At 63.1% G+C, this 111757-nt stretch carries 114 protein-coding genes, 1 tRNA gene, 1 other RNA gene, 1 pseudogene and 1 riboswitch (2 of these 118 only partly in view); of the genes and pseudogenes, 75 read left to right on the forward strand and 42 right to left on the reverse strand.

What is annotated here, in order from left to right:
* Positions 1-124 carry the 5' portion of a hypothetical protein gene (locus tag NKH28_RS06035; protein WP_023676715.1) on the reverse strand. 74 nt of this gene lie to the left of the window's left edge, so only the first 124 of its 198 coding nucleotides appear in the window; the start codon lies at positions 122-124; the stop codon falls past the left edge of the window.
* 147 nt (positions 125-271) lie between these two features.
* A complete protein-coding gene (locus tag NKH28_RS06040; RefSeq protein ID WP_352471602.1) occupies positions 272-757 on the reverse strand; it encodes a thioesterase family protein in 486 nt (161 codons plus the stop codon).
* A 119-nt stretch (positions 758-876) separates the two neighbouring features.
* On the opposite strand from NKH28_RS06040, the gene NKH28_RS06045 reads away from it, so the two are divergent.
* Both NKH28_RS06045 and NKH28_RS06050 read left to right on the forward strand, forming a co-directional pair.
* Positions 877-2292 carry an FAD-binding oxidoreductase gene (locus NKH28_RS06045; protein ID WP_352978198.1) on the forward strand — a complete coding sequence of 472 codons (1416 nt, stop codon included), beginning with the start codon at positions 877-879 and terminating at the stop codon, positions 2290-2292.
* 94 nt (positions 2293-2386) lie between these two features.
* Positions 2387-6508 carry an AsmA family protein gene (locus NKH28_RS06050; protein ID WP_352978200.1) on the forward strand — a complete coding sequence of 1374 codons (4122 nt, stop codon included), beginning with the start codon at positions 2387-2389 and terminating at the stop codon, positions 6506-6508.
* 11 nt (positions 6509-6519) lie between these two features.
* On the opposite strand, the pseudogene NKH28_RS06055 reads toward NKH28_RS06050, so the two are convergent.
* Positions 6520-6825 (reverse strand): annotated as a pseudogene (locus NKH28_RS06055) (MarR family winged helix-turn-helix transcriptional regulator); the annotation flags it as partial.
* A gap of 86 nt (positions 6826-6911) precedes the next feature.
* On the opposite strand from NKH28_RS06055, the gene NKH28_RS34440 reads away from it, so the two are divergent.
* Positions 6912-7235, forward strand: coding sequence for a hypothetical protein (locus NKH28_RS34440; protein WP_502895654.1), 324 nt, complete (start codon positions 6912-6914; stop codon positions 7233-7235).
* Here the strand turns inward: NKH28_RS34440 and NKH28_RS06065 are convergent.
* From NKH28_RS06065 to NKH28_RS06080, 4 genes are all read right to left on the reverse strand, one after another.
* Positions 7199-7420, reverse strand: coding sequence for a ribbon-helix-helix domain-containing protein (locus tag NKH28_RS06065; protein WP_352450079.1), 222 nt, complete (start codon positions 7418-7420; stop codon positions 7199-7201). The two genes, NKH28_RS34440 and NKH28_RS06065, sit on opposite strands and share 37 nt — an antisense overlap.
* Before the next feature lie 20 nt (positions 7421-7440).
* The gene (locus NKH28_RS06070) at positions 7441-7644 is read right to left on the reverse strand and encodes a DUF4169 family protein (RefSeq protein WP_023676708.1); all 204 of its coding nucleotides are present in this window, start codon (positions 7642-7644) and stop codon (positions 7441-7443) included.
* A gap of 18 nt (positions 7645-7662) precedes the next feature.
* Positions 7663-8199, reverse strand: coding sequence for an SspB family protein (locus tag NKH28_RS06075; protein ID WP_023676707.1), 537 nt, complete (start codon positions 8197-8199; stop codon positions 7663-7665).
* Between the two features lie 134 nt (positions 8200-8333).
* Positions 8334-9023: a TetR/AcrR family transcriptional regulator gene (locus NKH28_RS06080; protein ID WP_352614320.1), complete on the reverse strand. Its 690-nt coding sequence runs from the start codon at positions 9021-9023 to the stop codon at positions 8334-8336.
* Positions 9024-9191: 168 nt separating this feature from the next.
* Between NKH28_RS06080 and NKH28_RS06085 the strand changes: the two genes are divergently transcribed.
* A complete protein-coding gene (locus tag NKH28_RS06085) occupies positions 9192-10397 on the forward strand; it encodes a multidrug effflux MFS transporter (protein ID WP_023676705.1) in 1206 nt (401 codons plus the stop codon).
* 101 nt (positions 10398-10498) lie between these two features.
* On the forward strand, positions 10499-11434 hold the full coding sequence (locus NKH28_RS06090; RefSeq protein WP_352471607.1) for a LysR family transcriptional regulator: 936 nt from the start codon (positions 10499-10501) through the stop codon (positions 11432-11434).
* Here the strand turns inward: NKH28_RS06090 and NKH28_RS06095 are convergent.
* Complete coding sequence (locus NKH28_RS06095) at positions 11388-12128, reverse strand: SDR family oxidoreductase (RefSeq protein ID WP_352501027.1); 741 nt, start codon at positions 12126-12128, stop codon at positions 11388-11390. The two genes, NKH28_RS06090 and NKH28_RS06095, sit on opposite strands and share 47 nt — an antisense overlap.
* A gap of 405 nt (positions 12129-12533) precedes the next feature.
* Between NKH28_RS06095 and NKH28_RS06100 the strand changes: the two genes are divergently transcribed.
* Positions 12534-14330 carry an acetolactate synthase 3 large subunit gene (locus NKH28_RS06100; protein WP_352978202.1) on the forward strand — a complete coding sequence of 599 codons (1797 nt, stop codon included), beginning with the start codon at positions 12534-12536 and terminating at the stop codon, positions 14328-14330.
* Between the two features lie 98 nt (positions 14331-14428).
* Here NKH28_RS06100 and ssrA read toward each other — a convergent pair.
* Positions 14429-14784, reverse strand: a transfer-messenger RNA (tmRNA) gene (ssrA, locus tag NKH28_RS06105).
* Positions 14785-14945: 161 nt separating this feature from the next.
* Between ssrA and NKH28_RS06110 the strand changes: the two genes are divergently transcribed.
* The 6 genes from NKH28_RS06110 (at position 14946) to NKH28_RS06135 (ending at position 19495) form a co-directional block, all read left to right on the forward strand.
* Entirely contained in the window at positions 14946-15257 is a 312-nt protein-coding gene (locus NKH28_RS06110) for a DUF2853 family protein (protein WP_023676702.1), read from the forward strand.
* A gap of 113 nt (positions 15258-15370) precedes the next feature.
* Positions 15371-16165: a thymidylate synthase gene (locus tag NKH28_RS06115; protein ID WP_023676701.1), complete on the forward strand. Its 795-nt coding sequence runs from the start codon at positions 15371-15373 to the stop codon at positions 16163-16165.
* A gap of 286 nt (positions 16166-16451) precedes the next feature.
* Entirely contained in the window at positions 16452-17243 is a 792-nt protein-coding gene (gene modA, locus NKH28_RS06120) for a molybdate ABC transporter substrate-binding protein (protein WP_352471611.1), read from the forward strand.
* A gap of 15 nt (positions 17244-17258) precedes the next feature.
* Positions 17259-17963, forward strand: coding sequence for a molybdate ABC transporter permease subunit (gene modB, locus NKH28_RS06125; RefSeq protein ID WP_352539561.1), 705 nt, complete (start codon positions 17259-17261; stop codon positions 17961-17963).
* The gene (gene modC, locus NKH28_RS06130) at positions 17960-19072 is read left to right on the forward strand and encodes a molybdenum ABC transporter ATP-binding protein (protein WP_352978204.1); all 1113 of its coding nucleotides are present in this window, start codon (positions 17960-17962) and stop codon (positions 19070-19072) included. Before modB ends, modC begins: the two co-directional genes overlap by 4 nt.
* 81 nt (positions 19073-19153) lie before the next feature.
* Positions 19154-19495, forward strand: coding sequence for a winged helix-turn-helix domain-containing protein (locus NKH28_RS06135; protein ID WP_023676697.1), 342 nt, complete (start codon positions 19154-19156; stop codon positions 19493-19495).
* A 33-nt stretch (positions 19496-19528) separates the two neighbouring features.
* Here NKH28_RS06135 and cobF read toward each other — a convergent pair whose 3' ends face one another.
* Positions 19529-20302 (reverse strand): precorrin-6A synthase (deacetylating), encoded by a 774-nt coding sequence (cobF, locus tag NKH28_RS06140; RefSeq protein WP_352978206.1) that lies wholly within the window; start codon positions 20300-20302, stop codon positions 19529-19531.
* A 141-nt stretch (positions 20303-20443) separates the two neighbouring features.
* On the opposite strand from cobF, the gene NKH28_RS06145 reads away from it, so the two are divergent.
* The 5 genes from NKH28_RS06145 (at position 20444) to NKH28_RS06165 (ending at position 25853) form a co-directional block, all read left to right on the forward strand.
* Positions 20444-21454, forward strand: a complete 1011-nt coding sequence (locus tag NKH28_RS06145) for a DUF4424 domain-containing protein (protein ID WP_352471617.1) — start codon at positions 20444-20446, stop codon at positions 21452-21454.
* Complete coding sequence (locus tag NKH28_RS06150; protein WP_352471618.1) at positions 21454-21972, forward strand: dihydrofolate reductase; 519 nt, start codon at positions 21454-21456, stop codon at positions 21970-21972. Before NKH28_RS06145 ends, NKH28_RS06150 begins: the two co-directional genes overlap by 1 nt.
* 161 nt (positions 21973-22133) lie before the next feature.
* Complete coding sequence (gene hflK, locus NKH28_RS06155) at positions 22134-23228, forward strand: FtsH protease activity modulator HflK (protein ID WP_352471619.1); 1095 nt, start codon at positions 22134-22136, stop codon at positions 23226-23228.
* Positions 23228-24190, forward strand: coding sequence for a protease modulator HflC (gene hflC, locus NKH28_RS06160; RefSeq protein WP_352539565.1), 963 nt, complete (start codon positions 23228-23230; stop codon positions 24188-24190). Before hflK ends, hflC begins: the two co-directional genes overlap by 1 nt.
* A 145-nt stretch (positions 24191-24335) precedes the next feature.
* Complete coding sequence (locus NKH28_RS06165) at positions 24336-25853, forward strand: DegQ family serine endoprotease (RefSeq protein ID WP_352539566.1); 1518 nt, start codon at positions 24336-24338, stop codon at positions 25851-25853.
* A gap of 47 nt (positions 25854-25900) precedes the next feature.
* On the opposite strand, the gene NKH28_RS06170 is transcribed toward NKH28_RS06165, so the two are convergent.
* Both NKH28_RS06170 and serB read right to left on the reverse strand, forming a co-directional pair.
* The gene (locus NKH28_RS06170) at positions 25901-26473 is read right to left on the reverse strand and encodes a GNAT family N-acetyltransferase (RefSeq protein ID WP_352978208.1); all 573 of its coding nucleotides are present in this window, start codon (positions 26471-26473) and stop codon (positions 25901-25903) included.
* Positions 26470-27357, reverse strand: coding sequence for a phosphoserine phosphatase SerB (gene serB, locus NKH28_RS06175; protein WP_352501017.1), 888 nt, complete (start codon positions 27355-27357; stop codon positions 26470-26472). Before serB ends, NKH28_RS06170 begins: the two co-directional genes overlap by 4 nt.
* Between serB and miaA the strand changes: the two genes are divergently transcribed.
* The 3 genes from miaA to NKH28_RS06190 all read left to right on the forward strand — a co-directional run bounded on the left by miaA (position 27347) and on the right by NKH28_RS06190 (position 29732).
* Positions 27347-28315 (forward strand): tRNA (adenosine(37)-N6)-dimethylallyltransferase MiaA, encoded by a 969-nt coding sequence (gene miaA, locus NKH28_RS06180; RefSeq protein ID WP_352614339.1) that lies wholly within the window; start codon positions 27347-27349, stop codon positions 28313-28315. The genes serB and miaA overlap by 11 nt on opposite strands.
* A 104-nt stretch (positions 28316-28419) precedes the next feature.
* Positions 28420-29214 carry a GGDEF domain-containing protein gene (locus NKH28_RS06185; protein WP_352501016.1) on the forward strand — a complete coding sequence of 265 codons (795 nt, stop codon included), beginning with the start codon at positions 28420-28422 and terminating at the stop codon, positions 29212-29214.
* A 131-nt stretch (positions 29215-29345) separates the two neighbouring features.
* The gene (locus NKH28_RS06190) at positions 29346-29732 is read left to right on the forward strand and encodes an ester cyclase (protein ID WP_352539569.1); all 387 of its coding nucleotides are present in this window, start codon (positions 29346-29348) and stop codon (positions 29730-29732) included.
* Positions 29733-29768: 36 nt separating this feature from the next.
* On the opposite strand, the gene NKH28_RS06195 is transcribed toward NKH28_RS06190, so the two are convergent.
* Positions 29769-31595, reverse strand: coding sequence for an ATP-binding protein (locus NKH28_RS06195; RefSeq protein WP_352768937.1), 1827 nt, complete (start codon positions 31593-31595; stop codon positions 29769-29771).
* A gap of 152 nt (positions 31596-31747) precedes the next feature.
* Here NKH28_RS06195 and NKH28_RS06200 point away from each other — a divergent pair, with 152 nt between their 5' ends.
* The 7 genes from NKH28_RS06200 to NKH28_RS06230 all read left to right on the forward strand — a co-directional run bounded on the left by NKH28_RS06200 (position 31748) and on the right by NKH28_RS06230 (position 37989).
* Positions 31748-32314 (forward strand): helix-turn-helix domain-containing protein, encoded by a 567-nt coding sequence (locus NKH28_RS06200; RefSeq protein ID WP_352768935.1) that lies wholly within the window; start codon positions 31748-31750, stop codon positions 32312-32314.
* A gap of 1 nt (position 32315) precedes the next feature.
* On the forward strand, positions 32316-32627 hold the full coding sequence (locus NKH28_RS06205) for a hypothetical protein (RefSeq protein ID WP_352471626.1): 312 nt from the start codon (positions 32316-32318) through the stop codon (positions 32625-32627).
* Between the two features lie 22 nt (positions 32628-32649).
* Positions 32650-33177 (forward strand): GNAT family N-acetyltransferase, encoded by a 528-nt coding sequence (locus NKH28_RS06210; RefSeq protein WP_352471627.1) that lies wholly within the window; start codon positions 32650-32652, stop codon positions 33175-33177.
* A gap of 219 nt (positions 33178-33396) precedes the next feature.
* Positions 33397-34557 (forward strand): PcfJ domain-containing protein, encoded by a 1161-nt coding sequence (locus NKH28_RS06215; RefSeq protein ID WP_352768931.1) that lies wholly within the window; start codon positions 33397-33399, stop codon positions 34555-34557.
* A 352-nt stretch (positions 34558-34909) separates the two neighbouring features.
* On the forward strand, positions 34910-36661 hold the full coding sequence (locus NKH28_RS06220) for an acetolactate synthase 3 large subunit (protein ID WP_352471629.1): 1752 nt from the start codon (positions 34910-34912) through the stop codon (positions 36659-36661).
* A 66-nt stretch (positions 36662-36727) separates the two neighbouring features.
* Entirely contained in the window at positions 36728-37300 is a 573-nt protein-coding gene (gene ilvN, locus NKH28_RS06225) for an acetolactate synthase small subunit (RefSeq protein WP_023676680.1), read from the forward strand.
* A 2-nt stretch (positions 37301-37302) separates the two neighbouring features.
* Positions 37303-37989: an SEL1-like repeat protein gene (locus tag NKH28_RS06230; RefSeq protein WP_352978211.1), complete on the forward strand. Its 687-nt coding sequence runs from the start codon at positions 37303-37305 to the stop codon at positions 37987-37989.
* Here NKH28_RS06230 and NKH28_RS06235 read toward each other — a convergent pair.
* The gene (locus NKH28_RS06235) at positions 37986-38453 is read right to left on the reverse strand and encodes a metalloregulator ArsR/SmtB family transcription factor (RefSeq protein ID WP_502906607.1); all 468 of its coding nucleotides are present in this window, start codon (positions 38451-38453) and stop codon (positions 37986-37988) included. The genes NKH28_RS06230 and NKH28_RS06235 overlap by 4 nt on opposite strands.
* Positions 38454-38577: 124 nt before the next feature.
* On the opposite strand from NKH28_RS06235, the gene NKH28_RS06240 reads away from it, so the two are divergent.
* From NKH28_RS06240 to NKH28_RS06275, 8 genes are all read left to right on the forward strand, one after another.
* On the forward strand, positions 38578-39534 hold the full coding sequence (locus tag NKH28_RS06240; protein ID WP_352767816.1) for an acyl-CoA desaturase: 957 nt from the start codon (positions 38578-38580) through the stop codon (positions 39532-39534).
* A 131-nt stretch (positions 39535-39665) separates the two neighbouring features.
* The gene (locus NKH28_RS06245; RefSeq protein WP_352978213.1) at positions 39666-40262 is read left to right on the forward strand and encodes a LysE family translocator; all 597 of its coding nucleotides are present in this window, start codon (positions 39666-39668) and stop codon (positions 40260-40262) included.
* Positions 40263-40430: 168 nt separating this feature from the next.
* On the forward strand, positions 40431-41678 hold the full coding sequence (locus NKH28_RS06250; protein WP_352978215.1) for an efflux RND transporter periplasmic adaptor subunit: 1248 nt from the start codon (positions 40431-40433) through the stop codon (positions 41676-41678).
* Complete coding sequence (locus tag NKH28_RS06255) at positions 41675-44833, forward strand: efflux RND transporter permease subunit (protein WP_352820452.1); 3159 nt, start codon at positions 41675-41677, stop codon at positions 44831-44833. The genes NKH28_RS06250 and NKH28_RS06255 overlap by 4 nt, the downstream gene beginning before the upstream one ends.
* Positions 44834-44889: 56 nt before the next feature.
* Positions 44890-45495, forward strand: a complete 606-nt coding sequence (gene nthA / locus NKH28_RS06260; protein WP_352501008.1) for a nitrile hydratase subunit alpha — start codon at positions 44890-44892, stop codon at positions 45493-45495.
* Positions 45492-46151: a nitrile hydratase subunit beta gene (nthB, locus tag NKH28_RS06265; RefSeq protein ID WP_352767821.1), complete on the forward strand. Its 660-nt coding sequence runs from the start codon at positions 45492-45494 to the stop codon at positions 46149-46151. Before nthA ends, nthB begins: the two co-directional genes overlap by 4 nt.
* Positions 46152-46170: 19 nt before the next feature.
* Entirely contained in the window at positions 46171-46503 is a 333-nt protein-coding gene (locus tag NKH28_RS06270; protein ID WP_352769194.1) for a nitrile hydratase accessory protein, read from the forward strand.
* A 148-nt stretch (positions 46504-46651) separates the two neighbouring features.
* Positions 46652-47779, forward strand: a complete 1128-nt coding sequence (locus NKH28_RS06275) for an ATP-dependent DNA helicase (RefSeq protein WP_023720791.1) — start codon at positions 46652-46654, stop codon at positions 47777-47779.
* A gap of 10 nt (positions 47780-47789) precedes the next feature.
* Here NKH28_RS06275 and NKH28_RS06280 read toward each other — a convergent pair whose 3' ends face one another.
* On the reverse strand, positions 47790-48194 hold the full coding sequence (locus tag NKH28_RS06280) for a SpoIIAA family protein (protein ID WP_352456501.1): 405 nt from the start codon (positions 48192-48194) through the stop codon (positions 47790-47792).
* 115 nt (positions 48195-48309) lie between these two features.
* Here NKH28_RS06280 and NKH28_RS06285 point away from each other — a divergent pair, with 115 nt between their 5' ends.
* The 3 genes from NKH28_RS06285 to NKH28_RS06295 all read left to right on the forward strand — a co-directional run bounded on the left by NKH28_RS06285 (position 48310) and on the right by NKH28_RS06295 (position 53138).
* Complete coding sequence (locus tag NKH28_RS06285) at positions 48310-49050, forward strand: pyridoxine 5'-phosphate synthase (protein WP_352471639.1); 741 nt, start codon at positions 48310-48312, stop codon at positions 49048-49050.
* A gap of 96 nt (positions 49051-49146) precedes the next feature.
* A complete protein-coding gene (locus tag NKH28_RS06290) occupies positions 49147-51060 on the forward strand; it encodes a potassium transporter Kup (RefSeq protein WP_352539580.1) in 1914 nt (637 codons plus the stop codon).
* A 158-nt stretch (positions 51061-51218) separates the two neighbouring features.
* Positions 51219-53138: a potassium transporter Kup gene (locus NKH28_RS06295; protein ID WP_352978218.1), complete on the forward strand. Its 1920-nt coding sequence runs from the start codon at positions 51219-51221 to the stop codon at positions 53136-53138.
* Between the two features lie 43 nt (positions 53139-53181).
* Here the strand turns inward: NKH28_RS06295 and NKH28_RS06300 are convergent, their stop codons facing one another.
* Positions 53182-54072 carry an SDR family oxidoreductase gene (locus NKH28_RS06300; protein WP_352831151.1) on the reverse strand — a complete coding sequence of 297 codons (891 nt, stop codon included), beginning with the start codon at positions 54070-54072 and terminating at the stop codon, positions 53182-53184.
* A gap of 136 nt (positions 54073-54208) precedes the next feature.
* On the opposite strand from NKH28_RS06300, the gene NKH28_RS06305 reads away from it, so the two are divergent.
* A complete protein-coding gene (locus NKH28_RS06305) occupies positions 54209-54619 on the forward strand; it encodes a winged helix-turn-helix transcriptional regulator (protein ID WP_352466906.1) in 411 nt (136 codons plus the stop codon).
* A gap of 74 nt (positions 54620-54693) precedes the next feature.
* Positions 54694-55932 (forward strand): FAD-dependent oxidoreductase, encoded by a 1239-nt coding sequence (locus tag NKH28_RS06310; protein WP_352978220.1) that lies wholly within the window; start codon positions 54694-54696, stop codon positions 55930-55932.
* On the opposite strand, the gene NKH28_RS06315 is transcribed toward NKH28_RS06310, so the two are convergent.
* The gene (locus tag NKH28_RS06315) at positions 55880-56605 is read right to left on the reverse strand and encodes a glutathione S-transferase family protein (protein ID WP_352978222.1); all 726 of its coding nucleotides are present in this window, start codon (positions 56603-56605) and stop codon (positions 55880-55882) included. The two genes, NKH28_RS06310 and NKH28_RS06315, sit on opposite strands and share 53 nt — an antisense overlap.
* Position 56606: 1 nt before the next feature.
* Positions 56607-56912, reverse strand: coding sequence for a Rieske (2Fe-2S) protein (locus tag NKH28_RS06320; RefSeq protein ID WP_352978224.1), 306 nt, complete (start codon positions 56910-56912; stop codon positions 56607-56609).
* Between the two features lie 100 nt (positions 56913-57012).
* Between NKH28_RS06320 and NKH28_RS06325 the strand changes: the two genes are divergently transcribed.
* Positions 57013-57465 carry a MarR family winged helix-turn-helix transcriptional regulator gene (locus tag NKH28_RS06325; RefSeq protein WP_352539585.1) on the forward strand — a complete coding sequence of 151 codons (453 nt, stop codon included), beginning with the start codon at positions 57013-57015 and terminating at the stop codon, positions 57463-57465.
* Between the two features lie 38 nt (positions 57466-57503).
* Here the strand turns inward: NKH28_RS06325 and NKH28_RS06330 are convergent, their stop codons facing one another.
* Entirely contained in the window at positions 57504-57932 is a 429-nt protein-coding gene (locus NKH28_RS06330; protein WP_352768909.1) for an anthrone oxygenase family protein, read from the reverse strand.
* Positions 57933-58088: 156 nt separating this feature from the next.
* Between NKH28_RS06330 and NKH28_RS06335 the strand changes: the two genes are divergently transcribed.
* The 5 genes from NKH28_RS06335 (at position 58089) to NKH28_RS06355 (ending at position 62652) form a co-directional block, all read left to right on the forward strand.
* Positions 58089-58742 carry a TetR/AcrR family transcriptional regulator gene (locus NKH28_RS06335; protein WP_352539587.1) on the forward strand — a complete coding sequence of 218 codons (654 nt, stop codon included), beginning with the start codon at positions 58089-58091 and terminating at the stop codon, positions 58740-58742.
* Positions 58743-58765: 23 nt separating this feature from the next.
* Entirely contained in the window at positions 58766-59785 is a 1020-nt protein-coding gene (ilvC, locus tag NKH28_RS06340; protein ID WP_352831149.1) for a ketol-acid reductoisomerase, read from the forward strand.
* A 257-nt stretch (positions 59786-60042) separates the two neighbouring features.
* A complete protein-coding gene (locus tag NKH28_RS06345) occupies positions 60043-61020 on the forward strand; it encodes a DUF3592 domain-containing protein (RefSeq protein ID WP_352831147.1) in 978 nt (325 codons plus the stop codon).
* A 494-nt stretch (positions 61021-61514) separates the two neighbouring features.
* Complete coding sequence (locus tag NKH28_RS06350) at positions 61515-62036, forward strand: hypothetical protein (protein WP_352767834.1); 522 nt, start codon at positions 61515-61517, stop codon at positions 62034-62036.
* The gene (locus NKH28_RS06355; protein ID WP_352978226.1) at positions 62029-62652 is read left to right on the forward strand and encodes a hypothetical protein; all 624 of its coding nucleotides are present in this window, start codon (positions 62029-62031) and stop codon (positions 62650-62652) included. The genes NKH28_RS06350 and NKH28_RS06355 overlap by 8 nt, the downstream gene beginning before the upstream one ends.
* A 10-nt stretch (positions 62653-62662) precedes the next feature.
* Here NKH28_RS06355 and NKH28_RS06360 read toward each other — a convergent pair whose 3' ends face one another.
* The 3 genes from NKH28_RS06360 to NKH28_RS06370 all read right to left on the reverse strand — a co-directional run bounded on the left by NKH28_RS06360 (position 62663) and on the right by NKH28_RS06370 (position 63894).
* Positions 62663-62947, reverse strand: a complete 285-nt coding sequence (locus NKH28_RS06360; RefSeq protein ID WP_352470452.1) for a PilZ domain-containing protein — start codon at positions 62945-62947, stop codon at positions 62663-62665.
* A gap of 175 nt (positions 62948-63122) precedes the next feature.
* Positions 63123-63707: a BA14K family protein gene (locus NKH28_RS06365; protein ID WP_352539591.1), complete on the reverse strand. Its 585-nt coding sequence runs from the start codon at positions 63705-63707 to the stop codon at positions 63123-63125.
* 49 nt (positions 63708-63756) lie between these two features.
* Complete coding sequence (locus NKH28_RS06370) at positions 63757-63894, reverse strand: hypothetical protein (RefSeq protein WP_352470206.1); 138 nt, start codon at positions 63892-63894, stop codon at positions 63757-63759.
* Here NKH28_RS06370 and NKH28_RS06375 point away from each other — a divergent pair.
* Together NKH28_RS06375 and NKH28_RS06380 are read left to right on the forward strand one after the other, a co-directional pair.
* A complete protein-coding gene (locus NKH28_RS06375; protein ID WP_352978228.1) occupies positions 63893-65005 on the forward strand; it encodes an endonuclease/exonuclease/phosphatase family protein in 1113 nt (370 codons plus the stop codon). The two genes, NKH28_RS06370 and NKH28_RS06375, sit on opposite strands and share 2 nt — an antisense overlap.
* 7 nt (positions 65006-65012) lie before the next feature.
* Complete coding sequence (locus tag NKH28_RS06380) at positions 65013-65741, forward strand: hypothetical protein (RefSeq protein ID WP_352539593.1); 729 nt, start codon at positions 65013-65015, stop codon at positions 65739-65741.
* Here NKH28_RS06380 and NKH28_RS06385 read toward each other — a convergent pair.
* The 4 genes from NKH28_RS06385 to NKH28_RS06400 all read right to left on the reverse strand — a co-directional run bounded on the left by NKH28_RS06385 (position 65738) and on the right by NKH28_RS06400 (position 69320).
* The gene (locus NKH28_RS06385) at positions 65738-65980 is read right to left on the reverse strand and encodes a hypothetical protein (RefSeq protein ID WP_023720771.1); all 243 of its coding nucleotides are present in this window, start codon (positions 65978-65980) and stop codon (positions 65738-65740) included. The two genes, NKH28_RS06380 and NKH28_RS06385, sit on opposite strands and share 4 nt — an antisense overlap.
* A gap of 114 nt (positions 65981-66094) precedes the next feature.
* Entirely contained in the window at positions 66095-67312 is a 1218-nt protein-coding gene (locus tag NKH28_RS06390) for an ABC transporter permease (RefSeq protein ID WP_352978230.1), read from the reverse strand.
* A 2-nt stretch (positions 67313-67314) separates the two neighbouring features.
* The gene (locus tag NKH28_RS06395) at positions 67315-68025 is read right to left on the reverse strand and encodes an ABC transporter ATP-binding protein (protein ID WP_352681709.1); all 711 of its coding nucleotides are present in this window, start codon (positions 68023-68025) and stop codon (positions 67315-67317) included.
* Between the two features lie 2 nt (positions 68026-68027).
* On the reverse strand, positions 68028-69320 hold the full coding sequence (locus tag NKH28_RS06400; RefSeq protein ID WP_352978232.1) for an efflux RND transporter periplasmic adaptor subunit: 1293 nt from the start codon (positions 69318-69320) through the stop codon (positions 68028-68030).
* A 111-nt stretch (positions 69321-69431) separates the two neighbouring features.
* Here NKH28_RS06400 and NKH28_RS06405 point away from each other — a divergent pair, with 111 nt between their 5' ends.
* Positions 69432-70337, forward strand: coding sequence for a PhzF family phenazine biosynthesis protein (locus NKH28_RS06405; RefSeq protein WP_352470212.1), 906 nt, complete (start codon positions 69432-69434; stop codon positions 70335-70337).
* A gap of 105 nt (positions 70338-70442) precedes the next feature.
* Positions 70443-70518: transfer RNA gene (locus NKH28_RS06410), tRNA-Lys, on the forward strand.
* A gap of 266 nt (positions 70519-70784) precedes the next feature.
* Here NKH28_RS06410 and NKH28_RS06415 read toward each other — a convergent pair.
* The 8 genes from NKH28_RS06415 to cbiE are packed head-to-tail and all read right to left on the reverse strand — an operon-like array spanning position 70785 to position 77651.
* Positions 70785-71339 (reverse strand): hypothetical protein, encoded by a 555-nt coding sequence (locus NKH28_RS06415; protein WP_352978234.1) that lies wholly within the window; start codon positions 71337-71339, stop codon positions 70785-70787.
* Positions 71340-71365: 26 nt separating this feature from the next.
* Positions 71366-72376, reverse strand: coding sequence for a nicotinate-nucleotide--dimethylbenzimidazole phosphoribosyltransferase (gene cobT / locus NKH28_RS06420; protein WP_352978236.1), 1011 nt, complete (start codon positions 72374-72376; stop codon positions 71366-71368).
* Positions 72377-72400: 24 nt separating this feature from the next.
* Complete coding sequence (cobS, locus tag NKH28_RS06425; protein ID WP_352978238.1) at positions 72401-73162, reverse strand: adenosylcobinamide-GDP ribazoletransferase; 762 nt, start codon at positions 73160-73162, stop codon at positions 72401-72403.
* Positions 73159-74472 (reverse strand): cobyrinic acid a,c-diamide synthase CobB, encoded by a 1314-nt coding sequence (locus tag NKH28_RS06430; protein WP_352978240.1) that lies wholly within the window; start codon positions 74470-74472, stop codon positions 73159-73161. Before NKH28_RS06430 ends, cobS begins: the two co-directional genes overlap by 4 nt.
* On the reverse strand, positions 74469-75275 hold the full coding sequence (gene cobA, locus NKH28_RS06435) for a uroporphyrinogen-III C-methyltransferase (RefSeq protein ID WP_352978242.1): 807 nt from the start codon (positions 75273-75275) through the stop codon (positions 74469-74471). Before cobA ends, NKH28_RS06430 begins: the two co-directional genes overlap by 4 nt.
* Positions 75272-76036 (reverse strand): precorrin-4 C(11)-methyltransferase, encoded by a 765-nt coding sequence (gene cobM / locus NKH28_RS06440; protein WP_352470218.1) that lies wholly within the window; start codon positions 76034-76036, stop codon positions 75272-75274. The genes cobA and cobM overlap by 4 nt, the downstream gene beginning before the upstream one ends.
* The gene (locus NKH28_RS06445) at positions 76033-76413 is read right to left on the reverse strand and encodes a cobalamin biosynthesis protein (RefSeq protein WP_352978244.1); all 381 of its coding nucleotides are present in this window, start codon (positions 76411-76413) and stop codon (positions 76033-76035) included. The genes cobM and NKH28_RS06445 overlap by 4 nt, the downstream gene beginning before the upstream one ends.
* A complete protein-coding gene (gene cbiE / locus NKH28_RS06450) occupies positions 76410-77651 on the reverse strand; it encodes a precorrin-6y C5,15-methyltransferase (decarboxylating) subunit CbiE (RefSeq protein ID WP_352978245.1) in 1242 nt (413 codons plus the stop codon). Before cbiE ends, NKH28_RS06445 begins: the two co-directional genes overlap by 4 nt.
* Between cbiE and NKH28_RS06455 the strand changes: the two genes are divergently transcribed.
* Complete coding sequence (locus NKH28_RS06455; RefSeq protein WP_352978247.1) at positions 77650-78435, forward strand: cobalt-precorrin-6A reductase; 786 nt, start codon at positions 77650-77652, stop codon at positions 78433-78435. The genes cbiE and NKH28_RS06455 overlap by 2 nt on opposite strands.
* Here the strand turns inward: NKH28_RS06455 and NKH28_RS06460 are convergent.
* From NKH28_RS06460 to NKH28_RS06495, 8 genes are all read right to left on the reverse strand, one after another.
* The gene (locus tag NKH28_RS06460) at positions 78399-79163 is read right to left on the reverse strand and encodes a precorrin-3B C(17)-methyltransferase (protein WP_352815334.1); all 765 of its coding nucleotides are present in this window, start codon (positions 79161-79163) and stop codon (positions 78399-78401) included. The genes NKH28_RS06455 and NKH28_RS06460 overlap by 37 nt on opposite strands.
* Positions 79160-79918, reverse strand: a complete 759-nt coding sequence (locus tag NKH28_RS06465; protein WP_352815332.1) for a precorrin-2 C(20)-methyltransferase — start codon at positions 79916-79918, stop codon at positions 79160-79162. Before NKH28_RS06465 ends, NKH28_RS06460 begins: the two co-directional genes overlap by 4 nt.
* Entirely contained in the window at positions 79915-80562 is a 648-nt protein-coding gene (locus NKH28_RS06470; protein ID WP_502895661.1) for a precorrin-8X methylmutase, read from the reverse strand. Before NKH28_RS06470 ends, NKH28_RS06465 begins: the two co-directional genes overlap by 4 nt.
* Positions 80559-82028 (reverse strand): precorrin-3B synthase, encoded by a 1470-nt coding sequence (cobG, locus tag NKH28_RS06475; RefSeq protein WP_352978249.1) that lies wholly within the window; start codon positions 82026-82028, stop codon positions 80559-80561. The genes NKH28_RS06470 and cobG overlap by 4 nt, the downstream gene beginning before the upstream one ends.
* Complete coding sequence (locus tag NKH28_RS06480; protein WP_352978251.1) at positions 82025-85684, reverse strand: cobaltochelatase subunit CobN; 3660 nt, start codon at positions 85682-85684, stop codon at positions 82025-82027. The genes cobG and NKH28_RS06480 overlap by 4 nt, the downstream gene beginning before the upstream one ends.
* Positions 85685-85702: 18 nt before the next feature.
* On the reverse strand, positions 85703-86743 hold the full coding sequence (cobW, locus tag NKH28_RS06485; protein ID WP_352978253.1) for a cobalamin biosynthesis protein CobW: 1041 nt from the start codon (positions 86741-86743) through the stop codon (positions 85703-85705).
* Complete coding sequence (locus NKH28_RS06490) at positions 86740-87174, reverse strand: DUF1636 family protein (RefSeq protein ID WP_352815324.1); 435 nt, start codon at positions 87172-87174, stop codon at positions 86740-86742. Before NKH28_RS06490 ends, cobW begins: the two co-directional genes overlap by 4 nt.
* A gap of 38 nt (positions 87175-87212) precedes the next feature.
* Positions 87213-87416, reverse strand: a riboswitch (cobalamin riboswitch).
* 29 nt (positions 87417-87445) lie between these two features.
* Positions 87446-88645 (reverse strand): winged helix-turn-helix domain-containing protein, encoded by a 1200-nt coding sequence (locus NKH28_RS06495; protein ID WP_352470229.1) that lies wholly within the window; start codon positions 88643-88645, stop codon positions 87446-87448.
* 335 nt (positions 88646-88980) lie between these two features.
* Between NKH28_RS06495 and NKH28_RS06500 the strand changes: the two genes are divergently transcribed.
* From NKH28_RS06500 to NKH28_RS06615, 24 genes are all read left to right on the forward strand, one after another.
* Positions 88981-89346 (forward strand): NADH-quinone oxidoreductase subunit A, encoded by a 366-nt coding sequence (locus tag NKH28_RS06500; protein ID WP_023676631.1) that lies wholly within the window; start codon positions 88981-88983, stop codon positions 89344-89346.
* On the forward strand, positions 89337-89918 hold the full coding sequence (locus NKH28_RS06505; RefSeq protein ID WP_023670824.1) for a NuoB/complex I 20 kDa subunit family protein: 582 nt from the start codon (positions 89337-89339) through the stop codon (positions 89916-89918). Before NKH28_RS06500 ends, NKH28_RS06505 begins: the two co-directional genes overlap by 10 nt.
* Before the next feature lie 5 nt (positions 89919-89923).
* Entirely contained in the window at positions 89924-90526 is a 603-nt protein-coding gene (locus tag NKH28_RS06510; RefSeq protein WP_352470230.1) for an NADH-quinone oxidoreductase subunit C, read from the forward strand.
* A gap of 33 nt (positions 90527-90559) precedes the next feature.
* A complete protein-coding gene (locus NKH28_RS06515; RefSeq protein ID WP_352768834.1) occupies positions 90560-90937 on the forward strand; it encodes a four helix bundle protein in 378 nt (125 codons plus the stop codon).
* A gap of 66 nt (positions 90938-91003) precedes the next feature.
* A complete protein-coding gene (locus NKH28_RS06520; RefSeq protein WP_352470232.1) occupies positions 91004-92194 on the forward strand; it encodes an NADH-quinone oxidoreductase subunit D in 1191 nt (396 codons plus the stop codon).
* 2 nt (positions 92195-92196) lie between these two features.
* Positions 92197-92565, forward strand: a complete 369-nt coding sequence (locus tag NKH28_RS06525) for a hypothetical protein (protein WP_352589699.1) — start codon at positions 92197-92199, stop codon at positions 92563-92565.
* 22 nt (positions 92566-92587) lie between these two features.
* Positions 92588-93649, forward strand: coding sequence for an NADH-quinone oxidoreductase subunit NuoE (nuoE, locus tag NKH28_RS06530; RefSeq protein ID WP_352929080.1), 1062 nt, complete (start codon positions 92588-92590; stop codon positions 93647-93649).
* A 10-nt stretch (positions 93650-93659) separates the two neighbouring features.
* The gene (gene nuoF / locus NKH28_RS06535) at positions 93660-94964 is read left to right on the forward strand and encodes an NADH-quinone oxidoreductase subunit NuoF (protein WP_023676626.1); all 1305 of its coding nucleotides are present in this window, start codon (positions 93660-93662) and stop codon (positions 94962-94964) included.
* A gap of 80 nt (positions 94965-95044) precedes the next feature.
* Positions 95045-95740, forward strand: a complete 696-nt coding sequence (locus NKH28_RS06540) for a helix-hairpin-helix domain-containing protein (protein WP_352978256.1) — start codon at positions 95045-95047, stop codon at positions 95738-95740.
* A 74-nt stretch (positions 95741-95814) separates the two neighbouring features.
* Positions 95815-97896 carry an NADH-quinone oxidoreductase subunit NuoG gene (gene nuoG, locus NKH28_RS06545; RefSeq protein ID WP_352978258.1) on the forward strand — a complete coding sequence of 694 codons (2082 nt, stop codon included), beginning with the start codon at positions 95815-95817 and terminating at the stop codon, positions 97894-97896.
* 2 nt (positions 97897-97898) lie between these two features.
* Entirely contained in the window at positions 97899-98942 is a 1044-nt protein-coding gene (gene nuoH, locus NKH28_RS06550) for an NADH-quinone oxidoreductase subunit NuoH (protein ID WP_292663045.1), read from the forward strand.
* On the forward strand, positions 98942-99139 hold the full coding sequence (locus NKH28_RS06555) for a hypothetical protein (protein ID WP_352978260.1): 198 nt from the start codon (positions 98942-98944) through the stop codon (positions 99137-99139). The genes nuoH and NKH28_RS06555 overlap by 1 nt, the downstream gene beginning before the upstream one ends.
* Entirely contained in the window at positions 99139-99630 is a 492-nt protein-coding gene (nuoI, locus tag NKH28_RS06560; protein ID WP_023676622.1) for an NADH-quinone oxidoreductase subunit NuoI, read from the forward strand. Before NKH28_RS06555 ends, nuoI begins: the two co-directional genes overlap by 1 nt.
* A gap of 118 nt (positions 99631-99748) precedes the next feature.
* The gene (locus tag NKH28_RS06565; protein ID WP_023676621.1) at positions 99749-100369 is read left to right on the forward strand and encodes an NADH-quinone oxidoreductase subunit J; all 621 of its coding nucleotides are present in this window, start codon (positions 99749-99751) and stop codon (positions 100367-100369) included.
* Between the two features lies 1 nt (position 100370).
* Complete coding sequence (nuoK, locus tag NKH28_RS06570) at positions 100371-100679, forward strand: NADH-quinone oxidoreductase subunit NuoK (RefSeq protein WP_023676620.1); 309 nt, start codon at positions 100371-100373, stop codon at positions 100677-100679.
* A gap of 10 nt (positions 100680-100689) precedes the next feature.
* Positions 100690-102663: an NADH-quinone oxidoreductase subunit L gene (gene nuoL / locus NKH28_RS06575; protein WP_352742342.1), complete on the forward strand. Its 1974-nt coding sequence runs from the start codon at positions 100690-100692 to the stop codon at positions 102661-102663.
* Positions 102663-104168 carry an NADH-quinone oxidoreductase subunit M gene (locus tag NKH28_RS06580; RefSeq protein WP_352681670.1) on the forward strand — a complete coding sequence of 502 codons (1506 nt, stop codon included), beginning with the start codon at positions 102663-102665 and terminating at the stop codon, positions 104166-104168. The genes nuoL and NKH28_RS06580 overlap by 1 nt, the downstream gene beginning before the upstream one ends.
* Before the next feature lie 17 nt (positions 104169-104185).
* On the forward strand, positions 104186-105622 hold the full coding sequence (gene nuoN, locus NKH28_RS06585) for an NADH-quinone oxidoreductase subunit NuoN (RefSeq protein ID WP_352978262.1): 1437 nt from the start codon (positions 104186-104188) through the stop codon (positions 105620-105622).
* Between the two features lie 4 nt (positions 105623-105626).
* Positions 105627-106448, forward strand: a complete 822-nt coding sequence (locus NKH28_RS06590) for a biotin--[acetyl-CoA-carboxylase] ligase (RefSeq protein ID WP_352978264.1) — start codon at positions 105627-105629, stop codon at positions 106446-106448.
* Between the two features lie 119 nt (positions 106449-106567).
* On the forward strand, positions 106568-108238 hold the full coding sequence (locus tag NKH28_RS06595) for a ribonuclease J (RefSeq protein ID WP_352978266.1): 1671 nt from the start codon (positions 106568-106570) through the stop codon (positions 108236-108238).
* A 141-nt stretch (positions 108239-108379) separates the two neighbouring features.
* A complete protein-coding gene (gene mce / locus NKH28_RS06600) occupies positions 108380-108784 on the forward strand; it encodes a methylmalonyl-CoA epimerase (RefSeq protein ID WP_352978269.1) in 405 nt (134 codons plus the stop codon).
* Complete coding sequence (locus tag NKH28_RS06605) at positions 108781-109065, forward strand: DUF1467 family protein (RefSeq protein ID WP_352470241.1); 285 nt, start codon at positions 108781-108783, stop codon at positions 109063-109065. The genes mce and NKH28_RS06605 overlap by 4 nt, the downstream gene beginning before the upstream one ends.
* Before the next feature lie 560 nt (positions 109066-109625).
* Positions 109626-110954 (forward strand): proline--tRNA ligase, encoded by a 1329-nt coding sequence (gene proS, locus NKH28_RS06610; RefSeq protein WP_352929087.1) that lies wholly within the window; start codon positions 109626-109628, stop codon positions 110952-110954.
* Positions 110951-111757: the 5' portion of a lipoprotein-releasing ABC transporter permease subunit gene (locus NKH28_RS06615; RefSeq protein ID WP_352978271.1), read on the forward strand. It continues 480 nt past the right edge of the window; the window shows 807 of its 1287 coding nt (coding positions 1-807); it begins with the start codon at positions 110951-110953; the stop codon falls past the right edge of the window. Before proS ends, NKH28_RS06615 begins: the two co-directional genes overlap by 4 nt.

Below are 111757 nucleotides of genomic sequence, written 5' to 3' on the forward strand. Positions count from 1 at the left end.
CGTTGTTGTTGGCGATGTGGAAGATCTCGTTGTTGAGGTTCTTCAGCGAGCGCCAGAAATCATAGTCGGTGATGCGTGGATCAGCCGCCAGCCTGTCCGCCTCGACCTTGATGTCGGTTTTCATGCACGTTCCCCGAACCGCTGCTGCTCCGCCGCCCGTATCGCAATTCGATGCGGACGGTTTTCCAACGCCGCGCTGAGTCGTTCAACGTCTCAATTCGGCTTGTTCACGTTAAAACCTCGGTAAGGTTAACGGCGGTTGGGTTGCGGTTCAAGCCGGCTTACGACGAATACCGATCGAGCGGCCGGCGCGCTCCGGCATCGGCAGGGCGGCATGGGCGGCGCGCATCGCTTCCACCCTGGCCAGGACGTCGGCGGGGAAGGGCGCTACCTTCGGGCCAGCCATGTCGACGTGCAGCGACAATGTTTCTGAAGTGGCGGCGAGCCAACCGTCGACATGACGGATTTCCTGATAGGCCCTCAGCCGCTTCTCGTCATGGTCCAGCAGCTGGAACGAAACGGTGACCTTGTGGTCGAGATGCAACTCCTGGACGTAGCAGACATGGACTTCCGCCGTGTAGATGGTCAGCCGTCGTTCTTTCACGTAATCCGGCCCCATCCCCATCATCTCGAAGGCTTCGTCGGAGCAACGATCGAAAAGCACGTTGTAGTAGGCCATGTTGAGATGGCCGTTGTAGTCGATCCAGGCCTCCTCGATGTCCATGGCGCGGGAGACGAAAGGGGCGGGGATGGGCATCGGAAACTTCCTTCTCGTCATGCCGGGATGAGCGTGGACTGGACAGAGCGTGGTTGGTGAGACTACGCATCCGTAGATGCAGAACAAGGGTGGACGCTGGTCCATTCGCGGAGGAATCGATGGCTCTAAGCGACCTCAATCCGGTCGAGCGCAACGAAGAAGGCATTGCCGCCGTACTCGGCATCCTCAAGCAGCGGCTCGGCGAGCGATTCCAGACCGGCCAGGCGATCCGGGCCCAGCACGCGCACACCACGACCTATATTCCGACGCAGGCGCCGGACGGCGTCGCCTTTGCCGAGACGACGGAGGAGGTGCAGGAGATCGTGCGCGCATGCGCGGCGCATCGCGTGCCGGTGATCGCCTTTGGCGTCGGTTCCTCGCTGGAAGGCCACACCAATGCGCCGGGCGGCGGCATCTCGCTCGATACGTCACGCATGAACCGCATCATTGCGGTCAATCCGCAGGACCTCGACTGCACCGTCGAGCCCGGCGTGACGCGCGAGGATCTCAACCGGCACCTGCGCGACACCGGCCTGTTCTTTCCGATCGACCCGGGTGCCAATGCCTCGCTCGGCGGCATGGCGGCGACGCGTGCGTCGGGCACCAACGCGGTGCGCTACGGCACGATGCGCGAGAACGTCCTGTCGCTGACGGCGGTGATGGCCGACGGGGAAGCAGTGACGACCGGCAAGCGCGCCAAGAAAAGCTCGGCCGGCTATGATCTGACGCGGCTGCTGATCGGTTCGGAAGGCACGCTTGGCATCATCACCCAGCTGACCTTGAAGCTGCAGGGCATTCCACAGGCGATTTCAGGCGGCGTCTGCCCGTTTCCCAGCCTCGAGGCGGCGTGCAACGCGGTGATCGCGACCATCCAGATGGGCATTCCGGTGGCGCGCATAGAATTGGTCAACGCGCTGCAGATGCGGGCGATGAAGACCTATTCGAAGCTCGACTATCCGGAGAGCCCGTGCCTGTTCGTCGAGTTCCACGGCAGCGATGCCAGCGTCGCCGAACAGGCCGAGACCTTCGGCATGATCGCCGAGGAAAATAGCGGCGGTCCGTTCCTGTGGACCAGCGTCGCCGAAGAGCGGACAAAATTGTGGAAAGCCCGGCACGATGCCTACTGGTCGTCGCTGACGCTACGGCCGGGCGCCAAGGGCCTGTCGACCGATGTCTGTGTGCCGATCTCCCGCTTTGCCGAATGCGTCACCGAGACCGAGGCGGATATCGCCGAGATGGGCCTGATCGCGCCGATCGTCGGCCATGCCGGCGACGGCAATTTCCATGTGCTGGTGCTGATGGACGTGGACGACCCGAAAGAGATCGCGCTGGCCGAAAAATTCGTGGCGCGGCTCAATTTGCGCGCCATCGCCATGGACGGCACCTGCACTGGCGAGCATGGCATAGGGCAAGGCAAGATCGGCTTCCTGCGGCATGAGCTCGGCCATGGCGTCGACATCATGCGCACGATCAAGCAGGCGCTCGATCCGCTGAACATCATGAACCCGGGGAAGATACTGCCGGGAAAGGACTGACATCAGGCCGCTGCCGCGCCCCGATTTGCCTCTTTATCGACACGCTGATGCGGGTAGAGTGCCACTGACTTTACTATCAACTGTCTAGGAGTTCATGCTCGCACGCCTGTTCGTGATCTTCGGTGGGCTTCTTGTGCTGGTGCTGTGTGCGGCGCTGGTGGTGCCTTATTTTGTCGACTGGACAGGTTACCGTGCCGATTTCGAGCGCGAGGCCAGTGCCGTCCTGGGCCGCAAGGTGACCGTGCGAGGCGATGCGACGGCAAGGCTGTTGCCGTTCCCCTCGGTGACCTTTTCCAACGTCGCCGTTGCCGGTGGCCCTAACGGCCAGCCGGCGATGACCGTCGAAACCTTTTCGATGGATGCAGAACTCGCGCCATTCCTGCGCGGCGAGGTGCTGATCTTCGACATGCGCCTGGTGAGGCCGAAGGCGACGATTGACATCGCCGCCGACGGCACGGTCGACTGGACGATACGGCCGTCCTCGCCCTTCGATCCCGGCCAAATCTCCATTGAGAAGCTGACAGTGACGGAAGGACAGATCGCGCTCAGCCACGCCGCCGGCGGGCGCAGCCATCTTATTTCCGAGATCAACTCGACGATCTCGGCCAAGTCGCTGGCCGGCCCCTGGCGGCTGGACGGCTCGCTGTTGCTGGACGGGTTGCGGACCACGATCGCCGCTTCCACCGGCAAGGCCGAACCGGACGGGCAAATGCGGCTCAGGCTCAAGGCCGATCCGGACGCCTATCCGCTGGTCATCGAGACCGACGGCAATGTGGGCCTCGTCGAGGGCGCCGCCGTCTATTCGGGCCAGTTCAAGATATCGGGCGCAGACCAGATTGCGGCGCGGCAGCTGGGCACCGGCCGCGAGGCGCTGAAAGTCAGCGCCGGCAAACCGGACCCGGGCTTCAGGCTGAACGGCAAGTTTTCGCTCGACCACCAGAAGCTCGGCGTCGACGAATTCCGCTTCGAGACCGGGCCACGCGACAATCCCTACACCGCCGACGGCAAGGCTGCGGTCGACCTTGGGCTGAAGCCGCATTTCTCGATCGAGGCCAATGGCGCGCAGGTGCAGTTCGACGAGGCCGTGGGGGCGGCGGCCGGTGCCGGATTGACGCTGTCCGAGCGGGTGGCGGCGCTGGAGCAGGCGCTGCTCGATCTGCCGAAGCCGACCATACCGGGCACGGTCGAGGTGAAACTGCCGGCGGTGGTGGCAGGCGATACCACCGTTCGCGACGTGCACCTGTCCGCCGAGCCAGCCCAGGGCGGCTGGTCGGTAAAATCGCTGGCCGCCACGCTGCCCGGCCGCGCCAAGCTGGAAGCCAACGGCATGGTCAGCGTCGAGGACCATTTCGGTTTCACCGGATCGCTGCTTCTGGCGGTGGCGCAGCCCTCCGGCTTCGCCGCATGGCTGTCGAAGGACGTCGACGAGGCGATCCGCCGCTTGCCGGCCGCCGGCTTCAAGGCCAAGGTGGATTTGAGCGAGAAGCACCAGGCCTTCAGCGATCTCGAACTCATCCTCGGCAAGGCGAAGTTCTCCGGCCGCATCGATTCCAGCCAGCCCGACGACACAAGGCCATCGGTGCTGATGCAACTGGAAGGTGGCGAACTCGATGTCGACGGGCTCGCCGCCTTCGCCTCGATCTTCGTCAGCGACAAGGGCGCCAACCGCTTTTCCGACCGCGACCTCGATTTCCAGATCAAGGCCGGGCCGGTCAGCGCCGGCGGGTTGACCGCCGATAGCGTCGACACCGCGCTTAGATTGCGCGAGGGGCTGCTTGAGATCGACCGACTGTCGGTCGGCGGACTTGCCGGCGCCTCGATCAGCGCCACCGGCCGGATCAAGGATTTCCCGGCGAGCCCGACCGGCAAGCTCGACGCCTCGGTGGTCGCCGTCGACCTCAAGCCGCTGATCGACGTCGCCGTCCAGCATTATCCCGGCAATGCAGTGCTGAAGGGCCTGGCGGAGCGTGCTGCTGCCTATCCCGAGCTGTTCCAGGATGCGCGTATCGATGCGGTCACGAGTGCCGCAGACAATGGCGATGGTACGACCGGACTGGCAATGAGCGCACAGGGCAAGGCCGGTGGCTCGGCCTTTTCGGCGTCGTTATCCGGCAAAGGGGCGCTCGACCGGCCTCTCGAAGCGCCGGTGACGCTGACCTTCAACGCAAGGAATGCCGACGCCACGGCGCTGCTGGCGCTTTACGGTTTGCCGGCGCTGCCACTCGGCATGCTCGGCGAGGCGACCACCGAGGTCTCGGCCAAAGGCACGCTTGGCGGTGGCCTGGCGACACGATTCAGCCTGGCCGGCAACGACTTCAAAGCTGGTTTCGACGGGACAATTGCCGACACGGCTCAAGGCGCGGCCGCCAAGGGCAAGGTCAGCCTTGAAACGGCCGACATCGAGCCATGGCTGATGACGACCGGCGTTGGCCTGCCCGGCATGGGCACCGGCATGTCGACGTCGCTTGCAGCCGATGCCGATTACGGCAATGGTCTCCTGGTGCTGAGCGGCCTCAGCGGCGCCGTCAACGAAGCGGCGGTCTCCGGTGACGTAAATATCGACATCAAAGAGGGGCTGCCGCATCTTGCCGGCGCGCTGTCGCTGGACGAGCTGGACCTCGATCCGATGGCGGTGATGCTGTTCGGTGACCAGGCCTTCCTTGTCAATGACAGGACCTGGCCGACAGCACCGTTCAGCCAGAAATCCAGTCTGCCATTTACCGCCGATCTCGATCTGACGGCGGCGTCGCTTGCCGCCGGCCCGCTTGCCACCGCCTATGACGCTGCGCTGTCGCTGCAGCTCGACCAGGAGGGCATCCGCGTTTCCGACCTCAAGGCAAAGTTCCTCGGCGGCGCGTTGAGTGGCCTGTTCGAGCTCAAGAACAATGACGGCACCGGGCTTTTCTCCAGTCAGATGAAACTCGCCGGCGCCGATCTGGTAGCCGTGCTGCCGGAGGCCGGCATCAGCGGAAGCGGCGAGTTCTCGACGGCGCTTTCGACCAGCGGCAAATCGGTCGACGCGATGGTTGCGGCGCTGTCCGGTTCCGGCACGGCGACGCTGAAGGGCATGACTATTGCCGGCTTCAATCCCGATGCCTTTGGCGCATTCATTGCCAAGGCCGACGCGATAGGGCGCGATATCGACGCGTCGAAGACCGCCGGCTTTGTGCCGCAGATCGCCGCGGCGGGCAGTTTTCCGGCGCAGGACACCGATATTGCCTTCACCATCGCCGGCGGCACGCTGAGGGCGCCGCCGGTCAAATTCGAAAGCCCGGGCGCGACGCTGTCCGCCGACATCACCGCCGATCTGAACACCAGCACCGTCGATGCCAAGGGCGAGATCGCCTACCGGCCCGGCGATGAGGCGCTGGTCGGCTCCGAACCGATTTTGAATTTCAGCGTCGACGGGCCGTTTGGCGCCACCAAACGGCAGTTCGACAGCGAGCCGCTGGCACAGTTCCTGACCCAGCGTGCGCTGGAAAAGGAGCAGCAGCGGGTCGAAGCCATGCAAGCCGCACTGCTCGAGAAACAAAGGCTGCGGCGTGAGGTGCGCTACTACGCTGCGCTGCAAACCGAGCGTGAAAGAGCGGCGGAGGAACTGCGCAGGCAACAGGAAGCAGCGCGGCTGAAGGCCGAGGCCGACGCCAAGGCAAAGGCCGAAGCCGAGGCTCAGGCCCAGGCCGAAGCCGAGGCGAGGGCGCAGGCTGAAGCCAAGGCGAAGGCTGAAGCGGACGCCAAGGCACAGGCGGATGCGGAGGCGAGGGCGCAGGCTGAGGCCAAAGCGAAAGCTGAAGCGGACGCCAAGGCAAAGGCCGAAGCTGAGGCGCAGGCCCAAGCCGAAGCGGAGGCCAGGGCGCAGGCTGAAGCCAAGGCAAAGGCGGATGCAGCGGCGAAAGCCGAAGCCGAGGCCAGGGCGAAAGCCGAGGCGGCTGCAAAGGCCGCAGCGGATGCCGAAGCCAAAGCCAAGGCGGCGCAACAGGCTGCCGAGGAAGCAGCGCAGGCCGAAGAACAGCAACGCCAGAGGGCGGAAGAGGCGTTGCGGATCGCCTCGGAAGAGAAGGCAAGGCTCGACGCCGAACGCAAGGCCGCGGCGGAGCGCGCGGAACGGGAGCCACCGGCCGCAAACAACCTGCCACCGCCAGTGCAGCCCCCGCCAAAGCTCAAGCTCGATCCCTCGTCGATCGACGATCTGCTGAAATCGCTGAATGGCGGGTGACGGCGCATCCCTTATGTGTCGCCTCCAGCAAGCAAGCGCTTCAGCATCGGCTCGATCCGCCCGAGTTCGTCGAGATGAGCGGCTGACAGATCGGCGAGACTGTCGTCGGCGCGCTCGGTCAGCCGCAGCAGCACGCGGCGGTGGTCCTCCTCGTCGTGGTCCCTCGCGACGAGCTCGGCTTCGCAAAGACGGTTGACCAATTCCACTGCGCTGTGATGGCGGATGCGCAGGCGCTCCGCGAGGTCGCCAATGGTCACTGGCCCTCCGCCGGGGAACCCTTTGATTGCAAGCAGGGCCTGATGCTGGCGTGGTGTCACCAACATCGCTCGTGCCCGCCATCTTCGGTGGCACGGCCGGCGACCCATCCGCAAGTCGGCACGCCGCCAGAAAGCAAGGTCTGCAAATGAAGTCCGATCACGCCAACCCCAGCCATCTGCGCGATTTTACCACCGATGCCCGGGTGCTGCTCATTGCCGGCATAGCGGTGGTGGTTGCGACGGCGGGGTTGTTTGCCGGCATTGCCCTCTTGAAGCTGATCCGGCTTGCCACGAACATCGCCTATTTTGGCCAGTTCACGCTCGCCGACCTGAAACTGCAGGATACGCCGCTTGGCAGGCCGAAGAACGCGACCGTTCGGCTTTGCTGGGCTTCCGTATCCGGCGCAGGAAACAGGATAGCGTTGCCTGAAGGCTACAACTTGCCGCGCTTGGCCCAATCCAGCACATAGAGCCGGAGCGCCGAGGAGAGATTGGCATCCCGCGGGCGGCTCTCGTCGATTTCGGCGACAAGGGCGGCGAGCGTCAGTTTTCGCACGGCCGCGATGGCGACCAGGTCGTCGTAAAAAGGCTTTTCGAGCGAATAGCTGGTGCGGTGGCCGCGAATGGTGACCGAGCGCTTTTCCACCGGGCTCACGAGACGATCCTACTCACACTTCAAGCATCGGATTTGTCCGAATCGCCCGAATTTTCGCGGCGATGGCCGGCGACGAATTTATCGGCCTTGTCGGCGATCAGGCGGTCGCGATCCCGGCTGGGTTTGGAACGGCCATGCAGCGCCCGGTTCTGTTCGGCCAGGCGCTCCTTCTCGGCTCGCGCCTTCTGCTTGCGTGCCTGACGGAGATTGACGATCTCGGCCATGTCACGCCGCCCGTCGGGTCACTTCTTGCGGAAGGCGTCAAGCGACACCACGTCGGCGCCCTTGGCGCCGGCGTCGGCCGCGGCAGGCTTCTTTTCCGCCTCGGCGGTTTTCTTCTTCGTCTCGGGCTTTTTCTCGGCGACGATGGCCAGCGGTTCGGGAGCAGGCTTGGCCTTTGTCTCCTGTTCCGCCGGGGTATCGGTCTTGACGTCGAATTCGAGCTCGAAGTTGACGGACGGGTCGTAAAAGCCGCGTACTGCCGAGAACGGGATTTCCAGTTTCTCCGGCACGTCGGAAAACGACAGCCCGACCTCAAAGCCGGTGTCGCTCACCTTCAGGTCCCAATACTGGAACTGGATGACGATGGTCATCTGTTCGGGATAGCGCTCGCGCAGCCGCGACGACACGCGCACGCCCGGCGCGCCGGTGAGAAAGGTGATGAAGAAATGATGGTTGCCCGGGAGACCGGTGCGCGCGACTTCGGCCAGGACCTTGCGCATGACGCCGCGCAACGCCTCCTGGGCCAGAATGTCGTAGCGGATGTGGTCGTCGGCCATGTGGCTGTCGGGTTCCGTTGAATCGTCCTGATAGCTGTAATCAAGCTTGAGCGCGGCGTAAACCGGATATAGATCGCCGGCGTGCGGAAGCGAAGCCCATTGGCGACGATTTGATCGTCAAACAGCTTTGATCGTCAAGCGCTGGCGAGCGCGCCCTGATTGCTCGCCCGGGCCACAGGCTGCCGCTTGCCGAAGGCGCGCAGGAAGGTGCGCACGCCATTTGTCGCCGATTGCACCACCTCGTCCTCGGTCGGTGTGCCGCCGAGCATGAACGTCGTCTGCAACTCGGCATTGGCAAGCGCCATGAACTGGCGCGCTGCGACATCGGGATCGTCGATGTCAAGGAAGCCCGCATGAGCGAGGCGGGCGAAGCGGGCGGCGATCGCCGGCCATGTCCTGCCCGGTCCTTCTTCGCGCCATTCGGCGAACAACTCGGGATAGCGCCCGCCCTCGGTCTGAATCAGCTTGCGCAGGAATTTGCCGTCGCGGTTGCAGATGCAGTTGTGGTTCATCCGCACAGCAAAGGCGATGAGGTCGGCCTCGAGATCCTTCGGCTGATCGGGAAAAGTGGAAATCGTGGCAAAGATGCCGGCATTGCAACGTTCGGTGAGGTCGCGGACGATGGCAACGAAGAGTTTTTCCTTGTCGCCGTGATGATTGTAGATGGTCTGGCGGGAGACGCCGGCCTCGGCGGCAATCATGTCGATATTGGCACCGGCAAAGCTTTCGCGGCAGAAGACCGAGGCGGCGGCATCGACAATCGATATGCGCTTGGCCTCGTGGCCTCGCGGCGGGAAAATGTCAGGAGAGACGTTGGCCTTCATGCAAAACTATATAGAGGTGGTTGACGAATTAGACAAGCCTGTCTAAATTTGTGGACTTGCACGAAGGGGGTTTCGTTCCGCAGAAGAGTCGGAACTCCACGGGATGGAACGTCCTAGGGTTACACGTCGGTCCTCGGCGGCAACCAGAATTCGAAAGAGCCTGCTATCATGAACGCCAAATTCCTCCGCATTGCGGTCGTGCTCGGCCTATTGTCCGCGATCGGCCCGTTTGCCATCGACATGTATCTTCCGGCCCTGCCTTCAATCGGCGAAGATCTGCATGCCGGCACTGCCGCGGTGCAGATGAGCCTGCTGATCTTCTTTCTTTCCATGGGCTTCGGCCAGATCGTCGTCGGACCGATCTCCGACATGGTCGGCCGCAAGCTGCCACTCTACGGCGGCCTGGCGCTGTTCATGGTCGGCGGCGTCGGCTCGGCGCTGGCTCCCTCGATCGAATGGCTGATCGCCTTCCGCTTCCTGCAAGGGCTCGGCGCCAGCGCCGGCATGGCAGTGCCGCGCGCGATCGTGCGCGATCTGCATACCGGCACCGAGGCCGCCAAGCTGATGTCGCTGCTGATGCTTGTGTTTTCGGTCTCGCCGATCCTGGCACCGCTGACCGGTAGCCAGATCATCGAGAATTTCGGCTGGCGCGCCGTGTTCTGGACGGTGACGGGCGCGGCCGTGCTCGCCACCATCCTGCTGGCGACCTCGCTCAAGGAGACACGGCCGGTCGAGGAGCGCGCCGGGTCGTCCTTCGGGACGGCACTTTCCGGCTACCGCTTCCTGATGGGCGACCGCAACTTCCTTGGCCTGACGGCCATCGCCGGCTTCGGCATTGCGAGCTTCTTCGTCTATCTGTCGAGCTCGTCCTTCATCCTGATCGACCATTATGGCCTGTCGCCTTCGGTCTACAGCGTGTTCTTCTCGATCAATGCGGTTGCCTTTATCGGCATGTCGCAGCTGACCGGGTTGCTGTCGGAGCGGTTCGGGCTGCAGCGCGTGGTGCGCGTCGCGGTGACCGGCTATGCGACGACGATGGTGGTGCTGTTCGCGGTGATGGCATCGGGTGTCGACCGGCTCGACGTGATGGCGGCGCTGCTGTTCATCGGCTACGGCTTTCTCGGCCTGGTCATCCCGACGACGTCGGTGCTGGCCATGGAAGAGCATGGCGAGATCGCCGGTACCGCGTCGGCGCTGATGGGCACGCTGCACTTCGCCATCGGCGCGGTCGCCATGGGCGTCGCCGGCGTGTTTTTCGACGGCACGCCGCTGCCGATGGTGGCGGGCATCACGCTCTGCGCGGCGATCTCCTTCACACTGGCCAAAATAACGCTCGGCCGCAGCCGGGACGTCGCGGAAGCGCCGGCGGAGTAAACTTCGCTTATCGAGACAAAAAGGCCGGCCGATGTTCCCGGCCTTTTCACGTTTGCGGTCCCGGTTCAAAGCAGTCTATGCCTATATGACGGGTTCAGGACATGCAGCTTCGACATCTCAAAACCTTCGTAGCGGTCGCCACCACTTTGAACATCACACGCGCCTCCGAGCGGGTTCATCTTGCCCAATCGAGCGTGACCGAACAGATCCAGGCGCTGGAAAGCGATCTAGGCACGTCGCTGTTCGACAGATCACGGCGTGGCTTGAAGCTGACGGCGGCGGGACAACGCCTGCTGGACTATGCAAACGATCTCCTCGACCTCGCGGACGAAGCCCGTTCCGCAGTCGCCGACGCGAGCGGCACGGTTGCCGGTCGCCTGACTGTCGGCGGCCTGGAGACGCTTTGCTCGACACGCTTGCCAGCTGTGCTGGCGGAATTCCATCGGCGCCATCCCGATGTGGAACTGAACCTCAGGGCGGACGATAGCAGTGGGTTGCGTGCCGGCGTGACAAGCGGGGCGCTGGACGTATCTTTCCATTTCGGAGCCGTCCCGGCGGCGGCGCCGGAGCTGCGAAGCGAGCAAGTGGCATTAGAAGAGCTCGTCACCATAATGCCGGCAAATCACCGGTTGGCCGGATATTCTGCCATAACGCCCGACGATCTGGCCGACGAGGCCTTCCTCGTCACCCAGCCCGGTTGCGTCTATAGGCGGATGTTCGACGAAACGTTTGCCGCAACATTGCCTGACCGTCCAAAACTCGTCGGCGAGTTCGCCAGCATGGGCGCGATACGGAGCCTTGTTGAAGGCGGTCTTGGATGCGCGCTGGTCCCGCGTCTGGTGGCTTCCGCGGCTGACGCCAATATCGTCGTGCTGCCCTGGGTCGGAAGCAGCCCGGTGACGCCGGTCACCATGGTATGGCGCCACCGGCGCATTCAAGCGCCGGTGCTGCGGCTGTTCCTTGCAATGGTCCGCGAAATTTTGGCCATCGCTAGACCAGTCGCTGGCCACCATCGACATGAAGCACGGTTCCGGTGATGAAGCCGTTGTGCATGAGGGACGTGATGGCTTGGGCAATGTCGGCTGCCTGGCCGATCCGGCCGACGAGCAGACGCTTTGCCATGGCGTCCAGCGCGGCTGTCTTTCCGCTGCCGACGACGGCATCCCAAATCGGCGTGTCGACCCAGCCGGGCGAAACGACGTTGACGCGGATCGGCGCCAGTTCGACGGCAAGCGCGTAGGCGAGTGAGCCAAGTGCCCCATTAACGGCTGCCACCACCGAGCCTTTCGCCGCCGGACGATAGGCGGCGATGCCCGAGGTCAGCGTGATCGATCCCCCGGGCGTCAGACGAGGCGCGCCATGTTTGGCAAGAAGAAGCGGTCCGACGACTTTGGAATCCATCACTTTGCGCGCCACCGAGATATCCATCTCGGGAAGCAACACATAGACGCCGGTAACGTCGGCGGCGGTCGAGACGATGTGGTCGAGCGTGCCGACATCCTGGAACAGGCGCTGGACCTCGTCCTCGCTTGTGACGTCGGCTGCGATCGTCCTCAGCCTTTCCGGGTGAGGCAAGCGCTGCCGTGCGGCCGACAACCGGTCCTCGGAGCGGCCGACGATCGTAACCTCGGCGCCGGCGGCAAGCTGCTGTTCGGCCAGCGACAGCCCCATGCCGGAACTGCCGCCAACGATCAGGATGCGTTCGTGTTTTGGTGTGGTTTCCTGGTTCATCTTATCTCTCCATGAGGCAGCTCGCCGGGCATGACCACACGCGGCGAGAAACTGAGGCCTTGTCCCGCAAAGGCGTGGAAGAAGGGAAACGGGAAGAAACGAATACTGCCATCGGAGGTTCCGATGATGGGAGGCCCTTGGGCTTTCGCCTCAGCCTGAGACGCCTCAGCCTGAGACGTTGACGATGCGCGATTTTCTGTGTAGCAGCGATCATCATGAAGATCGCAATGGTTCTTGCAGTGGTAGGAAAGCGCACGGGCAGGATGGTGTAACCATCCGGCGACAGCCACCCGTGCGCGACAAACAGGCTCCCGACGGGGCCTTTTTTTATGCCCGAAATTCTTCTTACGCCCGATTTCGGCGACGCCCCGTCAACCCATCCTCATCACGCTACGGGACAGAACCATGACAAGCGATAATTCCATTCAGCATACGAGCAACCGCATGACAGGAGCGGAGATCGTTCTCCGCGCACTCAAAGACAATGGTGTGGAGCATATTTTCGGCTATCCCGGCGCGGCCATATTGCCGATCTACGACGAGATATTCCAGCAGGACGACATCAAGCATATCCTCGTGCGCCACGAACAGGGCGCCGGCCATGCCGCGGAGGGTTATGCCCGGTCCACGGACAAGGTCGGCGTGATGCTGGTCACATCAGGCCCAGGCACGACGAATGCCGTGACGCCCCTGCAGGACGCGTTGATGGATTCAGTACCGATCGTCTGTCTGTCCGGACAAGTGCCGACAACATTGATCGGCTCCGATGCCTTTCAGGAATGTGACACGATTGGCATCACGCGATCCTGCACCAAGCACAACTCTTTGGTCAAAGACGTCAATGACCTGGCGTCAGCAATCCATAGGGCGTTCCACATCGCCCGGTCGGGGCGACCGGGGCCTGTTCTCGTCGACATGCCAAAGGACGTTCTGTTTGCGTCCGGCGTGTACACGCCGCCATCAGACGTTGTCGCGCTGAAGAACTATCGACCGAAGCTGCAGGGCGATATCGGCAAGATCGGCCAGGCGATAGAATTGATGGCCAATGCCAGCCGTCCCGTTATTTATGCCGGCGGCGGCATCGTCAATTCCGGCCCGGAAGCATCGAGATTGCTGCGGGAGTTGGTTCAACTGACCGACTTTCCGATCACCTCGACGCTTATGGGCCTTGGGGCTTACCCCGCCTCCGGCAAGAACTGGCTCAAAATGGTCGGTCTGCATGGTTCCTATGAGGCGAACATGGCGATGCACGATTGCGACGTCATGATCTGTGTCGGCGCGCGCTTCGATGACCGCGTGACCTCGCGTGTGGACGCTTTTTCGCCGAACTCCAGCAAGATCCATATCGATATAGATCCGTCCTCGATCAACAAGAACGTCCACGTCGATATCGGCATACAAGGCGATGTCGGCAATGTTCTGGATGACATGGTTCGTCTATGGCGCGCATTGTCTCAGAAACCGGATGGAGGCCGCCTCCAGGACTGGTGGAGAAGGATCGCCGGCTGGCGAGCACGCAATTCATTCTCATATGAGATGAACAAGGATGTGATCATGCCGCAATACGCGGTGGAGCGTCTCTACGCGCTGACGAAGGATCGCGACACATACATCACCACTGAAGTGGGCCAGCATCAGATGTGGGCGGCCCAATTCTACGGCTTCGAAAGGCCGAACCGCTGGATGAGTTCCGGCGGCCTCGGGACGATGGGCTACGGCCTGCCGGCGGCGCTGGGCGTGCAGATCGCACATCCGGACAGCCTCGTCATCGATATCGCCGGCGACGCATCGGTTCAGATGACCATGAAAGAGATGTCGACGGCAGTCCAGTACGACGCGCCGATCAAGGTCTTCATCCTGAACAACGGATATATGGGCATGGTTCGCCAGTGGCAGCAAATTCTCCACGGCAACCGCCTCGGGCATTCCTATTCCGAGGCTTTGCCCGATTTTGTCAAATTGGCCGAGGCGTTCGGAGCGGTCGGCCTGCGCTGCGACAAACCAGCCGACCTTGATGATGCGATCCAGGAAATGATCGATGTGGACCGGCCGGTGCTCCTTGACTGTCGTGTTGCCAAGCTCGCCAATTGTTTTCCGATGATCAGGACGGGCAGGGCGCACAATGAGATGCTTCTGTCATATGGGGCTACCGACGAGACCTTTGGCAGCGCGATCGAAACGATCAGCCAGGGACTGGTATGAACGCCGCGGCGCCAGGGCGTATCAGGGCGTAAAAAGCCGAAGCCCGCAGCTGCACATATCGGGCGAGCCTGCGGCTGCGCATATCAAAAAGGGGGAGAAATGGAGGTTTCTGTTGCCAGGTACCTCCGAACCCCGCCTAGAAGTGCGAACCACTAGGGCTTGAATTGAAGCTATCGCACCGCTTACGCGGCGAGACGTGCTTCCGCATAGTTGTCGTTGGCAACTATAAGTTTAGCCCGATAACGGTGGTACAATGCCGGGCAAAAGTACGATCTTTACACCTTCGTCGATCCTATTTCGCCCCCAGCAAAAACCGCTCCTGAGCAGCGGTTTTTGGTGGAGGCGCCGGGTACCGCCCCCGGGTCCGAACGGCTTATTTCATCGCCTGTTTATCGCCATAGTCGGTCGAGCCGACGAAGCGAATATAGGGACTGGCGGTGGAAAATGAAAGGCCGGAATGCCACTTTCGTCCGTGCCAAAGTGGATCATGAAGGGTTGACTTGCAGCCGGTCTCAACCGAAGCTTTGTGGCGGTGAGGAGACCTAGCGCATACTTGCGGCAGCGCGCCACAATCCTCATCGACCGGATCCCGTGGCGCCGACGAGGGGAAATTCGATGGCCGATTATCTCGCAGACGTAAAGAAGTATGATGCGGCGGCGGATGCCGACGCGGTCGCCAAGATCGTCAAGCATCTGGGCATCGCGCTCAGGAACCGCGATTCCTCGCTGGTGTCCTGCACCGACCCGGAGGAACTGAAGCGCGTCAGGAACAGCTGGGTCGCCGGCAAGCTCGGCGTCACCGACGGTGCCAAGGCGGATGCGGCTATCGAAAAGACCTGCAAAGCTATGGCGGCCGACAACAGCAAGAGCCGGGTGACATTCTATTACCTCGTCGCCAAGGATCTGGGCATGCTCGGCTCGCTCTGAGCAACCTCGCCGCCGGTGCTGGTGAGACTTCTGCTGGAATCGTCTCGCTTTGCTGTGTTCGGCCGACGGTCATTCGGCTATGATGGCTGACAACCCGAATCGGACCGGAGCCGATGCGCCAGTATCTCGACCTTCTGAAGCATGTGCTGGAAAACGGCGCTGATCGCGGCGACCGCACGGGCACCGGAACGCGCTCGGTATTCGGCTACCAGATGCGCTTCGACCTGGCCCGCGGCTTTCCGGTCACCACCACCAAGAAGCTGCACCTGAAGTCGATCATCCACGAACTTTTGTGGTTCCTGGCCGGCGACACCAACATCAAATATCTCAACGATCACGGCGTCTCGATCTGGGATGAGTGGGCCGACGAGAACGGCGATCTCGGCCCGGTCTATGGCAAACAATGGCGGTCGTGGCCGGACGGCCATGGCGGCGCTATCGACCAGATTGCGAATCTTCTGAAGGAGATACGCAAAAATCCTAATTCGCGGCGGCTGATCGTTTCGGCGTGGAACCCGGCCGAGGTGGAGGCCATGGCCTTGCCGCCGTGCCACTGCCTGTTCCAGTTCTATGTTTCGGAAGGCAAGCTTTCCTGCCAGCTCTACCAGCGTTCGGGCGATATCTTTCTCGGTGTGCCGTTCAACATCGCTTCCTATGCGTTGCTGACGCTGATGGTGGCGCAGGTGACCGGATTGAAACCCGGCGATTTCATCCACACGCTCGGCGACGCGCATCTTTACTCGAACCATTTCGAGCAGGCGCGCGAACAATTGCGGCGCACGCCCAAGGCGTTGCCGACGCTGTGGATCAATCCCGAGGTGAAGGATCTCTTTGCCTTCCGCTTCGAGGATTTCCGGCTCGAGAACTATTTCGCCGACGCGACGATCAAGGCACCGATCGCGGTCTAGCACCATAGCTGACTGTGCATGTCGACATTGCCTACTGCGGCTACGCCCTCGGGCGTTGTCAGCATCCATCTTTATCGGCCGACGTCGACTTGACGCGCAATCCCTGGTCGCTGATTTTCATGTGAATATTTCCTTCGGCCTCGGTGCCGCTGTATCCAACGAAGATTATCGCAGGCCGGGAAAACCTCAGCTCAGAATGCCGTAGGCGGTAAAGAGCCTTTCCTTGTTATGTTCACATGGATATATCGATGGACGGCTTCGGGCGTTCCGAGACGAGGAGAGTTTCATGCTGGCGCGCAAAGGTTCGACGACGATTGCCATCGCGGGTCTCGCCGCCATCCTGATGGCCGCGGTGCCGGCGGCCCATGCCGATGACAAGGTGGTCGTGTTTGCCGCGGCGAGCCTGAAGGACGGGCTCGATGCCGTCAACAAGGCCTGCGAGGCCGATGTCGGCGAGGCGGCGACCATTTCCTACGCGGCGAGCTCGGCGCTGGCCAGGCAGATTGAAAGCGGCGCGCCAGCAGACCTGTTCATCTCGGCCGATCTCGACTGGATGAAATATCTTGCCGACAGGAAGCTGACCAAGCCCGAAACCCAAGTGAAACTGCTCGGTAACCAGATCGTGCTGGTTGCGCCACGGGATTCCAAGGTTGAAACCAGGATCGAAAAGGGTTTCGATCTTGCCAAGCTCGTCGGTGACGGCAAACTTGCCATGGGCGATGTCAAAGCTGTGCCGGCAGGCAAATACGGCAAGGCAGCCCTCGAATCGCTCGGTGCCTGGTCTTCGGTCGAAGGCAAGGTGGCGCAGGCCGAGAATGTCCGCGCCGCTCTAAAACTGGTATCGACCGGCGAGGCAGCACTCGGCATCGTCTACGCCACGGATGCGCATGCGGAGCCTGGCGTGAAGGTGGTCGGCACTTTCCCCGCGGGTACCCATCCGCCGATCATCTATCCAGTCGCGCAGCTTGCGGATTCGAAGAGCAGGGATACCCCGGCATTCCTGAAATGCCTGCAATCCGCCAAGGCTGGCGAACTCTTCAAGGCGCAAGGTTTTACAATCCTCGCGCCGAGCAACTGACGTACGGCACCGCACATGAACTGGCTGCTGGATCTCGCTCCCGACGAATGGAATGCGGTCCGGCTGTCGATCAAGGTGGCGACCGTGGCGATGATTGCCAGCCTGCCGCCGGGCATCCTGATCGCTCTTGTGCTTGCCCGCGGCCAGTTCTGGGGCAAGACGCTGCTCAATGGTCTGGTGCATCTGCCGCTGATCGTGCCGCCGGTGGTGACCGGCTATTTGCTGCTTTTGACTTTCGGCAAGCGTGGTCCGGCCGGCGCTTTCCTGGCCGAACATTTCGGGATCGTTTTTTCCTTCCGCTGGACTGGCGCCGCGCTCGCCTGCGGCGTGATGGGCTTTCCGCTGATGGTGCGGGCCATCCGGCTGTCGATCGAGGCCGTCGACCGCAAAATCGAGGCGGCCGCCGGCACGCTCGGCGCCAATCCGCTATGGGTATTCGGCACGATCACGCTGCCGCTGATCCTGCCCGGGCTGATCGCCGGTGCGATCCTCTCCTTCGCCAAGGCGATGGGCGAATTCGGCGCGACGATCACCTTTGTCTCCAACATCCCGAACGAGACGCAGACGCTACCGTCGGCGATCTACACTTTCACGCAGGTTCCCGGCGGCGACGCCGGCGCGCTCAGGCTGACGCTGATCTCGATCGTCATCTCGATGGCGGCACTTGTTGCCTCGGAAGTGCTGGCGCGGCGCGTCGGCCGGCGGATGGACATCGAATGACGGTTCAGGTCGACATCAGCCACCGGCTTGGCGATTTCACCGTCAATGCCCGCTTCGAAAGCGCCGGGCGGCTGACTGCGCTGTTCGGGCCTTCCGGCTCCGGAAAGACGACGCTGATCAATTTGATTGCCGGGCTGATCCGCCCCGACAAAGGTCGCATCGCGGCCGAGGGCCGCGTGCTGGTTGATAGCGATGCCGGTCTGTTCGTGCCGAAGCACAAACGGCGGATCGGCATGGTGTTCCAGGATGCGCGGCTGTTTGCGCATATGAGCGTGGCGAGCAATCTGCGCTATGGCCGCTGGTTCACGCCGGCTGCCGAGCGTTACGCCGATATCAATGGCGTGGTCGAACTGCTCGGGATCGGCCATTTGCTCGATCGGCGGCCGGCAAAACTCTCCGGTGGCGAGAAGCAGCGCGTGGCAATCGGCAGGGCGCTGCTTGCCAGTCCGAAATTGCTGCTGATGGACGAGCCGCTGGCGTCGCTCGACGAGGCGCGCAAGGCCGAGATCTTGCCTTACATCGAGCGGCTGCGCGACGAGACGAAAATTCCGATCGTCTATGTCAGCCACTCGATCGCCGAAGTGGCGCGGCTGGCGAGCGACGTCGTGGTGCTGATGCAAGGAAAGGTCGCCGCTTCCGGTCCGACCGGTGCGATCATGCAGCGTCTGGATCTATTGCCGGCCGAAGAGCGCGGCGAGGGCGGTGGCGTGCTGGATACCGCGGTTCTGCGCCACGACGAAGCCTTTGGCATGACGGTGCTAGGCTCATTGGCGGGCGAGATCCGGGTGCCGCTTCTGGCAACGCCAGTCGGTGCGCCGGTGCGCGTCCGCATCCGTGCCCGCGACGTGATGATCGCCACCGAGCAGCCGGTTGGCCTCAGCGCGCTGAACATATTGCCGGGCACGATCGTGGCGATAGAGCCGGGCGAAGGGCCCACGGTCGAGATCGGCATCGACTGCAATGGCGCAACCGTGCTTGCCCGCATCACCGAACAGTCGCGGCAGACACTGGAGCTTCGGCTTGGTCGACAGGTCTTCGCCGTGGTCAAGACGGTGAGCTTCGACCGGGCGAATACCGGCGCCGGCCTGCCCGCCGAGGCGGATGAGTGAACGGCCGATGATTCGCTATATCGTTTTGGAATAGCGGTATCGCCGCGGAACTTGTAGAATAGCGTGACCGCGGAGGAGCAAATGCCGTCGCTGAGTTTGCGGATAAATCTCGATCCAGATGGCCGCATCGGACCGGGCAAGATCGAGCTTCTGGAACAGATCGCCGCCTTCGGCTCGATTTCGGCCGCGGCACGCGGCATGGAGATGTCCTACAAGCACGCCTGGGATCTGGTCGAAGACATGAACCGCGTGTTCGGCAAGCCGCTGGTTGCGGCACAGACGGGCGGCAAAAAAGGCGGTGGCGCCCAGTTGACGTCGGTCGGGCTTGCTGTGGTCAGCCGCTTCCGCGCGATCGAGCGGGCTGCGTCTTCAGCAGCGGCGGCGCATATGGAGGCGCTGCAGGCCGAGATCGACGCAGCGTGACGCCGGCGGAATTCATGCCGCGTGTGATCCCTGTTACTTCTTAGGCTCGCCCGGCTTGCGCAGCAGATAGGTGTCCATGATCCAGCCTTTTTTCCGGCGGGCCTGCTCACGGGTGGTCACGATCTTGTCGCCGACGTCGCCAATCCGGCCCGAGATGACGATCTCGTCAGGCGTCCCGAGATAGGCGCCCCAGTGAACGGTGACGTCGTTGTCGTCCAGCGTGTTGAAGGCGCATTTGCCGTCCAGCATGACGATGGTGCTGCCGGCGTTTTCGGGCAGACCTTCCTCGGCGAGCCGGCGGCCGGTGGTGATCAAAATGGCGTCGCCGATCCGGTTCAATGCCATTTTGTGGCTGGCTGCGAGTGCCTGGATGGCGGTGATGCCAGGGATGACCTCCAGCTCGAACGCTACATTGCCTCTGAGGCGCACGCGCTCGAGGATGCGCAGCGCACTGTCATAGAGCGACGGATCGCCCCAGATCAGGAAGGCGCCGCAGCCATCTTCAGGGAGTTCGTCGCGGATCAGGCCTTCGTAGATCGCGGCGATCGCCTCGTGCCAGTCGTCGACGGTCGAGCGGTAGGAAGGCGCCGGCTCGGCGCGCACCGGTACATCGAATTCGACCCGGCGCGAGTTCGGATTGATGACGAAGCGGTCGCAGATCTGGCGGCGCAATTCGGCGAGATCGTTCTTCTTCGCGCCCTTGTCGGGAATGAACAGCACGTCGGCCCGGTTGAGGCCATTAATGGCCTGGACCGTCATGTGCTCCGGATTGCCGGCGCCGATGCCGATGACGAGAAGCTTGCGCATGGGCGAACTCCTGCCCGATCGGGACCGGCGTGTCCAGACCGACACGACATGCCGGCAGGCGCCGGCGCATTTGCCGAAAGGCTTTGAAACGCCACATTGAACAGCTAGAGTCATGCTGGCATTCTCGCCGGGGGAGTTTCCATGTTCCGTTACGTCCTGACCGCAGCCTTGGCGCTCTCGGCTACGCCTGCGCTCGCCAATGATTCGGTCGCCGAACTCGGCACCGGTGGGCTGATTCTTTCGCGCAGCGATGCGGTGGCGATGGAAAGCGAGGATCTCTACATCTCGCCGGAAAAAGTGATGGTCGATTACGTCTTCCGCAACAATACCGACAAGGATGTCGATGCGATCGTCGCCTTTCCGATGCCCGACATCGAAGGCGACCCCGAAGAAATACCAGCGATTCCGGAGGCGCAGAGCGACAATTTCCTCGGCTTCGAAGTGACGATCGACGGGGAGCCGGCAAAGCCGCAGCTCGAGCAGAAGGTGTTCGCGCTCGGCATCGACATCGGCGCTGACCTGAAGGCGCAGGGCGTGCCGTTCTATCCGTTCGGCGATGCGGCCAAGGCAGCGCTGGCAAAGCTGCCGCAAGCGGTCGCCGACGACTGGGTCAACCGCGGCATCATCATCGAGGACACTGCTGACGACGGTTCGGGCATGAAGACCGTCTATACGCCGTTCTGGCAATTGCGCTCGACCTATTGGTGGCGCTCGACGTTTCCGGCCAACAAGGCGGTCCATGTCTCGCATCGCTACAAGCCGAGCGTCGGCGGCACCTCCTCGGTCAGCTTCTTCTATGACGGCCAGTTCCAGGGTCAGTATGCCGCCTACAAGACACGCTACTGCATGGACGATGCCTTCGAGAATGCCGTGCGCAAGGCAGCCAAGGACGATCCCGACGGCTATCCCAAATATTTCGAGAACCGCATCGCCTATATCCTGACCACGGGCGGCAACTGGGCGTCGGGAAACATCGGCAGTTTCAAGCTGACCGTCGACAAGGGCGATGCGAAGAACCTGGTCTCGTTTTGCGGCGAAAACGTCAGGAAGATCGGACCGACGACGTTCGAGATGAAGGCGCAGAACTTCTACCCCGAGCATGACATCGACATATTGCTGCTGGAGCCGTCGGATGGCGGAAACGGCGGCTGATGGACCTCGCGCTTTATGTCGCCATCGCCGAGAACGGCGTGATCGGGCGCGAGGGTGGGTTGCCGTGGCGGCTGTCCACCGATCTCAAGCGGTTCAAAGCCGATACGATGGGCAAGCCCATCATCATGGGCCGCAAGACCTATGAAGGCATCGGCCGCCCATTGCCGGGCAGGCTCAACATCGTGGTGACACGAGACAAGGCGTGGCGCGCCGAGGGCGTCGAAGTCGCGCACTCGATCGAGGACGCAATCGCGCTGGCGACGGTGCGCGGGCGCTGCATGGCCGGCGCCGACGAGATCTGCGTCATCGGCGGCGGCGAAATCTACGCTCAGGCGCTGCCGTTGGCCGATCGGCTGCACGTGACCCATGTTCTGGCCGCGGTCGACGGCGATGCCCATTTCCCGCCGATCGATCCGGCGCTGTGGCGGATCGTCCGCTCGCAGGAGGTGGAGGCTGGCGAAAAGGACAGCCATGCGACACGCTATTCGGTTTACGAGCGGCGCCGCGACGTGCATTGAAGGCGACAAAGGGGTCGCGACAGGTCTAGATGGACGCAAAGGCGGACAGTGGCGGCAGCCGATCGCGTTGAAAGCGTGCCGTCGCATCCCTATAGAAGAATAATATTGGATTTTGCGCCGGTGAGCCGGCGCTTGAGGGAATTCCAAGCGAAAGGACATTCATGCCCTGGAACGACAAGAGCGGCGGCGGCGGCCCGTGGGGCGGCGGCAACAATCAGGGGCCTTGGGGTCAGGGACCAAAAGGACCCAGCGGCCCGCAGGGCTCGCCTCCCGATCTCGAGGATATTATCCGGCGCGGGCAGGACAGGTTGCGGCGCGCGCTGCCGGGAGGCGGTGGCGCGAGCCCTGCTGTGTTCGGGCTGATTGCCGCGGCGCTGGTGGTGCTATGGGCGTTCAAGGCGGTCTATACCGTGCAGCCCGACGAAGTTGCGGTGGAACTCAGGTTCGGCAAGCCGAAGGCGGAGCTGTCGCAGCCTGGCCTGCATTTCCATTGGTGGCCCATCGAAACGGTCGAGACCGCTAACATCGCCGAGCAGCTTGTCAGCATCGGCGGCGGCAGCACCAGCGGCGATGGCCTGATGCTTTCCGGCGACCAGAACATCGTCAACGTGCAATTCTCGGTGGCCTATCAGGTTTCCGACCCGAAGGCCTATCTGTTCGACGTGTCCGACCCGGGCGGCATGCTGCAGCAGGTCGCCGAAAGCGCGATGCGCGAAGCGGTCGGCCGGCGCCCGGCGCAGGACATTTTCCGCGACGACCGGCAAGGCATTGCGGCGTCGGTGCGTGAGATCATCCAGACGACGCTGGACGGCTACAAGGCCGGCCTCAACGTCAACGCAATTTCCATCGAGGACGCCGCGCCGCCGCGCGAGGTGGCAGACGCGTTCGACGAGGTGCAGCGGGCCGAACAGGACGAGGACAAGTTCGTCGAGCAGGCCAATCAGTATTCCAATCAGAAGCTCGGCCAGGCGCGCGGTGCGGCCGCACAGATCCGCGAAGACGCGGCCGCCTACAAGAACCGGGTCGTGCAGGAGGCCGAAGGCGAGGCGCAGCGCTTCATCTCGGTCTATGACGAATATGCAAAGGCGCCGGAAGTGACGCGCAAGCGGCTCTACCTGGAGACGATGGAGAGGGTGCTGAAGGATTCGAGCAAGGTCATCGTCGAGCAGGGCAACGGGCAAGGGGTGGTTCCCTACCTGCCGCTGCCGGCATTGCAGCAGAAGGCGCCGGCACCGGCCACCGGAGGAAACCAGTGATGGCCAACCGTCTTCCCGTCATTGCGGTCATCGCCGCGGTCATCCTGTTCCTGCTCTATTCGTCGGTCTTCGTCGTCAATGCGCGCCAGCAGGCGCTGGTGCTCAGGTTCGGCGAAATCGTCGACGTCAAGAACCAGCCGGGCATCTATTTCAAGGCGCCATTCTCCTTCTTCGATGCCGACACCGTCCAGCTGATCGAAAACAGGGTCCTGCGCTTCGACCTCGACAACATCCGTGTCCAGGTTTCGGGCGGCAAATTCTATGAGGTCGATGCCTTTATCGCCTATCGTATCTCGGACCCGCGTGTGTTCCGCGCCGCGGTTTCCGGCCAGATCGAACTGGCCGAGGCCCGGCTGAGGACGCGTCTCGACGCTGCCTTGCGCCGCGTCTACGGCCTGCGCGACTTCGAGGCGGCACTCTCGGAAGAGCGCGCCGTGATGATGCGCGAGGTGCGCGATCAGCTGAGGCCTGATGCCACCTCGCTTGGCCTGCAGATCGAGGATGTCCGCATCCGCCGCACCGATCTCACGGCCGAAGTCTCGCAGCAGACCTTCGACCGCATGAAGGCCGAACGTCTCGCCGAAGCCGAGCGGCTGAGGGCGCGCGGCAACGAGGCAGCGCAGCGGATCAGGGCTCGCGCCGACCGCGAAGTGGTCGAAATCGTCGCCGAAGCGCAGAAAGAGTCTGAAATCCTGCGCGGTGAAGGTGAAGCCCAGCGCAGCGCGACGTTTGCCGGGGCCTATCAGCGCGATCCGGCCTTCTTCGATTTCTACCGGTCGATGAATGCCTATGGCACGGCGCTGAACAGCGCAGGAACGACGATGGTGCTGTCGCCGAATTCCGAGTTCTTCCGCTTCTTCCGCGACCCGGACAGCAAGGAAACGCCTGCGGCACCGGCGGCAGCACCGCCAGCACCTGCCGCTCCCGCGCCACCGGCGGCTCAGCCAAGCACCGGCCAGTAGGGCCGGTGCAGGGATAGCCGGCGTAACAGAGGATTTATTCTCTGGCGGTAGCCATAGCCGCAAACGTGCCTTATTTCTTGCCAACATGACGCGACGCGGCGTTTTTTGCCGAAGCGCTTTTTTCAGAACACCCGGAGGCCTTTCGATGACATCCACCACCCTTCTGCGTGCAGCGAGGCGGACGTTCATCGCCGGGGCCGCTGCGCTTCTGGTCGGCGCCATTGCCGTTCCGTCGTTCGTGGCGCCGACGATGGCAGCCGACGGGCCGCCCTCGGTTGCCGATCTCGCCGCCGGCCTGCTTGGCGCCGTGGTCAACATCTCGACGTCGCAGACTGTTAAAGGCACTGAAGGGCCGGGCGCAGTGCCGATGCCGCAGCTGCCGGAGGGCTCGCCCTTCCAGGACTTCTTCGACGATTTCTTCAAGAACCGTGGCGGCGACAAGGGCGGCGGCGGGCAAAAGGTGCAGTCGCTGGGCTCCGGCTTCGTGGTCGACGCCGAGCAGGGCATCGTGGTGACCAACAACCACGTCATTGCCGATGCCGACGACATCGAGGTGAATTTCTCCGATGGGGTGACGCTCAAGGCGACGCTGGTCGGCACCGACACCAAGACCGATGTCGCGGTGCTGAAGGTCGATCCGAAAGGGCACAAGCTGACGGCGGTGAAGTTCGGCGATTCCAACACGATGCGTGTCGGCGACTGGGTGATGGCGATCGGCAATCCGTTCGGTCTCGGCGGCACGGTGACGGTCGGCATCGTCTCGGCACGCAATCGCGACATCAATTCCGGCCCGTATGACGACTTCATCCAGACCGATGCCGCGATCAACCGCGGCAATTCCGGCGGACCGCTGTTCAACAGCAGCGGCGAGGTCATCGGCATCAACACGGCAATCATCTCGCCATCGGGCGGCTCGATCGGCATCGGCTTCTCGATCCCGTCGCAGCTTGCCTCGGGCGTCGTCGACCAGCTTCGCCAGTTCGGCGAGACGCGGCGCGGCTGGCTCGGCGTGCGCATCCAGCCGGTGACCGACGACATTGCCGAAAGCCTGGGCATGGCGACCGCCAAGGGCGCGCTGGTCGCCGGCGTTATCAAGGGCGGGCCGGTCGACAACGGCACCATCCAGGCCGGCGACGTCATCATCAAATTCGACGGCAAGGACATCCATGAAATGCGCGACCTGCCGCGCGTCGTGGCGGAGAGCCCGGTCGGCAAGGCGGTCGACGTGATCATCGTGCGCAAAGGGGTCGAGCAGACCGTCAAGGTGACGCTCGGCCGGCTCGAGGACGGCGAAAAGCTTGCCAGCGGCGGTGAAAACGGCAACGCCGACCAGGACGATGCCGACAAGGCGCCTGCGGTTTCGACGGCTGCCGTGCTCGGCATGACGATCGGCGAGCTCAATGAGGAGACGCGCACGAAATTCGGCATCGCCGCCGACGTCTCCGGCGTCGTCGTGACCGACGTCTCCAAGGATTCGGCGGCTGCCGAACGCGGCATCCAGCCGGGCGAGGTGATCACCGAGATCGCGCAGGAATCGGTCGCAACGCCCAAGGACGTCATGGACCGGATCGGCGCGCTGAAGGAGCAGGGGCGCAAGAACGCGCTGTTGATGCTGGCGTCGAAGACCGGCGAGCTGAGGTTTGTGACAATCCGGATGGATTGAGTCCGGAAGAGCCTGCAATGCTCTGATCTTGAAACGAAAAAGGGCGGCTAGCGGGCCGCTCTTTTTCTTGCCTGCCAGTCTGTGCGTGACAGCCTGTAGAAGACATGTCGCCTGAGTGCGGTGTGGCTGTCCGGAACACCGGGATGGTCGAAATCGGAGGCGGGGTCGGCGATCATGCCCAGGCGCTCCATAACGGCAGTGGACCGGCTGTTATCCTTGACTGCGAAGGACACGATTTCGTCGAGGCCAAGTCTTTCAAAGCCATAGGTGAGCCAGGCTTCGGCTGCTTCGGTGACATAGAAGCGGCCCCAGAATTCGGGTGCCAGCCGCCAGCCGATCTCGATCGTGCCGGGCGGCAGGAATGGCAAATGATCAGTTCGGGTTATGCCGACGAAGCCGATGCATTCGCCTGTGGCTGCGATCTCAGCGGCCGCGAAGCCGAAGCCGTCGCGATCGATAGCCGCGCGCAACTCCTCCATCTTGGTGTCCGACTGGGCACGGTCGCGGCGAAACGGAAAGAATTCCATGACCAACTCGTCGGAATTGATGCGATGGAAGAGCTCGCGGTCACGATCTTCCCAGTTGCGCAGGATCAGGCGCTCGGTGCGGATCGGCATCATTCGACAAATTCCTCCCGGCGATAACCCTGCAGATAAAGCAAGGCGGTGAGGTCGCCGTGGTCGATGCGGATCTTTGCCTCGGCTGCGACGGCCGGCTTGGCATGCAAGGCGACGCCGATGCCGGCAAGACGGATCATGTCGAGATCGTTGGCGCCGTCGCCGACGGCAATGGCATCGGCAGGCGTCAGGCCGAGGCCGGCGGAAATCTCGATAAGGGCTTCGGCCTTGGCGGCGCGGCCGAGGATCGGTTCGGCGACCAGGCCGGTGAAGCGGCGATCCTGCTCGATCAGGCGGTTGGCGCGATTTTCGTGAAAGCCGAGCAATGCTGCGATGCGGGTGGTGAAGATGTCGAAACCACCGGAGATCAGCGCCGTCCAGGCGCCATTGGCCGCCATTGTCTGGACGAGCGTGCGGCCGCCGGAGGCTAGCGTCAGGCGATTGTCGATGATGCGGTCGATGATTGCGGCATCGAGACCCTTGAGCAGCGCCACGCGCTCGCGCAAGGCCGGCTCGAATGCGATCTCGCCGTTCATCGATCGCGCCGTGATGGCGGCGACGCGATCCTTGACGCCGATCTCGTCGGCAAGCTCGTCGATGCATTCCTGGTCGATCATCGTCGAATCCATGTCGGCGATCAGGATCTTCTTGCGCCTGTTCTCGGCCGGCTGGACGGCCACGTCGATCGGTTCGGAAGCCAGCGCGGCACGCAGGCGCGCCGTTATTTCGGAAGCGTCGGCGGTCTCCGGCAAGTCGAGCTCGCAGGCGATGCCTTCGGCCAGCCAGCGAACAGCGCTTGCGCCGACCGACCGCGAGGCCATATTCGCTAGCGTCGACGTCAATGCGCGGCCGGCGGGATGGGATAGAAGCGTGGCGATCAGCAGCATCGAAAATTCCAGCGGACAGGCGGGCGAAGGCCGCGTGAAGAACGCGATCCTGATAGCCGGGCCGACCGCCAGCGGCAAGTCGGCGCTCGCACTCGACCTCGCCGAGCGCAATGGCGGTGTCATCGTCAACACCGATTCCATGCAAGGCTATTCGGTGCTCGACGTGCTGACGGCGCGGCCTGGTCCTGCCGAACTCGCCCGCGTTCCCCACTTTCTTTATGGACACGTCGATCCGTCCACCGCCTATTCAACCGGCGCCTGGTTGCGTGATGTCATAAAGCTGATCGACGACGGCACGCTTTCGGAGCGGCCAGTGATTTTCGTCGGCGGAACCGGGCTTTATTTCCGGGCGCTCACGGAAGGTATCTCGGAGATGCCCGACATTCCGAAGTCGATCCGCGATCGCTGGCGCTACGAGCTCCAGGAACAGGGCGCAGTGAGATTGCACCGCATCCTGTTGCGCGAGGATTCTGCGGCCGGCATGATGCTGAAGCCGACGGATGGCCAGCGCATCGTGCGGGCGCTGGAGGTGCTCGACGCGTCGGGCCGTTCCATCCTGGACTGGCAGGCCGCGCGTGGCCGGCCGTTGATCGACGGGAGCAGCGCGCGCTTTTTCGTCATCGAGCCGGAGCGAGCGGCTCTGGTGGAGCGGATCGATGCCCGCTTCGACCGCATGCTGGATGAGGGGGCACTGGACGAGGTGAAACAGCTTTCAGCGCTCGGCCTCGATCCCGACCTGCCGGCGATGAAAGCAATCGGTGTTCGCGAGCTTCAGGCCGCGCTGGCCGGCGCCTTCAGTTTTCCCGAGGCCATCGAGCGCGCGAAAATCGCGACGCGGCAATATGCCAAACGGCAGGCGACCTGGTTCAGGCACCAATTGGGCCCGGAATGGCAGAGATTGCGTCCTGATGGGGGGATCGACTCGATGCTCTCACTCCCTCCTTCGAGCGCAACCTGAAAAGTCGACACCGAGGGGACATTTCGCGTTGAAGTTGTCCAGGTTAACTGTCCGTAAGTTCCCGCATGCCATAAGATCGCTACGAACTTTCCAACGGGGAGCAGATGCGTTTCCACAAGGCGGAATCAGCCTTTTTCGTCTTTATTTTTGTGATCCTGGCCGCCGGCCTGGTGACGCTTTACGCCTATGGGCTCCTGCAAACCCTGGCCGCCGACATTAGCAATACGCCTTCAAAACTCGATGAAATCGTCTATCTCAACAAGCTGCTGTTTGCGACGGGCGTGCTGTTGGCGACTGCGCTGTTCTTCGGCATTTTCTTCATCTACCCTCTGATCCGAAAGCAGGCGACGGAAGAAGGCAAGCTGCGCGCCATGACCGTTTCGCTCAGCGCGCGTTCGGAGACGCTGGAGCATGCGGCGCTCACCGACAGCCTCACCGGCATGCAGAACCGGCGTTATTTCGACGATGCGCTGAAGGAATATCTCGAAGAGTTCCGCCGCATCGAGAAACCAGTAGGGCTGATGATCCTCGACCTCGACCATTTCAAGCAGGTCAACGACAGCCACGGCCACGATGTCGGCGACGAGGTGTTGCGGGCGGTCGCCAACTGTCTCAAGGACATGACACGCTATCACGACGTGGTGGCGCGCCTGGGCGGCGAGGAGTTCGCGGTGGTCACGCCCAATATGGACGCCGAGCTGCTATCCAAATTCGCCGAGCGCATCCGCAAGGCGATCGCCAACATGTCGGTGCTGACGGGCAATGTCCGACTGAAAATCACCACCAGCGTCGGGCTTGCCGTCTGGGATCGCAAGGAAACCGCCGAGGAGTTCTATCGCCGCGCCGATCGCCAGCTCTATGAGGCGAAGAGGCAAGGGCGCAACCGCGTCTGTGCCTGAATTCCGTCATTGAATTCGTGATTCCGGCCGTCTGGTATCGTTTTCTTCGTTTCCGGTGCACGCAGACCGACATCACCCCGTCAAGCTGAGATGCTGCCTTTGCGGGGCTTGCCGGAAATAGAGGTGTTGCCGTGACTAAATCCGATCTCTCCGGTCTTTACCGAGGCTATATTGCATGCCTGAACAAGCAGGATTGGCCAAATCTGGGGAGGTTTGTTCATGATGAAGTGACCCACAACGGTCGCAAGCTCGGATTGTCCGGCTATCTCGAAATGTTGGTCAGAGACTTCGACGAAATTCCGGACCTTTATTTCAACATTCAGCTATTGGTTGCCGATCCGCCTTATGTAGCGAGCCGGCTAAGCTTCGACTGCGCGCCAAGGGGAACGTTCCTTGGGCTCGATGTAAGCGGGAAGAGAATTTCGTTTGCCGAGAACGTATTTTATGAGCTTCAGAGAGGGAAAATTCGCCAGGTGTGGTCAGTTATAGACAAGACAGCCATCGAAACTCAGCTTTGATATCTGCGAGCGCTGCCTAAAAGTCGCTCGGCTCAATCATTCTGGGGGACGCAGGCCGAAGGTCGCCGGCTTGAGGCCGTAGCGCAAGTCGAAATCGTCGTTTCGCTGGGTGCGTGCGGCCGACGGCTTGCGATAGTCCGAATCGCCGGCCTGCCGGCCCGGATCGACGACTTCCGCGAAAGGCATTGCCTGTTGTGATTTCGGCACGTTGCGCAGCCGTTCGACGATCGCCACGAGGTCGACCTCGTCGCCGGTTTCGGACGGCAAGGCATTCTCGCGCTTGGCGGTGCCAGGGATCAAATCCTCGGAGAGCTTTTCAAACTTCATCCGCATCGTCGTCGCCACGCCTTCCCCGAAGGCGATAGCCTCGCGCTGGCCCATGGAAGACAGGAACGCCAGCGTCGAAGCCGAGGAATCGGCGATCGCCGAGCGGATGATCGCCTGGTCCTGCTCGTTGGCGAGCCGCATGGCAAAGAACGTCGAGCACTGCGACAGGATGGTCGGGTCGAGTTCGCCCGGGCGCTGGGTGACGACGCCGAGATAACAGCCATATTTGCGGCCTTCCTTGGCGATGCGCGACAGCGCGTGCCGCGTCGGCGCGAAACCGAGGCGCGGATCGGCCGGCATATAGCGATGCGCTTCCTCGCACAGGAAGAGCAGCCGCAGGCGGCCTTCGCTCCACAACGCCAGGTCGAAGGCCAGCCGCGCCAGGACCGAGCAAACGGAATTGACCACCTCGGACGGCATGCCGGCCATTTCGAAGCAGGTCACCGGGCGGCCGTGATGCGGCACGCGGAAGATGTTGCCGATCGTCTCGTGGATGGTGTCCTCGATCAGGCGCGAGTTGAACATGAAACGGTAGCGCGGATCGGATGCCGCCGATTCGATACGTGTCTTCAGTGACCTGAGGGTCGGGCGATCGTTCTTGCTTTCCAGCAATCCCATGCGTTCGTCGACCAGCTTGATAAGGTCGGCAATGCGATAGGGCACCGGCGCGTCGGCGGTCAGCACATCGGTGCTGCGCCGCAGATAGTTGCCGGAGTTCGGATTGCGGTAGAGGTTCTTGGCCGCGGGAATGAGATCGCGCAAGGCGTCGACCTCTTCCGGAACCGTCTCGCGGCCGCGAAACAGCACCTCGGCAAATTCCTCTAGCTTGAACATCCAGAAGGGCAGGTCGAGCGTCGTCGAATCGACCCTGACGCAATATTCGGGCAACGACGCGGCGAACTCGTTGTGTGGATCGAGGATGAGCACGCGCAGGTCGGGCCGGGCGGCGATCGATTTGCGCAAGAGCAGCGACACGGCGGTCGATTTGCCGACCCCGGTGGTGCCGACAATGGCGAAATGGCGCGCCAGCGTATCGTCGATGGCGATATTGGCGTCGATGGCCTCGTCCTGCGACAGCGTGCCGATGGTGATCGAATGACGACCGGCGAGATCGTAGACGGCCTGCAGGTCGCGGCTGCGGATACGATGGGCAATGGCGCCGATATGCGGGTAGGTTGTGATGCCACGGTCGAAGATCGGCTTCGCGCCGGGTTCGGCACCGTCGCGCACCTCGCCGATCAATTCGATGCTGACCTCGATCGGATTCTGGCCCTCGCTGCTCCAGGCACGATCCGACTTGCCGATTTCATAGACCAGGCCGACGGTTCGTGATGTACCGAGATTGATCGAGATCATCTTGCCGACGCTCCACAGGCCGGTGACCGTGCCTTCGATATCGTCGGCATAGGCGCTGATGGTGGCGCGCGCGCCGTCGCATTGCACGACATTGCCCAGAATGCGCTTGTCGTTCTGCTCCGCCCTGCGGCGCTCCAGCAAAGTCGGTTCCCCAATGGAGGCTTCGCGTTCAACGAGCATGGATACGCCGGTCCCCTTTTCCCAAAGCGATGAGCCTAGGCGAACGGGGTTAAGGTGGGATGAGGCCGGATGGTTTAGCGGACATTAAGGAGTTTGCGAAAACTGGATGAAACGGCCGTTGCTCTGTAGAAGAATTTCGATATATTGGATTAATGGATGATATAGCGAACGACATCTCCTCGACCATCGGCAGAAGAATACATACCGAAAGAGTGGCTCGAGGCTGGTCCTTGGCAGAACTGGCGGAGCGGTCCGATGTTTCGAAAGCCATGCTGAGCACGGTAGAACGCGGCATGACCAGCCCGACGGCGGCACTCCTTGTGCGTATTGCGGCCGCCTTCGGCATGACGCTGTCCACATTGATCGCAAGGGCGGAATTGCAGGGCGGTGGCCTGCTTCGCGAACGTGACCAGCCGCTCTGGCGCGATCCGGCTACGGGTTATGTGCGGCGGCATCTTTCGCCGGTTTCGGACATGCCCCTCGAACTGATCCGGATCCAGTTGCCGGCCGGCGCCAAGGTAAGTTTCCCGGCGGCGTCTTATGCCTTCATCAGGCAACAGATATGGCTGATCTCCGGGCGGCTGGAATTCACAGAGGGGGACATCGTTCACCGGCTCGAACCGGGCGACTGCCTGGCGCTCGGCGCGCCATCCGATTGCGTCTTTCACGCTCCGGGGCCGGACGCCGCCGACTATCTGGTTGCGTTGGCCAGGAGCTGAGGTGAAGGCGCGCCGTCCAAAACGCTGCGACAATGGCGGTCCGCCGCTCGACGACTATGACGGTCCGCCCTGGGGCAAGGGCGACCCCTATGTGTTTCTTGCCTGGCAGACCGCCCATGCCCAGGCATGGAAAGTGCCGAGCCGCGAGATCATGCTGATGCGGCTGCACAAGGCCGAGCGGCTGGGCCTGACCTATGAGGAATACACGCTCGAACTGCTGGAACGCGGGCGACATCTGCAAGAGGAAGACGCCGATCGCATCGCGGAAATCCGGCGGGCCAGGAAGCGGAAGCGGACCAGTCGTTTCGACTGACGGACGGCGACAGGGGAACGACATGAGTTCGATCGAAATCAGGCCACTCAGCAATGCTGACGGAACGCAAAAAATGCTGACGGAACTGCTGATCGGGACAGTCGCTGCCGGCGGCTCGGTCAGCTTCATGCATCCGTTGGTGCCGGAGATGGCCGCGGCCTTCTGGAACAAGTCGCTTCAGGCGGCCGCCAGAGGCGAAAGGGCGGTGCTTGGGGCCTGGAACGGCGAGGCTCTGGTCGGCACCATCACCTTGCTGCTCGACTGCCCTCCCAACCAGCCGCACCGGGCCGAGATCGCCAAGCTGATGATCCGCCTCGATTACCGCGGCAAGGGCATCGCAACCCGCCTGATGGAGGCGGCGGAAGCCGTTGCTGTGGAGAAAGGCCGCACGCTGTTGGTCCTCGACACGGCAAAAGAGGAGGGGGCTTCCGGGCTCTATGAAAAGCTCGGCTTCACGCTGGCCGGCGAAATACCGGATTATGCGCTGAAGCCGCATGGCGGGCTCACAGGCACCCTCATCTACTGGAAACGCGTCGGCCGGACACGCTGATGGCGACAACGATGCACCTTTGCAACACCCGTCAGACCATCGCGGGCGTGGAAAGAATAGCTCTTGCGTCAAATTGGCGGCGAGCTTAGAGAAGCCGCCCATTCTGATCCGTCGTCCTGAAAGGAGACCTGTCAATGACCCGGCGATCCAGATCGACACATTCCGTGCCGACGCTGGAATTGCGTGCGGCTGACAGGGTTCCAATCAGGAAGAACGGCCATGGCAAAGTCCATGATCCAGCGCAGGCAGGATGCCGAGCGCGAACGCATTGAAGCATATGCCGTAACGCTGCGGCGGGTTTTTCCCGTCCCGCGTCCCGCTCCGGATTTCGAGCGGGCGCTCGACGAGGCACGTCGGGGCTTTGCCGGCATGGCGATTCGCGACGGCGCGCTGTGGCGTCCAAAGCTGAAGACGCGCGACCCCGAGCGGCTGCGGCTGGCCGCGGCGCGCCATCTCTATGCGCGCTACCCGGTTACAGCCGCGCTCGAGGGGATCTGGCTGGACAGCTCGGGGTTGAATGTCGGCGAGATTGCGCTTCGCAAGGCTTGGTATATCGCAGTGGCGCGTGGTGACTCGCTTTACAAGGCGGGCGCCTGTGCGTGGCTGTCTCGCAAGGAGGTGCACTGCTTCTTGAACTTGCCCGGCGATTTCACGTTCGACGAGGCATTTTGGGTGGTGATCGCCCGGTCCTACACGGATGATTCCGGGTTGGCGGCCCGACTTGCCAAGTCGAAAATCGCGCGCACGCCACGTAACGATCTGGCCTTCTGGCGCGAGGTGACACGGTTCTTCTGCGGGCAACCCGCGTCGAAGGAGGAGATCGACGATCTTTGCGACTATATCGGCGCCGTGCACCAGCGCGATGCGGCGTACAGCCTGAAGGGTCGCACGCTTGCCTCGCTGCGTCGGCAGATGCTGGAATGGCATCGAGACATTGCCGCGATCGAACGCATCGAGGCAATGCGCCGCCGCGCTGCCGGGCGGACCACGCGTACTGCCGGGACGCAGTCGCAGGATCGCGCCTGGGACGGCTCGTGCCTGGACGACTGGGACTGGCAGCCGTCGACCAAGGAGGCAAAGGCGCATGGCGAGCGTTTCTTCGTCCGTCAGTTGAAGACAGCTGAGGATCTGGTCGCCGAGAGCCGGGCGATGCATCATTGCGTCTCGATATACGCGGCCAAATGCATCGCCGGCAATGCCTCGATCTGGGTGCTGCGGCGCTCGGCGCTGGGCAAGATCGAGCGGTTGCTGACGATCGAACTCGACCCGCAAAACCGTGCGGTGCAGGTGCGCGGTTTCGGCAATCGTCTCGCCTCGCTCGAGGAGCGCAAGATCATCGAGCGCTGGGCCAAGGCGAGGGGTGTGGTGCTCTGCGCCTGAAACGGAAGACCCGCGCGGCGGAAAGGCGGCGCGGGTGCATAATGGGCGGATGTGCCGACGTCGGGCCAAGTGCACATTCGCCGTTGACAGCGGCGTCAAACCAATTCTATTGTCCGCCACCATGAAAAAGGCACTCATTCTCGTAGGAAAGCGCGTGGGCAAGGCGGTGTAACCGCCGGGCGGTGACCTCCCATGCGCAAGACACAGGCTCCCTCGGGGGCCTTTTTTATTGCCCGAAACACGACTAAACGACGAGCAATCGCCAGATGGCGAACAGTACGGGACCAGAACGATGAGCAGTGGACAGAATGAGCGGCGCGAAATGCCAAGAACTGAAATGCCAAGGAGCGAAATGACGGGTGCCGAAATGGTGGTGCAGGCGCTGAAGGACAATGGCGTCAAGCATGTTTTCGGCTATCCGGGCGGCGCGGTTCTGCCAATCTACGATGAAATCTTCCAGCAGGACGAGGTCGAGCACATCCTCGTCCGCCATGAGCAGGGCGCGGGCCACGCGGCGGAAGGCTATGCGCGCTCGACTGGCAAGGCCGGCGTCATGCTGGTGACCTCAGGGCCGGGCGCCACCAATGCGGTGACGCCATTGCAGGACGCGCTGATGGACTCGATCCCGCTGGTCTGCCTGACCGGCCAGGTGCCGACTTCGCTGATCGGCTCGGATGCGTTCCAGGAGTGCGACACGGTCGGCATCACGCGGCCCTGCACCAAGCACAACTGGCTGGTGAAGGACGTCAACGAGCTCGCGGCAACGATCCACGAGGCCTTCCATGTGGCAACGACAGGGCGCCCCGGTCCGGTCGTCGTCGACATCCCGAAGGACGTGCAGTTCGCCAGGGGTATCTATGTCCCGCCGCAGACGGCGCCGCGCACCAGCTACCAACCGAAGGTCCAGGGCGATCTGGAAAAGATCAAGGCGGCGGTCGAGCTGATGGGGGCTGCCCGAAAGCCGATCATCTATTCGGGCGGCGGCGTCATCAATTCCGGCCCGGAGGCGAGCCATTTGCTGCGCGAGCTGGTCGACCTCACCGGCTTTCCCATCACCTCGACGCTGATGGGCCTCGGCGCCTATCCGGCGTCGGGCAAGAACTGGATGGGCATGCTCGGCATGCACGGCACGTATGAAGCGAACATGGCGATGCACGATTGCGACGTCATGCTCTGCATCGGCGCGCGCTTCGACGACCGCATCACCGGGCGGCTGACGGCGTTTTCGCCGAATTCGAAGAAGATCCACATCGACATCGACCCGTCGTCGATCAACAAGAACGTCCACACCGACGTGCCGATCATCGGCGATGTCGGGCGTGTGCTGGAGGATCTGGTGCGGCTGTGGCGGGCAACCGCCAAGGCCGACAAGAAAGCGCTTCACCCGTGGTGGGAGCAGATTGCCAAATGGCGCGCGCGCGATTCGCTCGCCTACAAGATGAATCACGAGGTGATCATGCCGCAATACGCCGTCCAGCGGCTCTATGCGCTGACCAAGGACCTCGACACCTACATCACCACCGAGGTCGGCCAGCATCAGATGTGGGCGGCGCAGCACTATCATTTCGAGAAGCCGAACCGCTGGATGACCTCTGGCGGACTGGGCACGATGGGCTACGGCCTGCCGGCCGCGCTCGGCGTGCAGATCGCGCACCCGGATGCGCTGGTCATCGATATCGCCGGCGACGCCTCGGTGCAGATGACGATGCAGGAGATGAGCGCCGCGGTGCAGCACGAGGCGCCGATCAAGATATTCATCCTCAACAACCAGTATATGGGCATGGTGCGGCAGTGGCAGCAGCTGCTACACGGCAACCGGCTGTCGCACTCCTACACCGAGGCGATGCCGGATTTCGTCAAGCTCGCCGAAGCCTATGGCGGCCACGGCATTCGCTGCGACAAGCCGGACGAACTCGATGATGCCATCAAGGAGATGATCGCGGTCAAGAAGCCCGTCCTGTTCGACTGCCGCGTGGCGACGCTCGCCAACTGCTTCCCGATGATCCCGTCCGGCAAGGCGCATAACGAGATGCTGTTGCCGGACGAGGCGACGGACGAAGCTGTCGCCAACGCGATCGACGCCAAGGGCAGGGAACTGGTGTAGCCTGGTTCGAGGAAGCTGTGCGGAAACAGCAGATTAGCGCAAAAGTTTGAAATCGAGATTCATGTCATGAACGCACAGTTGCAACCGACCGGCTCCGCCTATTTCATCGCCAAGGAGACGGAAAAACCAGAGAACCACACGCTTTCGGTCCTCGTCGACAACGAGCCGGGCGTGCTTGCGCGGGTCATCGGCCTGTTTTCCGGACGTGGCTACAACATCGAGAGCCTGACGGTCTCGGAAACCGAGCACGAAAAGCACCTGTCGCGCATCACCATCGTGACGCGCGGCACGCCGCACGTGCTGGAGCAGATCAAGCACCAGCTCGAGCGCATCGTGCCGGTGCACCGCGTCGTCGATCTCACCGTGCGGTCGCAGGAATTCGGACAGGAGCGGCCATTGGAGCGGGAACTCGCGCTGGTCAAGGTCGCCGGCACCGGCGAAGCCCGCGTCGAGGCGCTCCGGCTCGCCGATGCATTCCGCGCCAGCGTCATCGATGCCAACACCGAGCATTTCATCTTCGAGATCACCGGCAAGGGCTCCAAGCTCGATCAGTTCATCGCCATCATGAAACCGCTCGGGCTGGTCGAGATCTGCCGTACCGGGGTGGCGGCGATGAACCGCGGCCCGCAAGGGATGTGATCATGATGCTCGCGGCGGCAATTCGAGCAGGCGCCGGCGCAATCGTTCTTGCGGTCACGACGGCGGCGGCCAGCCAGGAGCCGGTATTCGACAAGTCAGTGCTGCCGAAATTGTTTGAAGAAATCGACCGCAGGGGCACACCGAGCTATTATTTCCAACAATGCCCGGCCGATATTTGGCGCAGGGCGTCGGGCGTCGATGACGCGCTCTTTTCCACGCCGGGAATAGATTACCAAGGTTGTGAGAAAGACGTCTTGGCCTGTGCCAGGCGGTGTTTCGACGGACGCAGGGGCGAAGCCTGTTTCGAGACGGCCAGGGTCATCCAGGAGCACTCGCCAGAAGACAAGCAATGGACCGAGGAGATGTTCGCCCAGGCCTGCGCAACTGGCAGTATCGGCGGCTGCACAAATCGCGGCGCGGGAATTCTTTTGGGTCGGCTTGGGCTAAACAAACTGCTTGCCGCCGGTAGTGCAAACGAATCTTGCCCTTATCGCACATTCAAGCTGAGCTGCAATGAGGGCGATGCCTGGGGTTGCACCATGTATGGCGGCGCCCTTCAGCATGGTGAAGGCGTCTCTGCGGACGAAGCCGAGGCGATGGCCGCTTACAAAAAGTCTTGCGGGATCGCTGTGGAATTTGACGCCTGCCGATACGCCAAGGCGCTCATGAAAACGATGCAAAGCCGCTAGGGCTTTTCAGATTTGCGCAAGTGCGATCTTTGCGCTGCCTCGCCTCGACCAAGTTCTTTGCTTTCTCTCTTGATAGGGCGCGATACCGGGCAGACATCCTGAACAAATCCATTCAGCGTGTTCACAAGATTGTTCTGGACCAGAGAATAGTGGATGAACTGTCCGTGCCGCTCCTTGGCGATGAGCCCGGCCGTCTCCAGAATGCTCAAATGCTGCGAGATCGACGGCTTCGACATCTCGAAGCGCGCCGCGATCTCGCCCGCCGTTAGGGAAGAGTGCGCAAGATAGGCGAGGATCTTGCGCCGGGGCGCTGAAGATAGCGCTTCAAACACGCGCTGTATCGCGCCATTTGCGTGAGCAGCCGTTTCGGCATCCGCTGCGTGCTCTGCATCTTCGATCACTGTCTGCCACCTTGTGATGCCGAGGCGTTGGCTGCGCCTCGGTCCGCTTTTCTTTATTTTCATTTAGACTATTGCCTAAATACCTAATTCGCAGTAGTAGACGATTAGCTTACTGCCTAAGTAACGGACGACGCGCCAGAAGGCAAGGCTGTGGTCCGGAAATGTTCATGCAGGAGGAGGGGTGCCGATGAAAACCATATCCACGGGCAGAATGATTTCCCAACAGGACAGTGACGCCGAAGACGGCAAAGTCGTGTGGGTGCCGGCAAAGTCGATCTGGGTCGGGGCGATGACGATCGCCGCCATTGTGTTGGGACCGATGACATTTAGCTGGAGTGCCTTCGCCTTATTCGTTGCGACAACGGCGGCGACAATCTGCGCCGGACACTCGGTGGGGATGCACCGTCTGCTCATCCACCGGTCGTTCAAGGTTCATATCTGGGTCGAGCATGCGCTGGTCTACCTTGGCGTGCTCGTCGGCATGGCCGGTCCTTTTGGGATGATCTATGCTCACGATATTCGTGACTGGGCTCAGCGCCAGACCGCATGTCACGATCTCCATGCCCATCGTCGGCCATTTTTCACCGATGCCTTCTGGCAGATGCATTGCGCGGTCGCTTTGCGCAATCCACCCACCTTCATCATCGAACCCTCGATTAGGAATGACCCGTTCTACAAGTTCGTCGAACGCACCTGGATGCTGCAACAACTGCCCTGGGCGATCCTCTTTTTCGCGTTTGGCGGCTGGGATTGGGTGGTATGGGGAATCGCGGTGCGCGTTTCAGTGTCGCTTACCGGGCATTGGTTGGTTGGGCATTTTGCGCACCGAGATGGGGAGCAAGGATGGCGCGTCGACGACGTTGCCGTGCAAGGATACAATTTGCCGCGTTTCGGGCTGGTAACGTTCGGCGAGAGTTTCCACGGCAACCATCACGCGTTTCCCGAGTCTGCACGGCTTGGTTTGGAACACGGACAGATCGATCTCGGCTGGCTATTCATTCAGGTTCTGGCGATCCTGGGTCTGGCGCACAGCGTCAAGATTCCGGAGAATACGCCGAGACGCAAAGGGCTGCGACGCGTGCGCCGTCAGCGCGAAACTGCCCCGGATTCAGATCTATGGTCGGTGCAGCCCTACCGCAGATAGATGTTCTCAGCGGATATTGGCCTAAGATATGAAAGAACGCTGGGCGCGCGTGGACCAACGAATTGCATTTGCACTCAGCACCTCATCGATTTAAGTCAGTATTTCAATATTATTGATCTTTGCGATCCTCCATGACCTTCGATGCATTCCTTGCTCTGCTGGTTTATGCCTTCGTGACCTCGATCACGCCGGGTCCGAACAATTTCATGCTTTTGGCCTCGGGCGTGAATTTCGGCTTGGTCAAAACCGTGCCACACATGCTCGGCATCGGCTTCGGCTTCCTCGTGCTGTTGCTTGCCGTAGGCTTCGGGCTTGGCGCCGTGTTGACGACCTTTCCGGTCCTGCATACCGGGTTGAAGATCGCCGGCGGCCTCTACTTGCTTTATCTCGCCTGGAAGATCGCCATGTCGCGCTCGCTCGGCGGCGAAGACAAGACGAAGGGCCAGCCGATGCGCTTCATCGAGGCTGCGGCATTCCAGTGGGTCAATCCCAAGGCCTGGGTGATGGCGATTACAGCCATGGCCGTCTATACCAATCCGGAACGCCCGTTTGTATCGGTGGTGCTGATCGCAGCCGCTTTCGCCGTCGTCATGCTGCCGAGCATTTCGACCTGGGCCGGTTTCGGCATGGCGCTGCGCGGCTTTCTGGCGGATGCGGTGCGGCTCAAATGGTTCAACATCGTCATGGGTGTGATGCTTGCGGCGACGCTGTGGCCGATGCTGCGTTAGCTGCCGTTCTATTGTGCACTGCACATTAAATCTTCGTAATGACGGGTTTTGGCCCTTTTTCGCCTTCGGCATCCTCTATTATCTGGCAAAAGCGCGGCAAGAGGCTGCGAGTTGAGCTAGACTACGGCCACCGGATAGCGGCGTGTCGGATCGAGAGGTCTTTTGTCGATGCGCGGAAAGATCGTATTAGCGGTGATCGCTGCAGCCTGCGTTGCCGCGGCGTGGCTCTATCTTTCGCCCAGCGCAATGAGCGGTCTTCAGCAGATGCTGTCGGCGAAGCAGACGGCGACGGCGGACAAGCCCGCTGCAGCGGCAAATGCCGCGCGTACGACTTCGGTGGTTGCCGCCACCGCTGCGACGGCCGATTTCCCGGTCCGGCGCTATGCCATCGGCTTTGTGTCCTCTCCTGCCGTGGTCAGCATCAACGCGCGGATATCGAGTCAGATCGTCGCAATCGCGGTCAAGGACGGACAGATGGTGAAGGCCGGCGACCTTCTGTTCTCGCTGGACGATCGCTCGTTGAAGGCACAACTGGCACGCGATCAGGCGACGCTCGCAAAAGACCAGGCGCTGCTTGCCAGCGCCACGGCCGATCTTCAGCGCGCCAAAAATCTCGTCGCCAGGCAGGCCGGAACACAGCAGACCTACGATCAGGCCGTCGCGGCACAGAAATCCGCCGCGGCCACCGTCGACGCCGACAAGGCAACGATCGATGCAGACCAAATCCAGCTTGGCTTCGCCACGATCAGGGCGCCGATCTCCGGCAGGCTTGGCGCAGTCAGCGTCGCCGTCGGCGATCTCGTCACCACCAGCAACGGCAGCAGCACGTCGACTCCACTGGTGACGATCACGCAGGTCGACCCGCTGCAGGTGAACTTCAATCTCCCCGAAAGCGATCTTGCCTTGCTGCACAAGGCGCTGGCAGCGCCGCGGCAAGGTGCGGTGACGCTGACCAAGGACGGCGACCCGAAGCCGGTCGGCAAGGGAACGCTGGATTTCGTCGATTCCAGCGTAGACACGGCGTCCGGCACGATCGCAACGCGGGCCAGTGTGCCCAACGCCGATCTTTCGCTATGGCCGGGCCAATACGTCAACGTCGTGCTCGATGCCGGGATCATGCCACAAATGACGTCCGTTCCGACGGTCGCCGTCCAGCCCAGCCAGAAGGGCCCGTTCGTCTATGTAATCAAGCCGGACAACACCGTTGAAATGCGGCCCGTGCAGGTCGCGCTGACAGAAGGCACCAACACCGCAATCAGCCAAGGATTGAAAAGCGGCGAGCGTGTCGTCGTCGAGGGTCAGACCAAACTGAAGAACGGCGCGGCGGTGCGCGAAGGCAAGGCTTCGACCGGCACCGGCGATCAGGCGGCTCCGAAGGTTGCCGAGGCTGACCGGACGGGCGGAACACAGCCATGATTTCCGAATTCTGCATCCGCAGGCCCGTCGCCACGCTGCTCATGTCGTTCGCCTTGGTTCTGGGCGGACTATTTGCTTACAAATTCCTGCCGGTCGCGGCGCTGCCAAGCGCCGAATTTCCGGTTGTCAACGTCTCGGCCTCGCTGCCCGGGGCTTCGCCGGAAACCATGGCGACCTCGGTGGCAACGCCTCTGATCAAGCAGTTTGCCACTATCGCAGGCATCGATTCGATCTCGACGACCAACTCGCTCGGCTCGACCTCGATCGCCATTCAGTTCGTGCTCAACCGCGACATCGATGCAGCCGCCGCTGACGTCCAGGCAGCGATCGCACGCACGCAACGACAATTGCCGCCGGAGATGACCAGCCCGCCGAGCTACCGCAAGGTCAATCCAGCCGACGCGCCGATCCTGCTGATGTCGCTGGTCAGCGACACAATTCCGCTGACCGATCTCGACGCGTTTGCCGAGAATGTGATTTCGCCGTCGCTGTCGACGATCGACGGCGTTGCGCAGGTTTCGATCTACGGCCAGCAGAAATATGCCGTACGCGTCCAGATCGATCCCACGGCGCTCGCCGCACGCGGCATCTCGATCGACCAGCTGCAGACGGCCATTGCCTCGGCCAACAGCAACACGCCGCTCGGCGTGCTCAAGAACAACAAACAGCAGCTGACGATCACCGCGAACACGCAGCTGACCGATGCGGCGGGATTCTCGAACATCATCATCGCCACCAAGAACGGCCATCCGGTGCGGCTCGGCGAGGTGACCCGCGTCATCGATTCGGTCGAGACCACGACGACGGCAAGCTGGTATGACGGCACCCGCGCCATCATTATGGCGGTGCAGCGCCAGCCGGATGCCAATACCGTCGACGTCGTCGACCGCGTCAAGGCGATGCTGCCTTCCTTCGACGATCAGATGCCGGCAGCGGCGAGCATCCAGTTGCTAAACGACCGCTCGACATCGGTCCGCGAGGCGGTCGATGACGTGCAGTTCACGCTCCTGCTCACCATCGCGCTGGTGGTGATGGTGATCTTCCTGTTCCTGCGCCGGGTGACGGCGACGATCATCCCGGCGGTGGCGGTACCGATTTCGCTCATCGCCACGCTGGGCGTGATGTACCTGTTCGGCTTTTCCATCGACAACGTCTCATTGATGGGGCTGACATTGGCGGTCGGCCTTGTCGTCGACGATGCCATCGTCATGCTGGAAAATATTTTCCGCCATATGGAGGAGGACGGGCTCTCGGCCCTCGAGGCGTCACTCAAGGGCGCGCGCGAGATCGGCTTCACCATCATCTCGATCTCGATCTCGCTGGTCGCCGTGTTCATTCCGGTGCTTTTGATGGGCGGCGTGATCGGGCGCATCTTCAACGAATTCGCGGTGGTGGTGACGGTCGCCATCCTGGCGTCGATGTTCGTCTCGCTGACGCTGACGCCGATGCTGTGCTCGCGGCTGTTGTCATTATCGAAAGCCGAGCAGAAAGCAGCGCACGGTGAAGGCCATAGACAAAACGTCTTCATGCGGGGCTATGACAGGCTGCTGACATTCTGCCTGCGCCACAATTTCCTTGTCTTCCTTGTCTTCCTCGTGACCGCCGGGCTGTCGGTGTGGCTGATCCAGATTTCGCCGAAGGGCTTCTTCCCGCAGGAGGATATCGGCCAGGTCTCGGTGACGACCATCGCGCGCCAGGACATTTCGTTTGACGCGATGGTGAAGCTGCAGGGGCAAGTGGCGGATGTCTTCACCCATTCGCCCTACGTCGCGCATGTCGGCTGGTCGGCGGGCAGTGGAAACAATGCGCTCAACCAGGGCCAGCTGTTTGTGCAGCTGAAAGACAAGGACCACCGACCGAACATCGACAAGGTGCTTACGGACCTGCGGCGCCAGCTGGCCAATGTGCCCGGCATCGAAACCTACATGCAGCCGGTGCAGAACCTGCGGCTCGGCGCGCGTTCTTCGGCGAGTGCCTACCAGCTTGCCGTTCAGGGCCTCGATACCGGCCTGACGAACGTCTGGGCGCAGAGGCTGACGGACGCGATGGCTGCCGATCATGCCGCCTTCACCGACGTCACCAATGACCTGCAGAACAACGCGCTACAGGCGACGCTGGTGATCGACCGCGACAAGGCGGCGAACCTCGGCGTCGATACCGACACGCTGCGCTCCAGTCTCTACGGCGGTTTCGGCACCCAGCAGGTGTCGACCATCTTCGGTTCGGCCGACAGCTACGACGTGATCATGGAGCTCGATCCGAAGATCGAGTGGTCGCCCGAGCGGATGCTGGCCATCAAGGTGAGAACGGCGAGCGGCAGCCTAGTGCCGCTCGGTGCGTTCGCCCGCGTCGATCGGACCGCCGGTGCTTTGACCGTCAACCAGCTCGGCCAACTTCCGGCAGTGACCATCTCCTACAATCTGCCGCAAGGCGTGGCCCTCGGCGACAGCGTGAGCCACATCAACGCGCTGAAGGACAAGATCGGCATGCCGCCGACGATCTCGACCGCCTTCTCGGGCACGGCCAAGACGTTCCAGGATTCGCTTTCCAACCAGGGGCTGCTGATCGGCGGCGCGATTCTGACCATCTATATCGTTCTCGGCATGCTCTATGAGAGCTTCATCCACCCGCTCACCATCCTGACCGGGCTTCCATCGGCGGTGCTCGGCGCGCTGGTGGCACTGCGGCTGGCGGGGATGGATCTGTCGGTGATCGCGGTGATCGGCATCCTGATGCTGATCGGCATCGTCAAGAAGAACGGCATCATGATGATCGACGTGGCGCTGGAACTCAGGCGCGAGGGGATGTCGCCCGTCGAATCCATCCACAAGGCCTGCCTGATGCGCTTTCGGCCGATCATGATGACCACGCTTGCCGCGCTGATGGGTACCATCCCGATCGCGCTCGGCACCGGCGCCAGCGCGGAATTGCGCCAGCCTCTCGGCGTGGCGGTGGTCGGCGGTCTTGTCGCCTCGCAGGCACTGACGCTGTTCGTCACACCCGTCATTTACGTCTACATGGAGCATTTTTCCGGCTGGCTGGTCAGGCTGTGGGCGCGGCGCCGGGGCGAGCCGAGCCCGGTCGAAGCGGTCGACCAGCCGTCACTGTTCGACGAGGAGGAAGAACCGGTGCCGCAAAAGGCGGCAGCCGAATAGCGCTGGCCCAAGCCGTGGTGCTTGCGGCCGGAGGTCCGCGATCGTAATTTGACGCCATGCCGCACAATCACGACCACGACAACGAGCTTGATCCCTTTGCGGCGCGGGTGCGCGCGCTGGAGACGATTCTCACCCGCAAAGGCCTGATCGATCCGGCGGCGATCGATGTTATCGTCGACACCTATGAGACTAAGATCGGGCCGCGCAACGGCGCAAAGGTGGTGGCGAAGGCCTGGGTTGATCCCGGGTTTGCCGCATGGCTGAAGCGTGATGCGACGGCGGCAATCGAATCGCTCGGCTACACCGGCCGGCAAGGCGAGCACATGCAGGCGGTGTTCAACACGGCCGACACGCACAACCTCGTCGTCTGCACGCTATGCTCCTGCTATCCGTGGTCGGTGCTCGGCCTGCCGCCGGTCTGGTACAAGGCGCCGCCCTACCGTTCGCGCGCAGTGATCGATCCGCGCGGCGTGCTCGAGGAATTCGGTCTGACCTTGCCGGCGAGGACGACAATCCGGGTGTGGGATTCGACCGCCGAGCTGCGCTATCTGGTGGTGCCGATGCGCCCCCGGGGTACGGAGGGCTGGGATGAGGCAAGGCTCGCCGATCTGGTGACGCGCGATGCCATGATCGGCACGGCGTTGGTGCGGGAACCGGCATGAACGGGCCGCAGGATCTCGGCGGCCAGATGGGTTTCGGGCCGGTCGCGCCCGAACCTGACGAACCCTATTTCCATGCCGATTGGGAAAGGCGGGCGCTGGGCGTGACGTTGTGCGCCGGCGCCATGGGCGCCTGGACCATCGACGAGAGCCGGCACGCGCGGGAATCGCTGCATCCAGCGGATTATTATGCCTCCAGCTACTACCAGATATGGATCAAGGCGCTGGAGGTGCTGCTCAAACGCCATGGTTTCGTCAGCGACCGGGACCTGACTACGGGCGACGCAGTCGACCCGGCAGCGACACCCAAACGGGTGCTGAAGGCTAAGGACGTTCCGGCGGTGCTGGCCAAGGGCGGGCACTGCGACCGGCCTGTCGCCGCGCCTGCGCGGTTCAAGGCGGGCGACCCCGTGCGAACCAAGAACTTTCATCCGACCGGCCACACCAGACTGCCGCGCTATGCACGCGGCAAGCGAGGCGTCGTCGAGGCTGTGCGCGACGGCTTTGTCTTTCCCGACACCAATGCGCACGGCCAGGGCGAAAACCCGCAATGGGTCTATACGGTGGCCTTCACCGGCGGCGAAATCTGGGGCGAGGGCGCCGATCCGACACTTGTCGTGTCGATCGACGCCTGGGAGAGCTACCTTGAGCCGGCGTGAGACGGGCTCAGTTGCCGCCATGCTGCCCGCCGGTGTCGAGGCGCCTGTGTTTGCCGAGCCGTGGCAAGCAGAGGCCTTTGCCATGACGGTAGCACTGCACGACAACGGGCTGTTTTCGTGGAGCGAATGGGCGGATGCTTTGTCGGCAGAGGTGAAGCGGCCGGGCGCCGCGCGCGACGGTCACGATTACTACGAGCACTGGCTGGCAGCGCTGGAAAAGCTGCTTTTGGCCAAGGGCGTTGCCGGAAAGCGCGACGTCGATGCGCTCGCCGCTGCCTGGGAACGCGCCGCGCACGCAACTCCGCATGGCAAGCCGATCCAGCTGGAGAACGATCCACAGCAGGCCGGGTAAGCTGCGGCCGCCCGGCCTTGTTCTCTTTACGTTCCTGTTCGTCACTGATAGCCTGACCCTGTCGCAGCGGCGTGATTGCCGGCGATGAAAATTTGCCGGTGACGGCAGTCACCTTGTCTTTCCCTCGCGAATCCGGTCTGTCGCGCTGATGGAATTCTCTCCTCAACAAGACGAGGCGCTGAAGGCGGTGGCCGGCTGGCTGAAAGCCGGCAAGCCGCAGCTGTTCCGGCTGTTCGGCTATGCCGGCACCGGTAAGACGACGCTGGCGCGCTATTTCGCCGAGCATGTCGACGGCCAGGTGCAGTTCGCCGCGTTTACGGGTAAGGCGGCGCAGGTGCTGCGTTCCAAGGGCGCGGTCAATGCCCGCACCATCCATTCGCTGATCTACCGGCCGAAGGGCGAGGAATCGGTAGCGGACGAGGTGACCGGCAAGACATCGATGTCGCCGACATTTTCGCTCAACCGGCAGAGCCCGATCTCGCGGGCCAAGCTCGTCGTCATCGACGAATGCTCAATGGTCGACGAGCAACTCGGCCGTGACCTGATGAGCTTCGGCACGCCGATCCTGGTGCTCGGCGATCCCGGCCAGTTGCCGCCAATCTCCGGCGGCGGCTTCTTCACCGACCACGAGCCGGACATTCTGCTCACCGAAATCCACCGCCAGGCGCGCGACAACCCGATCATCAGGCTGGCGCTCGACGTGCGCGAGGGCCGCGAGTTCATGCGCGGCGACTATGGCGCGGCGCAGGTGATCGGCAAGGAAGACGTCACCCAGGAATTGGTGCTGAAAGCGGACCAGGTGCTGGTCGGCACCAACCGTACGCGCCGCCGTTATAACCAGCGGCTGCGCGAGCTGAAGGGGTTCAACGCCGATTATCCGCAGGCCGGCGACAAGCTGGTCTGCCTGCGCAACGATCCGGCCAAGGGACTGCTCAACGGCTCGTTGTGGAAGGTGATGACCTCGTCGCGCGAGACGGTCAAGCCTGGCATCAATCTGCTGGTTTCGCCGGAGGAAGACGACCCGGATCGCGGCGTCGCCAAGATCAAGCTGCTCAAGGCGGCATTCGAAGATCCGGACGCCGACATTCCCTGGCAGCAGAAGAAACGTTTCGACGATTTCGACTATGGCTATGCACTGACCGTGCACAAGGCGCAGGGCTCGCAGTGGAACGAGATCGTGCTTTTCGACGAAAGCTGGGCGTTCAAGGAAACCCGGCAGCGTTGGCTCTATACCGCTATCACGCGCGCGGCCGAACGGCTGACGATCGTCCGATAGGGCGGTCGTATCAGCGCTGGGCGATTGGGTTGGCGCCAAGCCATTCCCAGGCGGCGGCCTCGTCCTCGGCCTCGAAATGCCGGAGTTCGATAGGCAAAGAGGCAGGTAAAAAGGCTCTTGCCTCCGGTATCCAGTTCGGCTCACCGATCGCCGCGCAGCGGCCGATATGCTCCACGGCATGAGCTATGCCCTGTTCGATCGTCTCGTCCGATACGTCGGCCCAGTCGACACCCTCATGGTCGATCAGGCGCACCAGCACGTCGATCTTCGGATGCAGCGCATAGGCCGCCTCCAGCAATCCGAACAGGTTTTCGGCGTCAGCCGCTGCGACATGGCCGACGACATCGATGGCGAAGAGGTCTTCGCGATCGGTGTCGATGCGGCGAACCGCCGGCACGGCCTCGAGAAAATTCAACAGGGAACTCCTTGCGCTCGATTTCCTTCGCACACCTTGGAACACCTGAAACCCTCTGTCTGTTCCCATTAAAGGCGGTATAGATGCGCGCCAAGATCAGCCTGGAGCCGTGCAAATGCCTGCAAAGCTTTCCGTCAATCTCAATGCGATCGCCATGCTGCGCAACCGGCGCGACCTGCCGTGGCCAAGCGTGACGGGGCTCGGACGCATCGCCCTTGCCGCCGGCGCGCATGGGCTCACGGTGCACCCGCGACCCGACGAGCGGCACACCAGGCATTCCGATCTGCCTGAGATCAGGGCGCTGATCGACGACGAGTTCCCGAATGCGGAATTCAACATCGAGGGCTATCCGACCGAGGAGTTCCTGGCGCTTGTGGAAAAGCATCAGCCCGAGCAGGTGACGCTGGTGCCCGACGACCCGGCGCAGGCGACTTCCGACCATGGCTGGAACTTCGCCGCCGAGGCTGCGTTCCTGACACCGGTCGTCAAGCGCCTGAAGAAGGGAGGCTTTCGCGTGTCGCTGTTTTCGGATCCGGATCCCGCTGGCGTGAACGCCGCTCGCGACACCGGCGCCGATCGGATCGAACTCTATACGGGTCCATACGGCAGCTATCATTCCGATTCGGCAAAAGCGGCGAAGGAATTGGAGAAATTGGGAAAGACGGCGGATGCCGCATTGGCGGCAGGGCTCCAGGTCAACGCCGGGCACGACCTTGTGGTGAGCAATTTGCCGGCGCTGGCCAGGCGCATCCCGGCATTGGCCGAAGTGTCGATCGGGCATGGGTTGACAGCCGATGCGTTGGAGTATGGCATGGCCGCAACGGTCAGGCGGTTTCTGAAGGCTTGTGGCTGGTAGAGAAAGGCGAGCCGATAGGCCATGCGTTCCGGGCACGGCAGCGCGTCCTTTCCATCCCGCAGCGTCGAGCGCCGCACGTCTATGGGAGTGTCGTCCATGGCTCTTGCCCACGCCGGTAGCGAGGCAGAACCCATCGAACAATCCAGCCACTCCAAGGCCGAGCAGCACAGCACCAGAGTTTTGATGCTGGGCGCGTTGGGCGTGGTTTACGGCGATATCGGCACGAGCCCAATCTACGCGTTTCGGGAAGCGCTGCACGCATCGTCGGGACCGGTAGCGCGCAACGACGTCCTTGGCGTGCTGTCGCTTATCGTCTGGGCGCTGACGATCATCGTCACGATAAAGTACGTCGCTTTCGTGCTCAGAGCCGACAACAAGGGTGAGGGCGGCACGCTGTCGCTGATGGCGCTTGCGCGCAACGCTTATCCAAAGGGAGCCCGGTTCATTCTGGGGATCGGACTTTGCGGCGCGGCGCTGTTTTTCGGCGACGCCATCATAACGCCGGCCATCTCCGTGCTTTCGGCGGTCGAGGGCCTGGAAGTGGTGACCCCGACGCTGGAAACTTATGTTGTTCCGATCACGCTGATCATCCTGGCAATGCTTTTTGCCGTGCAACGCTTTGGCACCGGCAGGGTGGCGGCCGTGTTCGGACCGGTGACGGCAGCGTGGTTCCTGGCGATCGGCGCCGCCGGGGTCTACCATCTGCTGGACGACCCGTCGGTCCTGCTGGCGATCAATCCCTATTACGCCGTCGCTTATCTGGCCAATACGCCCACCGGTGCGTTCGTCACGGTCGGGGCGGTGTTCCTGGCGGTCACCGGGGCCGAAGCCCTTTATGTCGATCTCGGCCATTTCGGCCGCAGGCCGATCGTGCTGGCGTGGTTCTCCGTGGTGTTCCCTTGTCTGCTCCTCAACTATTTCGGACAAGGCGCGTTCGTTCTGGCCAACGGCGGCAAACCCACCAATCCATTCTTCCAGATGCTGCCGGATTGGGCGCTAATGCCCATGGTTGGGCTGGCCACGGCAGCGACGGTGATCGCCAGTCAGGCGGTGATCTCCGGCGCTTTCTCGCTGACGCGGCAGGCGGTGCAGCTCAATCTGCTGCCACGTATCGAGGTGCAGCATACTTCCGAGATGCAGTCCGGCCAGATCTACATGCCGCGGGTCAATCTGGTGGTCGCGCTCGGCGTGATGTTGCTGGTGGTCGGCTTTGGCAGCTCGAGTTCGCTGGCTTCCGCCTATGGCATTTCGGTGACTGGCGAAATGCTGATGACAACCATCCTGCTGTTCGTGGTGATGCGGTTCCGGTGGAAATGGCAGCTTGCACTGGCAGCCGCGCTCACACTGCTGTTCGGCACGATCGATACTGGATTTTTCCTCGCAAACGTCGTCAAGATCCTCGAAGGCGGGTGGGTGTCGATCACGGTCGCCTGCGGCATGGGGCTGATCATGTCCACATGGATACGCGGCACCCGCTATTTGTTCGACAAGACGCGCCGGAACGAGATCCCGCTGGATTTCCTCGCCGGCAATCTGCTGAAGAAGAAGCCGCATCTGGTGTCGGGCACCGCGGTGTTCCTGACCAGCGACCCGCTGAGCGCGCCGACGGCGCTGATGCACAGCCTGAAGCACTACAAGGTGCTGCACGAGCAGAACGTCATCCTTTCGGTGGTGACGGCACCGCAGCCGGTTGTGCCCGACAGCGAGCGCGTCAAGATGGAAATGGTCAACGAGCTGTTCATGCGGGTGACGCTGACCTTCGGCTACATGGAGCAGCCCAACATCCCGCGTGCGCTGGCGATCTGCCGCAAACAGGGCTGGAAGTTCGACATCATGACGACGTCCTTCTTCCTGTCGCGGCGCTCTCTCAAGGCCTCGCCCAATTCCGGCATGCCGGTCTGGCAGGACAAGCTGTTCATCGGGCTGGCGCGCTCGGCGGCCGATGCGACGGAATATTTCCAGATCCCGACCGGACGCGTCGTCGAGATCGGGACGCAGGTGGCTATTTAAAAACGTGTCCGTTGCGACATTCCAGGTGGTCTGCCGATCGGACTGAGTCTGCCAAGTCGTGGAGGGCTCGCAATATCGGGACGGAGCCATTACGTGACGGCACTTGATATTGCAGCGCAGCAAGCGTAGAGCACCGCCCGCTTACCGGAGTGTCGTCCATGGCCCTTACCAATGCTGGTAACGAGGCAGAACCTGTCGAACAATCCAGCCATTCTGAGGTCGAGCAGCACAGCACCCAGGTGCTGATGCTGGGCGCGCTCGGCGTGGTTTACGGCGATATCGGTACCAGCCCGATCTATGCATTTCGCGAGGCGTTGCACGCATCGGCCGGTGGCAACGTCGCCAACCGTGGCGACATCCTCGGGGTGTTGTCGCTGATCATCTGGTCGCTGACGATCACCGTCACCATCAAATACATCATGTTCGTGCTCCGCGCCGACAATCGAGGCGAGGGCGGGGTGCTGTCGCTGATGGCGCTGGCGCGCAACAGCTTCCCGACGCGCTCGGCGGTGATCCTCGGCATCGGCATCGTCGGCGCGGCGCTTTTTTTCGGCGACGCAGTCATCACGCCGGCGATCTCGGTGCTATCGGCGGTCGAAGGTATGAACGTCGTCACGCCGACATTCCAGCCCTATGTGGTGCCACTGACACTGGCCATCTTGGCGATCCTGTTTGCGGTACAGCGATTCGGCACCGGCGGCGTAGGTTTGGTGTTCGGGCCAGTCACCGCGCTGTGGTTCCTGGCCATCGGCCTTTCCGGCATTAACCACATCATCGCCGATCCGGAAATCCTGCTGGCGATCAGCCCGCATTACATCGTGTCGTTCCTGGTCAACTCGCCCGATGTCGCCTTCGTCACGGTTGGTGCGGTCTTCCTCGCCGTCACCGGCGCCGAGGCGCTCTATGCCGACCTCGGCCATTTCGGCCGCAAGCCGATCGTACTCGCCTGGCTGGCAATCGTGTTTCCTTGTCTGTTGCTCAACTATGTCGGGCAAGGCGCCTTCGTGCTGGCAAATGGCGGCGTTGTCGGTCATCCATTCTTCGAGATGAACCAGGGCTGGACGCTTATTCCGATGGTCGTGCTGGCGACGGCGGCGACCGTCATCGCCAGCCAGGCGGTGATCTCCGGCGCTTTTTCGCTGACGCGGCAGGCGGTGCAGCTCAATATGCTGCCGCGTTTCGTTATCCAGCATACGTCGGAAAAACAGTCGGGCCAGATCTATCTGCCGCGCATCAACCTGATGCTGGCGCTGGTGGTGATGTTGCTGGTGGTCGGCTTCGGCGAATCCAGCCGCCTGGCCTCGGCCTACGGCATTTCGGTGACCGGCAACATGCTGGTGACGAATGTGCTGCTTTTTGTTGTGATGACGCGCATCTGGAAATGGCCGCTCGGCGTCGCGATCGCCTTGATGGCCGTGTTCGCCTTCGTCGATACCGGCTTCTTTGCCGCCAACATAGTCAAGGTGTTTGAAGGTGGCTGGGCATCGCTTGCCATCGCCGCAGTTATCGTGATGACTATGTGGACCTGGATCCGCGGCAGCCGCTATTTGTTCGACAAGACGCGCCGGAACGAGATCCCGCTGGATTTCCTCGCCGGCAATCTGCTGAAGAAGAAGCCGCATCTGGTGTCGGGCACCGCGGTGTTCCTGACCAGCGACCCGCTGAGCGCGCCGACGGCGCTGATGCACAGCCTCAAGCACTACAAGGTGCTGCACGAGCAGAACGTCATCCTTTCGGTGGTGACTGCGCCGCAGCCTGTCGTGCCCGACAGCGAGCGCGTCAAGATGGAAATGGTCAACGAGCTGTTCATGCGGGTGACGCTGACCTTCGGCTATATGGAGCAGCCCAACATCCCGCGTGCGCTGGCGATCTGCCGCAAACAGGGCTGGAAGTTCGACATCATGACGACGTCCTTCTTCCTGTCGCGGCGCTCTCTCAAGGCCTCGCCCAATTCCGGCATGCCGGTCTGGCAGGACAAGCTGTTCATCGGGCTGGCGCGCACGGCGGCCGATGCGACGGAATATTTCCAGATCCCGACCGGACGCGTCGTCGAGATCGGAACGCAGGTGGCTATCTGAGCAAACGGCCGTGCCCTTCGAAGGGCACGGCCATTTGTCAGGCTCAGCTCACCAGAGCCGCCTTGTTTGCTTCAAGAAATTGCTTCAGCGGCCGCGGCTTCCTGCCGGACAGCGTCTCGATCGCGTCCGTCACCATGCTGATGCGGCCGGAGCGTGTGTTGGTGTCGAAGGAAACGATGACAGGCGCGAAACCTTCGGGGACGCCGGCTGCCTTCAATCCCCCGGTCAGCGCTTCGTCCGAAAGCTGGACGACCTCGATCGGCTTGCCGGTAACTTCGGTGACGAGGGCTGCAATCTCGGCCATCGTGTGGGCCTTGGGGCCGGTCAGCGTGTATGTCGTGCTTTCGGTTCCGCTCGAAGCAAGGCTGGCGGCGATCGCCGCGGCCATGTCGTCGCGCGCGCCATGGGCAATGCGGCCGTCTCCGGCGGATGTGTACCACTGCCCCGACGCGATGGCGTGCGGCAGCGCCATGAACAGGTTCTCCTGATACCAGCCGTTGCGGAAGATGGTGTAGGGGATACCGCTCGCCTTGATCGCCTGCTCGGTGCCGTGGTGATCAGGCGCAAACAGTACCGGCGATCCTGGCTCCGGACTGGGCATCGACGTGTAGAGCAGATGCGAAACGCCGGCGCTTTTTGCTGCGGCGACCGCAGCCTCATGTTGCTTCAGGCGCTTGCCCGGAACGGCGAGCTCGTTTGTCGAAATGATCAGAACCCTGTCCGCACCGGTAAATGCACTGGCCAACGACGTGGCGTCGTCGAAGTCGACTGCCCGGATGGTGACGCCTCGGGCTGCCAGATCGGCCAGATTTTCCGGGTTGCGGGTGGCGGCGATGATGCGCTGAGGGGAGACCTTGAGCGTGTCAAGCAGATGATTAATGACGCCGCGGCCAAGCTGGCCGGAGGCGCCGGTGACGAGAAGGGTGTCGGTCATGAGATGTCCTGACGTTGCGCCGGAGCGGCGGGTGCATATGTTAGTCTCAAAATGAGACCAGCACTAAAATAGGAATTGACCCATCCTCGTAAAGAAGGCAGTTTTGCGGGAGGTAGGCACACCCAGGGAACCAGCCATGGACGGCAAGATCGTCAATCTGAGATCGAAGCTCGAGATATACAAAGCAGGCAGCGGTGGCGGAAACCTTGCGGATTGCCCGGTTCGCGACGTGATCCAGGGCATAAGCAATAAATGGAGTTCACTGTTGATGGAGGCCTTGGCCGAGAAGCCGTACCGCTTCGGCGAATTGCGGCGGCTGGTGCCCGATATTTCACAGCGCATGCTCACCCAGACGCTGCACGATCTGCAGCGCGACGGCTATGTGCATCGCCAGGTGTTCCCGACCAAACCGCCGAGCGTCGAATACAGCCTCACCGATCTCGGGCGCTCGATGTTTGGACCCTTGCATCAGCTGATCCAATGGGCCGAGCTCAATCACGGCGCTGTACGCGAGGCACGGAAGGTTTTCGATGCTGCCGAAGGCTGAGCCTCCAGGCCGGGACGGCGGCTTGATTTAGCGGCGGTGCTGAAGGATTGTCCGGCTTGGGTTGGGGCGGGCAGATGGGCAATTCTCTGGACATCGCGATTGCCGGCGCCGGGCCGGCTGGACTTGCCGCCGCGCTCTATCTCACGCGCGCCGGACATAGGGTCACCATCTTCGAGCGCTTCGACCAGCCACAACCGGTCGGGTCCGGGCTGATCCTGCAGCCGACCGGGCTGACGGTGCTTGCCGATCTCGGCCTGCTCGATGACATTCTGGCGCTGGGCAGCCGCATAGACCGCCTGCATGGTGCAGATGCCAAGACCGGCCGCACAGTGCTCGACGTCCGCTACGATGCCCGGAGTGGCGACCGCTTCGGGCTGGCGGTGCACCGCGCGGCTCTGTTCGGCGTGCTTTTCCGCGCCGCCCGGCGCCAGGCGCTCACCATTGAGACAGGTATCGAGCTCGAGACGCTGGAAACCGGCGAGCGGGCAACATTGATCTGCGGCAACGGACAACGGATAGGGTCGTTCGACCTGGTAGTGGATGCCAGCGGTTCGCGCTCCAAACTGCGGCGGTGCGTGAACAATCCGGGCGAACCGCGATCGCTCGCCTATGGCGCGTTCTGGGCATCGCTTGGCTGGCGCGGCGAGGGTTTCGACGAGCACGCGCTGCTGCAGCGCTACGACAGCGCGAGCGTGATGATCGGCGTGCTGCCAATCGGCCGGCCCGAGCCGGATGCCCAGAAGATGGCGGCATTCTTCTGGAGCCTCAAGCCGGCGGATGCCGAGCGCGTCTGGGCGGCAGGTCTCGAGGCATGGAAGGCGAGATTGGTCGGGCTGTGGCCTGAATGCGCGGCCTTCATCGACCAGATCGACAGTTTCGAGCAGCTCTCGCTGGCGCGCTATGGCCATCACACGATGAAGACGCCAGCCGGACGGCGATTGGCCGTTATCGGCGACGCGGCCCATTCAACGAGCCCGCAGCTCGGCCAGGGCGCGAACATGGCGCTGCTCGATGCAGCCGCGCTCAACTACGCACTAATAGGAACGGACCGTATCGATACTGCACTGGAGGCCTATGTCCGGACACGGCGATGGCATGTGCGGGTCTTCCAGGCGCTGTCGCTGGTGCTGACGCCGTTTTATCAATCGGACTCGATTGTGATGCCGTTCGTCCGCGACAGGCTGGTGGCGACGCTGGCAAAAGTCCCGCCGGCGCCGCAGTTTCTTGCTTCCATGGTTACAGGAACGGTGCTCAATCCATTCAAGCCGATAGGGCTTGCGGAAGCGCTGTGGCCGGATCGTTTTGGCGGATGATTTCCGAAAGGTGCGAACCCTTAGCCTGCAAGAATGCATGGAGGCGTTGCGGATGATCGGGAGCGACCGCGCCCTTCACGGATGGGCGTTTGCGCAACGCCTCGCGCCACACCTGGACATGCGGCTTTCCGTCCAGGATGCCGAAATCGCCGATCCGGTCGAAGGCGTCGAAATAGCGAAAAATCGGGCCGTAGACCGCGTCGACCAGTGAAAAGCGCTCGCCGTCGAAGCATGGCCCAGCCGCGCCGTTCGCCAGTTCCACTCCCAGGCGATCGAACATTGCTGCCAGAGCCCCGCGTTCGGCGATGAAGGCGGCTTCGGTGAGAGCTGAATAGAAGCGGCCGATGGCATTGAGGATTGCCGAGCCGAACTCGATCCAGGCGCGATGCCGGGCACGGGCGTAGGGGTCGGTGGGATGCAGCGGATTGGGCTGGGTTTCCTCGAGGAATTCGAGGATGACGAGCGATTCGAAGATCACCGTTTCCTGGCCGTCATGCTCAACGCGGAGCAGCGGCACCTTGCCGAGCGGCGATATCGCCTTGAACCAGGCAGGCTTGTTGGCGAGATCGACCGTGATGCGCTCGAATGGCACGCCCTTTTCGCGAAGCGAAATCGCCGTGCGCTGCACATAGGGGCAAAGATGATGGCTGACGAGAGTGAGCTTGTCGGTCATCTCACTCCCCCCAGACATAGTTCAAAGCACCGTCCTCGACGCGGGTGGAGAGGAACATCAGGCGGGAGCCCTTCGGCGCCGGGCCTTCGAGGCGATCACCGTTCGCCATGTCGAACGAGGCGCCGTGCCACTGGCAGACGAGCTTCCCGTCCTTGCAGTCGAGCAGGCCACCGAAATGCAGGCAGACGTTGGCGGCGGCGCGGACACGCTCGCCGCTGCGGTAGACATGGACCTCGCGGCCGAAAAACGGAGCGATGAGGCTGCCTGTTTCCGGAATGTCGGCGATCTTGCAGATTTCATGCTTCATCGGAATTGCCTCTCGTGATTGATGCGATTGCATCTATATAGATGCATTTGCATCGATCGTCAAGCTTGATGCAATTGCATCTATCGCCTACGATGCAATCATGACCGGGATTCCTTCACCTCCAGCCATCAAGGCCTGGGCCCGCCTGATGCGGGTTTCGCGCCAGTTGTTGGAAAGAGCCGAGGACGCGCTGAAGGACAGTGGCCTGCCGCCGCTTGCCTGGTACGACATCCTGCACGAGCTTGCCGAGGCGGGCGAGGGCGGATTGCGGCCGTTCCAACTCACCGAGCGCACCCTGTTTGCGCAGTACAACATCTCCCGGCTGCTGGCGCGGCTCGAAGCCGACGGGCAGGTCGAGAAGCTTCCAGTTGCCGATGACGGCCGCGGGCAAACAGTCCGCGTCACAGACAAGGGACGCGAGACGCGCCGCCGCATGTGGGCTGTCTACGGCCGGTCGATCGCGGAGTTGGTCGGCTCCCGGCTTTCCAATGTTGAACTGGACGCGCTGTCAGCTCTGCTTGGGCGCCTGCGAGATCCGCCCGCCCTGGAGTGACACGCCTTCATGACGAAGATGGCGACCGATTGGCGAGGTCAGGCACTGCCCAAGAGGAATGCCAACGTCGCCAGAACGCCAAGCCCGACGCGGACCAGATGCAGATTGCCCCATTTGGCGATCAATGTCCGAGCTTCAGGATTGACGGAGTTCGCGTCCATCGCCTCCAGCAACCTATTTGCCGGCATCATCACCAGCAGCGTCCATGGCCAAGGCAGGATGATCAGCACAGCGCCGGCCAGAAAAGCGAGATTGCCGGTCAGCCACCACGCGACGAGGCCTAGAATACAGGCGATGACGGCGATCGAGGCCTGCATGGCGGCGCCGCGCTTGTAGGAAGGCTGCCATTCCTGCAGCAATGCTTTGTCCTCGAGGCGAAGCCTCGCCGGCTGTTCGGCGACGCTGACGTAGATAGCCGCACCCGCGAACACTGCGGTAACGGTCAACGCAAGCAATCCGGCGAGCATGATCAGTGTCTCCCGTGATGCCCCGCATGGAGCAAGCTACAGAAATAAAGGCTTGCGTCGGGTCGGGCAATACGCCATAAAGCCGAACCGTAACGTACGGTACGCCATCGAGCTCGTATCTGAACTGCGGGTGAGTTCGCGTCCTGAGGAAAAACTGTGTTGCACGCTGTGACCGACATCGAAACCAGCGAGGCGCTGACGGAGCGGCAGAAGGACGTGCTCGACGCCGCCCTTCGCCTGCTGGTCGAAGAGGGCGATCAGTTGACCATGACCGCCGTGGCGCGGCGGGCGAGCTGCTCGAAGGAGACGCTCTACAAATGGTTCGGCGATCGCGACGGGCTGTTGACGGCAACGGTACAATGGCAGGCGTCTAAGGTGCGGGTAGTGCCGGTCGACCGCAAGGGGCTCGACCTCCCTTCGCTGACGGCGAGCCTCGAACGCTTCGCTTCGGACTGGCTCAAGGTAATTTCGAGCGACACCTCGATCGCGCTGAACAGGGTGGCGGTCGGCCATGCTAGTTCGGGGAAGGACGATCTCGGCGCCATCGTGCTGGAGAACGGCCGCTTCGCACTGGCCCGGCGCCTTAAACCGGTGCTGGAGGCAGGCAAGGAAGCTGGTTTCCTCGAGTTTTCCGACGCGGAGACGGCGTTCCGCACCTTTTTCGGGCTGGTCGCCCGCGACGTGCAGATCCGCCTGCTGCTTGGCGACCGGCTGGAATTGACTGATGCGGCGATCGGCGGCGATGCCGTCCGGGCGACGCAGCAGTTTCTCGCTCTTTACGGGGCAAAAACCGGGCCGCAAGGCCTCTGAATTCAAAACGGGAAGGAACAAAAATGCGTGTCTATTACGATCGCGATGCCGATCTCAACCTGATCAAGGGCAAGAAGGTCGCCATCATCGGCTATGGCAGCCAAGGCAGGGCGCATGCGCTCAACCTCAAGGATTCCGGCGTCAAGGACATCGCCGTCGGCCTCAAAGCCGGCTCGGCGACCGCCAAGAAGGTCGAGGCCGACGGGCTCAAGGTGATGAGCGTAGCCGATGCCGCCAAGTGGGCCGACCTGATGATGATGGCCACGCCGGACGAGCTGCAGGCCGACATCTACAAATCCGAGATCGCGCCGAACATCCGCGATGGCGCAGCGATCGCCTTTGCCCACGGCCTCAACGTGCATTTTGGCCTGATCGAGCCCAAAGCTTCGGTTGACGTCGTGATGATCGCGCCGAAGGGGCCTGGCCATACGGTGCGCGGCGAATACCAGAAGGGCGGTGGTGTGCCGTGCCTGGTCGCGGTCAACCAGGACGCTTCGGGCAATGCGCTCGACCTGGCGCTCTCCTATGCCTGCGGCGTTGGCGGCGGCCGCTCGGGTATTATCGAGACCAATTTCCGCGAGGAGTGCGAGACCGACCTGTTCGGCGAGCAGGTGGTGCTGTGCGGCGGCCTGGTCGAATTGATCCGCGCCGGCTTCGAGACACTGGTGGAAGCCGGCTACGCGCCGGAAATGGCCTATTTCGAGTGCCTGCACGAGGTCAAATTGATCGTCGACCTGATCTATGAAGGCGGCATTGCCAACATGAACTACTCGATCTCGAACACCGCCGAATGGGGCGAATATGTCTCGGGCCCGCGCATCATCACCGCCGAGACCAAGGCCGAGATGAAGCGCGTGCTGAAGGATATCCAGACCGGCAAGTTCACCTCGGAATGGATGCAGGAATACCGCGCCGGCATGTCGCGCTTCAAGGGCATCCGCCGCAACAACGACAGCCACCAGATCGAGGAAGTCGGCGCCAAGCTGCGCGCGATGATGCCGTGGATTTCGAAGAACAAGCTGGTTGACAAGGCCAAGAACTGAAGGACGTCCACGTTCGTTTCGTTACCCGTCCTCGGGCTTCGCCCTGCGGGCGCGTGGGAATTTCCATGAACAAGCTGGTCGACAAGGCCAAGAACTGATCGCAATTTCATTGCCGATCAAGAAAGGCCGGCGGAGCGATCCGCCGGCCTTTTCGCATCAAGATCGTGTGGTTTCCAGGCTTCTGGACAGGCGCACTATCCTCATCACCGTGATATGCCTGTGCGGGGCATGGCACAAAAGTGCCAAGGGGGTGAGAGTTGGAACTCAAATTTCTGTTGATCGGGTTTGCCTGCGCGGTTGCCGGCATGCTCTCCCTCGTCACCTTGCTGAAATGGTGGGAGGTGAGGGCGGTCAGCCGCTGGTCTCCGACGCCGGGAAAAATCATCTCGTCGCGGGTCGAGGCCCGCGAGGTGACCAGTTCGGGATCCGGTTCGGACAGCAGAGGGTCGACCGAAATCCGCAACTTCCCGGCAATCACCTTCGAATACAAGGTGAACGGCAAGACATTTCGCAGTTCGCACTACAGCGTGCAGGAGAACCTTGGAAACTTTGCAGTGGCGGAAACCCTTGCGAAATTTCCAAACGGGGCCGGCGTAACCGTCTTCTACAATCCGGCCGATCCAGCCAAGGCGGTGATCGAACGCACCATGCCCGACGGCTCCTTCAAGTTCATGGTCCAGCTTTCGGCCGGGCTGGTGGTCGGCGCGCTTGTATTGGTCTTCTCCGTCGGCGGCGTCCTCGAAGCGATCCGGCCGTTTTTGCCCAGGCCGCAGAACCTCGGCGCCGCTGCCCTGCTGCTTTTCATGGGATTGTTTGTCCTGCGCATGGGCTTTGCCCAGAAGTCACTTGCGGAACAGGCGGCCAAATGGCCGATCACGGCAGGACGCATCGATGCTTCGGGCCTGCAGAAATTCGAGACCCGCGACAGGTCCGGAGGCGGCTATCGGCCCTGGCGGACAGTCTTCAAATCCCGCGTCGTCTACAGCTATAGCGTCGCCGGCCAGCGCTACGCCGCCGATCGCATCGCGTTCGGCGCAAACGTGACGGCTTCGCTGCCGAGCCTCGTCAGCGGTCGATCGCAGCGCTACCTCCAGGGCGACAAGGTCGAGGTCCACTACGATCCCGACAACCCGGTTGCAGCGGTTCTCGAATGCAGGGTTAGCGGGCTTTGGCTCCTGTGGGTCTGCGCAGTTGGCCTCCTCGGTGGAGCCGCGCTGCTGGTAGGCGTCATCTGAAGCTGCTGTCCTAGGCTGCATATCCAGCGGAAAAAGACGCCTGTCTTCAGCATCTGACAAGAACTCCGCTGTCGAAGCCAGGCCATGTCAATCTCACCGTCGCCCCGTCGACCACAATATGGATGACACGGGAGAACGGCTCTTCGGCCGACGGGTCGGATCCGTAGCATTGGCTGGCCCGAGCCACCCAGCCCGTAGGCGTCTTGAGAAACGATGCGTGTTCGCAGCCGAGAGCAGGGACCGACAGCGCGTCGCGGTACAATGTGTAGACAGTCTGGCGTTGAGCATCCGCAACGGCGGTACAGTTCGATCTGTCCCCGGACCATGTGCCCACATAGGGTTCCGTGGCAAAGGCGCTGCTGCACGTAAATGTTAAGATCGAAATGAGCATCAAGAGATTTCGCATCATCGATTCTTTCTTTTCGACGCGGCCTTGGGCCATGCTAAAGCATCGATGCTCAAACTTCACAATGATGCTGCTCCAAGGGACTTAAATGATCATCCGCAAAGCAGCAGCTATTTTTCTGAGCATGCTGAGCCTGTTGCAAGCAGCGAACGCAACAGAATGTTCGCTCAGCCATGCGACCTATCGCGAGCCGCGTTCGGGAGCGACGATACAGTTCCGGCCAACCAACAACGAGCCGGCCGCGCTGACGACCGAGGTCTTTTCGTTGATCGTGCCCAATACCGACATTCGTCTGCCGTCGGACATTACCTGGACCAATGGCAAGTACTCCTTTCCTGTGGGCACGATCCGGCACACCTGCACCGACGACGATCGTGAGGCTGGTCTCGAGGACGGCACCGGGCTGTGCAGAGTGTGGGATGGGCAGGTCTATGCGTTCAATGCAGGCGGTGCCGAGCAGTTGAATTCCCGCGAAGCCTCGCCGGCACCGGCAGGGTTGCTGTTGCCTGACTTCGGCGCGATTTTTACCGAATGGCCCGATTTCGCCAAAGCCAATCCCGACGGTTCAGCCTGGGACGCCTTTAGTTTGACGGGTTGTAGCGATGAATAGCAAGAGACTGCCGGCCTGCATGTTCGCCCTGTCGGTCCTTATTGCCATGGCAACCGGCGCTCGTGCCGACCAAAGCAAGCCGTCGCGTCCGCCTGTCGACAAATGCGCTTGGGAACGGCTGGCGGACAGGGATGTCGGGCTGGCTGCCTGGGTGCAGCGTTGCGATTTCGGTTTTCGCCGGATTCATTTCGAGCTTGGCGGCAATGCTCTTGCCATCAAATACAGCGACGGCGGGCCGGGCGATCCTGTCGTCGAAGTCTTCGATATGCTGCCTGGCGAGGCCGCCGATTCTGCGTTGCAGCGCATTTTTACTCAGAAGACCGAGAAAGCCATCAGCACACGTTGCGTGCTCATGCCTTACACCGAAGGGGCGACGCCCGCGCGCATCCTCCGGTATGTTTTCAGTCCCGATGCCGCCTATCGTGAGGAATTGAAGACCGTCGCCAACCCTGACGAGGTCGGCGAACCGCCTTGTGGCGAATGGGGCGAAGCCCCGGACGGCATTCAGTATTTCGAGGTGCAATCACCCGAACTGCGAAAGCTTCTATTCGTTCGCGTCGGCCAGGATGAGCCGCTGTTTGACGAGCAGACACTGCGAGTCCTGCCACCCGGATAGCGCCGGGATCTCAGCCGTAGTGCCAACTGGGCTTTGGTTCGGTACCGGTGAACATCACGCCGATACGATCTTCGCGGCGCCAGCGGACCACGGCCTTGTAGGCAATGCCGTCGGTCGGAACATAGAGCAGGAACTCATCGGGCACGCGCGCGTCGATCGAGACCTTCAATTCGGCGCCGCCGGCGTGCATGTTGCGCAGCGTGCATGTGACCTCGGAATTGCTCACGCCGGTCAGGATCGTCGCGCCCTTCAAGACGCGCTGCCGGTGTTTGTCCCTCTGTTCGTCCTCGGCCATCGCACGCAATCCAGCCATTTTTCGCGTCTCGGGCGTTCTGATCGGGAGGATTATTAGACCTGCCTGATAAAAATAGCGTTATCAGCAGTCGGGACTGGGCGATGTTCGCGGTTCCTGGCTGGAAGAAAAAGGCGCCGCGAAGCACGGCGCCGAATGATGCTTGTTGTCGGCCTGCTTACCTATAGGGCGAGTAGCATTGCTGGCGCGGCCCGTAATAGGGCTGGAAGGTGTTGTCCCAGGCGCGGTACGACCGGTAGCGATTGTAACACCATTGGACATGTGCACTGGAAAGCCGCCCTGCGCGATAATAGCGGCGCGGTGGCGGCGCGTCGTAGTAGTTGTAGCTGTTGTACAGGCTGCCAAGGCCGAGGCCCAGGCCCAAGCCAAGAATCGCGGCACCCGCACCATCATCATAGTAGCCGCCGCGGTAATGGCGGCGATGGTGGCGCCAGCGCCAGCTGTCGTCCCAGCCGCCATTGTCCCAGTGTCTCGAAAAATGACGGCCGCGGAAATTGTGGGACCGCCATCTCCAATCGTCGCCGCCGTGCCATTGCCGAAAGCCGCGATTGCGCCAACGCCAGATCTGCCTGTCATTGCCGCCTGCCCAATCTTCACGAATTTGCACGATGTCGGCAGCGTTGCCCGCCACCGGCAGCAGGGGTTTGGGCATCGGCCCGGCAAGCGACGGGGCCGAGAGGCTGGCGATCAGACCGAGGGCCATCAGCCCGGATCTGACGGAAGATAAAAAGAGCGGTTTCATCGCACTCTCCGAAATTCAGGCCCCACGCCCAGAAACCTCGGGGAAGAGCCTATTGATGGAACTTTCCATCTGAACGGAAGATGAACAAAAAGGTTCCGTCAACCATGGCGAGCGCGCGATCAATCAGAGCCGCCTGGTTTCTGCGCCCTTGTTTTCGGGCGCGCTTGCGGGCAAAGCTCAAAGCCATGTCGCTGCGCCTTGCCACCTTCAACGTCGAAAACCTGATGAACAGGTTTGATTATTCCGGATACCGCAATCAGCTCAACGAAGATCGCACACTGGCGCTTTTCGACATCCAGAGCGAGGCCGAATACAAGATGCTCGAGCAGGCGCGGGCGATCGCGCAGTCCGACGACACGCGCCAGTTGACGGCGCTGGCGATCGCGGCCACCCGCGCCGACATCATCTGCATGCAGGAGGTCGACAATATCGAGGCGCTGAAGGCCTTCGAATATGGCTATCTCTTCAAGATGGTGGGGCAAGGCTATCGGCAGAAATACACCACCGCCGGCAATGATTCGCGCGGCATCGACGTCGCCGTGATGATGCGCAACGAGACCGCGCAGGGCCAGCCAATCGAATTCGTGCGCATGACTAGCTACGCCTATGTCACGTTCGAGCAATTCGGCCTGCACACGGCGGAATTGGCAGCGCTTGGTCACCAGGCCAATGAACGCATCTTCCGACGCGACTGCCTGGAAATCGATCTGACGGTCGCTGGCGCGCCGTTGACGCTGTATCTCGTGCATTTCAAGTCGATGGGCTCGCCCCGTAACGGCCTCGACGGCCGCGAGGCGACAATGCCGCTGCGCATCGCCGAGGCGCAAGCGGTGCGCCGGATCATCGAGGAGCGCTTCGGTAAGGATAATGCCGCCGACAAGCGCTGGGCAATCTGCGGCGACATGAACGACTACCGGCAGCGCGTGAAGATCACTGGCGATGTTTTCGACGGCCATCGCTTCGAGGTGATCGACGAGACCCGGTCCTGCATCGACGTGCTCACTGCCGGCGGTTTTTGCGAAAACACGGTCGAGCGGCGGCCGGAAATGGACCGCTGGACTTTCTATCACACGCGCGGACCGGAAGAGCGGCATCTCTGCCAGCTCGACTACATCCTTTTGTCGAGGGCGCTAGCCAGGCAGAACGCCACCGCCGTTCCCGATATCATCCGTAGCGGGCAGCCTTGGCGCACCATATTTCCGGCGGGCCAGGAGGTCGAGCGCTTCCCACGCGCCGGGTGGGACCGGCCGAAGGCATCCGACCATTGCCCAGTAGCAATTGCCCTCGACATGGTGTGAGACAGGCGTGAGTTTCGATTTGCCGCGCAACGTCATCCTGCCGGTCGATGCCATCGACGTCAGGCTCGATTCCGGCCCGCATCCGTTCGAGCGCGATCATGCCGACGCGATCGCGGCGAACTGGCGGCGTGAGACCGCGGCCAAGCCGGCGCTTTTCGACGGCACCGTGGTGCTGCTTTCCGCTCTCAGCTATCGCGACAATCGCCTAGTCGGCCGTTGCCATGCGGTGCGTTATTCGACCTTCATGCTTTGGCGCAGCAATCGACAGGTGCCTGGCGCCGAACATGCCTACGCGCACGCCATGCTGGTCGCCGGCGACAACGCGTTGGTGGCGATCCGTATGGCACCGCATACGGTCAATGCCGGGCGCGTCTACTTCGCCGCCGGTTCGTTCGAGCCAACCGATTTCCGCGACGGCATTGTTGACGTCGACTTCAACATGATCCGCGAGGTACTGGAGGAAACCGGGCTCGATCTATCAGGTGCGACACGCGGCAGGCGCCATTACGCCCTGTCGACGGCAACCGGCACGGTGATCTTTCGCCGCTACCGCGAGACGGCCTCCGCCGACGACCTCGCACAGCGGATCAGTGCATTCGTCGCCGCCGAATCAGAGCCTGAAATCGAAGGCCCTGTAATCATCCGCAATGCCGCCGATCTGCCGGACGGGCTGATGCCGCATATGAGACCGCTGATCGAATGGCACTTTGCGAGCGAGCAAGGTTTCCAACTCTAACGCCGTAGCCTACCTTCAATAGCCTTGCGGTCGTTGCGGGCGGCAACAAAATACAACAGCACGCCGAGACCCAGGAGCGCCCCCATCGCTGTTCCCATCGTCTGCCCAATTACCTGCTGGAAGTCAGCGGTGACGCGATCGGGATTCTCCATCCCATAAAGGATCAAATTCCACCAAAGCCCTGCCAAGGCGGCTTCGACGATCACAATCGCCAGAGCCAGTCGCGCTTTCTTGCTCATCCATTGTTCCCCCCTTAGTCCCCAACAGCATTGTTATCATTGCAGAATGTGCTGCGACAAGGGCAGGTTGCATAAAAAATTGGCAGCGTCTGGAGGCGACACTTGCTGCAATGCCTATTCATGCCTCAGCGCGTCGATCGGGTTAAGCCGCGCGCCGCGCAGCGCCGGGAAGAAGCCGAACACCATGCCGATCAGCGCGGAAAAGCCGACAGCAAGCAGGATGACCGCCGGGCTTGGCGCAAACGGGATCGTCAGCGTCAGCGAGGCGAGGCCGGCAAGGGCCAGGCCGATCAGGATGCCGATGATGCCGCCAAGCAGCGACAGCACGGTTGCCTCGACCAGGAACTGGATGAGGATGTGCTTTTCGTGGGCGCCGATGGCGAGCCTGATGCCGATCTCGCGCGTGCGCTCGGTTACCGACACCAGCATGATGTTCATAATGCCGATGCCGCCGACGAGCAGGCTGACGCCGGCGACGGCACCGAGCATGCCAGTCATGGTGGTGGTCGCGCTGGCCATGGCATCGGCGATCTGGGTCATGTCGCGGATCGAGAAATCATCGTCGCGGTCGGGCGTGATGCGGCGTGTGTCGCGCAAGATGTCCTCGACGCGCTGCTGCAGCACCGTGGTTGGCGTACGGTCGTCGGCGGCGACATAGATCGAATCGATGTCGCGATTGCCGGCAATGCGACGCTGATAGGCGGCGAGCGGCATCAGCACGACATTGTCCTGGTCCTGGCCGAAACCGGTATAGCCCTTCGGTTCGAGCAAGCCGATGATCTTGCAGGAAGTGCGGTTGACGCGGATGATCTCGCCTTCAGGGTCGCCGGCGCCGAAGAACTGCTGGCGCACCGTCTCGCCGATGAGGCAGACGCCGATCCCCGAGCGGGTTTCCGAATCGCTGAACGGACGGCCCGAAACCAGCTTCCAGTCGCGGGCATCGAGATAGACGCTGTCGGTTCCGGTGACGCCCGAGGTCAGGCTTTCGGTGCCGAAAATGACGCGCACCTGCTTTTGCGACGCCGGCGAGATGGCACGCGCGCCGTCCAGATGCGCGACAAGCGCTGCGAGATCTTTGTCGCCCAGCGGTCGGACGACCTGATCGAGCCCTCCAGGTCCGCCAGGCCCGGCCGGACGGCCGGAACGGATGACGAGCAGATTGCTGCCGAGCTTGGAAATGTCGGATTTGACCTTCTCGGTGGTGCCCGAGCCGATGGTCAGCATGGCGATGACGGCGGCGACGCCGATGACGATGCCGAGCAGCGTCAGGAACGAGCGCAGCACGTTGCGGCGGATGGAGCGGAGCGAGAGGCGAACGGTTTCCCAGATCATGGCTAGGCCATCTCGAGATTGGCTGTGTCCAAGGCGACATGGCCATCGAGGAAACGGATCGTGCGCTGCGCATAGCCGGCAACATCGGCTTCGTGCGTGACCATGGCGATAGTCAGCCCGAGCTCGCTGTTCAGCTGCGTCAGGAGTTCCATGATCTCGTGCGTGCGGGCGGTGTCGAGATTGCCGGTCGGCTCGTCGGCGACGAGCAGCGTCGGCCTGGTGACAATGGCGCGGGCGATCGCCACGCGCTGCTGCTGGCCGCCGGAGAGCTCGGCCGGTGTATGATGCTCGCGGCCGACAAGGCCGACCTCAGCAAGTGCCTGCATGGCAAGGCCGCGGCGCTCGCGGGCACCGACGCCGCGGTAGATCAGCGGCAGTTCGACATTCTCCGCCGCCGTGGTGCGCGGCAAGAGGTTGTAGCCTTGGAAGACGAAGCCGACATAGAGGTTGCGCAGTACGGCGCGGCGATTGCGATCGAGACGGCCGGCGTCGATGCCTTCGAAGCTGTAGGTCCCAGCGGTCGGCGTGTCGAGGCAGCCAATGATGTTCATGGCCGTCGATTTGCCCGAACCGGACGGGCCCATAATGGCGATGAATTCGCCGCGCCTGATGGCGAGGTCGACGCCGGCCAGCGCATGCACCCGGGCTTCGCCCTGGCCATAGCTTTTCCAGACCTTGTCGAAGCCTATGAGGGTGGTCGCGCCCGATGCCACGATCAGCTCCGCTGCTGCGAGGCGGTAATGACTTGCGCGCCTTCCTCCAGGCCGGAGACGATCTCGGTCAGTTCTCCGTCTGTCGAGCCGACCCTGACGTTGACCGGATGCGGCCGCCCATTCTCCAGCACGTAGAGCGTGCGCGAGCCGTCGGTGGGCTTCGCCGCCGCCTGGTGCTGGCGGTTGCCGCCGGGGCGTCCCATGCGGCCGGTGAACAGGTCGGTGAGGCTCCAGCCGCGCTCCGCCGTCTGCGCCGGCCGGTAGCGGAAGGCGATCGATGGTACGGTGAGCACGTTCTTGGCCTGCTTGGTGACGACCGAGACGGTGGCTGTCATGCCGGGCCGCAACAGAAGCTCGCTATTGTCGACGTCGAGCCTTGCATCATAGGTAACGACACCGTCGGTGGTGACCGAGGCATAGGAGATGTCGCGGATCTCGGCGTCGAACGGCCGTTCGGGGAACGCGTCGACGGTGAAGCGCGCATGCTGGCCGGGTTTGACGGCGCCGATATCGGCCTCGTCGACCGCCGCCTTCAATTCCATGTTCTTCAAATCCGCGGCGATGACGAACAGCACCGGCGCCTGCAGCGAGGAGGCGACCGTCTGGCCGGGGTCGACCGAGCGCGTCAGTATGATGCCGTCGATCGGAGCGAAGATGGTGCTCTTGGCAAGATCCGTCTGCTGCGCCTTGAGATCGGCACTGGCCATGGCGAGGTTGGCTTTGGCGATATCGAGCGCCGCCCTCGAGCGGTCGCGCGTGGCGGTTGCCGCTTCGAGCGACTGGTCCGTCGCCATGCCGCGCTTGGTCAGTTGTGCCGCGCGCACCAGCGCCTTTTCGTTTTCGGCCAGGGTCACGGTGGCGTCCTCGACGCTCGCCGCCGCCGCCTTGGCCGAGGCCTGGGCGCGCTCGATCTGCACCTCCAGCTTGGCGGTGTCGAGCGCGGCCAGCACATCGCCCTTCTTCACCAGCTGGTTCTCGTTGATCGAAACCGAGCGGACGACGCCGGAGAGTTCGCTGGAAATATCGACCTGGGTGAGAGGCTGCAGCGTGCCGGTAGCCGAAACCGCGACGGTAAGGTCGGCCATGGTAGCCAGTGTCGTGGTATACTCGATCTTGGCGGGCGAGCCCGCATACCACTGGTAGCCGACGACACTCGCGGCGACGGCAAGCAGTGCGAACACTGCGTAACGCCAACCGCGACGGCGTTTTGTCTTCAGGCCCTGGTGGTCGAGCCCGAGCGCCGTCTCGATGGCGGAAGCGGATTCCGTCTTTGGCAGATTGACAATCTGGTCCACGCCGGACCCCTATGTTCAGTGATATCCCATCGGTGCACAAATCAGGCCTTATGGTTCAAAATTCAAATTAAATTTCGCTCATGTTGGGAATGAGGCAGAGGACTTACTGAGATGCAGCCGCGGAATTACTTGCTTTACGACGTATTCACCACCAACCGGCTGGCCGGCAATCCGCTGGCCGTCGTGCTCGACTGTGACGGGCTGGACGTTGCGGCGATGCAGGCGGTGGCGCGCGAGTTCAACCTGTCCGAAACCGTCTTCGTGCTGCCGCCGGACAACCCGAAGCACCGGGCCCGCGTCCGTATCTTCACGCCCGACTATGAAATGCCGTTCGCCGGCCACCCAACCGTCGGCTCGGCGATAGCGCTCGCCGAAATTGCGGGAGAGGCCGCCGGCATCTTCGTGCTCGAGGAGAATATTGGCCCGGTGCGCTGCGCTGTCAGCAAGCACGACGGTTCGACCTTTGCCGAGTTCGACCTGGCGAAACTGCCGGCGCAGCTGGCATTGTCGGCCGATCCCGAGGCGATCGGCGCCGCCCTTGGCCTTGGGCCGCACGAGATCGGCTTCGAGAACCACCGCGTTTCGTTCTGGTCGGCGGGCGTGCCCTACGTGACCATCCCCGTCGCCAATCTGGAGGCGGCCGCCCGGATCAGGCTGGACAACCAGGCGTGGTCGGAGCTCGCACCACGCAAGAGCGAATGGGCCTTCGCCAGCCCCTATGTCTATTGCCGCGAGACGGTGCATCACGACAGCGCCTTCCATGTCCGCATGATGGTGCCCGGCAATCCGTCCTACGAAGACCCGGCGACCGGCTCAGCGGCGGCCGCGTTCGCTGGCGCGATCATGCATTTCGACGGCCCGACGGACGGCGTTTCACAACTGTGGATCGAGCAGGGGCTGGAGATGGGCCGGCCTTCGCGCATTCGCCTCGAACTGAATGTCGAAGGCGGCAAACTGGCGGCCGCCCGCATCGGCGGCCATGCGGTGAAGGTGGCTGAAGGCAGGCTTTTTGTTTGACGGGCGCGGCACTTCGGCGATTTGTCGGGAAATGAATCCCACGGGGCTGGACATGGCGGATATCGGCGGCTATATGCCCGCCAACGCCGGTTTTGCCGGCCGAGTGGGTGCGTAGCTCAGTTGGTAGAGCAGCTGACTCTTAATCAGCGGGTCCACAGTTCAATCCTGTGCGCACCCACCAAATTTTTCAGAAAATTGGTGGAAAGACCTAGAAAGCGGGATGTTTCGCCGCTATCGGGTGGCCGCATTTATGCAGCCGCTATTGGATAGTCGGCCGCAGACAGCTGAGGATCGCCCGCACTATGGCCAAGACGCCGTCGACGGCATCGAAGTTTGTCCTGCTTTTACCGACGGTCCATTTAAGGTCGGGTGCTTCGGGCAAACGGAGGTTCCTGACAGACAAAACAGCCTGAAAGCATAAAGAGGTCTAGATGTCTCGGATCGCCTTCAGAATAGTAAGGAAATTGGAAGAACAACCTTATGGGACCCACCATATGCCAGCTTGAAGGTCATCGAGAATCTAATTTCGTGACCAAATCTATCTTCGATAATTCCGCTAAAACTAAGGTCTCGGGCATCGTAGTGATGCCATTGCGTCGATAATCCCAAAGAATCCCAAGCCCTGGGGGTATGCGCTTTCAGTTCTTTGCGATTGGGGAATTTTGCCTCTTCAGGATCGAAGGGAAGGGGTGGATCGATGTAGTCTGTCTCGGTTCGCCAATCTTCCGCGGCGCTGCGAAGATCTTCAAAAATCTGAACGATGCTCGGGTCTGTCTGCTCGCCAGAAAAGATTGAGATTCGCCATTGAGAAATCATCTCGCATAGCTCTTCGACCGTATGGCCCGATCGCTCTGCCCAATCCTCGGTGGCGAGTATCCACGGCGAATTGTATTTCAGCCCGGCAAAAGCGCCGCTCTTGCTGTCGAAATCTCTGATGATCCGAGCAAGAATATCGCGAAGCCCCTGTTTGGGGTCTCCGAAGATCTGTGAGTGTTTGTTCATCAAAGCGATCCGCGCTTGGCTCCACCTTACTTCTCCGAGACCCCAGCCTCTTCAAAGCTTGCCATGCGCGTATGGCATTCTAGGGCTGAACGAACAATGTTGACGGCGAGGCAGGCGCCGGAGCCTTCGCCGAGCCGCATGCCGAGGTCGAGCAGCGGCGGCAGTTCAAGCGCTTCGAGCAGGCGGCGGTGGCCGGATTCGGCTGAGACGTGAGCGGCCATGGTGTGAGCGAGGCCGGCAGGATGCAATCTCGCCAATGGTGCCGCGGCGGCGGTGCAGACGAAGCCGTCGAGCAATACCGGCACGCCGAGATGACGCGCCGCCAGCGTTGCGCCCAAGATCGCCGCGAGCTCGCGGCCGCCGAGGGCTGCCGCTATCTTCAGCGGATCGGCTAGCGCCGGGGCGTGGCGCTTCAGGCCTGCCTCGATGGCGACGATCTTGCGCACGAGGCCGGCGTCGTCGACGCCGGTGCCACGCCCTGTCCATCGCTCCGCGCCGCCGCCGAACAGCGCGGTCGAGATGGCCGCCGCCGGCGTGGTGTTGCCGATGCCCATTTCGCCGAAACATACAAGGTCGAGATCCCTGCTGATCGCGTCGTAGCCTGCCGAGACGGCGGCGAGGAAGGCTTCGTCGTCCATCGCCGGCTCTTGCGTGAAGTCGCCGGTCGGACGGTCGAGGTCGAGCGGGATGACGTTGAGCTCGGCGCCGGCGATGCGGGCAAGCTGGTTGATGGCGGCGCCGCCGCCGGCGAAATTCGCCACCATCTGCACGGTGACCTCCGACGGGAAGGCCGACACGCCTTGCGCGGTGACGCCGTGGTTGCCGGCAAAGACGAAAACCTTGACGCGGTCGAGTTTTGGCATGTCGCGGCCCTGCCAGCGCGCCAGCCAGGCGGCTACTGTCTCCAGCCGGCCGAGGCTGCCTTGCGGCTTGGTCAGCGTGTCCTGGCGGTGGGCGACGGCGTTGGCCGCGGCGTCGCTGCCGCTGTGCAGGTCGAGGCAGGCGGCGCGCAGTTCATCGAGCGATTTGAAAGGCATGGGGGCAAAATCTCCGAAACAGAGTCAAGACAGGGAAACGGAAGCGACGAGCAGGATTGCGATCTCGCCCAGCTGCTGCAGGGCGCCGACGGTGTCGCCGGTCTGGCCACCGATCTGGTTGAGGCAAAGCGCTCGAAACGCGGCAAACAAGAACGCAAGCAGGATGAGCGCGAACATGGCAGCACTGAACCCAAGCGCCAGCAGCGCGACGGCGCCGAGCACGGCACCGATACCAGCGGTTTCAGTGGAGACGGTGCCGGCATCGGCCGAGAGGCCGTCGGCGCGGGCCGGCGGCAGCAGGTGCATGAAGGCGCCGAGCAGGCCGCGCGAGGCCGCATGCGCTGCAATGAGAGCCCAGAAGACATGAGCCGGGCCGGCGAATCCAGAGAGCACGCTCCAGCGGATCAGCAGCGAGACAGCAAGTGCACAAGCGCCGTAGGCACCGATGCGGCTGTCGCGCATGATCTCCAATTTCCTGCCGCGCGTCTTGCCGCCGCCAAAGCCGTCGGCGACGTCCGAAAGCCCGTCCTCATGCAGGCAGCCGGTAGCGAGCAAGATCGCGGCAAGGGTCAGCGCTGCAGCAGGACCCTCGGCAAGGCCGAGCCTCGTCCCGACGGCGTAGACCAGCGCACCGGCCAGAGCGACGGCGAGACCGGCAACGGGTGCAGCCCAGATCGCAGCGGCAAGGCTGCGGCCACGGAAGTCGGTTCCGGGCAGCGGCAGCCGGGTGAAGAAGACGAGGCAAAGCGCGATGTCTTCGAGGAGCTGCCGTTGCGAGGCGTTCATCCGCCCCTCGCAATGGCATGGAAGAACGTGCCGCTGACATTGCCGCGCCGGTAGCCGGAGGCGCCGAGCGGATTTCCTTGACCGTCGGCGAGGTCGGCCAGCGGCTCGTCAGTGCCGGTCGCAATCATCTGTGCGTAGTGGAATTCGTGGCCGCGGATCAGCGTGCGTTGGCTGCCGAGCGGACACCAGGACCGCAGCCGCGCCTCGCGGTAGCCGAGATTCATCTTGCGCTTGGCGAAGCTGGTCGAATGGCCGAGGAGGCCAAGCATCCGATGCGTCTCGCCCGACGCGTCCTCGAGCGCTTCGCCCAAAACCATGAAGCCCCCGCACTCGCCGTGCACCGGCCGCGTGGCGGCGAACCTCGCCATGCCCGCCCTGAAATTCGCGGCCGCGGCGATGCGGCCGGCGTGAAGCTCGGGATAGCCGCCGGGCAGCCAGCAGACATCGCAATTGTCGCCAGGCGCTTCATCGGCGAGCGGCGAGAACGGAACGATCTCGGCGCCGGCCTTGCGCCAATGCATGGCGACATGCGGATAGAGGAAGGTGAAGGCGGCGTCCTCCGCGAGTGCAATGCGCTGGCCGGGCGGCGGCAGCGCGTCGCCGAAATTGCCCGGCGCGGGCGTGAATGGCGCCGCCAGCGCCATGATGGCGTCGAGGTCGAGCGAGCGCTCGACCATGTCGGCCAGCCGGTCGAGATGCGCCATCAGATTCTCATATTCGCCGGCCTGTACGAGGCCGAGATGGCGCTCGGGCAGGTTGAGCGAGGGATCGCGCAGGATGGCGCCGACGACAGGCAGGCCGAGTGCCTCGATGGCATCGCCGCATAGCCGGCGGTGGCGCTCGCTGCCCAGCCGGTTGAGCACGATCCCGGCCATGCGCACATCGGGGTCATAAATAGCAAAGCCCTTGGCGACGGCCGCCGCCGTGGTCGACTGTCCGGAGACGTCGAGCACCAGCAGCACCGGCAGGCCATAGAGCCGGGCGAGATCGGCGGCCGAGCCGGAACGGCCCGGAGCAGCAGGGATCCCGTCGAACAGGCCCATGGCGCTTTCGAGGAAGATGAAGTCGGCGTCCTCGGTCGCTTCGCCGGCCAGTGCGTTGAGCAGGGCGGGCGGCATTGCCCAGCTGTCGAGATTGACGCCGGACAACCCGGTGGCGGCGGTGTGGAAGCCGGGATCGATATAGTCCGGGCCGGATTTGGCGCCGCGCACTTTCAGGCCGCGCCGGGCAAGTGCGCGCAAAATGCCGATGGTGACGCTGGTCTTGCCCGAGCCCGAGCGCGGCGCGCCGATGATGATGGCGCGGGTCATGGCTCACCCGCCAGTGCCGCGCGCATCGCGACAATACCGCCGACGACGATCAACGCCGGCGAGGTCAGACCGGCGGCCGCTGCCTCTTCCGCAATTGTGGCGAGCATGGCGACGACGATGCGTTCCTGTGGGGTCGTCGCAGCGACGACCACAGCGGCGGGCGTCGAAGGCGCCAGCCCACCCTCGAGCAGCGAGGCGGCGATCAGCGGCAGATTGGCCATGCCCATATAGATGACCACCGGCTGGCCGGTACGGGCGATGGCCGCCCAGTCGAGATCGTCATCGGTGCCGGCGGCGTGACCGGTTGCCAGGATCAGCGCCTTGTTGATGCCGCGCATGGTGCCGGGAATGCCGGTCGCGGCCAGCGCGCTGAGGCCGGACGTCAGGCCAGGCAGGATGCGGAACGGGATAGTTTCCCCGGCCAGCGCCAGCGCCTCTTCGCCGCCACGCCCGAAAATATAGGGGTCGCCGCCCTTGAGCCTGACGACGCGCCGGCCCGCGCGCGCCAGCCGGACCAGCAGAGCGGTTATGTCGTCCTGCTTCATCGACGGCTTGCCGCCGCGTTTGCCGGCATAGAACAGTTCCGCGCCCTCGGCGACGGCGACGACTTCTGGCGAGACCAGCGCGTCATAAACCAGCGCGTCGCACTGTCCGAGGGCGGCCAGCACTTCCAGCGTCAGGCAGCCGGGATCGCCAGGGCCGGCACCGGCTAGCCAGACGTGACCGGGCTCCAGCTGGCGCGGCTTGAAGTTCAGCCGGGTGAGCGCCTGCTCGACCGTAGTGTTTCTATTGCTGCCGCTCACAATCCGTCCCGTCCGCGAAAGCGCCGCTGGTAATGTGCGTCATACAGTGAACTTTCGCCAAAGCCTTCGGCCGCCAGCGAGCGGCCGACGAAGATGATTGCCGTGCGTTCCATCGGATCGGCGGCCAATTGCGCCTCGATGGTGGCCAGCGTGCCGGTCAGCACGCGCTCGTCCGGCCAGGAGGCACGGAAGACGACCGCGACCGGGCAGTCGGCGCCGTAATGCGGCGTCAGCTCGGCGACGACGCGATCGATGGCGTGGATGGCAAGGTGGATGGCCAGCGTGGCGCCGGTGCGGCCGAAGCCGGCCAGCGTTTCGCCGGGCGGCATTTTCGAGGCGCGGCCGGAGATTCGGGTCAACACTAGGCTTTGCGCGACTTCTGGAATGGTCAGCTCGCGGCGCAGCGCTGCCGCCGCAGCGGCGAATGACGGCACGCCCGGCGTCAGCGTGTAGGGAATGCCGTGCTTTTCCAACCGGCGGATCTGCTCGGCAACGGCGCTCCACACCGAAAGATCGCCGGAATGCAGGCGGGCGACATCATTGCCGGCCGCGTGAGCGGCCAGATATTCGGCCTCGATCTCGTCGAGCGACATCGGCGCGGTGTCGATCAACCTCGTTCCGGGCGCGCAGTGCTGCAACAGCTCGGGCGCGACGATCGATCCGGCATAGAGGCAGACGGGACAACTGCCGAGCAGGCGGCTGCCGCGCAAGGTGATGAGGTCGGCAGCACCCGGGCCGGCACCGATGAAGTGAACGGTCATGCCGCCTCTCCGCTGATGGCGATGGCGCAAGTGACAGCACCGAGCACGGTGCGCGGCCCGAGCAGTTTTGCGCCTTTGCCGGCGGCGGCAAGCGCCGAGGCTTCGGAAACCGACGGCGTGCCGGCATGCTCCTGCGATAGGTCGGAACGGCTGGTCGTAGATGCGGCTTTGAGTTCGTCCTGCCCGACAATGATTACCGGAAGGCGAAGTTCGCGTCCGGCGGCGAAGATTGCCGCTTCATCCTGCTTGAGAGACGCGGTCGCGAGGGCTGAAAGCGCGGGCAGGGCAAGCCCGTGCGCTTCCAGGGCGGTTTCTACCGCGGCAAGCACGTCGCGCGCTCTGACGCCTTTGCGGCTGCCGACGCCCGCGACCATCATGGCTTCACCCAGCTCCATTGAGTGACCGGCATAGCCGGCCGCCAGACCTGCATCGAACCAACCGGCGAAGCACGGGATACAGCGATGCGGGTGAGTTCGCCGCCGTGCGCGGCGTGACGGGAAAGCAGCAGCGCCTCCATCTCCAGGGTCACCGCATTGGCGACGAGGCGGCCGCCGGCAGGCAAGGCATCGATGGCTCCCCCCAGCACGCCGGCATCGCTGCCGCCGCCGCCGATAAAGATCGCCGCGGGCGTCTCCAGCCCGGCAAGCGCTTGCGGTGCCGAACCTTCGACGACGGTGAGACCGGAAACGCCGCAGGCCGCGGCGTTGCGTCGGATGCGCGCGGCGCGGGTCGGATCGGCCTCAACGGCAATGGCGCGCATGGAGGGATGCGCCAGCATCCATTCGATGCCAATGGAGCCCGATCCGGCGCCGATGTCCCACAGCAGTTCGCCGCGTCTTGGCGCGAGAGCGGACAGGGTGACGGCGCGCACTTCGCGTTTGGTGATCTGGCCGTCATGCTCGAACAAATGATCGGCAAGTCCCGGTGTCAGCGGCAGGATGCGTGCTTGCGAAGTCGATTCAACTTCGATTGCGAGCACGTTGAGCGGGTTGATCTTTTCGAGGTCGAAAGTGCCGGCGCTCGCCGAGCGCAGCCTTTCGTTCGGCCCACCCAGCGCCTCCAGCACCGTCCACCGCGAAACGCCGAAGCCGAGTTCGGTCATGAGACGGGCAATCGCTCCCGGTGCATCGCTGTCCGAGGTCAGCGCGAGAATGCGGGTGCAAGGATGCAGCAACGGCCGGATCAGGTCGAGCGAGCGGCCATGCAGCGAAATGGTTTCGACGTCCTGCAGCGCCCAGCCCAGGCGTGAGGCGGCCAGCGAAAAGGCCGAGGGCGCGGGGATCACCCGCATACCCTCTGCCGCGACCTTGCGGGCGAGGGTGACGCCGACACCGTGGTAGAGGGGATCGCCGGAGGCCAGCACGCAGACGCGTCTGCCGGAGAGCGCCAGCACGTCGCGCATCTCGGCATCGAAAGGTGTCGGCCAGGCGCGCGCTTCACCTTTGGCGAGCGACGCGACGAGGGCAAGGTGGCGCTTGCCGCCGAAGACGAATTCGGCCTCCGCGATCAACCGCTTGGCCTCGTCGCCGAGACCCGCTACACCGTCCTCGCCGATGCCGATGATCGTGAGCCACTTTGAGGTGAGCTTGGCGCCGCGCGGAGCTTCAGCAGGCATGACGACCCACCGCATTCTGATCCTCGGCGGAACCACGGAAGCCCGGCAAATGGCCGGAAAGCTGGCCGCGCGCGCGGATATTTCGGTCATGCTGTCGCTGGCCGGCCGCACCGAAAACCCGGCCGCGCAGGGGGTGCCGGTGCGGGTCGGCGGCTTCGGCGGTGCCGGCGGGCTGGCGGCGTATCTCCGCCAGAACAAGATCGACCTGCTGATCGACGCCACGCATCCCTATGCGGCGCGAATCTCTGCCAATGCGGCGGAAGCAGCGCGCATGACCGGCGTGCCTATCGTTGGGCTCAGGCGTCCCGGATGGGAGGCGGTCGAAGGTGATCGCTGGATGTTGGTCGACACCGTTGCCAGCGCGGTGACGGCTTTGGGACCGGTGCCGCGCCGCGTGTTCCTGGCGCTCGGGCGACAGGAGGTCGCTGCCTTCAAGGCCGCTCCCCAGCATCATTATCTCATCCGCAGTGTCGACCCGGTCGAGCCCAGGCTCGCTGTGCCCCGCGCGACCTATCTCTTGGCGCGCGGGCCGTTTCGGGAAGTCGACGAACATGCACTGCTTCTGCAACACCACATCGAAGTCGTTGTTTCCAAAAACAGCGGCGGCGAGGCGACCTACGGCAAGATCGCGGCGGCGCGAGCGCTGGGAATCGAGGTGGTGATGATCCGCAGGCCGGCGCTGCCGGACGTCACGTCGGCTGAGACCGTCGAATCTCTTGCCGCGATGGTCGATCATTTTCTGGTCGGTCATGTTCTTGGGCCCGCTGCCGAACGCGGCGTGTAGACCAGCGCGGCCTTGTCACCCCGCTTGATGATTCTGGTTTCCGGCGAGCCGATGATGATGCAGGTCGACATGTCGGCCTTCGCGGCATCGGCGTCGGCCAGCAGAAAAACCTCGATGCGCTCGTCGGGACGGCCGGCGGCACGGCCGAAGATCACCGGCGTGGTGCCGGGCAGGATCGCAGCAAGGCATTCGAAGGCGCGGCCTAGCTGCCATGGGCGCGCCTTGCTGATCGGGTTGTAGAGCGCGATTACGAAGCCGGCGCCGGCTGCCGCCAGCAGGCGTAGCTCGATCAGGTCCCACGGCTTCAGATTGTCGGACAGCGAGATGGCGCAGAAATCATGGCCGAGCGGCGCGCCGATGCGGGCGGCGACGGCGAGCATGGCGGTGATACCGGGCACGATGGCGATGTCGACCGCGCGCCATTCGGGTGGGCCCGCCTCTATCGCCTCGCAGACGGCCGCGGCCATGGCGAAGACGCCGGGATCGCCGCCCGACACGACGGCGACATCGTGGCCTTCCACAGCCTTCAGCAGCGCGTCCCTGGAGCGCGCGAGTTCCTCGCGATTGTCGGAAGCGACGCGAATCTGGTCGGGGCGCAGATCGAGCCGGTCGAGATAGGGTTTATAGCCGTAGAAGAATTTTGCCTCGGCAACGGCGCGGGTTGCCTCCGGCGTCACCTGGTCGGCGTTGCCGGGCCCGAGGCCGATGACAGTGAGGCGGCCGCTCATGCTTCGGCTTTCAATGCGCTTGGCCGGCCCGACCAGCCGGCCACCAGCACGATGGCGAAATAAGGCGCCTGGTCGTCCTTTTTATCGGCCAGCCGCATCGAGACGCCGCCCGGCATGGTGCCGCGCTCGACATAGATGGCCCGCGCCAGCTTGTCGGTTGCCTCCAGCGCGCGCCTGATCTTGGGCAGGTTGCGGCCGACCTTCATGATCACCGCAGCGTCGGTATCGGCGAGGCGACGCGTCAGCTCGAATTCGCTCATGGTGCCCGGCAGCACCGTCAGCACGTCGTCACCCTGGACGATAGGCAGGCCGGTCGCCGACCAGCAGCCGGACATGGCGGTGACGCCGGGAATGACTTCGCTCGGAAAGCGGTGCGCCAGCCGGACATGAAGATGCATGTAGGAGCCGTAGAAAAGCGGGTCGCCTTCCGAAAGCACAGCGACCATCCTGCCGGCGCTGAGGTGCGCGGCGACCTTTTCGGCCGATTGCTCGTAGAAATCGGTTATCTGCGAGCGGTAATCGCTGTGGTCCTTGTCGATCTCGGTCGTCACCGGGTAGAGCAGCGGCAGTTCGATCAGATCAGGGCGAAAATGCGCGCCGACAATGGCGCGCGCATTGCTGTTGTTGCCGCGCTTAGCGAAATGCGCGACGACATCGGCCTCGGCCAGCGCGCGCATTGCCTTCAGCGTCAAGAGTTCCGGGTCGCCGGGTCCGGTGCCGACGCCGACAAGCCTGCCTTTTGCAATCGCATTCATAGGCCCGGCCTCGCCAATGCATTGAGGGCGGCGGCGGTCATGGCGCTGCCGCCCAGCCGGCCGCGCACGATGGCGTAAGGCACGCCATAGGAATTTTCGGCCAGCGCATCCTTCGATTCAGCGGCGCCGACAAACCCGACCGGCATGCCGATGATCGCCGCCGGCTTTGGCGCGCCGTCGCGCAGCTTTTCCAGCAGATAGAAAAGGGCTGTCGGCGCATTGCCGATGGCGACGACCGAACCGGCCATGCGCTCGCCCCACAGGTCGATCGCGGCGGCCGAGCGGGTGTTGCCGATCTTTCTCGCGATGTCGGCTGTCCGTGGATCGCGCAGCGTACAGATCACCTCGTTGCCGGCCGGAAGCCGGGCGCGCGTGACGCCATGCGAGACCATCTGCGCGTCGCAGAAGATCGGCGCGCCGGCCCCCAACGCCGTGCGCGCGGCGGCGACGAAATCGCTCGAGAAAACGAAGTGTCGCGCAGCGTCGACCTGGCCGCAGGCGTGGATCATGCGGATAGCGATTTCGGCCTCGGCTTCGGAAAAGCGCGACAGGTCGGCCTCGGCGCGGATAATGGCGAAGGAGCGCTCGTAGATCGCCGTGCCGTCATGGATGTAGTCGTAGGCGTTCTGGGCGGGCATGCTCATTCCTGTCGGTAGATTTCGGTGATGCCGGCCGCGCCGAGCCTTGCCAGGCAGGCGGCAGCAGTTTCGCCGGAATGTCGTGCGCTGCGGATCGCCGCTGCAATGCGGCCGATGCCGTGCGCGGCGTCGTAGCCCGGCCTGTATCGGGCAGGCATTGCCTTTGCCGTTCCGTCCACGACAAGTCCGGCTCCGTTTTCGCCACCGACCAGGGTCAGCGCCGCCGGACCGGGATGGGCACAGCCCTTGGCGCAGCCGGAGATGTGCAGCGTTAAGGAGGAATCGAGGATATCGCGGTTTTCCACGGCGATGGTCTCGGCGATGTCGCGGGTGGCGATGCGGCCGGAGGCGCAGGCGGGTGCGCCGGGGCAGGCGGCGATCCTGGTGCGCGGATCGGCTGCGTCGGTGACAAAGCCGAGGGCTGCGGCGGTTTTCTGGAGGGAAAGACATGCGGCTGGGGAGAGGCCAAGCAAAAGCAGCGCGCGACCCGGCGCCAGACGGATTTCGGTGGTGCCGAGGGTGAGGGCGTATTGGGTGAGATCGATAAGTTTTGGCGCTGGTATGCTGCCGAACGGCAGGCCGATGCCGAGGGAGGTACTGCCGGCTGCCAGATCGAAAATTCCGATGGGCCGGCGATCCGTCGCGCCCCCCTCTGTCCTGCCGGACATCTCCCCCTCCAGGGGGGAGATTGCGCCTTCGTCTCCGCTTTCGCCAATCGCCGAAGGTGCTGGGGGGAAGCCGCCGGCGAAGCTGCAGATCTCCCCCCTGGAGGGGGAGATGTCCGGCAGGACAGAGGGGGGCGCGACGGATCGCCAACTTGCGAGAGATCTCAGCTGCCTCGCCGTCAAATCCCGCGCATGGGCATCGCGGCCCTTTTCGGCAACCATCCTGAGAATGGCGACGGCGATGTCACAAGCCGCATCTTCCTCGGACATCGCCAGCGGCGTGGCACCCTGCGCATCTCCGGCGAGCGATACCCGCCACTTAATTCCGTCGGCGGCCCGCACCCCGACCAGTCTGACATCGGCCGTAACCGCATCCATTGTCAGCTGCCCGCGGCCGTCAACAATCACCGACACCTTCGGGCCAAGGCGTTGCGTAACACCGGCGTCCTCAATTGCCGCCCGAATCCGCTGCGCCATTGGGCGCGGGTCGGCTATCTCCTCCTGGTCGAGCCCGGCCAGCGGGCCGGTCTCGACCGGCACGCCGGTGCGCACCGCGATGCCGAGCACATCGATCTCCATCGCCAGCAGCCGCGCGCTTGCCGGGGTCAGGCCGCGGATCTGCAGGCTGCCGCGGGCGGTCACTTCCATGATGCCGTTGCCATGGCGCAAGGCGGATTCGCAGAGTCCGATCAACGACTTCGGCAACAGTCCTCCAGCGACCGGATTGAGCCGCACCAGCAGCCCGTCGCCGGTCTGCATCGGCGCGGACAAGGCAGGGCAGGCGCCACGGCGCGAGAAAGCGTTCATGCCGCCACTCCCAGCGCATGCGCTTCGGCAATCAGTACGGCGAGATCGTCATCGATCGAATTGCGCAGCGGATGCCAGAGCCCGCGCCGCCGTGCCGACAGCAAACGCTCGGCGATCACCTTCGCCGCCGCCGGGTTCTCGCGCAGGATGAAGGCGCGCACCACGGGGTCGCCAAGATAGGCGTCGTGCACCGCCTCGATCAGCGTGCCCGATATGGCATGGGTAGTCTCGGCAAAGCCGACAAGCCGGTCGACCGTCTCGGCGAATTCCGAGGCGCCGCGCGGCCCGTGCCGCAGCTGGCCGGCGATGAAGCGCGGGTTGACCGCGCGGGCGCGAACTACCCGGGATACGGCCTCACTGATCGAGCGCGGCTTGGGCTTTTGCGGGTCCGTGGTGTCGAGCACGATCACGTCGGCGTTCTTGCCGAGCGCGGCAAGCGCTGCCGAAAAGCCGCCGATGAAGGCGACGTCGGCCGAGCCTTCGAGGATGTCGCGGCCGGGGTCGTCGCCGGTATGAACCAGAAGGTCGGCCTCGGCGAGGCGATCCTCGAACGCGCCGGGCGCCGAAATGCCTTTGCCCTCGGAGCCGCCATAGGCGTGCGAGGTGGCGGCGAGATAGGTGCGGCCGATCTCTTCGCGCGCGGCCCAGTCGCCGCTCGACAACAAGTCCTCGACGCCCGCGCCGTAAGTGCCCGGCGAGGTGCCGAAAATGCGCGGGCTGATCTTGCCGTCGATGCGGGTCCTGGCGGCGAGCGGGTTTTCCGAATCATCCTCGTCGCGGGTCGCCACCGCGTTGGCCGCGGCGTCGATCAGCGCGATCTGGGTCGGGAACATGTCGCGGAACAGGCCCGATATGCGCCAGGTGACATCGATGCGCGGACGGCCGAGTGTTGCCGGCGGCAGCACATCTATGCCGGTGATGCGGCCGGTGGCGGAATCCCATTGCGGCCGGCAGCCCATCAGCGCCAGGCCTTGCGCGATCTCCTCACCGCCGGTGCGCAGCGAGGCCGAGCCCCAGAGGTCGATGACCAGCGAGCGCGGCCAGTCGCCATGCGATTGCATGTAGCTGCGGACGACTTCCTCCGCTGCCACCTTGCCCAGATCATAGGCGGTCGGCGTCGGCATGGTGCGCGGGTCGGCGGTAAACAAATTGCGGCCGGTGGGCAGCACATCGCTCCGGCCACGCGCCGGCGCACCGGCCGGACCGGCAGCGACGTGGCGGCCGTCGAGGGCGGCAAGCAGCGCGGTTTTTTCAGCTGCCGCGCTTTGCCGCCGCAACGGATCAGCCTCGCCTTCCGGCGAGCGGCCGTAAATGTGCAGGCCGTCCTTGATGGCGAAATCCTTGAGATCGCAGAGCCAGGCGTCGATGCGGCGCAGCGCTTCGTCGGGGACGTCGGTTTGGGCAACCCCGGCTTCCGAGGCGAGGCCGGTCTTTTCCGCCGTCTCGACGATCAGCTTCGCCAGGCGGTCGCGGCGGCGGCGGTCGAGCCCGTCGGCCTGGGCATATTCGTCAACCAGTCGTTCAAGCCGGTGCGGGTTTTCGTCCAGCCCGGCGCCGGTCAGCGGCGGCGGCAGATGGCCGAGCGTGACGGCGGCAATGCGCCGCTTGGCCTGCGCTGCCTCTCCCGGGTTGGACACGATGAAGGGATAGATGACGGGCAGGGGACCGGTGACTATCTCGGGAAAGCAGTTTTCGCTGAGCGCCACGGTCTTGCCGGGCAGCCACTCCAGCGTGCCATGGGCGCCGACATGGACAATTGCATGGATGCCGAGCGACTTGCGCAGCCAGAGCCCAAAGGCGACCAGCGCATGGCGCGGCGGCAGCGTCGGGTCGTGATAGTCGGCGCGGCGGTCGGCTGAGCGCCCGCGGTCAGGGGCGAGTGCCACGGTGACGTTGCCGAAGGTGGCTGCGCGGAAGGGGAATTGTTTTTCGCTGACCAGCAGCGAAGGTTGGCGTTCTGTCGCGCCCCCCTCTGTCCTGCCGGACATCTCCCCCTCAAGGGGGGAGATTGCGCTGTTGTCTCTACTTTCGCCAATTACCGAGGGCCTTAAGGGAGAGCCGGTGGCGGAACTGCTAATCTCCCCCCTTGAGGGGGAGATGTCCGGCAGGACAGAGGGGGGTGCCTCGCACAAACCTGTCTCATCTTCTGGATTTCCCCATGCGGCTTCCACCGCAGCGATGGCCGACGGCGGCAATTCCGTCGAGAAGGTCAAATACTCCTTCAACGCCAACCCATGGCCGCCCTTTTCCAGCGTCTCCAGCAACTCGCGCGGCGTTTGTGGAATGCTTTCAACGGCGTAGCCCTGTTCGCTGAGGTCGCGCAGCATTGCCAGCACGCTGGACGGCACGTCGAGACCAACCGCGTAGCCGGTGCGACCGGGGGCGCTCGGATAGTCGGGGATCAGGATGGCGAGCTTGCGCTCCGCACGCGGCGTCCGCTGCAGGCGCACGAAGGCCTCGACACGGTTCGCCACTTGCGCCACGCGGTCGGGCTCAGGCCGGTTGGCGAAGGCGCGGAAGCCCAGCGCCGGGTCGGTTTCGCTTTCGCCCTTGAATGAAATGGCGCCGGCCAGGATGCGGCCGTCGAGCTCGGGCAGGACGACATGCATGGCAAGGTCGGCGGGCGTCAGGCCGCGCTGATTGGTTTGCCAGATGTCGCGGCGGGTGGTTGCGACGATGACCTGGAACACCGGCACGCCGGCGCGGTCGAACAGGGTTTCAACGCCGGGCTCGGCACCCGAGGCGAAAGCTGTGGCGGTGATGATGGCGGCAGGCTTCAGGGTTGCGAGCGCGGTTGCGACAAAGGCGAGCGACGCCGGGTCCTTGAGGCTGGAGACGAACATAGGCACGGGAGCCATGCCGCGGTGGCGCAGGGCTTCGAAAAGCGCGTCGATGGGCGCGACATCGGCCGCGAGCAGCATCGAACGGTAGAAGAGAATTGGCACGACGTCCCCCTCCCCCTCGAGGGGACCCGCGGGGCCGGGTGGGGTCGTCACGGCAGTGCTCGACGTTTTGTGCAGGCGCGCTTCGGAGAGGACCCCACCCCCGGCCTGCGGCCGGACCCTCCCCTCGAGGGAGAGGGGGACACCGCGTTCTACAACCCCCAGTCCCGGCTCGTAAAATCCCGCCTTTGGCACGCTAACAGGTTCGGCTACCGCCGCACCCGATCCAGCGAGACTTGCCAGCCTCTGCACCAGCGCCGTCATATTTGCCGGCCCGCCCTCGCGGAAGTAGCCAAGCAGGGCGTCCAACTCCTCGCGCGGCAGCGTCGAGCCTTCGATCAGTCGCAAATCCTCGTCGTGGCTCTCGCCCGGTAGGAGCGCCAGCTTGATACCGCGATTTCGCGCGATAGCGGCGAGCTGGTCGCAGCCATAGCGCCACCAGTCATAGCCGCCGAGGATGCGGACCAGAATGACCTTGGCGTGGCGGGCGACACTGTCGATCCACAGGTCGACGGACATCGGATGGCGCAGGTCGCGCAAGGCGGCGAGCCGCATCGACGGCAGGCGGTGCGCATCTGCCTTCCACGCCGCCGCCAGCCCGGCCAGGTCGCTGTCGGTGAAGGACAGCGCCACGACATCCGCAGGCGTTTGCCTGAGATCGACAGGCTCGGCGAGATCGTCGAGCGAGGCGGATGTGGTGGTGAGGATGTGCATCGCGGCTCGTACCTGGGGTCAGCCGGCGAGGATACGCTCGATGGCCGGGCGGTTCAGCCCTTTCAGGCCGATGACGACGAGGCGCGAGCGGCGGTCGTCTTCAGCGGTCCAGGCGCGGTCGTAATGGTGGTTGACGCGCGGACCGACGGCCTGCAGCAGGAGCCGCATCGGCTTGCCGCCGACTTCGACGAAACCCTTGACGCGCAACACGTTTTCTTCCTCCGCCGCCGTGGCGACCCGTTGTGCGAGCTCGTCCGGGTTGGACACGGACGCGATGTCGATGACGAACGAGTCAAAATCGTCATGTTCGTGGTCGAGCTCGTCGTCGTGGTGGGTCTTGCGGTTCTCGATGTCGTCCTCGACGGCGAGGCCGAGGCCGAGCAGCACCGACGGGTCGACCTTGCCTTGCGAAGTCGGTACGATCTTCACCGCCCGCGCAACGTGCTTGCCGATGACGGCATTGGCACGGGCCGAGCCGGCTGCGTCCATCAGGTCGCTCTTCGACAGGATGATCAGGTCGGCGCAGGCGAGCTGGTCCTCGAACACTTCCTCGACCGGATCGTCATGGTCGAGCGTCTCGTCCTGCGCGCGCTGGGCCTGCAGGGCGTCCATGTCGTTGGCTACGCGGCCATCAGCCAGCGCCGGTCCGTCGACCACGGCAATGACGCCGTCCACCGTCACGCGGCTTTTCACCGACGGCCACTGGAAGGCCTGGACCAGCGGCTTGGGCAAAGCGAGGCCGGATGTCTCGATCAGGATGTGGTCGACCCTCGGCGTCAGCGACAGGATCTGGTCCAGCGCTGGGACGAAATCGTCGGCGACGGTGCAGCAGATGCAACCATTGGCCAGCTCGACGATGTTTTCCTCGGGGCAGGTGTCGATGCCGCAGCCCTTCAGGATCTCGCCGTCGATGCCGATGTCGCCGAACTCGTTGACGATGATGGCCAGGCGCTTGCCTTTGGCGTTTTCGAGCAAATGGCGGATCAACGTCGTCTTGCCGGCGCCGAGAAAGCCGGTGACCACGGTGCAGGGAACGCGCGAAAGGGAGGCAGCGGTCATGTCAGGTCCTTCAAAAGGTCAAGGGGAGGGATGCGGGCAACCAGGCCGCGCTTCAGGCAATCGGGACGGCCGCGCCATGGAATGAGCCCATCCGTCGAGGTGGCGAACAGCTTTGCCCCGGTGACGAGATCGGCGCCGCTGGTCGTGATCAGATCACCGAAGACGTAGCTCCAGCAGCCGTCGCGCAGCATGGCCGCGCTGAGCCGGCGCTTGCAATTGCCGAGGCATTCGACGGTGCGGATTTTGATGTTGTCGCTGGAAGCAGCGCGGCGCGTGTCCTCTGCGAGCAGTTCGCCGGCGCGTGGATGAGCGTCCGAACCGGTCTCGTCACGGCAGGACGAGCAGACGATGACGGTAACGCCGGCCGGGGAATCACCATGGCCGGACAATAAATCCGCTGTCTCAGCCGGAAAACTGCTGTCGCGTTCCAAATCAGGCTCCTTGCCCGGAAAACCCGCCAGGCGATCGGATTCTTAGGTCCTAGACGGCAGGTCTCCTGGCTCGCGGGTCATCGCCTGGGTGCCGCCTTCCCGGGAATATCCCAGTGGTTTTCGGCCTTGGCTCGTCGCTTACAGTTGCGGGGACAGCCGCGGATTTGAAATCGAGATTTCGCACCGCATTCCCTCTTGGCCCCTGCCGTTGCGGGCAGGGGACCGTCTGGAACGGATTTAGGCTTGTGGAGGCAGTTGTGTCAACGCACGTCTATGGCGCGGCGATATCCGCGAGCGGCCGGCCCAAATCGCCGGCGGCGGTCACCTCGATGCGTTCCAGGCCGAGCCAGCCCTGCATCTGCTTCAATTCCTTGAAGAGTTCGGCAGCGGTTTGTGGCGGGGCGCCGGGCTCCGCATAGGCGGCATGGACGCGCAATACGCCGGCCGGACGGTCGGCCCTGAGGTCAACGCGCCCGACGATGCTGTCGCCGAGCAGGAATGGCAGCACATAATAGCCATACCGGCGCTTTTCGGCCGGCGTGTAGATCTCGATGCGGTAGTGGAAGTCGAACAACCGCTCGGTGCGCGATCGTTCGAAGACGACAGGATCGAACGGCGCGAGCAAGGCGCGCGCCTCGATCCTGCGCGGCAAACGGGCGTCCTTGTGGAGATAGGCTGTTTTGTTCCAGCCGTCGACGCTCACCGGCAACAGCTCGCCGGCCTCGACCAGCTCCTCGATGCGGCCCTTGATGTCGGCGGGCGAGAGGCGGAAATAGTCGCGCAGGTCGCCTGCCGTGGCGATGCCGTGGGCGCGGGCCGAGATGCGCAGCAATTCGCGGTGAGCGTCTTCGGGGGAGGGCGTTGGCAGACTCAGTATTGTTGGCGGCAGCACGCGCTCCGGCAGATCGTAGAACCGTTCGAAGCCGCGGCGATGCGCCGTGGTGATGCGGCCGGCCCAGAACAGCCATTCGAAGGCGTGCTTGGCATGGCTCCAGCCCCACCAGCCGCCCGAACCCTTCTGCCCTTCGAAAGCCGACGCCGCGATCGGGCCTCGTTCGGCGACCTCGCGATAGATGTCTTCGATATAGGCGGCGTGCTCGCGACCCCATTTGGCCAGTCCGCTGTACATTTCGTCGCCGCACTCGGCCCGCTGCATGCGCCAGCGCATCAGCGGATAGGTCTCGACCGGCAAGAAGGAGGCTTCGTGCGCCCAATATTCGAAGACCATGCGCTTGCGCGTTACGGCGGCGTCGTCGAGCAGCGCCAGCTTGTAGGGGCCAAGCCGCGAATAGAGCGGCATATAGTGGGCGCGCACCACGGCGCTGACGGAATCGATCTGCAGCAGGCCGGTACGGGCAAGCACGCGGGCCAGATGCCGGCGGTCAGGCGTGCCGGTGGGGCGCGGGTCATTGAATCCCTGTGCCGCCAGCGCAATGCGGCGGGCCATGGCAAGCGAGATTTTTTCCTTCATGAAGGCGGCATCCGGACGATTTTAGACAGAGAAAATGACCTGCGATTCCGTGCCATGCTAACAGGGTTTTGGCGGCATCCATGTCAGGAGAGAAAAGTGGAGTAAAAAGTGAAGGAAATCAAACAGGAGCGGATCGGACCAGTTTTCCCGGATATGCCGTCCAGCACCGCGATTTGAACAAGGTTTGACTTGCTTCGCCGAAAGCGCTGCGCTAACCCTCGCCGCGTTGCAGCATAGAGCCCCCTTAAAACGGTTCAGTGGTTAAACTGTCACGCTTCCGCAAGTGGGTCCGGTGCTGTAATCAGAGTGGATTGGCCGCCAACGGAAACTGCAGCATGAACGCACTTTTAGGTTCGTACCTGCCCATCGTCCTGTTCATCGGCGTGGCGCTGATCGTCGGGCTGGCGCTGCTCGCCGCACCGTTCCTGGTGGCCTACCGCAACCCCGATCCGGAAAAGCTTTCCGCCTACGAGTGCGGCTTCAACTCGTTCGACGACGCCCGCATGAAGTTCGATATCCGCTTCTACCTGGTGTCGATCCTGTTCATCATCTTCGATCTGGAGGTGGCCTTCCTGTTTCCGTGGGCGGTGTCGTTCAGCCAGATCGGCATGCTCGGTTTCTGGTCGATGATGGTGTTTTTGGCGGTGTTGACCATCGGCTTTGCCTATGAATGGAAAAAAGGAGCGCTGGAATGGGATTGAACGACAGTTCCGGTACGCTCGTCGCGCCGAAGCCCAAGGGCCTCATCGATCCCAACACCGGCAGGCCGGTCGGGTCCGACGATCCATTCTTCCTGGAGATCAACAACGAGCTCGCCGACAAGGGCTTTCTCGTCACCTCGACCGAGGCGCTGATCACCTGGGCGCGCAGCGGCTCGCTGATGTTCATGACGTTTGGCCTCGCCTGCTGCGCCGTCGAGATGATCCACACGTCGATGCCGCGCTATGACAGCGAGCGCTTCGGCGTGGCGCCGCGCGCGTCTCCGCGCCAGTCCGACATCATGATCGTCGCCGGCACGCTGACCAACAAGATGGCGCCGGCGCTGCGCAAGGTCTACGACCAGATGCCGGAGCCGCGCTACGTCATCTCGATGGGCTCCTGCGCCAATGGCGGCGGCTATTACCATTATTCCTATTCGGTGGTGCGCGGCTGCGACCGCATCGTGCCGGTCGACATCTACGTGCCCGGCTGTCCGCCGAGCGCCGAAGCGCTGCTCTACGGCATCCTTCTGCTGCAGAAGAAGATCCGCCGCACCGGCACGATCGAGCGGTGAGCGGCATGACCCAGGCGTTGAATGACCTCTCGACCTATCTCGGCGAGAAGCTGATCGGCCGGATCGGCGCGGCGGTGCTCGCCTATGGCGAACTCACTATCTCGGTCGAGCCGCGCGACCTGATCGAGGTGGTGACCTTCCTGCGCGACGACCCGAAATGCCAGTTCATTTCGATCATCGACGTTTGCGGCGCCGATTATCCGTCACGGGCAAAGCGCTTCGACGTCGTCTATCACCTGCTGTCGCCGAAGCAGAATATCCGCATCCGGCTCAAGGTCCAGGCCGACGAAGAGACGCTCGTGCCGTCGATCACCGGGATATATCCCGGCGCCGACTGGTTCGAGCGCGAGACCTACGATCTCTACGGCGTGCTGTTTTCGGGCCATCCCGATCTGCGGCGGATCCTGACCGACTACGGCTTTGAAGGCCATCCGCTGCGCAAGGACTTTCCGCTGACCGGCTTCGTCGAGGTGCGTTACGACGACGAAGCCAAGCGCGTCATCTACGAGCCGGTGGAGCTCAAGCAGGAATTCCGCAATTTCGATTTTCTGTCTCCGTGGGAAGGTACGGATTACGTGCTTCCGGGGGATGAGAAGGCGAAACAGTGAGTAGTGAAATAGTGAGTAGTCGGTAGGAAAGAATTGGAGCAACGGATCGAATCTTATCGTGACCTGAAGGTGTGGCAATCGGCGATGCTACTCGCTGAAGATTGTTACCGCATCACCAAAGGGTTTCCGAGAGAGGAGATCTACGGCATGACCTCTCAAATGCGCCGATCGGCGGTGTCGATCGCAGCCAATATCGCGGAGGGGTACGGTCGGGAGAACAGAGGTTCGTTCGTTCAATTTTTGCGCATGGCGCAAGGTTCGTTGAAGGAACTGGAAACGCACATACTACTGGCATGCCGGGTTGGCCTGCTACGAAATGACAACGAGATTGAGCTGCTGCTGCGATGCGAAGAGATTGGAAAAATGACGAGATCTCTTATCCGAACGGTGCAGGCCAAGCAGGCGGAATGAAGCAGGCATTGAGATTGATGATCACTACTCACTACTCACTACTGACTCTTCGCCAGAGACGCCAAAATGGCTGAAACTTCGGTCCGCAACTTCAACATCAATTTTGGCCCTCAACACCCTGCGGCGCATGGCGTTTTGCGCCTTGTGCTGGAGCTTGACGGCGAAGTCGTCGATCGCGTTGACCCGCATATCGGGCTGTTGCACCGCGGCACGGAAAAGCTGATCGAGGCCAAGACTTATCTGCAGGCCGTGCCCTATCTCGACCGGCTCGATTATTGCGCGCCGATGAACCAGGAGCATGCCTTTGCGCTTGCCGCGGAGCGGCTGCTCGGTATCGAGGTGCCGAAGCGGGGCCAGTTGATCCGAGTTCTCTATTCGGAAATCGGCCGCATCATGTCGCATATCCTCAACGTGACGACGCAGGCGATGGATGTCGGCGCGCTGACGCCGCCGCTGTGGGGCTTCGTCGAGCGCGAAAAGCTGATGGTGTTCTATGAGCGCGCCTCGGGCTCGCGCATGCATGCTGCCTATTTCCGCCCCGGGGGCGTCCATCAGGATCTGCCGCAGAAGCTGATCGAGGACATCGGCAAGTGGATCGACCCATTCCTGAAATCGGTCGACGATCTCGACGCGCTTTTGACCGGCAACCGTATCTTCAAGCAGCGCAATGTCGACATCGCGACGGTGTCTCTGGCCGACGCATGGGCCTGGGGTTTTTCCGGCGTCATGGTGCGCGGCTCGGGCGCGCCGTGGGACCTGCGCAAATCGCAGCCCTACGAATGCTATGCCGAGCTGGATTTCGACATTCCGATCGGCAAGAACGGCGACTGTTTCGACCGTTATCTGGTACGCATGGAAGAGATGCGGCAGTCGGCGAAAATCATGCGCCAGTGCGTCGACCTGTTGCTCGGCAAGGAAGGCAGCGGGCCGGTGTCTAACCTCGACGGCAAGGTGGTGCCGCCGAAGCGCGCGGCGATGAAGCGCTCGATGGAAGCGCTGATCCATCACTTCAAGCTCTACACCGAAGGCTACCGCGTGCCGGCCGGCGAGGTCTATGCGGCGGTCGAGGCGCCGAAAGGTGAGTTCGGCGTCTATCTGGTCTCCGACGGCACCAACAAACCCTATCGCTGCAAGCTGCGCGCGCCCGGCTTCGCGCACCTCCAGGCCATGGACTTTTTGTGTCGCGGCCACATGTTGGCCGACGTCACCGCCGTTCTCGGCTCCCTCGACATCGTGTTTGGTGAGGTGGATCGGTAGCAATGAACGCGCTTGTCACCGCAGCGGTTCTGACCATGGCGGCCCAAGTTCCTGCTTGGGCCCCGGATGGTCGATTGCTTTCGCGAGACCTGCTCAAGATCGGGTTTGAGCTGGTCTCGGAGGGCGACTTGCTGATGGGGCGTACATACGAGAGGCATGCGCCGATGGATGAGGGGATGGGTTTTCATTCTCTTCCGTGTCCGATCGAGTCGTTTGTTGCCCAAGTGCCCAGCCGGCCGAGGCCTTACTGTGTCTCTTGGGTTGACGATCGTTATGATGAATACATCCGTCTGAAGCGCGGTAAGGAAGAGTTTGTATGCGTGTTAGGGCAATCTGAGAACTGCTATCGCGTCTCCAGTTCGGTTCAATAAGAAAACATAAAAGCGAAACTCCATGTCAGTCCGCCGTCTCGCAGAAGCCAGCCTCCAGCCAGCCTCCTTCGCCTTCAACCGGGCGAATGCGGCGGCGGCGAAGCAGTGGATCAAGAAATATCCGAAGGGACGCGAGCAATCCGCGATCATCCCCTTGCTGATGCTGGCGCAGGAGCAGGAAGGCTGGGTGACCAAGGCGGCGATCGAAACGATCTCCGACATGCTCGACATGCCCTATATCCGTGGGCTGGAAGTCGCCACCTTCTATACCCAGTACCAGCTCAATCCGGTCGGCACCCGCGCGCATATCCAGGTCTGCGGCACCACGCCCTGCATGCTGCGCGGCTCGGAAGCGCTGATGGATGTCTGCCGCTCGAAGATCCATCACGACCAGTTCCACACCAACGACAAGGGCACGCTGTCGTGGGAGGAGGTCGAATGCCTCGGCGCCTGCGTCAACGCACCGATGGTGATGATATTCAAGGACACCTATGAGGATTTGACGCCGGAGCGGCTTGCCGAGATCATCGACCTCTATGACGCCGGCAAAGGTGCTTCGGTGACGCCAGGACCGCAAAACGGCCGCATCACTTCCGAGCCGGCCAGTGGCCTGACGACCCTCAAGAGCGAAAAGGCGATCCTCAAGGCGACCCGCGACCGGGAAACCAGGGCGGCGACCAAGGCCGCCAAGGATGCAGAGCCGGCGGCCGCCGCCGCAGCATCAGTTCCGCCAGCTGCTCCTGCCGCGCCGGCGCCGGTTGCGCCCTCGAATGCCAGCAAGCCGAAGACCGACGCGGTCGAGACCAACCCGGCGCTGAAATCGCCGTCGGCGACGAAAGTCGCGCCCGCGGCGGAAAGGGCGGCGAGCGTCGCAGCGCCTCTGCATTCGGCCGCCAATGCCAACAAGGCCGAACCGCAGGTCGAGGACGTCTCGAAACAGCGCAAGGGCCCCAAGAACAAGGCCGAGCCGGCGTCTGCTTTCAAAGCGCCGGAGGCCAAGGTCAAACCGGCGAAGGCTGCCGCCAAGGCGGCCAAGCCGTCGCCCGGAAACAAGAGCCGGCCGACCGGCAAGAAGCCGGTCTGAGGAACGAGCAATGCTTCAGGACAGAGACCGCATCTTCAACAACATCTACGGCCGCTTCGACAAGTCGCTGGCCGGCGCCATGGCGCGCGGCGCCTGGGACAACACGCCCGGCATCGTTGCCAAGGGGCGCGAGTGGATCGTCAACGAGATGAAGGCATCGGGCCTGCGCGGCCGCGGCGGCGCCGGTTTCCCGACCGGGCTCAAATGGTCGTTCATGCCCAAGCAAAGCGACGGCCGGCCGAGCTATCTCGTCGTCAATGCCGACGAATCCGAGCCCGGCACCTGCAAGGACCGCGACATACTGCGCCATGACCCGCACACGCTGGTCGAAGGCTGCCTGCTTGCCGGCTTCGCCATGGGCGCGGTCGCCGCCTACATCTATGTGCGCGGCGAGTTCATCCGCGAGCGCGAGGCGCTGCAACGCGCCATAGACGAGGCCTATGCGGCCAAGCTGATCGGCAAGAACAATACCTCCGGCTACGATTTCGACATCTACATGCACCATGGCGCCGGCGCCTATATCTGCGGCGAGGAAACGGCGCTGCTCGAAAGCCTCGAGGGCAAGAAGGGCCAGCCGCGGCTGAAGCCGCCATTTCCGGCAAATGTCGGCCTCTATGGCTGCCCGACGACAGTCAACAATGTCGAGTCCATCGCTGTCGCGCCGACCATCCTGCGCCGCGGTGCCGCCTGGTTCTCGTCCTTCGGCCGGCCCAACAATGTCGGCACCAAGCTGTTCTGCATCTCCGGCCACGTCAACAATCCGTGCACCGTCGAAGAGGCGATGTCGATCCCGTTCCGCGAACTGATCGAGACGCATTGCGGCGGCATCCGCGGCGGCTGGGACAACCTGCTGGCGGTCATTCCGGGCGGCGCCTCGGTGCCGCTGGTGCCGGCCGAGCAGATCATCGACGCGCCGATGGATTTCGATGCGTTGCGCGACCTGAAATCGGGCCTCGGCACGGCGGCTGTCATCGTCATGGACAAATCGACCGATATCGTGAAGGCGATCGCGCGGCTGTCCTATTTCTACAAGCACGAGAGCTGCGGCCAGTGCACGCCTTGCCGTGAGGGCACCGGCTGGATGTGGCGGGTGATGGAACGGCTGGTGCGCGGCGAGGCGCAGAAGCGCGAGATCGACATGCTGCTCGACGTGACGAAGCAGGTCGAGGGCCACACGATCTGTGCGCTGGGCGATGCGGCAGCATGGCCGATCCAGGGCCTGATGCGGCATTTCCGCGGCGAGGTGGAGCGGCGCATCGACGAGTTTTCGCGCAACGCACACCGCGCCGAACCGGTGCTGGCGGCGGCGGAATAGAAGAATTCAAAAAATTGCGGGCGAATGCCCGAAACGAGGAAACGAGCGCGGGGCAGACGGAAACGACCAGGAGATCACCTATGTCGCTGTTTTCGACACCCGACGATTTTACGCCCGATATGGACCCGTTGTTGAAGATGAACCAGGATCTGACCAGGATGATGCCGAAGGAGATGGCCAATGCCGTCAATCTCCTGGCGCATCCTGTCGCGGGCGCGGCGGCGATGGCGGCACTCGGCATCGGTCTTGCCAACCACGCCTTTGGCATCTGGATGGGCGTGCTTTCAGGCGTGGCCGAGACCTCGCAGCGGCTTTGGCAGCCGGTCGCCGAGGATTTCGAGGCGCGAACGGAACGCTTTTCCGCAACCGGCAAAAGCTCCTCGACAAAGGCGCGCGCGGCGACCAAAACCCTGATTGCCGAGGCGCAGTCCTTCGCCAATGATGTGACCGACATTGCGACGAGCACCGCGGCGCGGAGCTTGGCGAATGCGAGCACCGTTGCAGCGGATGCGTCGGCCGGGCTGATGCCGGAGGATTTCAAGCAGCCCAAGCCGATGGATCGGCCAGCCGAGCCGGCCGACCTCAAGGCGATATCGGGCATCGGGCCGAAACTGGAAAAGGTGCTGAACGGCCTTGGCATCTGGACATACGCCCAGATCGCCGCGTGGACGCCGCAAGAGATCGCCTGGGTCGAAGATTACCTGTCATTGAAGGGCCGCATCGGCCGTGACGGCTGGATCGGTCAGGCGGCCGCGTTGGCCGGGGCCAAAAGGTGAATTCAATATCGTGCGCGGTCTCGGCTGCGCCCGGAAGGAAAGATTGCGGAACGTCCGCAGGGGTTTGAGGCGAAATGGCAAAGCTCAAGGTCGACGGGAAAGAGATCACTGTACCCGACCATTACACGCTGCTGCAGGCGGCCGAGGACGCCGGCGCGGAAGTGCCGCGCTTCTGCTTCCACGAGCGGCTGTCGATCGCCGGCAATTGCCGCATGTGCCTGATTGAGGTGAAAGGCGGCCCGCCCAAGCCGCAGGCGTCCTGCGCCATGGGCGTGCGCGACCTGCGCCCAGGCCCGAACGGCGAGCCGCCGGAAATCTTCACCAACACGCCGATGGTCAAGAAGGCGCGCGAAGGCGTGATGGAATTCCTGCTGATCAACCATCCGCTGGACTGCCCGATCTGCGACCAGGGCGGCGAGTGCGACCTGCAGGACCAGGCGATGGCGTTCGGCGTCGATTCATCGCGCTACCACGAGAACAAGCGGGCGGTCGAAGACAAGTATATCGGCCCGCTGGTCAAGACGATCATGAACCGCTGCATCCATTGCACGCGCTGCGTCCGCTTCACCACCGAGATTGCGGGCATATCCGAGCTCGGCCTGATCGGCCGCGGCGAGGATGCCGAGATCACCACCTATCTCGAAAGCGCGATGACTTCGGAACTGCAGGGCAATGTCATCGACCTTTGCCCCGTCGGTGCGCTGACCTCCAAACCCTACGCCTTCCAGGCACGGCCGTGGGAGCTGACCAAGACCGAATCCATCGACGTGATGGACGCCGTCGGCTCGGCGATCCGCGTCGATAGCCGAGGCCGCGAAGTGATGCGCATCCTGCCGCGTACCAACGAGGCGGTGAACGAGGAGTGGATTTCCGACAAGACCCGCTTCATCTGGGACGGTTTGCGCACACAGCGCCTCGACCGCCCCTATGTGCGCAAGGACGGCAGACTGGCCCCGGCAAGCTGGGTCGAGGCTTTTGCCGCTATCAAGGAAGAGGTGTCGAATGCGGCACCCGAAAAGATCGGTGCCATTGCCGGCGATCTCGCAGCCGTCGAGGAGATCTACGCGCTGAAGCTTCTGATGGCTTCGCTCGGCTCGAAGAACACCGACTGCCGCCAGGACGGCGCCGCACTCGATCCGTCGCTCGGCCGGGCGAGCTATGTGTTCAACCCGACCATCGAAGGCATCGAACAGGCCGATGCGATGCTGATCATCGGCGCCAATCCGCGCTTCGAGGCATCCTTGCTCAACGCCCGCATCCGCAAGCGCTGGCGGGCCGGCAATCTGCCGGTCGGCGTCATCGGCGATGTCGGCGATACGCGCTATGATTACGAGCAGCTCGGCGCCGGGCCGGAATCGCTGAAGGATCTGGCCGACGGCAACGGCAAGTTCTTCCAGCTGCTGAAGAAGGCGACGCATCCGCTGATCATCGTCGGACAGGGTGCGCTGGCGCGTCCGGACGGCGCGGCCGTGCTCGGCCAGGCGGCGAAGCTCGCCGTCGCCGTCAACGCCGCCAGGGCCGACTGGAACGGCTTTGCCGTGCTGCACACCGCCGCGGCACGCGTCGGCGGCCTCGATGTCGGGTTTGTGCCGGGCGAGGACGGCAGGAACGTCGCCGGCATGCTGGGCGAGACCGATGTGCTGTTCCTGCTCGGCGCCGACGAAATCGATATGGCCAAGACCGGCGGCGCGTTCGTCGTCTATATCGGCACGCATGGCGACAAGGGCGCGCATCGCGCCAACGTCATCCTGCCGGGGGCCGCCTATACCGAGAAGTCGGGCACCTTCGTCAACACCGAGGGCCGCGTGCAGCAGACCAACCGTGCCGGCTTCGCGCCCGGCGAGGCACGCGAGGACTGGGCGATCCTTCGGGCACTGTCGGATGTGCTCGGCAAGAAGCTACCTTTCGATTCGCTGCCGCAGCTACGCGCAAAGCTCTATGCGGAATACCCGCATCTTGCCCGCATCGACCATGTCGTGGCCGGCGACCCGGCCGACATCGCCAGGGTTGCCAAGCTCGGCGGGCGGCTGAACAAGGGCACCTTCACCTCGCCGGTCAAGGATTTCTACCTGACCAACCCGATCGCGCGGGCTTCCGCGGTGATGGCCGAGTGCTCGGCTTTGGCGAAGAACGGCTTCAGGCAGGCGGCGGAGTAGATATGGACACCTTCTTCTCCTTCTACGTGCTGCCGGCGCTGCTGATCCTTTTGAAGTCGGTCGTGCTGATCGTCGTTCTGTTGATCTTCGTCGCCTATGTGCTTTACGCCGACCGCAAGATCTGGGCGGCGGTGCAATTGCGCCGCGGACCGAACGTCGTCGGCCCGTGGGGCACGCTGCAGGCGTTCGCCGATCTGCTGAAATTCGTCTTCAAGGAGCCGGTCATCCCGTCCGGCGCCAACAAGGGCGTTTTCCTGCTGGCGCCCTTGGTGTCGGCGGTGCTGGCGATCTCTGCCTGGGCGGTCATACCGGTCAATGAAGGCTGGGCGATCGCCAACGTCAATGTCGGCATCCTCTATGTCTTCGCCATCTCCTCGCTCGAGGTCTATGGCGTCATCATGGGCGGCTGGGCGTCCAATTCGAAATACCCGTTCCTCGGCGCGCTGCGCTCGGCGGCGCAGATGGTGTCTTACGAAGTCTCCATCGGCTTCGTCATTGTCACCGTGCTGCTTTGCGTCGGCTCGCTCAACCTGTCCGACATCGTCTTGTCGCAGCAGGACGGGCTGGGCACGCGGCTCGGCCTGCCCAACACCTTCCTCGACTGGCATTGGCTGTCGCTGTTCCCGATGTTCATCGTCTTCTTCATCTCGGCATTGGCCGAGACCAACCGGCCGCCCTTCGACCTTGTGGAAGCCGAATCGGAACTCGTCGCCGGCCATATGGTCGAATATTCCTCGACGCCGTTCCTGTTGTTCTTCCTCGGCGAATATGTCGCCGTCGTCCTGATGTGCGCTCTGGCCACCATCCTGTTCCTTGGCGGCTGGCTGCCGCCCTTCAACTTCGCGCCGTTCACCTGGGTGCCGGGGCTGATCTGGTTCGTGCTCAAGGTCTGCCTGGTGTTCTTCATGTTCTCCATGGTGAAGGCGTTCGTGCCGCGCTATCGCTACGACCAGCTGATGCGGCTCGGCTGGAAGGTCTTCCTGCCGATCTCGCTGTTCATGGTGGTCGCCACCGCGGCATTCCTCAAAATCACGGGGTTTGCGTGATGACATATGAAATTGGGGGAGCGATCGGTGGCGTTGCTTTTGCGGCTGTCGAGTTCTTTCTACTTCGCGCTTACTGGTTGAAGCCCGAACTTCCACTGAAAAACCGACGTGTCCTAAGAGGCGTTGCCTTTTTCGGTTTTGCCTTTCTGCCAATAGTTGGATGGATTCAAGGTATGAAACTTTCGGGAGCCCTTTGATGTCCGCTCTTTCCCAGGCCGCCAAGTCACTGCTTTTGCAGGATTTCGTCAGCGCTTTCTTCCTGTCGATGCGCCAGTTCTTCGCGCCGAAGGAGACGATCAACTATCCGCATGAAAAGGGGCCGGTCAGCCCGCGCTTCCGTGGCGAACATGCGCTGCGCCGTTATCCCAACGGCGAGGAACGCTGCATCGCCTGCAAATTGTGCGAGGCGATCTGCCCGGCGCAGGCCATCACCATCGAGGCCGGCCCGCGCCGCAACGACGGCACACGGCGCACCGTGCGCTACGACATCGATATGGTGAAATGCATTTACTGCGGCTTCTGCCAGGAAGCCTGCCCGGTCGACGCCATTGTCGAGGGCCCGAATTTCGAATTCGCGACCGAAACGCGCGAGGAGCTTTATTACGACAAGGACAGGCTCCTGGCCAATGGCGACCGCTGGGAGCGTGAACTGGCGCGCAACATCTCGCTGGATGCGCCTTACCGCTGATATTTGACGCATGGACGGGGCGAGGGGCCTCGTTTAAGGAACACGCAACTTGCCGACCGGAGGCGGTGGCAAAAAACAGGACGAACGTCCTGTTCTGACAGGAAACCCGGGGGAACCCATGCTGAGTGGACTAGAGGCGGCCTTTTTCTACCTCTTCGCCTTTGTCGCGGTGGCATCGGCGTTCATGGTCATATCGGCGCGCAATCCCGTGCATTCGGTGCTGTTCCTGATCCTGACCTTCTTCAACGCCGCCGGCCTGTTCATGCTGACCGGCGCCGAGTTCCTGGCGATGATCCTGCTCGTCGTCTATGTCGGCGCGGTGCTGGTGCTGTTCCTGTTCGTCGTCATGATGCTCGACGTCGACTTCGCCGAAATGAAGGAAGGCGCCCTGCAATATGCACCGATCGGCGCGCTGGTCGGGCTGATCCTGGCGGCGGAGCTGATCGTGGTGCTCGGCGGCTATACATTCGCGCCGAAACTGGCGGCGACGGTCGCCAAGCCCATTCCGGACCTGGCCGCGCGCTCGAACACGGCAGCGCTCGGCGACATCCTCTATACGGATTACCTCTATTACTTCCAGGTGGCGGGGCTGGTGCTGCTGGTCGCCATGATCGGCGCCATCGTGCTGACGCTGCGCCACAAGCCGGGCGTCAAGCGGCAGTCGATCGCCGCCCAGGTCGGCCGCACGGCGGCAACCGGAGTGGAAATCCGCAAGGTCAAGACGGGCGAAGGAGTCTGAGATGGTCGTCGGCATCGCGCACTACCTGACCGTATCGGCGATCCTGTTCACGCTCGGCGTGTTCGGCATCTTCCTGAACCGCAGGAACGTCATCGTCATCCTGATGTCGATCGAGCTGATCCTGCTTGCGGTCAACATCAATTTCGTCGCCTTTTCGGCGGCGCTCGGCGATTTGGTCGGCCAGGTGTTCGCACTGTTCGTGCTGACGGTCGCCGCGGCCGAAGCGGCGATCGGCCTTGCCATTCTCGTCGTCTTCTTCCGCAACCGCGGCTCGATCGCGGTCGAAGACGTGAACATGATGAAGGGTTGACGGAACCACCATGTATCAGGCCATCGTCTTCCTTCCGCTGCTCGGCTTTCTGATCGTCGGCCTGTTCGGCACCTCGCTCGGCGCCAAGGCTTCCGAATACATCACCTCGGGTTTCCTGGTGATCGCGGCCGTGCTGTCGTGGGTCGCCTTCTTCTCGGTTGGCTTCGGCGGCGGAGAAGTGTTCACCGTGCCGGTGATGCGCTGGATCCAGTCGGGCGGGCTGGAGGCGTCCTGGGCGCTCAGGATCGACACGCTGACGGTGGTGATGCTGGTCGTCGTCAACACGGTGTCGTCGCTGGTCCATATCTACTCGATCGGCTACATGCATCACGATCCGGACCGGCCGCGCTTCTTCGCCTATCTGTCGCTGTTTACCTTCGCCATGCTGATGCTGGTGACGGCCGACAACCTCGTGCAGATGTTCTTCGGCTGGGAAGGCGTCGGCCTTGCCTCCTATCTGCTGATCGGCTTCTGGTACAAGAAGCCGTCGGCCAATGCGGCTGCGATCAAGGCCTTCGTCGTCAACCGCGTCGGTGATTTCGGCTTTGCGCTCGGCATATTCGGCGTGTTCGTGCTGTTCGGCTCGGTCAATCTCGGCACCATCTTCGCCAATGCGGCGACGTTCATTCCGGCCGAAGGCGCGCCGCAAGGTGCGGCCGTGCTGACCTTCCTCGGCTATGCGCTCGACAAGCAGGCTGCGATGACGGTCGTCTGCCTGCTCCTGTTCATGGGCGCCATGGGCAAGTCGGCGCAGGTGCCGCTTCACACCTGGCTGCCGGATGCCATGGAAGGCCCGACGCCGGTCTCGGCACTAATCCATGCCGCGACCATGGTGACGGCAGGCGTGTTCATGCTGGCGCGGTTGTCGCCGCTGTTCGAGCTGTCGCATTCGGCATTGACCGTGGTCACTTTCATCGGCGCCTTCACCGCCTTCTTCGCGGCGACAGTCGGTCTCGTCCAGAACGACATCAAGCGCGTCATCGCCTATTCGACCTGTTCGCAGCTCGGCTACATGTTCGTGGCGCTCGGCGTCGGCGCCTATGGCGCGGCGATTTTCCATCTGTTCACCCACGCCTTCTTCAAGGCGCTGCTGTTCCTCGGCTCGGGCTCGGTCATCCACGCCGTCTCCGACGAGCAGGACATGCGCAAAATGGGCGGCCTGAGGACGCTCATCCCGAAGACCTACTGGATGATGGTGATCGGCACGCTGGCGCTGACCGGTGTCGGCATCCCGGTGACGATCATCGGCACCGCCGGCTTCTTCTCCAAGGACGCCATCATCGAAGCGGCCTTCGCCGGCCACAATGCGGTCGCCGCGTTTGCCTTCATATTGCTGGTCATTGCCGCCTGCTTCACCTCGTTCTACTCCTGGCGGCTGATCTTCATGACCTTCCACGGCGAGCCGCGGGCCAGCCACGAGGTCATGCATCATGTCCATGAATCGCCACCGGTCATGCTGGTGCCGCTGTTCATCCTGGCGGCGGGCGCTCTGTTCGCCGGCGTGATCTTCCACGGCGCCTTCATCGGCGAGGGCTATGCCGAATTCTGGAAGGCGTCGCTGTTCACGCTGCCGGACAACCACATCCTGCACGAAATCCACGAAGTGCCGTTGTGGGTCGAGCTGTCACCGTTCATCGCCATGCTGATCGGCTTTGCGATTGCCTGGCAGTTCTATATTCGCGCGCCGGAAATGCCTCGGAGCGTCGCCGCCAACCATCGCCTGCTCTACGCCTTCCTGCTCAACAAATGGTATTTCGACGAGCTCTACGACTTCCTGTTCGTGCGGCCGGCAAAGCGCCTCGGCAGCTTCCTGTGGAAGACCGGCGACGGCACCGTCATCGATGGGCTTGGGCCGGACGGCATTTCGGCGCGCGTCGTCGACGTCACCAACCGGGTCGTCAAGCTGCAGACCGGCTATCTCTACCACTATGCCTTCGCCATGCTGATCGGCGTTGCCGCACTCGTCACCTGGATGATGCTCTGATGACCGCCTGGCCGATCCTATCTCTGGTCACCTTCCTGCCGCTGGTTGGTGTGCTGCTCATCCTTTTCGTGCGTGACGACAGCGAGAACGCGCGCCGCAACATCCGCGCCATCGCGCTGTTCACGACTGCATTCACCTTCGTGGTTTCGCTGTTCATCTGGACCGGCTTCGACAATTCGCAGCCTGGCTTCCAGTTCGTCGAGAAGTTTGCCTGGCTGGATTCCGGCATCTCCTATCATATGGGCGTAGACGGCATCTCCATGCTGTTCGTCATCCTGACCACCTTCCTGATGCCGCTCTGCATTCTCGCCTCGTGGGAATCGATCGAGAAGCGCGTCAAGGCCTATATGATCGCCTTCCTGCTGCTCGAGACGCTGATGATCGGCGTGTTCTGCGCGCTCGACATCGTCTTGTTCTATGTCTTCTTCGAAGCCGGCCTGATCCCGATGTTCATCATCATCGGCGTGTGGGGCGGCAAGCGGCGCGTCTATGCCTCCTTCAAGTTCTTCCTCTATACGCTGGCCGGCTCGGTGCTGATGCTGCTCGCCATCATGGCGATGTTCTTCCAGTCCGGCACCACCGATATCCCGACGCTTCTGACGCATAACTTCCCGGCCAATATGCAGACCTGGCTATGGCTTGCCTTCTTCGCGTCCTTCGCGGTGAAGATGCCGATGTGGCCGGTGCACACCTGGCTGCCGGACGCGCATGTCGAAGCACCGACGGCCGGCTCGGTAATCCTGGCCGCCATCCTGCTCAAGATGGGCGGGTACGGCTTCCTGCGCTTTTCGCTGCCGATGTTTCCGATCGCATCCGAAATGTTCGCGCCGCTGATCTTCACGCTCTCCGTTGTCGCCATCATCTACACCTCGCTGGTGGCGCTGATGCAGGAGGACATGAAGAAGCTGATCGCCTATTCGTCGGTCGCTCACATGGGCTTCGTTACCATGGGCATCTTCGCGATGAACCAGGAAGGCGTCCAGGGTTCGATCTTTCAGATGCTGTCGCACGGCCTGGTCTCCGGCGCGCTGTTCCTCTGCGTCGGCGTCGTCTACGACCGCATGCATACGCGTGACATCGACGCCTATGGCGGGTTGGTCAACAACATGCCGAAATATGCAACCGTGTTCATGATCTTCACCATGGCCAATGTCGGCCTGCCCGGCACCAGCGGCTTCGTCGGCGAGTTCCTGACCATGCTCGGCGTGTTCCGGGTCAACACCTGGGTAGCGTTCTTCGCCGCCACGGGCGTCGTCCTTTCGGCGGCCTATGCGCTCTGGCTCTACCGCAAGGTGATCTTCGGCGCGCTGACCAAGGAAAGCCTGAAAGGCCTGCTCGACCTGTCGACGCGCGAGAAGGTGATCATCTATCCGCTGGTCGCGCTGGTCATCTTCTTCGGCGTCTATCCGGCGCCGATCTTCGACGCGACCGCCGAATCGGTCAAGGCGCTCGTTACCAATGTCACCGCATCCATCGGCGCCGCGCAGACCGCGGCGGCGAACTGACTGGGGGTTTGCGAACCATGACGCCAGACCTTCTCTCAAGCCTGTCGCTCTCGACGCCAGAGCTGATCCTCGCCCTCGGCGCCTTGGCGCTGTTGATGCTCGGCGCCTATTCTCGCGCCAACACCACTGTCACGGTGAGCGGCCTTGCTGTTGCCGTGCTGGTGATCGCCGGCGCCTGGCTGATCTTTTCCCCAGGGCAGGGCAATGCCTATGGCGAAGCCTTCATCCAGGACCCATTCGCCCGCTTCATGAAGGTGCTGGCGCTGATCGGCTCGGCGGTGACGCTGGTCATGTCGGTCCGCTTTGCCCAGGCGGAGCGTTTCGACAAGTTCGAATATCCGGTGCTGATCCTGCTCTGCACGCTCGGCATGATGCTGATGATCTCGGCCAACGGCATGATCGGGCTCTATCTCGGCCTCGAGCTGCAATCGCTGGCGATCTACGTGCTGGCGGCGATCAACCGCGATAATCTGCGCTCGACCGAGGCCGGGCTGAAGTACTTCGTCCTTGGCGCGCTGTCGTCGGGCATGCTGCTTTACGGCATCTCGCTGGTCTACGGCTACACCGGCAACACCGGCTTCCAGGAGATCGCCGCGGCGCTGAGCGGCGGCGAGCGCCAGCTCGGCCTCGTCTTCGGCCTGGTTTTCGTGCTGGCCGGCCTTGCCTTCAAGATCTCGGCGGTGCCGTTCCATATGTGGACGCCCGACGTCTATGAGGGCGCACCGACGCCGGTGACGGCTTTTCTGGCGGCGGCACCGAAGATGGCGGCGATGGCGCTGATGGTGCGCGTCACCATGGGCGCCTTCAAGCCGATCGCCGCCGACTGGCAGCAGATCATCGTCTTCATCTCGATCGCCTCGATGGCGCTTGGTGCCTTTGCGGCCATCGGCCAGACCAACATCAAACGGCTGATGGCCTATTCCTCCATCGGTCATATGGGTTATGCGCTGGTCGGCCTTGCCGCGAACAGCCAGGACGGCGTGCGCGGCGTCGCCATCTACATGCTGATCTATCTGGTGATGACGCTCGGCACCTTCGCCTTCATCCTCGCCATGCGGCGAAAGGAGGGCAATGTCGAGCAGATCAGCGATCTCGCCGGCCTGTCGGCGACCAATCCGATCATGGCGACGATCCTCACCATCCTGATGTTCTCGCTGGCCGGCATCCCGCCGCTCGCCGGCTTCTGGGGGAAATGGTACGTGTTCCTCGCCGCCATCAATGCCAACCTCTACACGCTGGCGATCATCGGCGTGCTCGCGTCTGTGGTGGGCGCCTACTATTATCTGCGCATCATCAAGATCATGTGGTTCGACGAACCGGTCGGCGGCTTCGTGCCGATGGCGACCGAACTGCGCGTCGTGCTCGGTGTCTGCGGCGCTTTCGTGCTGTTCTACGTGCTGATCGGCGGCCCGATCGGAACCTACGCCGCTGCTGCGGCCAAGACCTTCTTCTGACGGAATGACGTTCAGGCTGGCTCCAACCGCGGCTTCGGACGGGTTCCGGCTCGAGGCGCACGACACGGTCGGCTCCACCAATGCGCTGGCGCTGGAGCACTCGCGGGCCGGCGATCCGGGCAAACTCTGGGTCGTCTCAAAAAAGCAGGAAGCCGGGCGTGGCCGCCGTGGCCGCGCCTGGGCGACGCCCGAGGGCAATCTGGCAGCGACGCTGCTGGTGATCACCAACACCGAGCTTCGGCTTGCCGCGACGCTCGGCTTCGTTGCCGGACTGGCGCTGGCCGACGCGCTCGACGCCGTCGTGCCGAAGGGCAGGATCGCGATCGGCCTCGATGGTGCGAGCCAAGGCAAGAACCGTTTCGAACTGAAATGGCCGAACGATGTGCTTGCCTCGGGCGCCAAGCTCGCCGGCATCCTGCTGGAATCGGCGATGCTGGATGGCGACCGTTCGGCGGTGGCTGTCGGTATCGGCGTCAACGTGGTGGCATACCCTGAGGATTTGCCTTATCCAGCGACGTCGCTCAGCGCGCTGGGGTCTGCTTGCGATCCCGAGACGCTGTTTCTGGCGCTGTCGGATGCCTGGAGCGAGAATGCGCGGCTGTGGAACGAAGGGCGTGGGCTTGCCGCCGTCAGGCGCCGCTGGCTGGCGCGTGCGGCGGGGCTTGGCGGGCAGGTTGCTGTCAGAATTGACGGTAATGTGGTGCGCGGCACCTTCGAGACCATTGACGAGGACTGCCGTTTCGTGATCCGCGACGATGAAGGTTCGGTTCTGACGATCGCCGCCGGCGACGTGCATTTCGGCGCGGTTGCCTCGGCCGGCGTTTGACCGGCCAATACGTTTGACTGGCCAGGTATTTGACCAGCTTGAATTTGACCGGCCGACAATTTTGACCGGCCCACAATTTTGACCGGCCCGCAATTTTGACCGGCAAGGAAGGAAAGACCATGGCGACAGCGGAAAACGCCGAACTTGTCTTCGTGCCGCTTGGCGGTGTCGGCGAGATCGGCATGAACTTCGCCCTCTACGGCTATGGGCCGGCCAATGCGCGCGAATGGATCGTCGTCGACGTCGGCGTCACCTTTCCCGATGCAACCCTGCCCGGCGTCGACCTGGTTCTGCCCGACACACGCTTCATCGAGGAGAATGTCGCCAATCTGCGCGGCATCGTCATTACCCATGCGCATGAGGACCATTACGGCGCGCTCCACGACATCTGGCCGAAGCTCAAGGCGCCGGTGTGGATGACGCCGTTCAGCGCCGGCCTGCTGGAAGCCAAGCGGCAGGGCGAGCAAGGGGCGCCGAAGATCCCGGTGACGATCTACCGGGCCGGCGAGAAATTCACCGTCGGCCCGTTCGAGATCGAGGCCATCCCTGTTGCGCACTCCATTCCCGAACCGATGTCGCTGGCGATCACGACGCCGGCCGGCGTCGTCATCCATACCGGCGACTGGAAGATCGATCCGGCGCCGACGGTCGGGCCGATGACCGACGAGGCGCGCTTCCGAGCCTATGGCGACAAGGGCGTGCTGGCGCTGGTCTGCGATTCCACCAATGCGATGCGGGAAGGGGAATCGCCGTCCGAAGTGGCGGTGGGTGAGGGCCTCAAGAGCGTCATCCAGAACGCCAAGGGCCGGGTCGCCGTCACCAGCTTCTCCTCCAATGTCGGGCGTATCGTCTCCATCGCCAAGGCGGCGCGGGATGCCGGCCGCCAGTGCCTGGTGATTGGCCGCTCGATGAAGCGCGTCATCGATGTGGCTGATGAACTCGGCTATATGGACGGCTTGCCGGAATTCATCGCCGAGGAGGATTACGGCTTCATCCCGCGCGAAAACCTCGTCATCATCTGCACCGGCAGCCAGGGCGAGCCGCTTGCCGCACTTGCCAAGCTGTCGCGCGACGAGATGAAGTCGGTGGCGCTGACGGCCGGCGACACGGTGGTGTTTTCCTCGCGCACCATTCCCGGCAACGAGAAGGCGATCCTCGAAATCAAGAACCGCCTGATCGATCTCGGCATCAAGATCATCGAGGACGGCGATGCGCTGGTGCATGTCTCCGGCCATCCACGCCGCAGCGAATTGCGCAAGATGTATGAATGGGTGCGGCCGCAGATCGGCGTTCCCGTGCATGGCGAAGCGGCGCATCTGGTGGCGCAGGGCTCGCTGATGTCGACGTCCGGCATCGGCCAGGTCGCGCAGGTGCGCGACGGCGACATGCTCAGGCTGTATCCGGGTGCCGCCGCCATCATCGACCAGGTGCCGTTCGGCCGCATCTACAAGGACGGAAGGCTGATCGGCACCGACCAGGCGATGGGCATTCGCGACCGCCGCAAGCTGTCCTTTGCCGGCCATGTCGCCGTCAATGTCGTCCTCGACGACAAATACGAGCTTGCCGGCGATCCCGACCTCGTCGCCATCGGCGTCGCCGAGGCCGACGGCAGCGGTGAGAGCCTGGAAGACCTGATGATCGATGCGGCAATCGGCGCCGTGGACTCCATCCCCCGCCAGCGCCGAAAAGACCTCGACCTGGTCCAGGAGGCGGTGCGCCGCCCGGGGGGCGGCGCGGGCCACCAAGCCGGGGGGCAGAAGCCGCTGGTGACGGTGTTCGTCACGAGGTGACGAACAAGGGAGTAGGGGAGTAGGGCAGTAAGGGAGTAGGGAAGTAGGAAGTAGGAGCGCAAACAGATGCACTTCTAGATCCAGTTTTTCCCTACTCCCCTACTGCCTTACTCCCCTACTCCCCTAACCCGGGAGTACTCTATGCTCGGACGCCTCAACCATGTCGCGCTTGCGGTGCCGGATCTGGCCGCGGCCGCGGCGGTCTATCGCGATACGCTTGGCGCGCGCGTGACCGCGCCGCAGGCGCTGCCGGAGCATGGCGTTACGGTGGTGTTCGTCGATGTCGGCAACACCAGGATCGAGTTGCTCCAGCCGCTCGGCGAAGCCTCGCCGATCGCCGCATTCCTCGCGAAGAATCCGTGCGGCGGCATGCACCATGTCTGCTATGAGGTGGACGACATTGTTGCGGCGCGCGACCGTCTCAAGGCCAGCGGCGCGCGCGTGCTCGGCGACGGCAATCCGAAGATCGGCGCACATGGCAAGCCGGTATTGTTTCTGCACCCCAAGGATTTCTTCGGCACGCTGGTCGAACTGGAGCAAGCATGAGTTGGGTTTCGTTTATCGCCCTGTTCTTCGCCACGTGGTGGGTGGTGTTGTTCGCCGTCCTGCCGTTCAGCATGCGGACGCAGGACGAGGATCGGGACGTGACGCTTGGCACGGTTCCGAGCGCACCGCGTGGACCGCACATGCTGCGCGCCGCGCTGCGCACGACGATCGCCACGCTGGTCCTCATGGGTATCTTCTACGGCATCACGAGAGGGCTTGGCCTCGGTATCGACGACATCCCGCACATCGTGCCGGATTTCAACCAGAGCCCAGCGCATTAGCCGGCTACCTATCGTGTCCGACTATCCCAGCCTAGCCGAGGCTCTGAAATCAAGCTGAGCCAGCAAGGTCAACCCAAAGTAAAGGCCGGGGCGGGTTTGGGCTGACGCAACGTCATGTGGTTTGATAATCTGTCGTGCTAACCAGATGATTGCACAAAAAAAATGCAAGGCGCGAGGCCTTGCAATTTAAACGCGTCCGATCTGTTTCCGGTGTCCGGCGGCAGCGAGTTACCGCGCCTAGATCGCATCCTCCCAAGACTTTGACCGCGTAGGAGGGCAGATTTTTCTCTACCCTCTCGGTTATGGGGGCACACTAGCCTAAGGCGGGTGAAAATGTCACGAAGAATTTTGCCCAGAAACAGGCAATCTCGTGCTGCAGTGCACAATAGTACGGCAGGCGTTGCTTGCGAAACGCCCAGCAAGCCGCGTGCGGCAATTGCGGCGCCTGTGCAGCGCCTGGGCCGGGTTTCCATTCCGCCATGAAATGGCTATGAAGCCGGGGCAAGCAAGCCTGCGCTGCGCCGATTCCGGCGCCGCCATCCTCTCTCACGGACCAGTTCATGCGTTTGTCGCGCTATTTCCTGCCCATCCTCAAAGAAAATCCGCGCGAGGCCGAGATCGTCTCGCATCGGCTGATGCTGCGCGCCGGCATGATCCGCCAGCAGGGGCAGGGCAGCTTTTCCTGGCTGCCGCTCGGCAAGCGGGTGCTGGACAAGGTCTGCCGGATCATTCGCGAGGAGCAGAATCGCGCCGGCGCACTCGAAATCCTGATGCCGACCATCCAATCGGCCGAGCTGTGGCGCGAAAGCGGCCGCTATGAAGACTACGGCAAGGAGATGCTGCGCATCAAGGACCGGCAAGACCGCGATATGCTCTACGGGCCGACCAACGAGGAGATGGTCACCGAGATCTTCCGCTCCTATGTCAAGTCCTACAAGGACCTGCCGCTCAACCTCTATCACATCCAGTGGAAGTTTCGCGACGAGGTGCGCCCACGCTTCGGCGTCATGCGTTCGCGCGAGTTCCTGATGAAGGACGCCTATTCCTTCGACCTCGATTATGAAGGCGCCAAGGCCGCCTATAACCGCATGTTCGTTTCCTATCTCAGGACGTTTACGCGCATGGGGCTGCAGGCCATCCCGATGCGCGCCGACACCGGGCCGATCGGCGGCGACCTCAGCCATGAGTTCATCATCCTGGCCGACACCGGCGAGAGCCAGGTGTTCTGCCATCGCGATTATCTTTCGCTGGCAGTGCCCGGCGCAGACACGGATTTTTCGAACGACGCCGAGATCGGCGGCATCGTCAAGACGTGGACGACGCCCTATGCCGCCACCGACGAGATGCATGACGAGGCGGCGTGGGAGAAGGTGCCCGCGAGCGACCGGGTCTCGGCGCGCGGCATCGAGGTTGGGCATATCTTCCATTTCGGCGACAAATATTCCAAGCCGATGGGCGCCAAGGTGACCGGGCCGGACGGCAAGGATCATTTCGTTTCTGGCGGTTCCTACGGCATCGGCCCGTCCAGGCTGGTCGCGGCGATCATCGAGGCCAGCCATGACGATAACGGCATCATCTGGCCGGAGGCGGTGGCACCGTTCGATGTCGGCCTGATCAACATGAAGGCTGGCGATGCCGAATGCGACCGCGTCTGCGGCGAGCTGCATGCCGCCTTTGCCGCCGCCGGCAAGGAAGTGCTCTACGACGACACCGACCAGCGGCCGGGCGGCAAGTTCGCCACCGCCGACCTGATCGGGCTCCCGTGGCAGGTGATCGTCGGGCCGCGTGGTGTCGCCGCCGGCGAGGTCGAGATCAAGAACCGCAGGACCGGCGAGCGCGAGACGCTGCCGATCGGTGACGTGAAGCAGCGCTTCGGTGCCGCCGCATGAACGAAGCGGCAGCAGCCAGACCTTCGGGGGCAGGACCCTTTTCCGGCTTCGAGCGTATGGTGGCGTGGCGCTATCTGCGCTCGCGTCGCAAGGAGACGGTGATCTCGGTGATCGCCTCGATCTCCTTCCTCGGCATCATGCTGGGCGTCGCCACGCTGATCGTCGTCATGGCAGTCATGAACGGCTTTCGCGCCGAACTGCTGACGCGCATCCTAGGCGTCAACGGGCACCTGATCGTGCAGCCGCTCGACATGCCGCTGGAGGACTATGCCCAGGTCGCTGGCCGCATCAACGGCGTGCCCGGCGTCAAATACGCCATCCCGCTGATCGACGGGCAGGTGCTGGCGCAAGGCAATGTCGGCGGCGGCACCGGCGCGCTGGTGCGCGGTATACGCGGCGAGGATCTCGGCAAGATCACGATCGTCGCCAACAACATCAAGGCGGGCTCGATCGTCGGCTTCGACACCGGCGAGGGCGTCGCCATCGGCAGCCGCATGGCCGAGAATCTCGGCCTTGTGCTCGGCGATACGATCACGCTGATCTCGCCCGAGGGCGACGTCACGCCGCTCGGCACGACGCCGCGCATGAAAGGCTATCCGATAACCGCGATCTTCGAGGTCGGCATGTCGGAATATGACAGCTCCATCGTCTACATGCCGTTTTCGGAAGCGCAGCTTTACTTCAACATGGACGGCCGGGCGCAGACGATCGAGATTTACGCCGACAATCCCGACAATATCGACGCGCTGAAGCCGAAGGTCGAAGAGGCGGCGCAGCGGCCGATCACCCTCGTCGATTGGCGG

The organism is Mesorhizobium sp. M1227, assembly GCF_040318315.1.
GTDB lineage: Bacteria > Pseudomonadota > Alphaproteobacteria > Rhizobiales > Rhizobiaceae > Mesorhizobium.

Bases quoted from the DNA above. Each gene is read 5' to 3' on its own strand.
- NKH28_RS06350 (WP_352767834.1), top strand. From the start codon at position 61,515: ATGATCATCCGCAAAGCAGCAGCTATTTTTCTGAGCATGCTGAGCCTG.
- NKH28_RS06245 (WP_352978213.1), top strand. From the start codon at position 39,666: ATGACCTTCGATGCATTCCTTGCTCTGCTGGTTTATGCCTTCGTGACC.
- NKH28_RS06075 (WP_023676707.1), bottom strand. From the start codon at position 8,199: ATGGCCGACGACCACATCCGCTACGACATTCTGGCCCAGGAGGCGTTG.
- cobW (WP_352978253.1), bottom strand. From the start codon at position 86,743: ATGACCGCTGCCTCCCTTTCGCGCGTTCCCTGCACCGTGGTCACCGGC.
- NKH28_RS06165 (WP_352539566.1), top strand. From the start codon at position 24,336: ATGACATCCACCACCCTTCTGCGTGCAGCGAGGCGGACGTTCATCGCC.
- NKH28_RS06465 (WP_352815332.1), bottom strand. From the start codon at position 79,918: ATGAATGCGATTGCAAAAGGCAGGCTTGTCGGCGTCGGCACCGGACCC.
- NKH28_RS06590 (WP_352978264.1), top strand. From the start codon at position 105,627: ATGACGTTCAGGCTGGCTCCAACCGCGGCTTCGGACGGGTTCCGGCTC.
- NKH28_RS06235 (WP_502906607.1), bottom strand. From the start codon at position 38,453: ATGAAAATAAAGAAAAGCGGACCGAGGCGCAGCCAACGCCTCGGCATC.
- NKH28_RS06500 (WP_023676631.1), top strand. From the start codon at position 88,981: ATGAACGCACTTTTAGGTTCGTACCTGCCCATCGTCCTGTTCATCGGC.
- ilvC (WP_352831149.1), top strand. From the start codon at position 58,766: ATGCGTGTCTATTACGATCGCGATGCCGATCTCAACCTGATCAAGGGC.
- cobF (WP_352978206.1), bottom strand. From the start codon at position 20,302: ATGCGCAAGCTTCTCGTCATCGGCATCGGCGCCGGCAATCCGGAGCAC.
- cbiE (WP_352978245.1), bottom strand. From the start codon at position 77,651: ATGCCTGCTGAAGCTCCGCGCGGCGCCAAGCTCACCTCAAAGTGGCTC.
- NKH28_RS06230 (WP_352978211.1), top strand. From the start codon at position 37,303: ATGATGCTCGCGGCGGCAATTCGAGCAGGCGCCGGCGCAATCGTTCTT.
- NKH28_RS06135 (WP_023676697.1), top strand. From the start codon at position 19,154: ATGCCGTCGCTGAGTTTGCGGATAAATCTCGATCCAGATGGCCGCATC.
- NKH28_RS06045 (WP_352978198.1), top strand. From the start codon at position 877: ATGGCTCTAAGCGACCTCAATCCGGTCGAGCGCAACGAAGAAGGCATT.
- NKH28_RS06430 (WP_352978240.1), bottom strand. From the start codon at position 74,472: ATGACCCGCGCCATCATCATCGGCGCGCCGCGCTCGGGCTCGGGCAAG.
- hflK (WP_352471619.1), top strand. From the start codon at position 22,134: ATGCCCTGGAACGACAAGAGCGGCGGCGGCGGCCCGTGGGGCGGCGGC.
- NKH28_RS06250 (WP_352978215.1), top strand. From the start codon at position 40,431: ATGCGCGGAAAGATCGTATTAGCGGTGATCGCTGCAGCCTGCGTTGCC.
- NKH28_RS06540 (WP_352978256.1), top strand. From the start codon at position 95,045: ATGTCGCTGTTTTCGACACCCGACGATTTTACGCCCGATATGGACCCG.
- hflC (WP_352539565.1), top strand. From the start codon at position 23,228: ATGGCCAACCGTCTTCCCGTCATTGCGGTCATCGCCGCGGTCATCCTG.
- serB (WP_352501017.1), bottom strand. From the start codon at position 27,357: ATGCTGCTGATCGCCACGCTTCTATCCCATCCCGCCGGCCGCGCATTG.
- NKH28_RS06385 (WP_023720771.1), bottom strand. From the start codon at position 65,980: ATGAGCAAGAAAGCGCGACTGGCTCTGGCGATTGTGATCGTCGAAGCC.
- NKH28_RS06275 (WP_023720791.1), top strand. From the start codon at position 46,652: ATGGAATTCTCTCCTCAACAAGACGAGGCGCTGAAGGCGGTGGCCGGC.
- modC (WP_352978204.1), top strand. From the start codon at position 17,960: ATGACGGTTCAGGTCGACATCAGCCACCGGCTTGGCGATTTCACCGTC.
- NKH28_RS06200 (WP_352768935.1), top strand. From the start codon at position 31,748: ATGGATGATATAGCGAACGACATCTCCTCGACCATCGGCAGAAGAATA.
- NKH28_RS06470 (WP_502895661.1), bottom strand. From the start codon at position 80,562: ATGAGCATGCCCGCCCAGAACGCCTACGACTACATCCATGACGGCACG.
- cobS (WP_352978238.1), bottom strand. From the start codon at position 73,162: ATGAACGCCTCGCAACGGCAGCTCCTCGAAGACATCGCGCTTTGCCTC.
- NKH28_RS06565 (WP_023676621.1), top strand. From the start codon at position 99,749: ATGCTGAGTGGACTAGAGGCGGCCTTTTTCTACCTCTTCGCCTTTGTC.
- modB (WP_352539561.1), top strand. From the start codon at position 17,259: ATGAACTGGCTGCTGGATCTCGCTCCCGACGAATGGAATGCGGTCCGG.
- NKH28_RS06360 (WP_352470452.1), bottom strand. From the start codon at position 62,947: ATGGCCGAGGACGAACAGAGGGACAAACACCGGCAGCGCGTCTTGAAG.
- nuoK (WP_023676620.1), top strand. From the start codon at position 100,371: ATGGTCGTCGGCATCGCGCACTACCTGACCGTATCGGCGATCCTGTTC.
- nuoH (WP_292663045.1), top strand. From the start codon at position 97,899: ATGGACACCTTCTTCTCCTTCTACGTGCTGCCGGCGCTGCTGATCCTT.
- NKH28_RS06480 (WP_352978251.1), bottom strand. From the start codon at position 85,684: ATGCACATCCTCACCACCACATCCGCCTCGCTCGACGATCTCGCCGAG.
- NKH28_RS06270 (WP_352769194.1), top strand. From the start codon at position 46,171: ATGCTGCCCGCCGGTGTCGAGGCGCCTGTGTTTGCCGAGCCGTGGCAA.
- NKH28_RS06415 (WP_352978234.1), bottom strand. From the start codon at position 71,339: ATGAACAAACACTCACAGATCTTCGGAGACCCCAAACAGGGGCTTCGC.
- cobG (WP_352978249.1), bottom strand. From the start codon at position 82,028: ATGAACGCTTTCTCGCGCCGTGGCGCCTGCCCTGCCTTGTCCGCGCCG.
- NKH28_RS06240 (WP_352767816.1), top strand. From the start codon at position 38,578: ATGAAAACCATATCCACGGGCAGAATGATTTCCCAACAGGACAGTGAC.
- NKH28_RS06305 (WP_352466906.1), top strand. From the start codon at position 54,209: ATGGACGGCAAGATCGTCAATCTGAGATCGAAGCTCGAGATATACAAA.
- NKH28_RS06455 (WP_352978247.1), top strand. From the start codon at position 77,650: ATGACGACCCACCGCATTCTGATCCTCGGCGGAACCACGGAAGCCCGG.
- NKH28_RS06185 (WP_352501016.1), top strand. From the start codon at position 28,420: ATGCGTTTCCACAAGGCGGAATCAGCCTTTTTCGTCTTTATTTTTGTG.
- nthA (WP_352501008.1), top strand. From the start codon at position 44,890: ATGCCGCACAATCACGACCACGACAACGAGCTTGATCCCTTTGCGGCG.
- NKH28_RS06210 (WP_352471627.1), top strand. From the start codon at position 32,650: ATGAGTTCGATCGAAATCAGGCCACTCAGCAATGCTGACGGAACGCAA.
- NKH28_RS06460 (WP_352815334.1), bottom strand. From the start codon at position 79,163: ATGAGCGGCCGCCTCACTGTCATCGGCCTCGGGCCCGGCAACGCCGAC.
- NKH28_RS06370 (WP_352470206.1), bottom strand. From the start codon at position 63,894: ATGGCTTTGAGCTTTGCCCGCAAGCGCGCCCGAAAACAAGGGCGCAGA.
- NKH28_RS06525 (WP_352589699.1), top strand. From the start codon at position 92,197: ATGAACGCGCTTGTCACCGCAGCGGTTCTGACCATGGCGGCCCAAGTT.
- NKH28_RS06070 (WP_023676708.1), bottom strand. From the start codon at position 7,644: ATGGCCGAGATCGTCAATCTCCGTCAGGCACGCAAGCAGAAGGCGCGA.
- NKH28_RS06580 (WP_352681670.1), top strand. From the start codon at position 102,663: ATGACCGCCTGGCCGATCCTATCTCTGGTCACCTTCCTGCCGCTGGTT.
- nthB (WP_352767821.1), top strand. From the start codon at position 45,492: ATGAACGGGCCGCAGGATCTCGGCGGCCAGATGGGTTTCGGGCCGGTC.
- NKH28_RS06295 (WP_352978218.1), top strand. From the start codon at position 51,219: ATGGCCCTTACCAATGCTGGTAACGAGGCAGAACCTGTCGAACAATCC.
- NKH28_RS06595 (WP_352978266.1), top strand. From the start codon at position 106,568: ATGGCGACAGCGGAAAACGCCGAACTTGTCTTCGTGCCGCTTGGCGGT.
- NKH28_RS06215 (WP_352768931.1), top strand. From the start codon at position 33,397: ATGGCAAAGTCCATGATCCAGCGCAGGCAGGATGCCGAGCGCGAACGC.
- NKH28_RS06510 (WP_352470230.1), top strand. From the start codon at position 89,924: ATGACCCAGGCGTTGAATGACCTCTCGACCTATCTCGGCGAGAAGCTG.
- cobM (WP_352470218.1), bottom strand. From the start codon at position 76,036: ATGACCGTTCACTTCATCGGTGCCGGCCCGGGTGCTGCCGACCTCATC.
- mce (WP_352978269.1), top strand. From the start codon at position 108,380: ATGCTCGGACGCCTCAACCATGTCGCGCTTGCGGTGCCGGATCTGGCC.
- NKH28_RS06085 (WP_023676705.1), top strand. From the start codon at position 9,192: ATGAACGCCAAATTCCTCCGCATTGCGGTCGTGCTCGGCCTATTGTCC.
- NKH28_RS06145 (WP_352471617.1), top strand. From the start codon at position 20,444: ATGTTCCGTTACGTCCTGACCGCAGCCTTGGCGCTCTCGGCTACGCCT.
- NKH28_RS06310 (WP_352978220.1), top strand. From the start codon at position 54,694: ATGGGCAATTCTCTGGACATCGCGATTGCCGGCGCCGGGCCGGCTGGA.
- NKH28_RS06315 (WP_352978222.1), bottom strand. From the start codon at position 56,605: ATGACCGACAAGCTCACTCTCGTCAGCCATCATCTTTGCCCCTATGTG.
- NKH28_RS06195 (WP_352768937.1), bottom strand. From the start codon at position 31,595: ATGCTCGTTGAACGCGAAGCCTCCATTGGGGAACCGACTTTGCTGGAG.
- nuoL (WP_352742342.1), top strand. From the start codon at position 100,690: ATGTATCAGGCCATCGTCTTCCTTCCGCTGCTCGGCTTTCTGATCGTC.
- NKH28_RS06285 (WP_352471639.1), top strand. From the start codon at position 48,310: ATGCCTGCAAAGCTTTCCGTCAATCTCAATGCGATCGCCATGCTGCGC.
- NKH28_RS06325 (WP_352539585.1), top strand. From the start codon at position 57,013: ATGACCGGGATTCCTTCACCTCCAGCCATCAAGGCCTGGGCCCGCCTG.
- cobT (WP_352978236.1), bottom strand. From the start codon at position 72,376: ATGCCTTTCAAATCGCTCGATGAACTGCGCGCCGCCTGCCTCGACCTG.
- nuoF (WP_023676626.1), top strand. From the start codon at position 93,660: ATGCTTCAGGACAGAGACCGCATCTTCAACAACATCTACGGCCGCTTC.
- NKH28_RS06330 (WP_352768909.1), bottom strand. From the start codon at position 57,932: ATGCTCGCCGGATTGCTTGCGTTGACCGTTACCGCAGTGTTCGCGGGT.
- ilvN (WP_023676680.1), top strand. From the start codon at position 36,728: ATGAACGCACAGTTGCAACCGACCGGCTCCGCCTATTTCATCGCCAAG.
- NKH28_RS06090 (WP_352471607.1), top strand. From the start codon at position 10,499: ATGCAGCTTCGACATCTCAAAACCTTCGTAGCGGTCGCCACCACTTTG.
- NKH28_RS06555 (WP_352978260.1), top strand. From the start codon at position 98,942: ATGACATATGAAATTGGGGGAGCGATCGGTGGCGTTGCTTTTGCGGCT.
- NKH28_RS06520 (WP_352470232.1), top strand. From the start codon at position 91,004: ATGGCTGAAACTTCGGTCCGCAACTTCAACATCAATTTTGGCCCTCAA.
- NKH28_RS06110 (WP_023676702.1), top strand. From the start codon at position 14,946: ATGGCCGATTATCTCGCAGACGTAAAGAAGTATGATGCGGCGGCGGAT.
- NKH28_RS34440 (WP_502895654.1), top strand. From the start codon at position 6,912: ATGAAGTCCGATCACGCCAACCCCAGCCATCTGCGCGATTTTACCACC.
- NKH28_RS06375 (WP_352978228.1), top strand. From the start codon at position 63,893: ATGTCGCTGCGCCTTGCCACCTTCAACGTCGAAAACCTGATGAACAGG.
- NKH28_RS06100 (WP_352978202.1), top strand. From the start codon at position 12,534: ATGACAAGCGATAATTCCATTCAGCATACGAGCAACCGCATGACAGGA.
- NKH28_RS06255 (WP_352820452.1), top strand. From the start codon at position 41,675: ATGATTTCCGAATTCTGCATCCGCAGGCCCGTCGCCACGCTGCTCATG.
- NKH28_RS06605 (WP_352470241.1), top strand. From the start codon at position 108,781: ATGAGTTGGGTTTCGTTTATCGCCCTGTTCTTCGCCACGTGGTGGGTG.
- NKH28_RS06300 (WP_352831151.1), bottom strand. From the start codon at position 54,072: ATGACCGACACCCTTCTCGTCACCGGCGCCTCCGGCCAGCTTGGCCGC.
- modA (WP_352471611.1), top strand. From the start codon at position 16,452: ATGCTGGCGCGCAAAGGTTCGACGACGATTGCCATCGCGGGTCTCGCC.
- NKH28_RS06095 (WP_352501027.1), bottom strand. From the start codon at position 12,128: ATGAACCAGGAAACCACACCAAAACACGAACGCATCCTGATCGTTGGC.
- NKH28_RS06115 (WP_023676701.1), top strand. From the start codon at position 15,371: ATGCGCCAGTATCTCGACCTTCTGAAGCATGTGCTGGAAAACGGCGCT.
- NKH28_RS06080 (WP_352614320.1), bottom strand. From the start codon at position 9,023: ATGAAGGCCAACGTCTCTCCTGACATTTTCCCGCCGCGAGGCCACGAG.
- NKH28_RS06365 (WP_352539591.1), bottom strand. From the start codon at position 63,707: ATGAAACCGCTCTTTTTATCTTCCGTCAGATCCGGGCTGATGGCCCTC.
- NKH28_RS06050 (WP_352978200.1), top strand. From the start codon at position 2,387: ATGCTCGCACGCCTGTTCGTGATCTTCGGTGGGCTTCTTGTGCTGGTG.
- NKH28_RS06320 (WP_352978224.1), bottom strand. From the start codon at position 56,912: ATGAAGCATGAAATCTGCAAGATCGCCGACATTCCGGAAACAGGCAGC.
- NKH28_RS06495 (WP_352470229.1), bottom strand. From the start codon at position 88,645: ATGAAGGAAAAAATCTCGCTTGCCATGGCCCGCCGCATTGCGCTGGCG.
- NKH28_RS06390 (WP_352978230.1), bottom strand. From the start codon at position 67,312: ATGATCTGGGAAACCGTTCGCCTCTCGCTCCGCTCCATCCGCCGCAAC.
- NKH28_RS06170 (WP_352978208.1), bottom strand. From the start codon at position 26,473: ATGATGCCGATCCGCACCGAGCGCCTGATCCTGCGCAACTGGGAAGAT.
- NKH28_RS06150 (WP_352471618.1), top strand. From the start codon at position 21,454: ATGGACCTCGCGCTTTATGTCGCCATCGCCGAGAACGGCGTGATCGGG.
- NKH28_RS06040 (WP_352471602.1), bottom strand. From the start codon at position 757: ATGCCCATCCCCGCCCCTTTCGTCTCCCGCGCCATGGACATCGAGGAG.
- nuoI (WP_023676622.1), top strand. From the start codon at position 99,139: ATGTCCGCTCTTTCCCAGGCCGCCAAGTCACTGCTTTTGCAGGATTTC.
- proS (WP_352929087.1), top strand. From the start codon at position 109,626: ATGCGTTTGTCGCGCTATTTCCTGCCCATCCTCAAAGAAAATCCGCGC.
- NKH28_RS06355 (WP_352978226.1), top strand. From the start codon at position 62,029: ATGAATAGCAAGAGACTGCCGGCCTGCATGTTCGCCCTGTCGGTCCTT.
- nuoE (WP_352929080.1), top strand. From the start codon at position 92,588: ATGTCAGTCCGCCGTCTCGCAGAAGCCAGCCTCCAGCCAGCCTCCTTC.
- nuoN (WP_352978262.1), top strand. From the start codon at position 104,186: ATGACGCCAGACCTTCTCTCAAGCCTGTCGCTCTCGACGCCAGAGCTG.
- NKH28_RS06290 (WP_352539580.1), top strand. From the start codon at position 49,147: ATGGCTCTTGCCCACGCCGGTAGCGAGGCAGAACCCATCGAACAATCC.
- NKH28_RS06445 (WP_352978244.1), bottom strand. From the start codon at position 76,413: ATGATGGTCGCGGGCGTCGGCAGCCGCAAAGGCGTCAGAGCGCGCGAC.
- NKH28_RS06220 (WP_352471629.1), top strand. From the start codon at position 34,910: ATGACGGGTGCCGAAATGGTGGTGCAGGCGCTGAAGGACAATGGCGTC.
- nuoG (WP_352978258.1), top strand. From the start codon at position 95,815: ATGGCAAAGCTCAAGGTCGACGGGAAAGAGATCACTGTACCCGACCAT.
- NKH28_RS06405 (WP_352470212.1), top strand. From the start codon at position 69,432: ATGCAGCCGCGGAATTACTTGCTTTACGACGTATTCACCACCAACCGG.
- NKH28_RS06505 (WP_023670824.1), top strand. From the start codon at position 89,337: ATGGGATTGAACGACAGTTCCGGTACGCTCGTCGCGCCGAAGCCCAAG.